The organism is Sulfitobacter sp. F26169L (assembly GCF_026410285.1).
GTDB lineage: Bacteria > Pseudomonadota > Alphaproteobacteria > Rhodobacterales > Rhodobacteraceae > Sulfitobacter.
On sequence record NZ_JAPMLP010000010.1, the window covers coordinates 1 to 87,227 of the forward strand.

Below are 87,227 nucleotides of genomic sequence, written 5' to 3' on the forward strand. Positions count from 1 at the left end.
AGCGTGTCAGAAACGCGACCACCCTCAAGTACCGCTCTAAATATAGCCACAAAATGGTCAGCGCGATTAACATGAAACCAATTGAGGTGGGAAACGACCATCTTCTGCCGGAGAATATGACAGGCAGAACCAAAATTCGCTAGTCGACGTCGAATCTGATACCCGGCGCCATCGCCTAATGTGAAGGCCCATAGTGTATCGACCTCGACCAACACAAACCAACTTCCAGCATCAGTATCATGACACGGTCCTAATACCGTTACAAATCAATCAAGAAACAAAACTGAACAGCCCATCGCAATATCTACGCAATCAATCTATCAAACCGCAAAACATGGTAATTAGAGGCGACCAGAATACGGCGAGTTTTTAAAACGGCGACATGGGCGCACAGTTTGATGAGACTTTACTGGATCGGAGGCCTGCAAAATTAACAAAACCATGTTCGTTCCGGTGATAGCGGGGCGGTTCACAGAGTAGTGAGACCTTTGTTGGTTAAAGTACAGCAGGGGACGTCTGCACACATGTTATACAAATCCGAGACAGTAATCTGCCTGGTTTCGCTGCGCCCCGGTTCGAGATTTTATATAGCCGAATGCACGCTCGTGGCGAAGACACACCGAAAATGTTCATTTCGTGTCGCATGTCATCGTACGGCCCAGTTCCGTTAGGTGAATTTTCTGAACAACTTCGTCTGATCAAACATTTCTTCCAGTGTCTCGATCCGCTTTTTGGTTTCGGACCAGTTTAGGCTTTGCACTGAGGATATCATGGTTTCGATCAGGAGCATCGTGGTGGTGTTTGAGTCCCATGCGGATGGGACGATTATCATGGAACTGAGGCTGATATCAGCAAGGTGGTGCACCGGAGACCGCCATTGATCGGTAAATAGAACAATCTTCGCACCACGGGTTTTTGCCATTTCTGCCAGTTTCAGAGTGTTGTTTTCATACCGCCGCACATCGAAAATTACAAAGACATCCCCTTCTTTTGCGTTCAACAGATAATGCGGCCATGTGTTTGAGGTGGATTGCACATGCGTCAGTTCGGGTCGAATAACCTGTAGGTGCAAATAAAAATACTCTGCGAGTGTATGGGTGATGCGGCCGCCAACAATAAAAAGATGCTGAGACTGGTCGGCCACCAGTTCACATGCCTTGTCAAACTCTGCAGGATTAATTTGGCCGAGGGTCTGGCGGATGTTTTCGATCACAGCATCTGTAAAGCCGTTTAACAAATGTTCAGATGGTGCTGCTTCAGCCCATGTATCGTGTTTGGCGATCGGCGTTTTTGCGCGCGCGCCGAGTTCCTCGCGAAGATCTGTCTGAAAATCGGGATACCCTTTATATCCTAGTTTCTGCACCATCCGTGCGACGGTTGGAACAGATACATTTGCATTTTTGGCGAGGGTGGCCAGAGGGCCAAGGCCGGACGCGGGGTAATTCTCGAGAATGGAGAGGGCGAGCTGGCGTTCTGCGCGGGTGAGGTGATCAAGCTTTTGCTGGATGCGGTCGGATATCGTCTGTGCCGCATTTTTCATCCGCGTCTCCAAATATTTGTTCATTTCATACCAAGTTCAGTCTTGCTGTGAAATTTCTTTCATAATTCTATTGACTCACTGGTCGTCAAGCAAGCACCCTGTGTTTGGGAAGCCAGAGGAACACCATGCAAAGCAAGTCGCCTGATAATGCTGTAGAGGTTGTGAATCCTGACGGGGTATCGCCTGTGGTATTGGTCTGCGAACACGCAAGTTCATTCATTCCGTCCCGTTTTGGCGGACTTGGCCTGTCCGATGCCGCAAGAAAGAGCCATGTCGCGTGGGATCCGGGGGCGATGGCGGTCGCCCGCCAGCTTGCTGGACATCTGAATGGGACGCTGGTTGCTTCAACCGTTTCGCGGCTTGTCTATGATTGTAACCGTCCGCCTTCCTCGCCGGGCGCGATGCCTGTGCGAAGCGAGCTTACCGACATTCCCGGTAATGCTGATCTAAGTGATTTGGAGCGGGCTGACCGCATTGCGCTTTATTATGCGCCGTTTCGGGACCGCCTTGCGCAGGTGGTCGGCAATACCAAAGATCCTGTCATCGTGACAATACACAGCTTTACACCAGTTTATCACGGGCGGCGCCGTTCGGTTGAAATCGGGGTTCTCTGTGATGTTGATACCCGTCTTGCCGATGCAATGATGCAGGTCGCCCAGGCGCACACCTCACTGAATGTAGAGGTGAACCAACCCTACGGACCGCAGGATGGTGTCACCCACACACTCAAAGAACACGCGCTGGATGCGGGGCATCTGAATGTGATGATCGAAATCCGCAATGATCTGATTGCGCAGGCTGATCAGCAGACCACAATGGCCCGTGATCTTGCCGCGTGGCTGGTTGATGCGCTTTCGGCCCTCAACGTAAAGGTTGATGCGACATGCTAGGCGTTTTGCACGGATATATCCGCGTTGTGGATGCTGTAAACTATCGCGTAGGGCGCGTCGTAATGTACGGCATTTTCGTTTTGATGGGCATTCTGCTGTGGTCGTCGATCAGCAAAACCTTCTTTCTGCCAACACTGTGGACGTTGGAAATGGCCCAATTCGTGATGGTGGCGTACTACATTCTTGGTGGGCCATATTCGATCCAGCTTGGATCGAACGTCAGGATGGATCTGCTTTATGGTGAATGGTCGTTGCGCAAGAAAGCGTGGTTCGATCTGCTTACCGTGATGTTCCTGATCTTTTATCTCTGCGTTTTGTTGTACGGCGCGGTCAGTTCCACTGCCTATTCGTTAGGATACTGGGGAAGTGAGCCGTTTTCCTTTCTTGGCGGTTTGGTCGCCGGCACCGAAGAGGTTGGCCGGCTGGAGCGTTCCTCAAGCGCGTGGCGGCCCTATATGTGGCCGGTGAAAACGGTGATGATATTGGGCATGTTCCTGATGCTGTTGCAGTGCATATCCGAGTTGTTCAAAGATGTGCTGCGTATCAAGGGTGAGACTGTTTGATGTCATATGAACTGATCGCCACCCTGATGTTTTCGTCAATGATGCTGATGTTGCTAACCGGTCAGCGTGTGTTCGGGGCAATCGGATTTATCGCTGTGGTTGCGGCCCTGCTGCTGTGGGGGGACAGGGGCGGTTTCGATATCGGGTTTTCGGCGGCGATGAAGCTGATGAAATGGTATCCGCTGCTGACGCTGCCGATGTTTATTTTCATGGGCTATGTGCTGTCGGAGAGTAAGATCGCCGACGATCTATATAAGATGTTCCATGTCTGGATGGGTGGCCTGCGCGGTGGTCTTGCGATTGGCACAATCGGTTTGATGGTGCTGATCTCTGCAATGAACGGGCTCAGCGTGGCAGGTATGGCCATTGGCTCTACCATTGCGCTGCCCGAATTGCTGAAGCGGGGCTATGACAAACGGATGGTGACAGGCGTTATTCAGGCAGGGTCGAGTCTCGGCATCCTCGTGCCGCCGTCGGTTGTACTCGTTCTCTACGCAATGATTGCGCGCCAGCCTGTAGGCCAGTTGTGGCTGGCGGGTGTCATTCCGGGGCTGATGATGGCGGGGCTGTTCATTGTGTATATCGTTGTGCGCTGCCGGATCAATCCGGTGCTGGGGCCGGTTCTGCCCGCAGAGGAGCGTGACATCCCCCGCGCTGAAAAGCTTCGGTTGCTGCGTGCAGGGCTGCTGCCGGTCATTATCTTTGCGGTGATGATGATGCCTTTTGTCAAAGGCTGGACATCGCTTGTCGAAAGCTCTGCTATTGGTGCGATTGCGGCTTTTGTCGCTGCAGTTCTAAAGGGGCGTATGACGCGCGAGGTGTTTGAAAATTCTGTGCGCAACACGCTGGGTATCACCTGCATGTTCATGTGGATTATTCTTGCAGCGCTTGCATTCGGCGCGGTGTTTGACGGGCTGGGCGCTGTAAAAGCGATCGAAGCCGTATTCACCGAGCGCCTGAACCTCAGCCCGTGGACCATTCTGATCCTGATGCAGCTAAGTTTCATCCTGATGGGCACATTTCTGGATGACACGGCGATGCTGGTCATTGTTGCACCGCTGTATGTACCACTGGTGGGGGAACTGGGGTTTGACCTGATCTGGTACGGCATCCTTTACACAATCACGACCCAGATCGCCTATATGACGCCTCCGTTCGGTTACAATCTGTTCCTGATGCGCGCAATGGCGCCGCCTGAAATTACGCTGCGCGATATCTATTCTTCGATCACGCCGTTTGTGTTGATCATGGTAGGCGCGCTTGCGCTGGTCATGGTCTTCCCTGCTATCGCCACTTGGCTACCTGACTATGTCTACAATTAACCTCACAAGAGCCGCGCCAAAGCGGCCTCAAACCCAACCAAGGAGAGAGAACATGACATCCAGACGCAAGTTTATTCAAGGTGCGGCCGTGGTTCCGGCGGCGGCATTGGCCACACCGGCACTGGCGCAAAGCACAATCAAATGGCGTATGCAAACCTATGCGGGCGCGGCGCTCGCCGCCGAGGTTATCGTGCCCGCTATCGAGATGTTCAACAAGATTGCTGGCGACCGTATGCAGATCGAACTGTTTTTCGCTGATCAGCTTGTCCCCACCGGCGAATTGTTTCAGGCGATGCAGCGCGGCACAATCGATGCCGTGCAATCGGATGATGATTCAATGGCATCGCCCACCGAAGTTACAGTCTTTGGCGGCTATTTCCCTTTTGGATCGCGCTACTCGCTGGATGTGCCGGTGCTGTTCAACCAGTACGGGCTGAACGAAATCTGGGATGAAGAATATTCCAAGGTCGGGGTCAAACATATCTCGGCAGGAGCGTGGGATCCTTGCCATTTCGCAACCAAAGACCCCATCCGCAGTCTTGCCGATCTTGAAGGCAAGCGCATCTTTACCTTCCCGACCGCGGGCCGTTTCCTGACCCGCTTTGGCGTGGTTCCGGTGAACCTGCCGTGGGAGGATATCGAAGTTGCGATGCAAACCGGAGAGCTGGACGGGATCGCTTGGTCGGGCATTACCGAAGATTACACCGTCGGCTGGGCCGATGTGACCAATTACTTCCTGACGAACAACATCTCCGGCGCATGGGCCGGATCGTTCTTTGCCAATATGGAGCGCTGGAACGAACTTCCCGAAGATTTGCAAACGCTGTTCCGTGTGTGTTGTGACCAGTCGCACTATTACCGCCAGTGGTGGTACTGGGGGGGCGAAGCCAATTTGCGCGTGAATGGTGACAAGTTGGAGCTTACGTCGATACCGGATGAAGAATGGGCGACAGTCGAAACAGCGGCACAGGAATTTTGGGAAGAGATTGCTGCTGAATCAGATGTTAAGCGGCGGGTTGTCGATATCTTCAAGAAATACAACGCCGATATGGTTAAGGCTGGACGCCCATACCGTTACGGCTAAACATACCTTCGGGGCGGTGCGATGCCGCCCCGATCCAATGCGCGAACTGGATAGAACATGGCTGGCACAATGACATTCGACGATCTTAAATCCCGCGTTGCGGAGGGTTCAATCGACACCGTTCTTGTCTGTTTTGTGGACATGCAGGGGCGGCTGACGGGAAAGCGTTTTCACGCAGTGAATTTTGTCGAAACGTCGTTCAAGGAAACCCATTGCTGCAATTATCTGCTGGCCACTGATCTGGAAATGGCAACGCCGGACGGGTATGCGTCAACCAGTTGGCAAGCCGGTTATGGCGATTACGTGATGGCGCCCGACCTTGATACAATCCGGCCAATTCCGTGGCTGGAAGGCACCGCAATGGTGCTGTGTGACGTGCTGGATCACCACACCCACGAACCTGTCCCCCATTCCCCCCGCGCGATCCTGAAAAAGCAGATCAAGCGACTGGAGGAGTTGGGCTTTGAGGCCAAGATGGCCACCGAACTTGAATTTTTCCTCTTTGAGAAAAGCTTTGATGATATCCGCAAAGGCGGCTTTCGCGATCTGACCCCGATCAGCGGTTACAACGAAGATTACCACATTCTGCAAACCACCAAGGAAGAAGACGTGATGCGCCCTGTGCGCAATCACCTGTTTGCTGCCGGTTTGCCGATCGAAAATACCAAGGGCGAGGCCGCAGCGGGGCAGGAGGAGTTGAACATCCGCTATTCTCCAGCGCTTGATTGCGCCGATTATCACTCCATCGCCAAACACGCGATAAAAGAGATCGCATGGCAGAACGGCCGCGCAGCGACGTTTTTGCCCAAATGGGATATGAACCAGTCCGGCTCGTCCAGCCACGTACACCAGTCACTTTGGAAAGACGGCGAAGCGGCGTTTTTTGATAAAACTGCTCAGCATGGCATGTCCACGCTGATGCAGCACTATATGGCGGGGCTGATCAAATATGCGCCGGATTACACCTATTTCCTGGCGCCTTACGTGAACAGCTACAAGCGTTTTGCCAAAGGCACTTTCGCTCCGACTAAAACGGTCTGGTCGGTCGATAACCGCACCGCCGGTTTCAGGCTGTGCGGCGAAAACACAAAAAGCATTCGCGTAGAGTGCCGCATTGGTGGTTCCGATTTAAATCCCTATCTGGCGCAGGCTGTCATGTTGGCCGCAGGTATCAAGGGGATCGAAGATGCGCTGGCGCTGGCCCCTGCGACAACCGGCGATGTGTACGAAGACGCAAAAGCCACCGACATTCCGCAGACCCTGCGCGCCGCGACAGAAACATTGCGCGGATCGGCATTTCTGCGCGACGCACTGGGCGAGGATGTGGTTGACCACTACACCCGCGCAGCTGAATGGGAACAGGAAGAATTTGACCGCGTGGTAACCGATTGGGAAATCGCGCGCGGCTTTGAAAGGGCTTGAATATGACGATCCAGTGTATCTCCCCGATTGACGGGTCGGTGTATGCGAAACGTGAAACCCTGTCGCGCAGCGAAGCTGATGCCGCTGTTGCACGGGCAAAATCAGCGCAGGTTGAATGGGCCGCGCGCCCGCTGGCCGACCGCATCGCACTAGTGCAGGCCGGCGTCGCGGCTGTCGGGGCGATGAACGATGATATCGTCCCCGAAATCGCGTGGCAGATGGGCCGCCCCGTTCGCTATGGCGGTGAATTTGGCGGGTTCAGCGAGCGTGCCAGCTATATGGCCTTTATCGCACGCGATGCCCTCGCTGATATCGAAATTGAGGACAGCAAGGCGTTCCGCCGTGTGATCAAGCGTGTGCCGCACGGTGTTGTGCTGGTCGTTGCGCCGTGGAACTACCCCTACATGACGGCGATCAACACGGTTGCGCCTGCGCTGATCGCGGGTAATGCCGTGGTCTTGAAACACGCATCCCAAACTCCGCTGGTGGGCGAGCGGATGGCGAAAGCGTTCCATTCTGCCGGTATCCCCGAGGATGTGTTCCAGAATGTGTTCCTTGATCACCAGACCACTTCCGATCTGATCGCTGATCGTGCCTTCGGTTTTGTGAACTTCACCGGATCGGTCGAGGGCGGCAAAGCGATAGAGCGCGCGGCAGCAGGCACATTCACCGGCATCGGACTTGAACTGGGCGGCAAAGATCCCGGTTATGTGATGGAGGACGCCAATCTTGACGCGGCTGTTGATACGCTGATTGACGGCGCGATGTTTAACTCTGGCCAGTGCTGTTGCGGAATTGAACGGATTTATGTGCACGAGAGCCTGTTTGACGCCTTTGTAGAAAAAGCGGTGGCAATCGTGAACGGCTACAAGCTAGGTAATCCGCTGGACCCTGACACCACGCTTGGACCAATGGCGCATGTCCGCTTCGCAGATGAGGTGCGCGCCCAGACAGCCGAGGCCGTCGCCGATGGCGCAACCGCCCACATCGATCCGGCCGACTTTCCCAATGACGGTGGCGCCTATCTGATGCCGCAAATCCTGACAAACGTGACCCACGACATGCGCGTCATGCGCGACGAAAGTTTCGGTCCGGTTGTGGGCATTATGGCCGTCAAGGATGACGCGGAAGCGATCCGTTTGATGAATGACAGCAACTTCGGGCTGACTGCTTCTGTCTGGACCCAGGACACAGCCCGCGCCGAAGCAATTGCCGATCAAATCGAAACCGGCACAGTCTTTATGAACCGCGCCGACTATCTTGACCCCGCATTATGCTGGACGGGATGTAAGGATACCGGACGCGGTGGCGGATTGTCTGTTATCGGTTTTCACAACCTGACACGCCCGAAATCATACCACCTTAAAAAGGCCTGACCCATGACCATCACTGCCAACTGGTCCTATCCGACCGCAATCCGTTTCGGCGCTGGCCGTATCTCTGAAATCGCTAGTGCCTGTGCCGCTGCGGGTATCAAAAGGCCTTTGCTGGTCACGGATCGCGGACTGGCCGATATGGAGATTACCACCCGCACGCTTGACCTGCTTGAGGCTGCCGGCCTCGGGCGGGCGATGTTCAGCGATGTTGACCCCAACCCGAATGAGAAAAACGCCGAAGCCGGGGTGAAAGCCTTCCGCGATGGTGGCCACGACGGGGTCGTCGCTTTTGGTGGTGGATCGGGTCTTGATCTGGGAAAGCTGGTGGCCTTCATGGCGGGCCAAACCCGCCCGCTATGGGATTTCGAAGATATCGGCGATTGGTGGACCCGCGCTGATGCGGATGCGATTGCGCCGATTGTTGCCGTGCCAACCACTGCTGGCACAGGATCGGAAGTGGGACGCGCATCGGTAATTACCAATTCGGAAACCGCGCAGAAAAAGATCATTTTCCATCCGAAATTTCTACCGACAGTTGTGATCTGTGACCCCGAGCTTACGGTAGGGATGCCTTCGTTTATCACGGCCGGAACCGGTCTTGATGCTTTTGCGCATTGCGTCGAGGCGTTCAGCTCACCGCATTATCATCCGATGTCGCAGGGTATCGCGCTGGAGGGGATGCGGCTGGTCAAGGAATATCTGCCGCGTGCCTACGCAGACGGAACCGATATCGAAGCGCGCGCGCATATGATGTCAGCCGCACTTATGGGCGCGACGGCGTTTCAAAAAGGACTGGGTGCGATCCACGCGCTGTCCCATCCCATCGGCGCAATCTATCACACGCACCATGGCACGACCAATGCGGTCTGCATGCCTGCGGTGCTCCGGTTCAACAAACCCGCAATCTCTGATGTGTTCGATGACGCGGCACGTTACTTGGGTATTCCGGGCGGGTTTGACGGCTTTTGTGCCTTTGTCGATGATTTGAATGAATCGCTGGGCATTGCGAAAGATCTTGCGGGCCTTGGCATCGAAAATCCCGATATCGAACGTATTGTCGAAGGTGCGTTGATCGACCCGAGTACAGGGGGTAACCCAATCGAAATGACGCGCGAGAATACAACAAAATTATTGCTGGATATCATCTGATATCCGGCACTCTAATCGAATTGTCGTAAAACCGTAACAACCTGCTCCTATGGACTCTTTATAATTCGTTCGCCTTAATGATCTCGACCACAAACAAAGAAATGGACTTCAAAATGAAAACCTCACTTGTTTCAATGACCGTTCTTGCTGCTGCACTTTCGGCAACAACAGTCTCTGCGGAAACCCTGCGGCTTTTGACATGGGGTGGCTATGCGCCCGCAGAGGTGATCGAGATGTTCGAGGCTGAAACAGGCCACACTGTCGAGGTTACGACATCCAACAACGAAGAGATGATCGCAAAGCTGCGCGCAACAAACGGTGGCGGGTTCGACCTTGCCCAGCCCAGCCAGGACCGGATTGCCAGCGCGCAGGAAGAGTTCGGCATCTACAAACCGATCGACATGTCTAAGGTTGAAGAAGCGCAAATCGTGCCTTCCATGCTGTCGGCAACGGCGACCAACACCACCTTTGATGGCGAAGTTTACGGGCTGCCGCACATCTGGGGGACCAGCGGCCTGATTGTGAACAAGGCCGAGGCGGAGCAAGTGGCGGATTATACCGATCTGTGTGACGCGTCTGTTGCTGGCAAGGTGTCCTACCGCCTGAAGCGCCCGACATTGATCGGTTTTGCATACGCCATGGGGCTTGATCCCTTTGCGGCTTACGGCGACACAGAGGCCTATCAGGGCATCCTTGATAAGGTCGAGGAAAAGCTGGTTTCCTGTAAGGCAAACGTAAAAACCTATTGGGATGGCGGCGACGAGATCAAGAATCTGCTGCGCTCGGGCGAGGTGGTCGCGGCAATGGCATGGGATACCGGCGGTTGGCAGTTGAATGCCGACAATGCAGACATCACGTTCGTTGCGCCAAAATCCGGCGCACTGGGCTGGATCGATACATTCGCTCTGCCGTCACGCGGCCGCGCAGACGAGGCGGCATATGCATGGATCAACTTTGTCATGCGTCCCGATGTGGCGTCGATGATCACAAACGCAGCAGGTAATTTCACCGCGGCTGTGGGCGGCGATGAAGGCGTTAATGCTGATCTGAAAGCGCGCTATCAGGCCAGCTTTGATCAGGCCGCAATCGACAACATCAACTGGTATCCACCGGTGCCAGCGGGTCTGGAAACCCTGGAAGGCGCGACGCTGGACCGCATCAACGCGGCGAAGTAATCACACTTTACGAAACACCTGAGAGGGGCGCATTTCGCGCCCTTCTTTCTTTGCGACCTGGAAAGGGCGATCCCGATGACGTCACCTGCCGATCTTGTTTGCCGTGAGCTAACCAAAGATTTCGATAATTTCCGTGCTGTGGATCAGGTTAGCTTCGAGGTTCCACAGGGTTCATTCTTTTCCATCCTCGGCCCATCCGGCTGCGGCAAGACAACCCTGTTGCGGATGATTGCAGGGTTCCAGTTTCCCACCAGTGGCGATTTGCTGATCAAGGGTAACTCCATGCTTGGGGTAGGGCCGAACAAGCGCCCTGTCTCTATGGTGTTCCAGCATCTTGCGTTGTTCCCGATGATGAGCATTGGCAAGAACATCGGATTCGGCTTGCGTCAGCGCGGGGTTGCGGCATCCGAAATCAAACAACGGGTCGGGCTGGTGCTTGAACGGGTCGGATTGCCCGGTATCGAGGACAGGCAGGTTGACCAACTGTCAGGCGGGCAGAAACAACGCGTCGCAATTGCGCGGTGCATGGTGCTGGAACCTGATGTCCTGCTGCTGGATGAACCGCTCGGCGCGCTGGACCTGAAGCTGCGCGAGCATATGAAGATCGAACTGAAAGCGCTACAGGCCGAATTCAACACCACCTTCGTTTACATCACCCACGATCAATCCGAGGCGCTGGTGATGAGCGATAATATCGTCGTGATGAACAAGGGACGGTTTGACCAGATCGGCACCGCAAAAGATCTGTATTACGAGCCGGCGAACGCATTTGTCGCGGGCTTTGTTGGGGATGCCAACAGATTTGAAGGGAAAATCACAGCCGTCAATGGCCAGATTGTGACCGTGCAGACAGAGGCAGGTGTCAGCCTGCATGCGCAGCTGACAGGGCAGGGCGCGGCAGTCGGGCAGATGGCGCAGATATTTGTGCGCCCCGAAGCGATAGAGCTTTCCAAGACCGCCTTGCAAGGTGCGGATCATTCCAACGCAAGCGAACGCATTGTCGATAGCGTGCTGTTTAATGGTGCCAACAGCCTCGTCATACTGCGTGACCCGATATCAGGCGAAACGATTCAGGTGACCCTGCCGCAAACCGGTGCGTTTTTGGGGTTGGGCAAGGGTGAGACTATCTACACCAGCTGGAACCCCGCGCAGGCGCGCTGTTTTGTTGACGGGGACGCATAGATGGGTTCGGATCGTTCCAAGCTGGGATTTTATTTGCTGCTTGCGCCATTGCTTCTGTGGCTGGTGACATTAATCATCCTGCCCCATATCGGCCTGTTTGCGGTGTCAATCAGCGAAAAGGTCGGAGTGCGGGAATATGAGACAGGCCTTGGGAACTATGCGGTTTTCTTTAACGAACCGTTGTACTGGCGCACTTTTGCACGCACGGCATTCATGTCTATTTCTACAACAGTTCTGACATTGCTGCTGGGTTTTCCAATCGCTTACTACATCGCAAAACTGACGCGGGGGCGTACAAAGACCACGCTGTTCCTGATGTGCCTGATCCCGTTCTGGGTGTCCGAACTGGTGCGCACCTTCGGCTGGATGATCTTGCTGCGCGAAACCGGCGTTCTGTCGAATTTCCTGCAATATACCGGCGTTATCGGCGGCCCTGTCGAGTTTTTGTACAATGACGGGGCGATCATGGTCGGCCTCGTTTATACGTCGATCCTGTTTATGATCGTTCCGCTGGTTACAACTCTCGACAGCCTCGATGATAGTTTGATCGAAGCGGGATATGATCTGGGCGGGTCGGGTTTTTCCATCCTGCGCGAGATTGTCATTCCCCACGCGATGCCGGGGATCGTATCCGGTTGTATCGTGGTGTTCATGCTGTCGCTGGGCAATTACCTCACCCCGATCCTGCTGGGCGGCAAAGACAGCCTGTGGTTCACAGGGTTGATCTACACGCAGTTTATCACCCGCTTTAACTGGGAGCTCGGCTCGGCCTTTGGTTTCCTTCTGTTGGCGTTGTCCTCGGCGGTTGTGTTTTTGGGGCTGAAGCTGTCCCGCCAATCCTTGTCCAATACGATGGGGCGCTAAGATGATCCCGACAGTCCCGCAATCCACCGCGTTGAAGTGGTCTTACCGCGCTTACGTGACGCTGTTTTTTGTCTATCTCGCGCTGCCGCTCACTGTGGTATGTGTTTTTGCGTTCAATGACAGCGTGTTTCCCTCCCTCCCGTGGGAGGGGTTCACATGGGCGTGGTTTTTTGGCACCGAAGCGCCCTTCATCGGAGTGTTTCACGAACGTTCGATCCTGCGATCAATCGGTGTTTCGGCGTTTGTCGCGGTCTGGGTTGCCGGACTGGCGGTTGCTGTGGGCACGTGCAATGCATTCCTGTTTGTGCGCCATGACTTTCGCGGCAAGGGTTTCCTTTACATTCTGATGTTGCTGCCGCTGATCATACCGGGCGTGATCCTTGGCATTTCGATCCTTGTGTTTGCAAGCTCGGTCGCCAACACGCTCGAAGACGCGACAGGACTGTGGTTTGACGGGCTTCGCCCCGGATTGATCCTGGTCATTCTGGGCCAGTTTTCCTTTATCACGACATTTGCCACGCTGGTAATTTCCGCACGGTTGCAAAAGTTTGACCCCAGTCTTGAAGAGGCGGCGCTGAATCTTGGCGCGACCAAATGGGGGGCGGTGCGCCAGATCACCCTGCCTTTCCTCATGCCGGCCATCATCGGCGCCGGTGTGGTTGCGGTGCTGATGAGCTTTGAGAATTTCAATACGACGCTGATGCTGGTCGGGTCGGAATCACCGCTGACGATCACCATGTTCGACAAGCTCAAGCACGGCTCGACGCCCGTGTTGAACGCCGTGTCGCTGTTGCTGATTATCGGCTCTGCCGCGCTGGGCCTTTTGTCCCTGATCTTTCAGCGTACAAAGGGCGGATAACGGGCTGACGCGTTAAAATGGTTTGCCAGCCTGCTTCTCGGGATTGGCAGGCTGACGCATAGGGGGGCGTGTTTACCACGTATCTACAAACCTTGCGCCGCCGTCCTTTTGCAGAACCGGCGCAGCGTTGCGCGCATTGCAAAGCCACCGGCGCGTCTGTGCAGGATCAATCACAGCGTCGATTTCCGTGGCAGACGCATAATTCACGGCTTTGCCTTCGTTGTAGTAATCGTCCAGCAGCTTCTCAAACAGGGCCTGCTTTTTCTCGGGGTCGGTTTCGGCGTCCAGCTCCTTTTTGTAACCAAGGCGCACCGCACCTTCCAAACCCATCCCGCCAAATTCGCCCGTTGGCCATGACGCGGTGATAAAGGGCGTGTGGAAACTGCCGCCCATCATCGCCATTGCGCCCAGTCCATAGCCCTTGCGCAGAACGATACCGTAGATCGGCACGCTCAGCGCGGCACCGGTGACAAACATGCGCGAAACATGGCGCACCAATCCGGTTTTCTCGGCCTCGGGTCCGACCATGAAACCGGGGGTGTCGCACAACGATAGCAGCGGCAGCCCGTGCGCATTGCACAGTTGCATGAAACGCGCCGCCTTGTCCGCTGCGGTAGCGTCAATGGCGCCGCCCAAATGTTTTGGGTTGTTTGCAATAACGCCGTAGGCCTTTCCTTCAATCCGGATCAGTGCGGTAAGCATACCTCCCCCCCAACTGCGGCGCAGTTCCAGAACAGACCCCTCATCCGCCAGCCCCGAGATGACCTCGCTAATGTCGTAAACCCGCAGGCGGTTTTCAGGGATGACACGGCGCAGGGTGCGCGGGTCGGGTGCTGTCCAGTCTTTCAGATCACCTTGAAAATACGAAAGGTACTGCCGCGCAACAGTGCAGGCTTCAGCCTCGTCCGTTACACGGATATCGACCACGCCGTTGGCGTCCTGAACGTCTATCGGCCCGATGTCCTCGGGGCGATAGCTTCCCAATCCGCCGCCTTCAATCATTGCGGGACCAGCCATGCCGATATTGCTGTCCTCGGTGGCGATGATCACATCACACACCCCCAACAGCGCCGCATTGCCCGCAAAACAACGCCCTGCCGCCACTCCGATGACCGGCACGTTCCCCGACAACCGCGCAAGCGTGCCGAAGCTCGAACAATCCAGCCCCGCGATGTTGGATCTATCGGTATCTCCGGGTCTGCCCCCGCCGCCTTCGGCAAAGATAACCAGTGGCACGCTGTGCGCGCCTGCCAATTCGAAAATGCGATCCAGCTTCCGGTGGTGGCGCTGCCCCTGTGTACCGGCGAGAACCGTATAATCACCAATCGCAAAAGCGCAGCGCGCCGCGCCTTCCCCGAACAGGTCGGACCCGATCCGGCCGGTGCCTGTCAAAATCCCGTCGCCGGATGTATTGGCCTCCAGATCATCGCGGGTGCGCCGTGTGCTTTGCGCGGCGATGGCCAGTTCGCCGTATTCGTTAAAGCTGTCCTCATCTACTAGATCTGCGAGGTTTTCGCGCGCGGTGCGCTGGCCCCTGTCGTGGCGTTTTTGTACCGCTGCGGGGCGGGCCGCATCGCGTCCCTTTGCCTGTCGGTCAAACAGCTCTTGCAGGTCGGGGCGGATGGCATCGGGGTCGCGTGTTTCGGCCTGTGCATCGCGCGCCTCGGGGCCGTCACCTGCACGCAGCGACATGATCGCGAACCCTTCTTGCAGTGTCGCACCAACGGCCACCAACACGTTTGCAATGCTGCCAGACTGCGGTGCCGTGATGACATGCTCCATCTTCATGGCTTCCAGCACAGCCAGGGTCTGCCCCTGCCCAACGATGTCACCTGCCGCTACATCGACAGAGATCACAGTCGCCTGCATCGGGGCGATTATCGCAGTTTCATCCTGCGGCAGTTCCGGCGCAGGTTGCTGCGCAGCGCCGCTGCGAGCAGCGGCCGGTTCGCCATAGGCTGTGACAGGTAGTGCGGCCGCTGCAGCCGCCAGATCAGCAGTATGGGTTTCGATAAACCGCGTCGACACGGCGTAACCGGCCATATCCGGATGTGTCAGCAGTGCGCGCAGCCACGCGATGTTTGTCTCAACGCCATCAATGCGGAATTCGGACAAAGCGCGGTTTGACTTTGCCAGCGCCGCGCTGAAATCGGGCGCATGGGCAATGACTTTGACCAAAAGAGAATCGTAGGCGGCCGATGTGGTGTACCCGGCATAGGTAAAACCGTCGACACGCAGGCCGGGACCGGCGGGCGGATCATAGGCTGTTAATGTCCCGCCGGAGGGGTGCGCATGACCCTGTGCATCCACCCGCTCCATGTTCACGCGGGTCTGGATTGCCGTACCGCGGGGGCTGGATACCGGCACGATTTCTTTCAGCGTCTCACCGCCGGCAATGCGCAGTTGCAATGCCACAAGGTCCAGCCCGAACACTTCTTCGGTGATGGTGTGTTCGACCTGAATACGCGGATTGGCTTCGATAAAGAACACTTCATCAGTGATCTGATCCAGTAAAAATTCAAACGTGCCAAGGCTTCGGTAATTTCCATCAGCGGCCAATTTTCGAGCATAGTCGTGCAGTGCGTCGCGCTGGGCATCCGACAGGTTTGGCGCAGGTGCGATTTCAATCAGTTTCTGGTGGCGGCGTTGCAGGGTGCAGTCGCGCTCTCCCAGTGTCATAACAGTTCCGGCGCCATCACCGATAATCTGTACTTCGATGTGTCGCGCGCTGGGAATGAACCGTTCGACATAGACATCGGGGTTGCCAAACGCGGCCTTTGCTTCGCGTGCAGCAGCAGCCACGGCGTTTTCGGTGTCGTCGCGTTGTTCAACCAGACGCATACCGCGCCCGCCGCCACCTGCCACCGCTTTGACGATCATCGCTGCCCCATCGGGAAGCGTGTCAAAAAACGCAAGCGCGCCCTGTGCGTCTACTGGATCAGACGTACCGGGCAGGGTGGGCACATCTGTGCGCTCCGCCAGCGCACGCGCCGACAGTTTATCACCATACATATCAAGCGATTCAGCCGTGGGGCCAACAAACATCATCCCCGCTTTTTGCGCAGCGCGGGCAAATTCCGCGTTCTCGCTCAGAAACCCATAGCCGGGGTGGACGGCATCACATCCCGCTTCGACACCGGCCCGAATAACCGCATCAATATCCAGATAGGCGCGCGCGCCTTGCCCTGATAGCGTGACCACCTCATCGGCGCGCAACACATGAAGCGATTGCAGATCGTCCTGCGGCGCGATGGCACATGTCTTGATGCCCAATTCCGACGCTGTGCGCGCAATCCGCAGCGCTATCTCGCCACGGTTGGCAATTAATAGTTTTTCAATCTTCGGCTGTGTCATTTCAGGATACTCTTATTGCTCGACCATTTCGGCCAGTTTCGCCTTGCGCACTTTGCCCGTGGCCGTCATCGGCAATGCCGCGACCATGCGGATTTCGGGCAGTTTGTATTTGGACAGCCGTTCGGCCAACCACGCCGAAAGGGCCTCGGGCGTCAATGCAGGATCGGCGGGTTGCACAAACGCGACAGGTATCTGGCCCGATTTTTCGTCACTGCGCCCCACAACGCCCGATCCCTGAACGCCGGAATGTTTGCCCAGCGTCGCCTCTATCTCGGCGGGAAACACGGACATGCCCCGCACCTTCAACATCTCTTTGCGCCGCCCCAGATAATGGAGGTAGCCCATTGTATCGACCACACCGATATCACCTGTATAAAGAAACCCGTCACGGATCGCCTCGGCGGTGGCATCGGGCTTGCCCCAGTAGGATTTTAGCATCGCAGGGCTGCGCATGGTGATTTCGCCCTCGCCACCCGGTGGCAGGATTTGACCGGTATCGAAATCGCGAATGACGAATTCGTTTTGCGGCAAGGGCAGGCCGACAAACACCGGTTGTTGCTTCAGGTCAAAATCATCTTCCTGCATATCGGTGGTAAATGTATTGGAGGTGTGGGTTTCCGTCATGCCCCACGCGGCCTCTGCCAGAATGGTGCCGGTCGCTGCCTTCCAGCGCGCGCGAATATCGGGATCAAGCTTTTTCACAAAGCTGACCACACGCACACGGCGCAAGGAGGATAAATCGAAATCACTGAAATCGGGGCGCTCCATCATCTCGATTGCGCCGTCCACGATCATGCCGAAGGTCGTTACCTTGTAGCGTTCGATTGCCTGCAGCACCGACAGAGGGTCCCAGCGCGTCAAAAGCACCAGCGGCTCGCCCGACATGACCGGAAAAATCAGCGCCATGTTTTCGCCTGCGATCCAGAATTCGGGGAAAAACGACAGGCTGACGCCTTTGTCGCGGTTGGTAGTGACAGACCAATTAGCCGCGCCGGTAAACACCATGTCGCGCTGCGTGTGAACGCACCCTTTGGGCATGCCGGTTGTCCCGCCGGTATAGTTCAGCGCGGCGGGACTATCGAGATCGCCAAGCGCGATTTCGGCGTCAGGCATCTGCGCCAGTGCGTGCAACAGATCAGTGGTGTCCGATGTCTGCAGGGGCGGGGTGTTCACGCTGTGGGGGCAGTGAATATCCGGATTTTCGGGAATGAAAGCAGACAGCGTGGTTGCGATGATCTCCTCAACGGTGCTGCCGCCGCGCACGGCCTGCACTGTCTCGACCAGCGTATCAATTGTAACGATCAGCCGCGCATCGGTGTCTTGCAGTACGTACTCCAGCTCCAGCGCGGTTGAAAGCGGGGAAACCGGAACATGCACAAGCCCCGCTTTGAGAATGCCATAAAACGCAAAATGGAATTGCGGACAGTTGGGCATAAAAACCGCAACGCGATCGCCTTGCGAAAGGCCGCGCGCGGCAAGCAGGGCGGCAAAGCGGTTGGCGTATGCGTTTAGGTCGGACCACGAGATTTCGGTGCCGTAGAATATGAGAGCCGTTTCGTTCGGCGTGGTTTGCGCCCAGTGGCTGATATGCTCGGACAAGGGCCGTTCGCCTATTGGAAATGTAATTTCTCTGGCGAGGTTTTCGGGCCATGCGGCATGTTGGCGGGCGGCGATATCGGCAAGGTATGTGTCCAGATCGATTGGGGCAGAGGCACTCATGTTATGACTTCCCTTTGGTAAACCTGTTTCAGCATAGGCTTGAAAAGATCTGAATTACAAACGCTTGTATGAGAAGGGCTGTGGACCATACATGCGTAGCGCTTTCTGCTGCTGCGCAAATTGACGCTACCCCGTATCGCTTTAGCCGAACGAATCTCCCTCATGTCGAGGGAAAGCTGCTGCTTGCCTCCTAGCGTCAATCGCCCATCGGGTAAGACATTTAAATGTCCTGATGCCGTGGTTTCGCGTATTGTTATCGGTAAAATAACTGAGCCTTGTGCCATATTCTCTGCCTGTTACCCATCGGGACTAATGGCAATCACCGCGTAAATCGCCCCTGATCACGATGATAATTCAGATGTTTACGCACCCACTCCGGCGGATTTCGTGGTGTCGCTTGAGGCGCGCTTGGCTCTGCCTGATCTGCTGCATTACTGATCGAAACTTCAACGATGAAGGATCCCTTCGAAGGGTGAAAGATTGTGTTGACCATAAAGCTACCACAGAGTAGGTGTACTAGGGAGTAGCTTTTTCTGGGTTCGCTGCCTTTCGTGTCAGCCGGCCCGTCTTGAACACTGGAAAGGATCGGAACCGATGCCGAACAAAGCGATTATCAGCGACGTGAAAACGTTCTCTTGCAGCAACTCGTGGCGCAATTACTACTTTCTGAAAATCACCACAAAAGACGGGATTTCGGGCTGGAGTGAATTTGACCAGAACTTCGGTTCCCCTGGTGTCGAGGCGATCATCAACAAGATCGGCCACCGCCTGATCGGTCAGAGCGCGATGAACCACGAACATATCCGCGAAGACCTGCGTAACGTGACCCGCCCGGGCTCCGGCGGTGTGGTCGGCCAAGCGCTGGGCGCGATTGAAAATGCGCTGCTGGATGTAAAGGCAAAGACGCTGGATGTGCCTGCTTACACGCTGTTGGGCGGCAAAATTCGCGATGAAATCCGTGTGTACTGGTCGCACTGCGTGTCCTACCGCACGCGGACCGAGCATTTCAGCCCGCCAATCACCGACATCGAAGGCGTCAAGCAGATCGCCCGCGAAGTGGGCGAGCGCGGATTTACCGGCCTGAAGACGAATATCTTCAAATACGATGAGAACGACAAGATCGTTAACTGGGCACCCGGTTTCGGCAATACCTTCGATCCGGCTCGCAACATCGAGCGCGATACCCGCAAGAACCTGCGCCGGCATCTGGAGACAATGCGCGAGGCGGCAGGTCCGGACATCGATATTCTCGTGGACCTGAACTTCAACGCCCGCACCGAAGGCTATATGGAGCTGCTGCGCGAAATCAACGACATGGATATTTTCTGGGTCGAGCTTGATATTCTGGACGCAGACGCGATGGCGATGATCCGTGACAAGAGCGCCCATCCGATTGCGGGTCTTGAAACGCTGATCGGCCTGCACCAGTTCCTGCCGTTCTTCAAAGCCGGTGCTGTTGATGTCGCGATTGTGGATACCCCGTGGAACGGTGTGTGGCAGTCAATGAAGATCGCAGCCGCCGCCGATGCCTACGAAGTCAACGTGGCCTGCCACAACTTCTATGGGCACCTCTGCACCATGATGAACGCGCATTTCTGCGCCGCCGTGCCGAACCTGCGCATCATGGAAACCGACATTGACCGCGTGTCATGGGACAAGGACATCTTTACCCATGTGCCCGAGTTCAAAGACGGACACCTGATCATTCCGGACCGTCCGGGTTGGGGAACCGAGCCGATCGAGGAAGCAATGCTCGATCATCCGCCAGTGAAGCAGAACATGTACAACCGTGTTCCTGTGAACCGCGTCATTACCTGATCTTGCACTCCAGCCGTCCGAAGGGTGATTTATATGGCAGATATTAACGAACCCGTAGACGTTCTTATCATCGGCGGCGGCGCCTCGGGTGCCGCCGTCGCATGGAGCCTTGCCGAGACGAAGATGCGCATCGTCTGTCTTGAGCAGGGTGACTGGATCAAGAACGAGGATTTCCCGAGCACGGGCCGCGATTGGGAAGCGCGCCAGTTCGGTGATTTCGCGATCAGCCCGAACCGGCGCAAGCTGGCGGCGGACTATCCGATCAACGAGGATGACTCACCGATCAAAGTGGCGAACTTCAACGGTGTGGGCGGCGGCACGATCCTTTATGCCGGTCACTTCCCGCGCTTTCATCCGTCCGACTTCCGCGTCAAAACGCTTGACGGTGTGGCCGATGACTGGCCCATTGATTACGCTACTCTAGAGCCGTTTTTCGAATTGAACGACAAAATGACAGGCGTTGCCGCGCTTGAGGGTGATCCGGCCTATCCTCCCAAACCCGCTGTCATGCCGCCACTGCCGCTGGGCCGCTCTGGTGAGGTGATTGGCGAGGCGATGAACAAACTGGGCTGGCACTGGTGGCCGTCCGATGCTGCAATCAACACGCAGGAATACGAGGGCCGCGCGCCTTGCATCAATCTGGGCCATTGCGGGTCGGGTTGTGCGCAGGGGGCCAAGGCAACAACCGATGGCACCTACTGGCCCGAGGCCATTCGCGCCCGCGTGGAAGTGCGCCACCGCTGCCGTGTGCGCCGGATCGAAACAAACGAAGACGATATGGCGACCGGTGCCTTTTACGTTGACCCCGACGGGGTAGAGCGTTTCCAGCCCGCCGAGATTGTCATTGTCGCGTGCAACGGCATCGGCACGCCGCGCCTGCTGCTCAACTCCGCCTCCGAGCGGTTTCCGGACGGGCTGTGCAACTCCAGCGGGATGTTGGGCAAAAACCTGATGTTCCACCCCTATTCCCAAGTGCGTGGCCATGTTGATGAAAAGCTGGAAGGCTACATGGGGCCGCGCATCGGCACGTGGAGCATGCAGTTTTACGAAACCGATCCCGAGCGCGATTTCAAGCGCGGCTATTGCTACCAGTTCTCGCGCGGGTACGGGCCTGTTGCAACGGCGGTCAACGGGATGGCCGACGGGATTATCCCGTGGGGGGCAGGGCACCACGACGCCTTCGGGCGGATGTTCGACCACTCGCTCGGCATGTTGGCGATTTGCGAAGACCTGCCCGAAGAGATCAACCGCGTCACAATCGACCCTGATCTGTGTGACAGCGATGGCATCCCCGCGCCCAAGATCACCTACCGTCTGAGCGAGAACTCCAAACGGATGCTCGAACACTCCGTTGCGCGCGGCAAAGAGATTTTGCAGGCTGCCGGCGCACGTGACATCACCAGCAAAACGATCTTCCCCGCGGCGGGCTGGCACCTGATGGGCACCGCGCGCATGGGGACGGACCCGAAAACATCTGTCGTAAATGAATGGGGTCGCAGCCATGACGTGCGCAACCTGTTCATTGTGGACGGCAGTGTTTTTGTGACATCGGGCGGCGTCAACCCGACCTCGACGATACAGGCGATTGCGCTCTACGTCGCCGACCAGATCAAAAACCGCATCTATGAATTGTTTGATTAAGCCATGACAGACATGACCCCGAAAACCACCGACAGATTCAGCGCAGAGCAGCGCGAGGTGATGCGCCTTGTGGCGGGTGCGATCATTCCCGCCGATCCCGCACGCGACATGCCGGGCGCAGATGATCCGGCAATCCTTGACGATATTCTGGCATCGGCTGGACGGGATGCGGATGATCTTGCGCTTGCACTGGATCTGCTTGGCGCAAGCGATGGCGCCCTGACGGATGTAGCCGAAGGATCGGTTCTGGCAAAATTCCGGCAGGCGCAACCGGCACTGGCGGCCGTTCTGTCGCTGGTGATTGCGCAATGTTACTACCGCGACACCCGCGTATTGATCGCCGTCGGGATGGAGCCGCGTCCACCGTTCCCCAAAGGCTATCCCATGGATCAGGGCGACTGGTCCTTACTGGACCCTGTGCGCGCACGCGGTCCGATCTATCGAGCAGCAACAGATGAAGGAACGCCGACATGAGTTCGCCCAATTCCGAAAGCCCGCGCCGCGCGCGTATCCAGTGGGGTGATCTGGCGGTCAGGTGGAGCTTTATGCTGCCCACCATCGTGCTGCTGGTTCTCGTGCTGGCCTATCCGATCTGGTACACGATCGAGATCAGCTTTTCCTCTTTCGACATGATGACCTTCGGTGCCGGTGAATTTATCGGCTGGGAGAATTACAGCTGGGTTCTGAAGGATTACCGGTTCTGGGAATCCCTTTGGGTTACGCTTGTCTATCTGATGTGGGCGCTGCCGATCCAGATTATACTGGGGTTCGGCATTGCCTATATGATCAACGCCCAGTGGCGTGGCCGTGGTGTGCTGCGCGCGCTGTTTATTATCCCGATGGTGGTGGCGCCTGTCGTTGCCGGTGGCATCTGGCGGATGCTGCTTGACCCGATCTGGGGTGTGGTCAACTGGGCTTTGGGGCTTGTAGGTCTTGGCCCGTATGACTGGTTCGGTGATCCCAACCTTGCGATGGCGACAATTGTTATTATCGACACATGGCGCTGGACCCCGTTTATCGTGCTGATCGCCACCGCTGCGCTGCTTGCGCTGCCGCGGGATGTGTTCGAGGCGGCCAAGATTGACGGGGCGGGCCGCTGGGCCACGCTGTGGTCGGTGGCGCTGCCACTGCTGGCCCCGGTTATCGCTGCAACCTTCGTAATCCGCTGGCTGGGCGCGGTGAAAATGTTCGACATCGTCCTCGCCTCCACCCTTGGCGGGCCGGGCAAGGCCACCAGCGTCATCAACCTGTTCATCTACGAAGAGGCCTTCCGCTCGCTCAACTTTGCCGAGTCCTCGGCCATGGCGATGATCGTCCTTGTCCTGACGATGCTTCTGACGGGTGTGTTCCTGATCGGCAGCCGCAAACTGGAGACAATGCATTGACCAGTATTGACACAACCGCCCCGAAACTGCGCCGCCGCCGTCGCTCGTACAGCCATGCTGCGCGGGTTGGTGGGGCGATCTTCATCAGCCTTCTGTTCCTGTTTCCGGTTTTCTGGATGGTGCTGACCTCCTTCAAATCGCAGGTCGATATTTTCACCACGCCGCCCAAGCTGTTCTTTGACGCCACGTGGGCAACCTATATCGAGTACTTCACCCGCGCCGATATTCCCGACCGTTTGCTGAATACAGTGATCGTGGCGACCGGTGCCGGTATCCTGTCGATTGTTGTGGGCACGCTGTCCGGCTATGCGCTGGCGCGCATCCGTCTGCGCGGCGCGGCCACCTTTGGTGTGCTGATCCTGATGTCGCGCGGCGTACCGCCTATCGCGCTTGCCGTGCCGATGTTTCTGGTCGCGCGTAACATGGGGCTGACCGACAAACACATCACCCTGATCTTTGCCTACTGCACCTTCCTCATTCCTTACGTGATGTGGCTGATGCGCAGCTTTTTCGTCTCGCTCCCCAAAGAGCTGGAGGAATCCGCGATGATCGACGGTTGTTCGCGCTTTGGCGCGTTCTTCAAGATCATCGTGCCGATCTCGATGCCGGGCATCCTTTCGACCCTGATCTTCAGCATTATCCTTGCATGGGAAGAGTTGCTGTTCGCGCTGGTGTTGACCAGCCGCGATGCGGTGACCATCCCCGTGGCGATTGCGGGCATCGCGGGGGATACCGAAACCGGCGCCAACTGGGCCGCACTGACGGCGGTGGGCACTGTGACGGTTATTCCCGTCGTTATCTTTGCGCTGCTTGTCCAGAAATGGCTGATCCAGGGTCTGGCCGACGGGGCGACCAAAGGATGAGCGCCCCAATTCAATTTTTACCGATTACGCCGACAGGCGCACCGTTCAACAGGAGCTTTCCGATATGAGCACACTCGACATCAACAACGTGCGCAAGGCCTACGGCGCGGTGCAGGTTATCCACGGCATTACGCTCAACATTCAGGACGGCGAATTTGTCGCGCTGGTCGGGCCGTCAGGCTGTGGCAAATCCACATTGCTGCGCATGATCGCGGGGCTGGAGGAAGTGACCGCAGGAGACATCGCAATCGGTGACCGTGACGTAACCGATCTGCCGCCAAAAGCGCGTGACATCGCCATGGTGTTCCAGAACTACGCGCTTTACCCGCATATGACCGTGCGCGACAATATGGGGTTCGCGCTGAAACAGCGCCGCACCCCCAAGGCGGAAATTCAGGAGCGGGTGGCCGATGCTGCGCGTATTCTGGGGCTTGAGGATCTGCTGGGGCGCAAGCCGCGTGCATTGTCCGGCGGTCAGCGCCAGCGTGTTGCGATGGGGCGCGCGATTGTGCGCAATCCCAATGTGTTCCTCTTTGATGAACCGCTTTCCAACCTTGATGCAAAACTGCGCGTGCAGATGCGCTCGGAGATCAAGGAACTGCACCAGAGGCTTCGTACCACAACGGTTTATGTGACCCACGACCAGATCGAGGCGATGACACTGGCCGACCGCGTCGTTGTGATGAACGGCGGCGTGATCGAACAGGAAGGCCCGCCTCTCGAACTCTATGATCACCCGAAGTCCGTTTTTGTCGCCGCCTTTATCGGCTCGCCACCGATGAACTTCTTCGAAGGATCTATCGAGAACGCCACAGTGCTGCGGCTGGATGACGGCACCAAATTACAATTGCCCAAGCCCGACCCCAAAGGGCGCGAGCGCATTACAATGGGCGTCCGCCCCGAACATTTTGAACTGGCGGATGCCGGGTGGCCTGCCACCGTGTCCGTTGTTGAGGCGACGGGATCGGAAACCCAGATCACAGCGCGCATCGCGGGTAAATTGATCCGCGTTCTGGTGCGCGGGCGCACAGATGTGAAGGCCGGAGAGAACATTCACCTGACGGTTAACCCCGACCTGATCCACATGTTCGACCCCGCGCCGATCCCTGACGTTGCTCTTGAAGAGGATCATTGACGTTGGGGCATGTAGTTGTTGACAGATGCGACTCAATAGTATGTCCTACTGGCAAGTAGTAATTACTGCCTGCTAACTACCTGCCGGGGGGAGGCCCGGAAAAAACAAGCATAACTGACGAGGAGACCGGGAATGCAGATCACCAAAACCACAACTGGCCCGAAAGCATGGCTGACAGGGACCGCGATGGCCCTGACAATGGCGCTGACCGCGCCCGCCATTGCCCAGGAATCACTGGGCACGCCGGAAGAGCCGATTGAATTGCGCTTTCTGGCGAACGAGTCCTTTGCCGCAACATGGCAAAAGACACTCGTACCGGAGTTCAACAAGATTTACCCCAACATCAACGTCACCATTGATGGCGTCCCCTATCCCGAGCATCTGGCAAAGCTGATGCTGGACGCAACCAGCGCGAACCCTGACTATGATCTGCTGCTGGTGGATGACCCGTGGGCGCCGCAGATGGCCTCCATCGGTGCACTGGTTGACCTGAAAAGCCCCGAAATCACAGCAATGACATCCGATGAATACGATTGGGACGATCTGCATCCTGCTCCGCTGGCCGCGGGCCAGTGGCAGGGCAAGCAGTACGCCGTTCCGGTGCGTGCGAACATGCTGATGATGCTCTACAATAAATCGCTTTACGAAAGCGCCGGCGTGCCGCTGCCGACGCCAGAACTGACATGGGAAGAGTTTTTTGCACAAGCGCCCAAGCTGGTGCAGGATACCGATGGCGATGGAGAAACCGATGCCTGGCCGCTGCACACGTTCTTTACCCGTGACCAGCTGACCCCGACAATCTGGCAAACAATCATGAACTCCAATGGCGGCAAGCTGGTGGATGACGAGGGCAAGCCTGCCTTCAACGACGAAATCGGCGTTGCCGCTCTGGATACCCAGCGCAAGCTGCTCGATTACGCACCTCCGGGCGCACTCGGCCACGGCTTCTCCGAATCTCTCCAGACATTCCGTCAGGGGGCTGCGGCAAACATGTTCATGTGGGGCAGCGTTTACAAAACAACTGCGGGCGGCAGTGACGCAACCACACTGGGCGAAGACGAAGTCGGTATTCAGGTTATGCCTGCGGGCAGCTTCAGTGCCGGTGCCCACCGTGGCGTCTGGAGCCTCGGGATCAGCTCCAAGACCGAAAACCTTGATGCGTCATGGGCGTTCTTGCAGTGGATGTCCTCCAAAGAGGGCGAGGCATTCAACGCAAGCGAAACCGGATCTTTCCCATCCCGTCTGAATACGCTGAACAACCCTGCCGAAGCATGGGCAGAGCCAGTGTATGAAGCGATCAAGAATGCCTATGATGTTACAATCAAAGGCGAGATGTGGCGCATGCGTCACCCCAAATCGGACGCGGCGCAGCAGATCCTTGCGGATGAAGTCGCCCGCGCACTTGCCGGACAGGCGACTTCGCAAGAGGCGCTGGATACTGCGGCACAACGTATGGTTCGCGCGCTGCGCTAACCTTGCCAGCAACAGGCGCTCCGCTCCCTCCCCGAAGAGCGCCTGTTGCACCTCTTGCAAGCGAGCGTCGCATTTGATTTGCGAAGCCGCCCGACAACTCCCGAAGTAGTGACGGCACCTGCACCCGATGACCGGCGTGCAATCGATCTCTGCCGTCTTTTTTTCTTCAGTACGAGGATGTAAAAAATGTCTTTTATCAAAACTGCCACAATGACTGCCTTGACCACGCTTGCGCTGGCCTCCGCCGCTGCTGCCGCCGATTACAAAATAAAATTCGCGATGTCGCACCAATCCAAGCCAAACCACTATATTTACACAGCCGCCGAGAAATTCGGAGAAGAGGTCGAGCGCCTGTCGGACGGGCGCATTGACGTAGAATTTTACTGGGGCGGATCGCTGGGCAAAGTTGAATCGGTTCTGGACCTCATGCGTCAGGGATTTGTTGAAGCGACCTTTGCCAGTGATGGCCACGCTGCGCCCTATTACAAAGAAATTCAGGTTCTTTCTGTCCCCTACCTTTTCTCAAGCCGCACAGTGGCGTGGGACGTTCTTGGGGGCGATTGGGGTAAGGCATTTTCCGAGCGAATGGCAAAAGGATCCGGTCTGCGACCGCTTTCAATTATGGAGAACGGTGGGTACCGCCATTTCTCGGCCTCGACCCCGCTGAACACAATTGACGATCTGGAAGGTCTGAAGATCAGAACCCAGACCAATGCCGTACACATGAGCATTGTTAAATCGCTGGGCGCGTCCCCGACACCGATTGCGTGGGCGGATCTTTATACATCGCTTCAGACCGGTGTTGTTGAGGGGCAGGAAAACTCCTTTGCGACATTCCGTATTCCACGTCTGGAAGAAGTGCAGAAAAACATCATCATGGACGGTCACGTCTATTCGATTTCAAACCTGTTGGTCAGCGAGAAGTTCTATCAGAGCCTACCCGATGATCTGAAACAGGTTTTGCAGGACGCAGCCGAAACCGCGCTTGAGATCAATCACAGGCTATCAGTCGAAAACGAGTCCTCCGACCGTGCCTATCTGGAAGCGGAAGGCGTGCGGATTGTCGAACTTTCCCACGAAGAAAAGATGCGCTTTCGCGACAAGACCCAAGGGCCTGCTCTTGATTTGATCCACGAGCAGGGAATCGACCCCGAGTTGCTGCAGAGCCTGCTGGATGCGGTTGAAGAAGCGGAAACGCGCCTGAACGGCAGCTGATTGCCGCTGGCCCGTGCCGTGGTGGTGCGGGCCTATCAACGCGAAGGGGGAACCTGTGGAAAATCTTACAGCGGTTGTTCGAGTGTCATGCACCGTGTTTTCAGTGCTGATGCGTGTCATGTTGGCAGTGATGTTTGCGATATTCATCGCGCTTGTCATCACACGCTATTTCTTTTCCTACTCACCTTCATGGTCCGAGGAGGTGTCGCGCTTTCTCCTCGTATGGATCAGCATGTTGGGCGCAGCGGTGCTGGTTGTGTATCAGGATCATTTTGCCCTGCACATGTTGGTTCAAAAGCTTAGCCCCAAGATGAAGCTTGTTCACTCACTAGTGGTGCAGATGGTTATTCTGATCGTCTGTGCAGTAGTATTCTATTACGGTATCTTCTTCGCCTTTGACGCGCGCGACGTGTTTGCCAGCGGCAGCGGCTTGTCGATGTTTTGGCCCAAGCTGTCTATCCCCGTGGGGATGGGCCTGATGATCTTTTACGTGCTGGTGTCGATCGTCGACATCATCCGCCTGTTGGGGGGCGCCGAACAATCAATTGTTCCGCCGCAGACCCTGTTTATGGACAGTACCTTCCGCCAGACGGAAGGCGAAGCAACGACATCCCAGCAAGAAGGCCGTTCGACATGACCCTTATTATCATATTTACGGCAATGATCCTGCTGGTCCTGGCCGGACTGCCCATCGCATTTATCATGCTTGTGCTGTCGGGCGTCTACTTCCTGACCGGCCCGGTCCCCGGATTTATCACCCTGCTGCCGACAAAGATTTTCGAAGGGATGGACGTGATCATCCTGACCGCGATCCCGTTCTTTCTGCTGGCGGGCGATATCATGGGCAAATCGGGAATGGCCGACCGCCTGATGGATTTCGCAAACGAACTGATCGGCCGTGTGCGCGGCGGTCTGGCGCATGTGAACGTAATGGTCAGCCTCCTGTTTGCAGGGCTTACAGGTGTCGCGGTGGGCGATATCGCTGCTTTGGGCAAGCTCGAAGTGAACGGGATGGAGCGGGCAGGCTATCCGCGCCCCTTTGCGGCGGCGGTGACTGTTTCATCTGCGCTGATCGGTCCGATCATCCCCCCAAGCGGGATGATTATCCTCTATTGTGCGATTATGGATGTCTCCGTTGGCGGCATGTTCCTTGCTGCCATTGTTCCCGGCGTCCTGATGGCTCTGGGTGATATGCTTCTGATCTCGACCGTGGCGAAAAAGCGTAACTTTCCCAAGGTGGATTCCCCGTTCTCGCTTGTGGTGCTGTTGTCCAAGGGGCGGCACGCAGTGCTTGCTGTTGCTTTGCCCGTTATCCTGATCGGCGGGATTGTCGGGGGCATCGTAACCCCCACCGAGGCGGCGGCGGTTGCGGTGATCTATGCGCTGATTGTGGCTGTGTTCATCTATCGCACGATGACGCTGAAATCACTCTGGCGCAGCTTTGCCAACGCCAGTTTCGAAAGTGCCCGCCTGATGTTTATGATCGGTGCCGCGCTGACGATGTCATGGGTTTTCGCGCTAGAGGACATGCCCGGGAAATTTGCTGTGCTGTTCGGGGGCAGTGACACCTCGCTGCTGGTACTGCTGCTGACGATCAACGTGATGTTTCTCGTGCTTGGTATGATCATGGAACCGTCCCTCGCGCTTATTCTGTTCGGGCCGATTGTGGCGCCCGTGGCCTATGCGGCGGGTCTTGATCCGTTGCAATTGGGGGTGATGCTGCTGGTCAATGTGACCGTGGGTCTTGCCACGCCGCCTGTGGGTAATGCGCTGTTTGCCATTGCTTCGGTTGTGACCGTGGACATGAGCAAACTGATAAAGGAACTGCTGCCGTTTCTGGCGATCAAATTCGTCATGATGGTTCTTATCGGTACACTGCCGTTTATCACCCTCGCTGTTCCCGGCCTGTTCGGACTGAATTGATGAGGGATCAGATTTTACACCGTAAACCGACTTGAAAATAACCTACTATGGAGTATAACTACTACATAGTAGGTTAATATCGCTGGATGATATGCGCTCCGGACAAGGCAACAGGGCCTTCCCCCGACGTATGCACCGGCTGGCCAATCGATAAAAGGAAGCCTCATGAATCTTGATTACAACGCCGAGGAACTGGACTTTCGCGCAGAGGTGCGGACGTTTATCGAAGAAAACCTGCCGTCTGATATTCAGGCAAAAGTGCTGGCTCACAAGCGGCTCAATCGGGATGACTACAAAAGATGGCACCAGATCCTGCACGCGAAAGGATGGGTCGCCCCTGCCTGGCCTGTTGAAACGGGCGGCGCAGGCTGGAACCCCGTTCAGCGCCACATCTGGGAAGAAGAGGCGACGCGCGCCGGTGCGCCTAATGTCCTGAGCTTTGGTGTGAACATGATCGGGCCGGTCCTTATGGCGTTTGGTTCGGACGAGCAAAAATCGCACTATCTTCCCCGCATCCTGAGTTGCGAGGACTGGTGGTGTCAGGGCTACTCCGAGCCTGGATCAGGTTCTGACCTTGCATCGCTGAAAACTGCGGCGAAGCGTGTGCAGGAAGACGACGGCGAATACTATGTGGTAAACGGCCAGAAGACATGGACCACGCTGGGACAGCACGCAGACATGATTTTCTGCCTTGTCCGCACCGACAATTCCGGCCGCAAGCAGCAGGGCATTTCGTTTTTGCTGATTGATATGAATACTCCGGGCATCACCGTGCGCCCGATTATCACGCTGGACGAGGATCACGAAGTTAACGAAATCTTCTTCGACAATGTGAAAGTACCTGTCAAAAACCTTGTCGGGCAGGAAAACATGGGCTGGACCTATGCGAAATACCTGCTCAGCCACGAACGGAACAACGTAGCCGAGGTTGGCCGCTCCAAGCGTGAGCTGCGGTATTTGAAACAGCTGGCGATGGCCTACACCAGTGATGGCAAGCCGCTGCTGGAAGACCCGTTGTTTGCCAGAAAGGTTGCGATACTTGAGGCCGAACTGATGGCGCTGGAAATCACAAATCTGCGTGTCGTGTCCGCTGATGACGGCAAGTCCGAGCCGGGGCCGGAGGTTTCCATGCTCAAGATTGTCGGGACCGAAGTTCAGCAGCGCCTGACCGAGTTGATGGTGCAGGCCGTGGGGCCGTATGGTCTGCCGTTTGATGCAGAGTTCCTTGAGGGCGAAACAGAACATGCCGTGACCGGCAAGGATGATGCCGCACCTCTGACCGCCGCTTATCTCAACTTCCGCAAGGCGTCGATCTATGGCGGCTCGAACGAGATACAGAAAAACATCATGAACAAAATGATACTGGGGCTTTGATTTAACATGGATTTCAATCTCACGCAGGAACAAACACAGCTTTCCGATACGCTTCGCCGCTGGATCGAAAAGGAATACGATTTCGAAGCACGCCGCGCGATTATCAAATCCGCCGAAGGGGTCAGCGCAGATGCCTGGAGCGGTCTGGCAGAGCTTGGCCTGATGGCTTTGCCCGTCCCAGAGGCGCAGGACGGGTTTGGCGCAAGCGGGTCGGATATGTTTGCCGTGATGCAGGAACTGGGCAAGGGGCTGCTGGTTGAGCCGTATCTCGCCACGGTCAGCGGGGTCCAGTATCTGAAACAGGACGCGGAAAAACATGCAGAACTGTTGCAGCAGGTTGCGGGGGGTGAAGCACGCATCGCCTGTGCGCTGGGCGAGGCGCAATCGCGCTACAACCGTTATGATGTGGCAATGACGGCAAAGGCTGACGGCGATGGATATATCCTGAACGGGCGCAAAACGGTTGTTGTTCACGGCGCGCAAGCGGATCACCTGATTGTATCCGCGCGTACGGATGGCGATCCGCGTGATCACAGCGGGATTTCCCTGTTTGTGATGGCCGCCGATGCCAAGGGGATTACCCGCAGCGATTACCGCACCATTGACGGCATGCGCGCCGCCGACATCAATTTTGCCGATGTTCGCGTACAGGTCGCATCCCTGATCGGCGCAGCGGGAGAGGCTTGGCCGATTATTGATGTCGTGTCCGATTATAGCTGTGCATTGATCTGCGCCGAAGCTGTGGGGATCATGCAGGCAACTTATGAAACCACGTTGGAATATCTGAAAACGCGCCGCCAGTTTGATCAGCCCATCGGGGCCTTTCAGGCATTACAGCACCGCATGGTTGAAATGTTCATCGAGGTCGAGCAAGCCCGCTCCATGGCGATGCTGGCGGCCGCGCGTATCGGATCGGATGACGCCGAGGAACGTCGGCGCACAGTTTCAGGGGCGATGATCCGTGTGGGTCAAGCCGCCAACCGCGTCGGCGAAGAGGCGATCCAGTTGCATGGTGGTATCGGTATGACCAACGAAATGCAGGTCGCCCATTACTTCAAACGCCTTACCATGTTCGGCGCGGTCTATGGCGATGTAGACCATCATATTAACCGGTTCACCCATCAGCCGGCCTTCCCGCAAAGCGCCTGACACGCTGGCAAATTTCGGCGTCGCTGCGTCACACGCCGAAATTTTTGCTATGTTCATCTTTTTCGATTATGGAGTGCCACCGGATTAGGAAAAGATGCGAGACGGAGTAGACTGATTAATGGCCACAACAACACGAAAAGACGCGGCCTACAGGCGCGCTGCCCGCAAATCCGTTAACCACGGGGCAAAGCGCGCCAGAATCCTTGAAGTCGCGGGCGATCTGTTCTTCCGGCAGGGGTATGGCAATACCAGCATTGACGAAATCGCCGCCGAACTGGGCGTGGGCAAGCCTTATGTCTATTATTATTTCCGCGACAAGCTAACCATTTTCGAAACGCTGTGCGTCGAATCCTCCAACGTCACGCACAAGGCGTTTGAAGCCACCCGCGACACGGATTTGAGCGCATCAGAACGGCTGTCGCAGGGCCTGCGGGAACTGATCCTGCGGTATTTGCAGACATTTGCCGGCGGCGCATTGTACTATAAAGAGCCGGGCCTGCTGTCGGGTGAGGCAAAGGACATCGTCCGCCAGAACGCACTGGCTCTGCACGCCGATCTTTTGCAGGTCCTTGAAGAGGGGCGCACAGCAGGCGAGTTTTCGTTTGATGACACGAAACTGACAGCGCTGATGATTGGTGGTGCGATCGGATTTATGTTCAGCTGGTATCGCCCTGACAGCAAGATGTCGCCAACCGAACTTGCCGATTACATGGTGCGTGATCTGATGAAAATCGTGGCAGTGCCTGGATAACACTGCCACAAACGCGTTGCTTAGGCGGCAATCTCCGCATGGCCGTTTGCCAGAATGATCTGTCCGTTATCATCGATGACTTCGAATGAAATCTGGCGTGATCCATCCGCTGCATCGACACTGCGATGGCGCATGAACAGCGAGGCCCCCACCAGCGCTTTGCCTGTCATCCGCGCACCCAGTCGCGTCAGCCGCGCCGGATCGCCCTGGCCGAACTGACGGACAATCTGCAATCCTGCCGCGCCCCAACTGCAAGAGCCGTGCAGCAGCGTGTCATCCAGTCCGGCATCCCTGGCGGCGGTGCGCTCTGTGTGGATCGGGTTCCAGATATCGGCCGCTTCGGTGTAGAGATGCGGCAGGGCACGGGTAATCTCCAGCATCGGGGCGCTGCCGGTTGTGAAGTCCTCAACCAAGGCTGCGGGGGCAGGCGGCTCTGCGATGCTGCGGTCGGGGCCTTCGATCTTGTCGCCCAGGAAAATCCCGCAAAACCAGCTTTCGGCGATTGCCTCGTCTGTTTCCTTTTCAGAGGTGACAAGCCGCACAGCGATGTAGGCACCGATACGGGTTTGGCGCAGGGCGCAGATCTTTCCGCGTGTGACCACATGGGTGTCGGGGCGAAGCGGTTTGAAGATCGTAGAGTCCTGCTGCACGTGAATACAGCGCCACATCTGCGCATTGTCTGCGCCCAGCACCGCACGGTATGGTTGGCCGTTCATCACCTGCCATTCCGGCGAGATCACATAGGTCGGCAGCCCGGTAATCCCGCCCTCACGCAGATCGTTCAGATACACATCTTCGGTTGCGCCAAGGGACGCGGCATAACTCATCAAGCGCCGCGCGCTCATGTGTGTGTGCGCGGGTGTGATATCGGTGCCGACAATGTCGGAGTTCAGCAGGTTGGTCACGGGCATCCCCTTTGCTGGCGCTCAGCGGCCTTTGAAAAACGCATCAAGCGCATCACTGTGGGCATCTGTGGCCTGACAGGTGACGTATTGCTCAAGGTCCATGTAGCTGACTGCATGGTTCAGGGCGTTCGCGGCCTGACCAATGGCATGTTTTGTCATCCGCAGTGGTGCGCCGGGAATTTCAAGCAGACGGTGGGCCAGCGTTTCGGCTTCTGCCTTTGCTGCACCGGGGGCGGAAATTTCATCTACCATGCCCCAACTTTCGGCTTTGGCAGCGTCAATATTATCGGCCAGCATCACCAGTTTTCGGGTGCGTGCAGGGCCGACCAGTGCCACCAGCCGCGGCAGGCTTTGCCAACTCATGCTCATCCCGTTGAGCAATTCAGGCGCGCCCAGAACTGTTTCCGACGTGGCAACGCGGAAGTCACAGACCACACTGAACGCCAGACCGCCACCGAGGCAATATCCTTCAATCGCGCAAACGGTCACTGCATCGAGCGCCTCCCATGCGGCGCAGGCACGCGCACCGATGGCGTGTACCGCCAGCCGCTGTTCCGTGCTCAGTTCGCGATAGCCTTTCACTTCGTCCTGCTTGAGGTTCATCCCCGCAGAAAAGTGGCTGTCCGAACCGCAGACAACAACCGCACGAATGGCCGGATCGCTCTGGATTTCGTTGGCCACGGCCCAGAGTTCGTGCAGCATGGCATATGACATCAGATTGTACTTTCCCGCACCCTTCAGGCGCACAATCGCCAGATCGGGTTGCGGGCGGCTCAGGTCGATATGGTCCATTGTCAAATCCTTGTATCGCGGGTGGCTCAGGCAAATTGTTCGGTTTTGGTAAACCTGTCGCGCAGCTTGTTTTTGAGAACCTTGCCTGTCGGGCCAAGGTCGATGAAGTCTACAAAATGCACTTCGTCGGGCATCCACCATTTTGCGATTTTACCGTCGAGGAATGACAACAGATCATCCTTGGTGATTTTCGCGCCCGGTTTCGCGATCACAACCAGAACAGGCCGTTCGCTCCACTTGGGGTGGGGGATGCCAATGCAGGCCGCCTGATGAACATCAGGGTGAAGTTGCGCGATGTTTTCCACCTCGATCGAGCTGATCCATTCGCCCCCCGATTTGATGATGTCCTTGCTGCGGTCCGTAATCTTTATGTAGCCTTGCGGGGTGATCGTGACCACGTCACCTGTGGGCAGCCAGCCGTCTTGCAGCGCGCTGCCTTCGGGGTGTTTGAAGTACGAGTCAATCACCCACGGGCCTTTGACAAACAGATTGCCCGTTGTTTTCCCGTCCCACGGCAATTCGACACCCTGATCATCAAGCAGCAGCATATCGACACCGAAAACCGGATGGCCCTGCGTTTCGCGCAGCTTCTGGATTTCCGCTTCGGGCAGGTCGGCGTGACGTGCCTGCAAGGTGCAGATCGTACCCATTGGCGACATCTCGGTCATGCCCCAAGCGTGGATCACATCCACCCCGTGGGTGTGGCGGAACGTATTCATCATGGCTGTCGGGCAGGCCGATCCGCCAATGTTCATCCGTTTGAATGTGGTGAAGCCCAGATTGTGCGCTTTTACATAGTCCAGCAGCCCGTTCCAGACTGTCGGCACACCAGCCGAGAACGTCACACCCTCGCCGTCAATCAATTCATAGAGCGATTTTCCGTCCATCATCGGCCCGGGCAGTACCAGCTTTGCCCCTGCCAGCGCAGAGGCATAGGGCAGACCCCACGCGTTGGAGTGATACATCGGAACAACAGGCATGATCACATCACGCGAGGATATGTTGAACGCGTCCGGCATCACCTCGGCGTAGGAATGGATCATCGTCGAGCGGTGCGAGTACAGCGCGCCCTTCGGATTGCCCGTGGTGCCCGACGTATAGCACAGCGTCGAGGCGGCGTTTTCGTCAAATTCCGGCCACTGGTACGTGTCCGGTTGCGCGGCTATGAACTCATCATAACAGAGCAGGTTTTTGATGCTGGTCTGCGCAGGCATCTCTGATGGTGCGCACATTGCGACAAAGGTTTTTGCATCCGGGCATTCTGCCGCAATCGCTTCGGCCTGATCCAGAAATGTCAGATCAAACAGCACACATTTCGCCTCGGCATGGCCGGCGATATAGGCGATCTGGTCGTTGTGCAGGCGCGGGTTGATGGTGTTCAACACCAGTCCCGATCCCGGAATGGCAAAATATGCCTCAAGATGGCGATAGTTGTTCCAGCCCAGCGTTGCGACCCTGTCGCCAATCACCAGCCCCAGACCCGCCAGCGCATTGGCAAGCTGTTGCGCGCGCGTGTGGCAATCGCCGTATGTGTAGCGGTGGATACTTCCATCCTCCAGACGCGACACGATTTCAACATCGCCGAAATACCGCGCGGCGTTTTTGATCAGGCTGGAAATCAGCAAGGGGCGGTTCATTGTCCGTCCCGATATTGGACTTTGCATATACTCAGACATTTTCAGGCTCCCGTTACTGTTGTGGTTGCGGCAGGGCGCGGGGAGCGCCCTGCCGCAATTGTCAGCGTCGCTAGGTCGATCAGTCGTTTGACCAACCGGATACAGCTTTGACTTCGCAGAAGTCCTCAATGCCCCATGCGCCGCCTTCGCGGCCGTTGCCCGACTGCTTCATCCCGCCAAAGGGCGATCCCGCGCCGCGGGCCTCGCCGTTCATTTCCACCATGCCCGAGCGCAGTTGCTGGGCAAGGCGGTTACGCCGTGCACCGTCCTGGGTCTGGACGTAGTTGGTCAGGCCGTAGACCGTATCATTCGCAATCTTGACGGCCTGTTCTTCATTGTCGAACTTCATGATCGACAGAACAGGGCCAAAGATTTCCTCGCGCGCGATCGTCATATCGGGTGTCACATCGGCAAAGACCGTCGGCTTGACGTAGTAGCCGCGGTTCAACCCTTCGGGGCGCCCCGTGCCACCAGCCACCAGACGCGCACCTTCGTCGATGCCCTTCTGGATCAGATCCTGAATTTTGCCCCACTGGGTTTCGTTTACGACGGGGCCGATGTGACGGCCTTCTTCGCTAGCAGGGCCAACGGTGATGCCAGAGGCGATTTCACCCGCACTCTCGACGGCGGCGTCATAGGCGCTTGCCTCGACCATCATGCGGGTCGGAGCGTTACAGCTCTGGCCCGAGTTGTTCATCATAGACAACACGCCGCGTTTAACTGCTTTTTCATCCGCATCGGCAAAGATCAGGTTTGCACCCTTGCCACCCAGTTCAAGGTGAACCTTCTTCAGCGTATCGGCAGCGTTTTTGGAAATTGCGATGCCTGCGCGGGTAGAGCCGGTGAAGCTGACCATATCCACATCCTTGTGGCCGGTCAGGGCCGTGCCAACACCTTCGCCGTTACCGTTGACAAGGTTGAACACGCCGGCAGGGAAACCTGCCTCATCCATCATCTCGGCAAACAGCACCGCGCTCAGCGGGCTTTCCTCGGAAGGCTTGAGAACCATCGTGCAACCAGCAACCACAGCAGCGCCGACTTTCAGCGTCACCTGGTTCATCGGCCAGTTCCATGGCGTAATCATCGCAACAACGCCGACCGCTTCGTGAATGATCCGGTCGTTTGGTGCATGATCGCCCAGCGGTTTAATGAATTCAAAATCCTTCGCCGCCTTGATGAAAGTTTTGATGTGGCTATAGCCCGCGCCCCACTGGGAGGATCGTGCCAGCGTGATCGGCGCACCCATTTCGGTGCTGATCGCCTGCGCCATATCTTCGGAGCGTGCCTTGTAGATCTCCGCAAGCTTTTCCAGCAGCGCAATACGCTCCTGCGGTGGGGTCGCCATCCAGCCGGGCAGCGCCTTTTTTGCCGCAGCTACAGCCGCGTCCACATCGGCCTGTCCGCCCAGCGAAATCACCGCGAACGGTTCTTCGTTGGATGGATTGATGACGTTGTGGTCGTCTGCCTGCTGCGGTGCGACCCATTTTCCGTCAATATAGAAATCACGTTTCTCGATCATGGTAGTATCTCCGTATTGGTGCGTAGTTTATTTCATCGTGTTGTTGATATAGTATCTGATGGTCTTGACTACACTCATTTGCCTGAAAAATTCGGTGGTCGCTTTTCCTGAAAATGCGCAACGCCTTCGGTGAAATCTTCACTTTGGATGCTAAGGAACATTTCCTCGTTCGCTTGGGTTATCGCTTCGCCGAGTGTCTGATAAGGGGCTTCCCACAATTGCCGCTTCATGATGCGAACGGAGCGTGGCGATACCTGCTGTGACAGTTTGTTCGCCAGCGCGCGGGCTTCCTCCATCAGGGCATCAGGTTCGACCACTTGGTGGACAAGACCCATCGAAAGGGCTTCGTCGGCTTTTACCTTGCGCGAGGTCAGCAGCATATCCATCGCGTGGGCATGGCCGACAACGCGCGGCAAAATCCAACTGATCCCGTGTTCGGCAATCAGGCCCCGCATGACAAACGCGGTTACAAAAGCCGCCTTTTCAGACGCGATGCGGAAATCACTGTACAGCGCGAAGATCAGGCCAAGACCCGCCGCCGCGCCGTTGATCGCCGAGATCACCGGCTTTGATACGCCGGGGAAATAGGAATACCGCGCCTGATAATCCGCACGGCGGTTCATGTCATACGGGCGCATCCACTCGCGCGCGCTGATGTCATCGGGCGGCAGCACTTCCAGTTCGTCCATGTCCATACCGGCACAGAAGGCACGGCCGTTTCCGGTGAGGATGATCGCGCGCACGTTGTCATCCAGATCGGCGGCGCGCATGGCTTCATACAGCTCGCCCTCCAGCACCTTGGTCAAGGCGTTCATCCGGTCGGGCCGGTTGAAAGTGATGATGGCGGTGTGTCCGTCTACTTCGTAGGTGATCTCTTTATAGCTCATCGTATCTCTCCAAATTTCTGTCTCTAATCGGGCTTCAGCACACTTCGAACAGTGCCGCAGCACCCTGACCGCCGCCGACACACATCGACACCACCGCATATTGCGCGCCGCGCCGCTTGCCCTCGATCAGGGCGTGGCCGACCGAACGCGCGCCTGTCATGCCGTATGGGTGGCCGATGGAAATGGCACCGCCGTTGATGTTGAACAACTCAGGGTCGATGCCTAGATGGTCGCGACAATAAAGCGCTTGCACGGCGAAAGCTTCGTTCAGCTCCCACACGCCAATGTCCGAGATTTTCAGCCCGTGCTGCTTGAGCAGTTTGGGAATGGCATAGATCGGGCCGATGCCCATTTCTTCGGGCGCGTTGCCCACAACCATCATGCCACGATAAATGCCAAGCGGCTCCAGACCGCGCTGGGCCGCGATGCCTCTTTCCATCAGAATACAGGCAGAGGCCCCATCGGAAAGCTGGCTGGCGTTCCCCGCTGTCACAACACCGCCGTCGATCACAGGCTTCAGCGATGCCAGCGTATCGAGGGTGGTTGACGGGCGGTTGCCTTCATCCTGTGAAAGCGTCACTTCTTCATAGCTCACCTCGCCGGTTTCGCGGTTTTGCACAGCTTTTGTCGCGGTGATCGGCACAATTTCATCGTCCATATTGCCCGCTTCCTGGGCAGCGGCGGTGCGTTGCTGTGACATCAGAGCGTATTCGTCCTGCTGTTCGCGGGTCACGCCGTATTTTTTAGCGACAAATTCGGCCGTTTGCAGCATCGGCATATAGGCATGGGGGGCGTGGGCGGTTACGTTTGAATCCTGCTCGCGCCCGACCCACGCGAAATATTCGTTCTGCACAGCCGAGATATTTTCCTGACCCCCAGCGGCGACAATATCAAACCCGTCGACCATAATTTCGCGCGCGGCATTGGCGATGGCCATCAGGCCCGAGGCGCATTGACGATCCACCGTTTGCGCCGCCACCTGCACCGGCAGGCCCGCCGCCAGACCCGCATTGCGCGCCAGATTACCGCCGCCCGTACCGGCGCTAAGTGCTGTGCCGACAATCAGATCTTCGATCTCGCCACCGTCAAGCCCCGCGCGTGACACCGCGTTTTCCAGCGCGTGTGCCATCATGGTTGGCGATTTGATATTGTTGAGCGCGCCGCGATAGGCTTTGCCAATCGGTGTGCGGGCGGTGGAAACGATAACTGCTTCACGCATTAGATTTCTCCGTTGGGTTTGATGTCTCTTCGTCAGCCCTGCGCGACAGCAGCGGGGCGGGAGTGAAAAATTCGAAACGGTCCTGCGTCTGCTTGCCCAGTTCGACAAGACGGTCACGCAGTTTTGCCAGACCAATGGTTTCGGCCAGATGCATCGGCCCCCCTGTCAGCGGCGGCCAGCCGTAACCGGCGGTCCAGACCACATCGATATCGCCTTCGCGGTAGGCGATACCCTCTTCCATGATCTTGAAGCCTTCGTTGATCAGCGGATACAGCAGCCGGTCGCAAATCTCGGCGTCGGTGATGTCGTTGCGGCGGCGGATGCCGAATTTGGCGGCCAGATCAGCGGCGATCCGGTTTACCTCGGGGTCTTCGACGGGTGTGCGTCCGTCATATTTGTAATACCCTTTGCCTGCCTTCTGGCCGTTGCGCCCCAGCGCACCCAATTCGCGCACCAGCGCGCGGTAGGACGGTGTATCGGGCAGCGCGCCCTCGGCCTCGCGACCGTCGAGCACAAAAGCGTTCACATCAATGCCCGCCATATCCATCATCCGGCAGGGGCCCATCGCCATGCCGAACCCTTCCAGCGCAGCGTCCAGTTGGGCGGGAGTGGCCCCTTCCATCAGCAGATAGTCCATCTCGCGCAGGTAGCTTTCCAGCATCCGGTTGCCGATGAAGCCATAGCAAACACCAGACACTACCGCGACCTTGTTAATCCGGCGCGCCAGCTGCATCACCGTGGCCAGCACATCAGGCGCGGTTTTTGCACCGCGCACAACCTCAAGCAGGCGCATGATATGGGCGGGGCTGAAAAAGTGCATGCCCAGCACATCCGCCGGACGCCCTGTCGCTTCTGCAATGATGTCTACATCCAGCGTGGAGGTATTGGTTGCGATGATCGCGCCCTCCTTGCAGACCTCGCCCAGCGTGGCGCAGACATCCTGTTTGATCTTCATATTCTCGAACACCGCTTCAATGACCAGATCCCGGTCGGCCATATCGGCGTAATCGGTCGAGCCGTTGAGCAGCGCCATACGCGTATCCATCTGCGCCTGTGTTATGCGGCCTTTTTCAACGTTGCTGGCATAGGTGCTGCGAATTTTCTCTATCCCGCGGTCCAGCGCATCCTGCGCGATTTCCAACAGGGTGACCGGCATGCCCGCGTTAAGAAAGTTCATCGCGATGCCGCCGCCCATGGTGCCTGCACCGATGATTCCCACGCGCTCGATCTGGCGAAGGGGCAAGTCTTTTTCCAAATTTGGAATTTTGACAGCGGCCTTTTCGGCAAAGAACAAATGGCGCAGCGCCTTTGACTGTGTGCCGTTCATCAGATCCAGAAACTCTTTGCGCTCGAATTTCAGGCCCTCTTCGAAATCCTTACCCGAGGCGGCAAATTCGATGCAGCGCGCGATCGCTTTTGGAGCCTGCGCATCCGGGGCGCGGCGCAGCACCTTTTCCAGCGCGGCTGCAATAGTTTCGGCGGCGGTGTCCGCGCCCTTCACCGGCAATGCTTTTGCGGTGGGCAATCCTTCTCCGCGCCCTGTGGCATCCAGCGCCAGCGCAATCGCGTCTTCCAGTAAATCGCCCTGCGCTACGGCGTCAATCAACCCGTATTCTTGTGCGTCTTTCGCGCCAATCATCCGCCCGCTCAGGATTAGGTCCAGCGCCACAGCGACACCTGCCAGACGCGGGGTTCGCTGTGTTCCGCCCGCACCGGGCAGAACGCCCAGCGTCACCTCGGGGAACCCGATTTTAGCGTCTTTGGTGGCAATGCGGAAATGACACCCGAGTGCCAGTTCCATGCCACCGCCAAGCGCATGACCGTGGATCGCGGCCACCACCGGCTTGGCCATCGATTCCATAAAGGCGCAGATGTTGTTCACGTCCGGTTCGGTTACCTCACCCGAGCCAAATTCGTTAATATCCGCACCGCCGCAGAACATCTTGCCCGCGCCTGTAATGACCACGGCACCAACACCGTCATCCGCATGTGCGCGGTGAAGACCATCGTTGATTCCCGCGCGCAACGCCTGTGACAATCCGTTCACCGGGGGGGCGTTCAGCGTGATAATCGCAACGCGGTCCCGCACCTCGTATCCTGCACCTACGTCTGTATCAGCCATGTTTTGCCTCCATCGGAAAATAAAACTTTCAAGTAGATGCTACCACGTAGTAGTAATTGTGTGCAACGGATATTGCTCTGCCCCCGAGGTGTTTGCGAAAACACAAGTAAGAGGACACAAAACATGACGACGCCACAGGCCGGAAAACCACGCACCCAAGCCAATGCCGATCTGGCAAATATTCCTGAGCCACGCGGCAATCTGGCGCCGACTGACGGTTTATCGCACGTGCGCGGCCCCACATCGCCACCCCTGCTGGATGTGACCATCCCGCAGCTATTGCGCGGCACGGTTGCAAAGCACGGATCGCGCGACGCGCTTGTCTTTCCCGATCATCGGCTGACGTATGCCGAGATGGAGCAGGCAGTCGATGCGCTTGCGGCGGGGTTTCTGGCATTAGGTCTGGAGAAAGGTGACCGTCTGGGTATCTGGTCGCCCAACCGGATCGAGTGGGTGCTGACCCAGTTTGCAACGGCGCGGATCGGTGTTGTGCTGGTCAACATAAACCCCGCATACCGGCTGGCCGAGCTTGAATATGCCCTTAATCTGGTGGGCTGCAAAGCACTGGTGCTGGCGCGGGAATTCAAAACATCAAACTATTTACAGATGATCCGCACCCTTGCGCCGGAACTGGACGCCGCGAAGCCGGGCAAATTGCGTGCGGGGAAATTACCGGATCTGCGCCATGTCATATTGATGGGGGATGAGCAAAGCGTAAAAGGGATTTGGCCGTTTGATGGAATCCGGTCACTGGGGGGATCGCAGGAACAGGCGCGCTTAACGACAATCGAAGGCACGCTGGCCCCTGATGATGCAATCAATATCCAGTTCACCTCCGGCACCACGGGACGGCCCAAAGGCGCGACATTGACGCATCGCAATATCATCAACAATTCGCGTTTTACCATGGACAGGATCAGAGTCACCGAAGCCGATAAGCTGGCCTTGCCTGTGCCGCTTTATCACTGTTTCGGAATGGCGATGGGGGTGATGGGGGCGGTCAACAAAGGGGCTGCAATGGTGTTCACGGGCGAAGCATTCGATGCTGTGAAAACGCTGGATGTCGTCGCCGCAGAGCGCTGCACGGCGCTTTACGGCGTGCCGACAATGTTTGTGCAGATGCTGCAAGAGCTGGAAGCCAAACCGCGCGATCTGTCATCGCTGCGCACGGGGATCATGGCGGGATCGCCTTGTCCGGTGAAGGTGATGAAGCAGGTCAATGATCGGATGCACATGGACGAGGTCACTATTTGCTATGGCATGACCGAAACCTCGCCCGTTTCAATGCAAAGCTTTGTCGATGATACAGTGGCCCAGCGATGCGAGACAGTCGGGCGCATTCACCCGCATCTGGAGGTCAAGATCGTGGATGAGGCTGGCCGCACGGTGCCTTTGGGCACGCAGGGAGAGCTGTGTACCAAGGGCTATTCTGTGATGAAAGGCTATTGGGCTGATCCAGAGCGCACGGATGAGACGATTCGCGATGGCTGGATGCATACCGGCGATCTGGCAGTGCTGGACGAAGCGGGATTTTGCACCATTACGGGCCGCGTAAAAGACATGATCATTCGCGGCGGCGAAAACATTTATCCACGCGAGATAGAAGAGTTTTTGTTCACCCATCCGCAAATCAGCGAGGTGCAGGTTTTTGGCATTCCCGATGAAAAGCTGGGCGAAGTTGTCTGTGCATGGGTGGTTGCCGCACCAAACGCCAACATTGATGGCGAGGCGTTGCGCGCATTCTGCAAAGACCAGATCGCGCATTTTAAAATACCCGTCCATTTCCGGATCGTGAACGAATTGCCGATGACAATCACCGGAAAGCCGCAGAAATTTGTCATGCGGGATATGATGATAGCGGAACTGCGCCAAAAGCTTTCCTAGTGACAGCTATTGCATAACCTTGCGTAACATCGGACCCTGCAATCTGGCGGGGACGGCGCCCCCAAGCAAAATGGAATGAACAGATGACACCGTTTACATTCAACACTACGCCTTCAGTCCGGTTTGTACCGGACGGGCTGAACGATCTGGCTGCCAGCGTTGGCAGCTTGCTGGGACAACGTATTGTCATCGTGACGGACCGCGGGCTGGTCGCAACCGGTATCCCCGATCGTGCGGTGCAGGCGATGACACAGGCAGGCGCGCAGGTGCATCTGTTTGACAGCGTCGAAGCCGATCCGCCCGAGGCGATTATCGAGTCGGCAACGCAGATGATGCGCGACGTGGACGCCACGGGTGTGATCGGTCTGGGCGGGGGATCATCGCTTGATGTGGCCAAGCTGGCCGCTGCGTTGGCGAAAAGCGGTGCCACGCTGGCGGACAGTTACGGCATCGGCAATCTGGCTGGGGGGCGGTTGCCGCTCGTGCTGATCCCGACCACCGCCGGAACAGGGTCCGAGGTGACGCCGATTTCGATTGTGACGACAGGTGAGAATGCAAAGATGGGGGTGGTCAGCCCTGTAATGCTGCCCGATGTCGCGCTGCTTGATCCGCTGCTCACGGTTGGCCTGCCGGCGCATGTGACGGCGGCAACGGGCATTGACGCGATGGTCCACGCGATAGAGGCGTATTGTTCGGCCAGCCCCAACAACAACCCCGTATCGCGTACCTTGGCCTGTGAGGCGCTGCGCCTGATGGGCGCGGCGTTGGAAACCGCAGTCGCAGAGCCAGACAATATCGCTGCGCGCTCGGATATGCTGCTCGGCTCATTGCTGGCGGGGCAGGCGTTTGCCAACTCTCCCGTAGCGGCGGTTCATGCGCTGGCCTATCCTATTGGCGGGCGGTTCAAGGTTCCGCACGGGCTGTCCAACGCGCTGGTTTTGCCGCATGTTCTGCGGTTCAACATCCAGACCGCACCGGATGCCTATGCGCAGATTGCACCGCTGTTGTTCCCGCATCTGACAGGAGCGGTTGCAGATGTCGCGGCGGCGTTCTGCGACGAATTGCAGGCTCTTGCGTTGCGCTGCGGTTTGCCGGCCCGTTTGCGGGATGTGGACATCGGAAAAGATGCACTGGGGCCAATGGCTGATGATGCGATGCAACAAACCCGCCTGCTGGTGAACAACCCGCGCCCTGTCGAACGTGCAGATGCCTTCGCCATATACGAGGCCGCGTGGTGAGCGGGGGTGCCGGCATGAACCGTGATGCTTACCCCTTGACGCGCCAGATGCAGACGCGTTGGAATGATAATGATACATTCGGGCATATGAACAATGCCGTGCATTACCAGTTCTTTGATACGATAGTGAATTGCACGCTTGACGATCTGGGCTATGCGCAGGGCGCCGATCATCCGACCCGTTTTCTTGTTGTGGAAACAGGCTGCAAATACTTTGCGGAAATGGCGTACCCCGACTCTATTACCTTGGGGCTGGGGATCGCGCATCTGGGCAATTCTTCTGTGCGCTATGCCCTTGGCATGTTCCGCAATGATGACATGACGCCCTCTGCCGAGGGTCATTTCATTCACGTGAACGTGGACCGCATCACAAAGCGTCCCGTCGCAATCCGCGACGATCTAAAGCGGGAATTGGACGCGCTGAGATGGCAAAGCGGGCGTATGCCCGACACCTGAGAAATTTGCGCAGTTGGCGTAAGCGCTGGAACACGCGCAGGATTGAAAATAGAAAACTGCCGGAATGGCAATGGGAAGGATAGCAGATCATGAGCGTTTCTTTTGACAACAAGGGAATGTCCGAACGGGCTTTGGAAATAGCGGCCAAAGTCGAAACATTTGTCCGCAATACTGTTGCCCCCTATGAGCGTGATACGCGCAAGACATCACATGGCCCCTCGGACGAACTGGCAGCAGAGCTGAAGCAGCTTGCGCGCGAAGCGGGTGTGCTGACACCCCACATCCTTGGGGACGGTGATCATCTGACCCATCGCGAAACCGCTTGCGTGCTGATCCGCACCGGTCTGTCGCCGCTTGGTCCGCTGGCGTGCAATACAGCCGCGCCCGACGAAGGCAATATGTATCTGCTCGGGCAGGTCGGGTCGCCGGAAATGAAAGAGCGCTTCCTTGATCCGATGGTCCGTGGCGATATGCGTTCGGCGTTTTTCATGACCGAACCTGCCGAGGATGGCGGCGCAGGCTCTGATCCGATGTTGATGCAGACCACCTGCAAGATGGATGGCAACCACTGGGTGATCAACGGGCGCAAGACCTTTGCCACAGGTGCCGACGGTGCGGGCATGGGCATTGTCATGGCGAAAAGCGATGATGGCGCTTGCATGTTCCTTGTCGATCTGCCGGACCCCGCAATCCGTATCGAGCGTGTTCTGGATACCATCGACAGTTCGATGCCCGGAGGTCACGCGGTGGTCACCATCGACAACTTGCGGGTGCCTGCAACGCAGATGCTGGGCGAAAGTGGTGAGGGATTCCGCTATGCGCAGGTGCGCCTGTCACCTGCACGGCTGACCCACTGTATGCGCTGGCTGGGTGCGTGTATCCGCGCCAACGAAATCGCCACCGATTATGCAAACCGCCGGATAGCCTTTGGCAAGCCGCTGGTCGATCACGAAGGTGTCGGTTTTATGCTGGCCGAAAACCTGATTGATCTCAAACAGGCCGAACTGATGGTGTATTGGTGTGCGGATGTGCTGGACACAGGCGTGCTGGGAACGGCAGAAAGTTCCATGGCGAAGGTTGCCGTATCCGAAGCGCTGATGCGGGTCGCTGATCGCTGTGTGCAGTGCATGGGCGGGCAGGGTGTTTCCGGTGATACAATCGTTGAACAGGTGTTCCGTGAAATCCGTGCGTTCCGTATTTATGACGGCCCGACCGAAGTGCATAAATGGTCGCTTGCCAAAAAGATCAAACGCGACTGGAAAAAGGCGCAAGAAGCATGAGTGGCGCGACCGCCGCTGAATCAAATACCGGCGTTATTCCTGTAAGAGAAGGGTTCGGCTTTGACGTTGCTGCGTTGGAAATTTGGATGCGGGAGAACGTTGAGGGCTTTGAGGGCCCTTGCGAAGTGTTCCAGTTCAAGGGCGGGCAATCCAATCCAACCTATAAAATTGTAGCGCCCGGCGGCTCTTATGTGCTGCGGCGCAAACCACCCGGCCAACTTGCCAAAGGCGCGCATGCGGTTGACCGCGAAGCGCGTGTTCTAAGCGCCCTCGGCAAACAGGGGTTTCCGGTTGCACGAGTCTACGGGCTTTGTACCGATGACAGCGTGATCGGCAGCTGGTTTTTTGTGATGGACATGGTTGAGGGGCGGATTTTCTGGGATGCGACCCTGCCGGAAGTACCGGCACCGCAACGCGCCGCCTATTTCGCCGAGATGAACCGCGTGCTTGCGCAGCTACACAGCATTGATCCCGATGCAGCGGGTCTGGGTGATTACGGCAGGAAGAGCAATTACATCGAACGCCAGATCGCGCATTGGACAAAAAGCTATCTTGCCGATGCGGATGCAGGCCGTGATGCGGGTATGGACCGTCTGCTGTCTTGGCTGCCGGGCGCAGTTCCCGATGGCGATGACTGCACGATCGTGCATGGTGATTTCCGCTGTGACAACCTGATCTTCCATCCGAGCGAGCCGACCATTCTGGCGGTCCTCGACTGGGAGCTTTCCACGCTGGGCCATCCGCTTGCCGATTTTGCCTATCACGCGATGATGTACCGCGTCCCGCCTGATATTGTTGCCGGTCTGGGCAATGTCGATCCGGCGCAGTTTTCACTGCCGAGCGAGGCGGACTACATCGCGCAATATTGCAAGAACACAGGCCGCGACAGCATCCCTAACTACGAGTTCTACATCGCTTTCAATTTCTTCCGGCTGGCTGCGATCTTTCACGGGATCAAGGGGCGGGTTGCGCGCGGGCAGGCATCTTCGGCACATGCGGCAGATCGCGCGGCGGCGTTTCCACGCCTTGTGTCACTGGCGCTTGATGCGATGGAGGCATGCCGCTGATCGCTGCTGCATCTCCCCGCTCAGGCGGGGCCGGTGCTGGCGCGGATAGCCAGATCAACCTCGACGTCCGCGGATGTGCCTGCGGCGGGGTTTGCAATCAGCTCCACAACCATTGATGCGGTTTTTGTCCCGATCTCTTCGATCGGAACACGCACGGTCGTAAGTGCCGGATGCACCAGCTTGCCGATTTCGATGTCGCCAAAGCCGGTGACAGACATCTGGTCGGGTATCCTCAGCCCCTCCCGCGCGGCGGCTGACATAAACCCGAGGGCAAGCAGATCACTGCAACAAACCAGCGCGGTAGGCGCGACTGCCATCTGTTGAACCGCACGAAATGCGGCGTCACCCGACGAAATCGAAAAGGGCATTTCCAGACGGCAATCAGGTGGACATTCCAGACCATGCGCCGACAAGGTTTCAATGATGCCGGATATGCGCGCGCGCTGGCGTTCGTTGCCCGTTGTCGGGCCGGACAGGATTGCAAAGCGCCGGTGGCCGAGGCCGAGCAAATGGCGCACCGCGATCTGGCCGCCGGTCCGGTCATTGAACCCGACAAAGGGATGTGCCCCGAACGGGCTGTAGGACCATGCCGCAACGGTTGGAATTTCCGCACTGTCCAGCAAATGGGATAATCTGGGGTGATGCTCGCTTCCGATCAGGACAAGCGCGTCGGCACCGCGCTCGATCAACCCCCGCGCCAGATCAAGCTCTACTTCGTCATCATATTCATGGGACGCCACAATCAGGTGATAGCCCAAAGCCGCGAGCTGTTTTTGCAAAGCCTGCACAAAGGCGGCATAAATCGGGTTGCTGATGGTGGGCAGAATTGTCCCCACCGTTCTGGAGCGCCGCGAGGCCAGTGCGCGCGCAGTCCCGTCCGCGATATAGCCAAGACGCTGGACAGCATCCTTCACCCGCGCCAGCGTATCCGGCCGCACCTTGTCAGGTTCGGACAAAGCTTTTGAAGCGCTACCAATCGATACCCCGGCCAAAAGGGCAACATCCGAAAGACGCGGCTTTTTCTTCTTTTCCATAGTTATTCCCAAAATTCTAACATGAAACATTTGACACGCTGTTGCAATTCATGTTTCAACTTGAAGCGCTTCAAGTTTGCAGGATTTTCCGGATATGTCCATTATTTTTACCGCAGTCAGAATGCCTGTAGGGATACAGCGCAGAGCGATGTTACGGCTGAACCTCGCACTGCCATCCATTCGCGCGGCCTGTCGTTTTGCTCCGCGAGATGCCTTATGACCACCGATGTCTATGACTTCATTATCGTCGGCGCCGGTTCTGCCGGATGTGTTCTGGCCGATCGTCTGACGGAAGACGGACGGTTCAAGGTGCTGTTGCTTGAAGCAGGGCCAAGCGATCTTGCCAGCCCGCATCTGCATTACAGCGCAGGGTTTTTCTTTGTTCTTGAAAACAAGAAGGTGAACTGGGTTTACCACACCAAACCCGAAGAGGGCACCGGAAACCGCGCAATGCTGTTTCCGCGCGGGCGGGTCCTTGGCGGTACCAGTTCGCTGAACGGATCGCTTCAGGTACGTGGCCAGCACGAGGATTTCGACAATTGGGCGCGCATGGGTAACACCGGCTGGAGCTATGCCGACGTGCTGCCCTATTTCAAAAAATCCGAAAGCTATGCGGCGGGCGATCCTGCGTACAGGGGCAAAAATGGCCGCCTGATTGTTTCGGATTACGCCAACCACCACCCGCTGACGCAGGATTTTGTTAAGGCGGGTCAGGAGCTGGGGCTTGAATACAACGCAGATCACAACGCTGCGACACAGGAAGGTGTCGGCTATTATCAGCAGACCCGATCAGGGCGTCTGCGGATGAGTGCGGCGCGCGCGTTTCTGAAACCCGCCAGGCGGCGGGGCAACCTGCGTGTCGAAACGGGTGCGATGATGACGGGCCTTGATTTTGAAGGCAACCGCGTGGGCGGCGTCACCTACACCCGTGGCGGCCAGTCGCACAGCGTGAAAGCGGCGCGTGAGGTAATTTTGTCGGCAGGTGCCATCAATTCGCCGCAGGCGCTCCAACTGTCGGGTATTGGCGATCCGGCGCATCTTAAATCGCTCGGGATCACGCCGAAGGTATCACTGCCCGGTGTGGGGCAAAACCTGCACGACCATTACGTCACCCGCGTTGTGCGCAATGTCCATGGCCGTGTGACCGTCAACCAGCAGTCGCGCTTTCCCCGCGTGATCTGGGAGGTGCTGCGCTATGCCCTGCGCGGTGATGGTATTCTGACCTATGCCGCCGGAAACGGTGTTGCCTTTGTGCGCTCCTCGGATGAGGTGTCGCGCCCCGATTTACAGCTATCGTTTGCCCCTGCCAGCTATGCCCAGGGGCGGATCGGTGCGCTTGATCCGGTTCCCGGCATGACCTGTGGCACATGGCAGTTGCGCCCCGAAAGCCGCGGCTCGGTTATGGCGCGCGCGTCCGACTGGCGCGAAGCACCGTCGATTGCCCCCAACTATCTGGATCATGAAACCGATCAGCGCGTGACGATTGCGGGCCTCAAATGGTGCCGTGATATTCTTCAGGCCCCTGTGTTTTCGCAGATCGCCGGTGATGAAACGATCCCCGGTCCGGACGTTCAAAGCGATGCGGACTGGCTGGAGTATGCGCGCAATAACGGCACGACCGTTTATCACCCTGTCGGCACCTGCAAGATGGGGCAGGGGCCTGAGGCCGTTGTGGACGCTCAGCTTCGGGTGCATGGCGTTCCGGGTTTGCGGGTTGTCGATGCCTCGATCATGCCAACCACCACATCGGGCAACACCAATGCACCAACGATTATGATTGCCGAAAAAGCCGCAGATATGATTATGGAGGCCGCCACATGAGCGCGACAATCACCTTTCCTGCCGTCAGTCTGCCGCCGCAGACAGAGGAAGTGCGCCGCGATGTGCGTGCCTTTCTTCAGACCTGCCGCGATGACGGCGTGTTCACCCCGTCAGGCAACTCGTGGGCAATTTTCAATGCCGAGTTCAGCCGCCGTTGCGGTGCGGCCGGTTTTCTGGGGATGACGTGGCCAAACGAGGTTGGCGGTCACGAACGGTCCATGCTGGAACGCTATGTCGTGATAGAAGAGATGCTGGCGGCAGGCGCACCTGTTGGTGCACATTGGGTGGCCGACCGGCAAAGCGGGCCGCAAATCCTGCGTCATGGCAGTGATGCCGCCAAGGCTCTGTTGCCCAAGATTGCAGCGGGCGAATGTTACTTTTCCATCGGGATGAGCGAGCCTGACGCAGGATCGGACCTTGCCGCGGTGCGCACCAAGGCGACCAGGGTTGAGGGCGGTTGGCAGATTACCGGCACCAAGATCTGGACAACTTTTGCGCATCATTCGCACTACATCATCGTTCTTGCCCGCAGCGCGCCGCAAACCGACAACCGCCGCGAGGGGTTCACACAGTTCATCTGCGATCTGTCCGCCCCCGGTGTCACGGTCCGGCCCATCGTCAACCTTGCCGGTACGCATGAGTTCAACGAAGTGGTGTTTGATGCCCATTTCGTCTCGGATGATTTCGTCGTTGGCGCGCCGGGGCAGGGATGGGATCTGGTCACCGGTGAGCTCGCGTTCGAGCGTAGCGGGCCGGACAGGTTTCTATCGGCGCATACGCTGGTGGAAATGGCAGTAGAGGCCGCAGATGACGATGACCGAAGTGCCGAGATTATCGGCGGCCTTGTCGCGCGTCTTGCCAATCTGCGGCAGATGTCTGTCTCCGTCGCGTCGATGCTGGAGGCGGGGCAAAGCCCGATGCTGGAGGCGGTGATCGTCAAGGATTTGGGCGCGGTCTTCGAGCAAGAGGTGCCCGATACAGTGCGCAGCATGATTGATGTCGCCCCGCAGATGGGCGGCGAAGGTCTTGCCCGTGAAATGGCGCATTCGGTTTTGCATGCGCCCTCGTTCTCGATCCGTGGCGGAACCCGGGAAATTTTGCGCGGCATGATCGCACGGGGAGTTGGTCTGAGATGAGCGAATTCAAGGACATCCTGATTGATCAAACCACACGCGTTCTAAAAGATTATTGCAATCACGAAGTGATTGAGGCGGCAGACAACACGTGGCCTGACGCGCTTTGGGATGCGCTGGCGAAAATAGAATTGCCGCTTGCGCTGGTTGATCCTGATGCAGGCGGCGCGGGGGCCGATCTGGACGATGTCGGCGCATTGATCCGTCTGTCGGGCAATTTCGCGGCTCCGGTTCCAATTGGCGATACGATGGTTGCGAACTGGTTGTGGAGCGTGGCAGGCGGTGCCCCTGTTGCCGGTCCGGTGGTAATCGTGCCTGACAGCGGTTCGATCTGCACACACGACAGCGCTGGCCGGTCTACCACTCTGGATGGTACATTGTGTGGCGTGCCGTGGGGGCAGAACGCAAGCATCCTGACCGTCGCGGGCAACACCCTGATTCTGATCCCCGCAGGGGGCGACGCGGCCTGCGAGCAGCAGCATAATATCGCGGGTGATCCGCGCCCTGATCTGACCTTTTTCAACGTCACACTGGATGCAGATCACACCCGCCCTCTACCAGAGGGATGGGACAGCTCGACCCTTGAGGAATACGGCGCCTTGATACGTTCTGCGCAGATGGTTGGCGCGATGGATCGCGCACTTGCGCTGGCAGTTGAACACGCCAACATGCGTAACCAGTTCGGCCGCCCGCTGGCAAAGTTTCAAGCGATCCAGCAGCAGCTTGCGGTTGCTGTGGAGCAGGTGGCCTCTGCGGCTGCCGCACTGGACGGCGCGCTTGCCGCAACCTCCAACAGCGCCGATTTCGGCTTTGCAGTTGCGGTGGCAAAGGTCATTACAGGCCGCGCGGCAACTTCTGTTGCGGCTATTGCGCATCAGGTGCACGGGGCAATCGGCTTTAGCCGCGAATACGATCTACAGCATGTGACCCGCCGCCTCTGGGCATGGCGTGAGGAATACGGTGCGGAACTGCTGTGGCAGCGGCGGATCGGCAAGCGCGTTCTGGCTGGTAAGGGCCGTATCTGGGATTTCATCACCGCATCCGGCGAGGATCAAAAGATATGACCACTCAACAAGGTGCTTTGTCGGGGGTAACCATCCTTGATCTTACGACAGTGATCATGGGGCCATACGCAACGCAAATCCTCGGTGATCTGGGGGCTGATGTCATTAAGATCGAAAGTCCGGGCGGAGACTCACTGCGTTATCACACGCCGCAACGCGGCACCGACATGGCGGGCTTTTTCCTTGACCTGAACCGCAACAAGCGCAGCGTTGTTCTTGATCTGAAACGGGCCGACGCCTTGCAGGCGCTGATGAAACTGGTCGCGCAGGCCGATGTCGTTGTGCACAATATGCGCCCTCAAGCCATCGCAAAGCTGGGATTGGGGTTTGAGGCGATGGCCGCAGTCAAACCCGATCTTGTCTATTGCGCAGCTGTCGGTTTCGGCTCCTCCGGACCCTACGCCGCGCGGGCCGCGTATGATGATACAATTCAGGCGGCGTCTGGTCTGGCTGCTGTTATGGGCCGCCAGAGCGCAGAGCCTGCGTTTGTGCCCAGTGTGATTTGTGACAAGGTCGCAGGCCAGATGGTGGCAAATGCAATCCTTGCGGCTTTGTTTCACCACGAACGCACGGGCCAGGGCCAATCTGTAGAGGTGCCCATGTTCGAGGCACTGGTGTCGTTCAATCTGGTTGAACATATCGGGCCGTTTGCGTTTGAGCCCGCGCTGGGTGATCCCGGCTGGAAACGTGCGCTGAGCCCTGCGCGCAAACCGTTCAAGACAAAAGACGGTTATGCCTGTTTGCTGCCTTACTCCGACCGCAACTGGCGCGACTTCTTTGCCTTCATCGGCTTTCCCGAGTTAATAGACGATCCGCGCTTCAAGACGATGCCGCTTCGGGTGCAAAACGTCGACGAGGTGTACAAGATCATCGAAACAGCGGCGCCGCGTTTCACGAATGCTGAGTGGATGACGTTTTGTGATGGTGCAAGCGTTCCAGCGATGCCGGTGTTGGCGATCGAGGAGTTGTGGGACGACACGCATCTGGACGCGGTCAAGATGTTCAGCCTGCGCGATCACCCGTCTGAAGGCACCTACAAAAGCGTGCGCCACCCCGTGCAGTACAGCAAAACAGCGGCTACCGTGCGCCGCGATGCGCCGCAGCTGGGCGCGGATACCCGCGCGATACTGGGCGATCTGGGATACGACAACGCTGCGATCGATACGATGAGTGGACAGGTCAACTGAAAGGGGATGATATGACTCAGGAACTGATGAACAGATTTGCCAGAGCTTTGGAAAACAGGGACAGCGCGGGTCTTGCATCCTGTTTTACGCCGGACGGGGTGTATGACGATTACTTTTTCGGCCCCCGACAAGGGGCAGAAGGAATCCACGATACGGTTGAACACTTTTACAAGGGCGGCAGGGAGTATCGCTGGGATTTCACCGAGTGTGCAGGCGACGATAAGCTGGCATTCGCGAGCTATAATTTCAGCTATGTCTCCAATGCGCCGACCGCCGGATCAGAGCGCATCCTGTTCGACGGCATCGCGCGGCTGGAGCTGCGTGACGGCTTGATCCAGCGATATTCCGAAGTGTTTGACCGCGGCATGGCCCTTGCCCAGCAAAACTTTCCGCCCGAACAGGTGTGCAAGATCGTGAACCGCTACGCAGACAATATGCGCCAGCGCCCCGAATGGGCGCGCCACATCAAAAAGGATGCCACCCCATGACCGATCCGGTTCTGTTGGATGTGCGCGACAACATCGCAACCATTACCCTGAATGGGCCGCACAATCGCAACGCCCTGACCAAAAAGATGGCAGAGGCCCTGTGTGATATCATCGCCAGCATCAACGCAGACGAAGATATCCGCTGTGCGATCCTCACAGGGGCCGAAGGCGGATTTTGCGCCGGCGGCGATCTGGAGGATATGCGGGACTTGATAGCGCGTGATGTGGCGCCCTATGACGTTGCCAACCATTACAAAGGCTCGATCCAGCTTCACCCCCACGCGTTGTATGATCTTGCCGTTCCGTCCATCGCGGCGGTCAACGGGGCCGCGATCGGCGCTGGCTGTGACATGGCGCTGATGTGCGATATGCGCATTGCGTCGGAAAAGGCAGTTTTTGCAGAAAGCTTTGCGCGCGTTGGTCTGGTTTCGGGGGATGGTGGCGCGTGGTTTCTGCCCCGTGTTGTCGGGCTGGCCAAAGCATACGAATTGACGTTTACAGGTGACAAGGTCGATGCGGCCGAGTCGCTTCGCCTTGGGATGGTGTCGCAGGTCGTGGCGCCGGATGCGTTGCTGGAAAGCGCGCGCGCGCTTGCGGGCCGGATTGCACGGCATCCGGCACACGCCTTGCGGATGAGCAAACGTTTGCTGCGGGATTCGCCGCAGGTGTCGCTTGCCAGCAGCCTTGAAATGGCCGCGATGATGCAGGCGATTTCACAATCCACCGATGCGCATCGCGCCGCCGTGACGCCTGCCGACACCAACGAAAAGCGGCGCTGAAACATATAGCGCTTTTGCAAAGGATCGTTTCTATGACCGATGAAAAAACTACCGTGCAAGTTGGGGATCACCTGATCGCCTATCGCCATAACGGTCAAAACTCCGCAAGTGGAGCATCGGCCATTGTGTTGATCCACGGGGCGGGGTGCACCAGTCAAGACTGGCCGCAAAGCTGGTTGGATAAACAAACCGGTGATCTGGAAGGACACGCCGTCTATGCGCTTGATCTGCCGGGTCATGGTGCATCTGACGGCCCGCCTGTTGGCGAAGTGGCGGCGATGGGCGCACTCGTGAACGCGTTCGCGGCCCGGATCGGTCTCACCGATGTTTGTCTCGTCGGGCACTCGATGGGGGCGGCCATCGCCCTTTCCTGTGCGTTGCAAGATGCGCCACATTTGCGCCAGCTGGTGCTGATTGCAGGTGCGGATCGGTTTGGCGTTCAGCAGGGTTTGCTTGACGGATTGGAACAGGATTTTTCCAAGACCGCAGAAAAAGTTGCCCAAGCTTCCTGGAAGGGTGCTGTGGACACGTCGCGTATGGCTGCCACTGTCGAGGCGATGCAGGCGGCAGGCAAGGAAATACTGGTCAATGATTTTACCGCCTGCCGAAATGCAAATCTGGGCGGCGTTGTATCCGGGATCGAGGTTCCCGTCCTCGCGATTGCCGCGCGTCCTGACCGGATGGTGCAGCTGGAAATAGTGGCGGATCTGGCCGCGCGACTGAAGCATTGCAAGCTGGAAATCCATGAAGAGGGATCGCATTTTCTGCATCTGGAACAGCCTGTACAGATTGCGGATTCAATCCTGAGCTTTGTCAGAAACTCGAAAGGGAAGATGGCGGGGTAGCCACCACAAGGTGATTTTCCACCGGTTCAGAGACAGTAGTCGACGCGCAGTGCCTGTCCGACAGCGCGGAATCATCGAAACCGATTTAGCGCGTTAGTGTCCGACACTAGCGCAGAATCGCCCATTCGTAATTTTTTCCGCAATTTAGTAGATAATATATTGAGTTGTCTGGCAAAAATACAGTTGACACAAGCCTCTTTCACCAACCAAGATGACCCCAGTGTCAGACATTCGGAGCAAAAATGCCAGCTGCCAGCCGCTCTTGCTATGATCCCGCCGCGACGCATTTTATGCGGCCGGTCTGTGTGATCCATTGTGCTGCATGCCCTATCTGGCAGGAGTTCATCAATTGAGTTATGCCTATCAGCAGATCGCAGAGGAGATCGAAGCGCAGATCATGCGCGGTGATCTGCTGCCGGGCGATCAGTTGCCTGGCGAAGCGGAACTGGCCAGTAAATTTGGAGTAACCCGCTCCACCCTGCGCGAGGGGTTGCGCCAGTTGGAAAGTGGCGGATTTGTTCATCGGCCATCGCCGCGCAGGCTGGAAGTAACTGTGCCGCAGGCGGACCAGTTGTCGACCCGTGCCGCGCGTGCCATGTCGCTAATGAATGTGACATTTCGCGAGTTGTGGGAAGTGACTATGGTGACCGAGCCATTGGCGGCGCGGCTTGCATCTGTGCAGGGCACGGAGGACGAAATCAGCCAATTGCAGCAAACCCACAGTGCGCTTGTGAGTGCCGAAGGGCAGATGGAACGCACCATTGATCTGGATGAGCAGTTTCACACGCAGATTGCGGATATGGGCCGCAACCGGGTGCTGGGTCTTGCGCGCGAGCCTGTTGTGCTTTTACTGTTCCGTGGTTTTTCGCAGATCGCGCCATTTGCTCCGAAATTCTACAAGCGCCAGATAGAGGCCCATTCAAATGTTCTGGGCGCTTTGCGGGATCGTGACGCAGATCGCGCAGAGAAGTGGACGCGGATGCATATTGATGATTTCTGGCGCGGTGCGCAGATTGCCGGTCTGGAAGACGCATTCGCGCTTGCCCAGCGGAGCGTAACACCATGACAAGTCGAACCATCACAGCGCAGATAGAAAATGGCGTTATGATTATAACGCTCAACCGGCCTGATCGGCTGAATGCGTTTACTGTGACTATGATGGACGACATGATCGCGGCGCTTGATGTTGCCGATGCTGATGATGGCGTGCGTGCAGTTATCGTCACCGGCGCAGGCCGCGGTTTTTGTGCCGGTGTCGATTTGGACGATCCGGATGCTTTTACAGATGCGCGCCCTGATCCGGCATCCACGGACGAACAGGTCTGGAGCAACCCGGACAATCGCGACATGGGCGGCAAGCTGTCGCTTCGCCTGTTCAACAGCCTTAAACCGGTGATTGCTGCGGTGAACGGCCCGGCTGTGGGGATCGGCATGACGATGCAGTTGCCGATGGATATTCGCATCGCGTCCAATACTGCGCGTTTCGGGTTTGTCTTTGCGCGCCGTGGTATCGTGCCCGAAGCGGCATCGTCATGGTTTTTGCCGCGTATCGTTGGCATGTCCCAAGCGTTGGAGTGGTGCTATTCCGGTCGTGTCTTTGATGCACACGAAGCGCTTGCAGGTGGCTTGGTCCGCTCGCTGCATGAGCCAGAGGATCTGCTGCCCGAAGCCAAGCGGATTGCCCGCGAGATTGCAGATAACACCGCGCCCGTTTCGATCGCCCTGACCCGCCAGATGATGTGGCGCATGGCAGGTGCCGCCCATCCGATGGAGGCGCACAGGATCGACAGCCGCGCAATTGCGGCGCGCAATGCCTCGGGCGATTCCGCCGAGGGTGTGGCCAGCTTTCTGGAAAAGCGCGCGCCGGTTTTCCCCGACACAGTAACCCAAAACATGCCCGGATTTTTCCCTTGGTGGGATGAGCCGGACTGGGACAATAGCAAAAACAAGGATGCCCCCGATGAGTGACCGGATTACGGTGGAGCGGGATGGTGCGGTATCAACCCTTCGTTTGAATGATGCCGCAACGATGAACGCAATGACACCGCAAATGGCGCGCGATCTGCATAAGCTGCTGGGAGAGGAGTCAAAAACTGCCCGTGCGATCATTCTGGCGGGTGGGGAACGCGCCTTTTCGGCCGGTGCCAACCTCAAGGAATCCATGCCACAGGGGCAGGGCAAGCCTGATGTCGGTGCGACGCTGGAAAACGATTATAATCCGCTGATGCTGGCCATTCGCGACCTGCCGGTGCCGCTTGTTTCGGCTGTGAACGGTGCGGCGGCCGGTGTTGGCGCATCGCTTGCGCTGGCTTGTGATATCATCGTTGCGGGGCGTGATGCGTATTTTCTGGAAGCATTTGCCCGCATCGGTCTTATCCCAGACGGAGGTGCCACATGGCTGCTGACGCGCGCTGTGGGTCGGGTGCGCGCAATGGAAATGATGTTGCTTGCCGAGAAGATACCCGCCGCGCGTGCATTCGAGTGGGGGTTGGTAACGCGGCTGGTCGATAACGATGTGGTAGAGCAAACCGCAAAAGACATCGCCGTGAAGCTTGCCGCGGGGCCACCGCACAGTCTCGCGCTGATCCGCAAAGCGGCGTGGAGCGCGGCTGACAGTGATTTCGAAACCGCGTTGGCCAACGAACGCAAGTGGCAAAAAGAAGCGGGAGAAGGCCCCGACTTTGCCGAAGGTCTGGCCGCGTTTCTGGAAAAGCGACAAGCGAAGTTTAACGACTGAGCGGGGGGTTGTCATAACAAGTTCCGACCTGCCGTGCGGCGGGTCATCTAACAAAACAAAAAATCCACAGGAGGAAAATGAAAATGAAATCAACGATCAAAGGAATGCTTGCAGGTGCGGCCATCATGGCTCTTGCCACTGGTGCACAGGCGCAGGAGCTCAGATTTGCGGGTGGCTGGCCTCCCGGGTCGCAGCCAACGAAGATGGTCGAAAATTACGCAAAGACGCTTGAGGAATACTCGGACGGGGAAGTTACAATGCGGGTATTCCCGCTGTCACTGCTCAGCTTTGCAGAAGGTCATGCGGGTGTGCGTGACGGGATCGCTGATATGACAGCGCTGCTGACTGCATATTTTCCATCTGAATACCCAACACTCAACATGCTGGCAGAATTTTCCGAACTGGTCGAGCTTGAGCAATTCGCAAGCGAGACAAGCTCGGTCGCATTCGCAGGGGCAATAAGCGAGTATGTCCTGCTAAACTGTGAGGAATGTCAGGAAGAAGTTGAAAAGCAGAACCACGTCTATCTGGGCGCGGGATCAACAACGACATACGTTCTTCAGTGCATGGAACCGCTGACCTCGGTCGAGGACCTGAAAGGCAAGCGCATTCGTACCGCCGGTGCTTATTGGGCGCGCTGGGCAGAGGAGGTGGGCGCTACACCTGTATCTATGTCGATCAACGAAACCCTTGAAGGACTTAATCAGGGCGTTGTCGACTGCTCGGCCAGTAACACGGCAGATTTTGTGAACTTCGGTTTTATCGACGTGGTTAAATACGTCTACGTCGGCCTTCCCGGCGCGCTGTTTAACTTCCCGATAACGATAAACAAAGACAGCTGGAACAGCTTGTCAGACAACGGGAAAAACGCACTGCTGCGCGCGCAGGCTAAACTTCTGGGGGATATCACTTTTGCCTATATCCTGGAAGGCCGTGACGGCAAAGAGCGTTCACCCGCACTCGGGATCGAATACACTGCTGCCGCGGATGATATGATCGCCATGAACCGCGATTTCATCAACAAGGACAAAGAAGCCATCGCAAGCATCTACAAAGAGCGGTTTGGCATCGAGTCTGGCGCGCAAGCGGCTGAAGCTCTGGAAGAGTTGCTTGTGAAGTGGACCGATTTGACCAAAGATGTGGAAGACGGCGCAGCACTTGAAAAAATCTACTACGACGAGATTTTTTCCAAGGTCGATATTGCCACCTACGGCAAGTAAGCCACACTGACAGAGATCCGGCACCCGAAGGTTTTGGGTGCCGGATATTCACGACAGAAAGGGAAAATCATGTTAATGATTGGCAAAGTCTTGTCGACACTCGCAAAAGCAGCGTCGTTTATCGGGACGCTCTGCGTTATCGCGATGATGCTTCACGTGACTGCCGACGTTGTTGGTCGTTATGTCTTCAATGCGCCCATATCGGGGACAATCGTTGTTGTGGCGAATTACTACATGATTCTGCTCGTCTTTCTTGCGATTGGCGTTGCCGAAGAAAAGCGCGCGCACATCTCGGTTGAATTTGTGACCGATATGATGCCCCAGCGGGTGCAGAACGGGTTCTCCGTGTTTTCGGGCATCCTGACAGCCGCAGTCATCACGATCCTGATGATCGCGGGCTATAACGAAGCTATCAAGAAAACCAATATCGGCGCGACGATGGAGCAAGGCTCCAGCATGATCGAGGTCTGGCAGAGCTACTGGGCAATTCCTGTTGGTGCGGGGCTGATGGTGCTGATCGCGGCCTATCGCGTGATTGCGACGGTCACAGGCGCACGTAACGGGCTTAATGAAACCGATGAAAATGCAAAGTTTATAAATGACTGATGTAGGAATTGGCCTGAGCGGCCTTGCGACACTGATCGCGCTTATCGCTGTACGTGTGCCGATTGGCATCGCGCTTATTGGCGTTTCTTTCGGCGGGTTATGGGTGCTGATGGGGCCACGTGTTGCGTGGGGGGCCATTGGCCTTGTTCCGTATCAGTTCACCTCAAGCTGGATTTTGTCGTCTATCCCGATGTTCCTGTTTCTGGGATTCATCAGCTATCATACGCAATTGACGCGGGGCATGTTCAATGCGGCGCGTATCTGGATGGCGGGGGTGCCGGGGGGGTTGGCGATTGCGTCTATCTTCGGTTCGGCAGGTTTTGCCGCTGTGTCGGGATCATCGATTGCCTGTTCGGCTGCGATGGGGCGTATCGCGATCCCCGAGATGATGAAATACAAATACCATCCGGAACTGGCGACAGGCACCGTTGCCGTTGCGGGCACCATCGGCGCGCTGATCCCGCCGTCGATCATTCTGATCCTCTACGGCGTCATTGCGCAGGTTTCGATTACAGATCTGTTCCTGGGCGGCGTTTCCGCCGGACTGTTGACCGCGCTCGGCTATGTCACCGTTGTGCTTATTCGCGTCAAGTTGAACCCCGATCTTGCACCTGAACGCGACGCAAGCGTGACGTTTGCTGAAAAAGTTGTCGCTCTCAAGGATACATGGCCACTATTGCTGATTATGATCGGTATCTTCGGCGGCTTGTTCGGCGGCATCTTTACACCCACCGAAGCAGGGGCCGTCGGTGCGTTTCTAGCCTGCGTTGTTGCGATCCTGACCGGTGAGATGACGGTTGTCCGCTTCTTGACCGCTGCGCGCGAAACGCTGATGACCACCGCAGCCCTGTTGATCATCGCTATCGGGGCAAGCCTGCTGACGCGGTTTCTGGCGCTGTCTGGTGCTGGTGATTACCTTTCGTCCGGCATCTTGTCCGTAGCGACCAGTCCGATCTTGCTGATGATCGGTATTGTATGTGTCTATCTTCTGATCGGGATGTTTCTTGAACCGATTGGCGCGATGTTGCTGACATTGCCAATCATCCTGCCGGTAGTCGATGCATCTGGATGGAGCTTGCTGTGGTTTGGTATCGTCCTAACCAAACTGCTGGAAATCGGCATGATCACCCCCCCCATAGGGATGAACGTATTCGTGATCAAAAGTGTGGTTGGCGATCTAGTGAAGACGACTGCTATCTTTCGGGGTGTGATGTGGTTTCTGGTAATGGACCTGGTGCTGGTGGCGATCTTGTGTGCCTTTCCCTCACTGGTGCTGACGCTGCCGGCCCTGTTGGGATAATCTGCGCGGACTGCATCCGGTACTGTTATTAAGGAGTAATATATGGATACTGACGTTCTAGTGCGCCGTGCGCGTAGCCAGCAGATCGGCGATCTGCTGCGCCGCTCTGCAGCAAGGTTGCCGAATAAAACGGCGCTGGTTTTTCGGGATCACAGTGACACCTTTGCCGAACTGGACGCGGCGGTTGATCGCGCGGCGCACGGGTTGGCCGTGCAGGGCGTCTCCAAGGGGGACCGCGTGGCGCTGTTCAGCCACAACAACCGCGCCTTTGTGGTTCTCAGGTTTGCGCTTGCCCGTCTGGGGGCCATCACAACTCCCGTGAACTTCATGCTCAACAGCGAAGATTTCGGCTACATCATTGACCATTCCGGTGCGTCCCTGCTGATTGCCGAAGATACGCTTTGCGAGGTGGCCGATACCGGGCTGGGGCGTGACATGCCAAAGTTTTATATCCCCCACAGCGGCGCGCAGGTACCAGAAGGCTGGTTGCCGGTATCGGATATTCTGGAATACGAAAAAGAAGGCGCAGTCTGGACCGATCTCGGCCCTGATGATCCGGTCCAGATGATGTACACCAGTGGCACGGAATCGCGGCCCAAGGGCGCGTTGCTGACATCGGATGCGCTGTTTGCACAATATACCAGTTGCATCGTCGACGGTGAGATGACTGCCGATGCGATATCGCTGCACTGCCTGCCGCTGTTCCACTGCGCGCAACTTGATTGTTTCCTCAGCCCCGATCTATATCTCGGCGCCACTTCCATCCTGCACGATAAGGCCGATCCGGCTGAAATGCTGGCTGCAATCGAGGCGCATGGCGTCACAAAGCTGTTCTGCCCGCCGACGATGTGGATTGCGCTGCTCCGTCACCCCGATTTCGATACCCGTGACCTCAGCAGTCTGAATGCCGGATACTATGGCGCGGCGATCATGCCGACCGCAGTGATCGAGGAACTGGCAAACCGCTTGCCCAATATGCGTCTGTATAATTTCTACGGTCAGACAGAAATGGCGCCGATCGCCTCTATCCTGCGACCGGAAGACCAGAAGCGAAAGCTCGGCTCGGCAGGGCGTCCGGCGCTGAATGTCGAAACCCGCATTGTCGATGATGAAGACAATCCAGTTGCCACAGGTGAAGTAGGCGAAATTGTCCACCGCAGCCCGCATCTGATTTTGCAATATTACAATGACCCGGAAAAAACCGCCGATGCCTTTCGGGGCGGATGGTTTCACAGCGGTGATCTGGGGCGTTTTGATGAAGACGGCTATTTGTACATTGTCGATCGAAAGAAAGACATGATCAAAACCGGCGGCGAGAATGTCGCCAGCCGTGAGGTGGAAGAGGCGATCTTCCGGCACCCCGACGTTGCCGAAGTAGCAGTTTTCGGGCTGCCCCATCCCAAATGGATCGAAGCCGTTACAGCAATTGTGGTTCTCAAGGCGCAAGCCGAGACCACCGTTGAGCAGATTAACGCATACTGTGCCGAAAACCTGACCCGCTATAAAGCGCCCAAACACGTCGAGATCACAGATCAACTGCCAAAGAATGCCAGCGGAAAAATCCTCAAGCGGGAACTGCGTGAGCGGTACATGGATATCTACCAAGGTGAAGCACAGGCGTAGCGGCGGCCGAGGTAACCGCCGCGCGGTGTTGTAAATAGCGTTCTCGCAAAGCGTTGATCAATGCCGGACGTGGCGTGGCATCGTTCGGCGGATCAGTCCGCTTCGGGCACCGTCCCGAGTCGGACAAGGAACGTCGGCTCGCCTATCTCATCCGAATTGGGGTCCTCTGTCACCATATAGGCATCCGCGCCAACACAATCGGGAGAGTTTGCCTCGCGTTCGGCGCGCGCTGTGGCCTCTGCTGCGGTGGTATATTGAAACTGTTTGCCGATTTCCAAACCACCCCCACCCTTGGCGGTGTAGGTTTGGCAGATATAGTGGGTTTTTATAGCGTTGGTATGCGCTTCGGACATTGCTGCCTCCAATACTGCGTTCCGGCGTAAACTACTGTAAGATTTGTGTGTTGGCGATATCCATTCGCGTATCACCCTGCGGATACACGCCTGATGGACTGGTCATGCGTTTGCTGCCACACTCCGCAACAAGATGAAGAAAAAGGAACCGGTTATGTCTGATCTTTGGCGGATGTCAGCAACGGAAATTGCCGCGGCTGTCAGATCGAAACAGCTGACAGCAGTTGAGGTGACACAGGCGCATCTGACGCGGATTGCTGCAGTCAATCCTGCGATCAACGCTGTGGTACAGGAATTCCCCGAAGAGGCGCTGGCCGCCGCGCGCGAGGTCGATATGGCCCTTGCGCGTGGAGAAGAACCGGGATTGCTGTGCGGTGTGCCTGTCACAATCAAGGTGAACGTGGATCAGAAAGGCCATGCGACGACAAATGGCCTGAAACTCCAAAAAGATCTGGTCGCGGATAGCGACAGTCCGGTTGTGACAAGTATTCGTGCCGCTGGCGGGGTGATTGTGGGCCGCACCAACACGCCGGCCTTTTCGCTTAGGTGGTTTACGAAAAACGACCTTCACGGGCAAACTCTCAATCCGCGCGATGGCACAATCACACCGGGAGGATCATCGGGCGGTGCGTCAGCCGCCGTTGCCGCCGGAATGTGCGCAATCGGGCAAGGGACGGATATTGCCGGTTCGATCCGCTATCCGGCCTATGCTTGCGGGTTGCATGGCCTTCGCCCCACTTTCGGGCGTATCGCAACATATAATGCCACGGCGGCGGACCGTCATATCGGGGCGCAGTTGATGGCGGTGTCGGGCCCGATTGCGCGTACAATTCCCGACATCGCGCTATCACTCGCCGCGATGTCTGCCGCGGATGCGCGTGATCCGTGGTGGGTGCCAGTACCGCTGGATCACGGTGCCTTTCCCAAACGCGCGGCCCTGACGGTTGCGCCTGACGGGCTGCCGGTATCCGAACACGTAGAGGCGGCCCTACGCGACGCCGCAAAACGCCTGCAAGATGCAGGCTGGATTGTGGAGGAGGTGGCCTGCCCGCCGATGCGCGCAGCGGCTGCGATCAATGAACATCTGTGGATGACCGAAACCGGCATCGCCGCTGACGCCCTGATTGAACAGGAAGGGGATGCGGACGCGCAATTTGTCTATGCCCAAATGAAAAGCAGGATAAAGGCGCTGGATGTCGAAGGGATGCTGACGACGCTGCAATCTCGCGTGAGCCTGATCCGGAGCTGGCAACAGTTTATGGAAAACTACGCCGTTCTGATCTGCCCCGTCTCGGGCGAGTTGCCGTTTGCGCAACAGCAGGACGTAAGCTCTGAAAGCGCGTTCGAAGCGATGATGGAGGCGCAACTGACCCAGCGCGCGCTGCCTGTTCTGGGCCTTCCGGGATTGGCGGTGGCCACCGGAACGGTCGGGAAATCGCCCGTCGGGGTTCAACTGATCGCGGGCCGTTTCAGAGAGGATATTCTGCTGGCTGCAGGTGCGGATATCGAAAATGCCGGACCGCGCGTTACGGTGTGCGATCCGGGCTAAATACTAGGGCTCCACACGCTCCCTGCGCGCTTGCCGGATGCTGTCACGCAGGGACAAGGCGGCTTGCCTGACCTCTTTTATGCGGCGTTCGAAGAAATGTGCAAACACCAGACCGACCAGAATTGAACCAGCCACCAGCAGCCCGTCCCGTGCCAGTGTTTCGGCCGGGAATACCGCGTCAATAAGGTGAAGCGCGGGGTAATGTGTGACGTAGATCGAAAAGCTGGCACCGGCCCACCAGCGCACACGCGGGTGGTCGCCTTGGTAACTGTGCAGCAGTCGGGCCATGCCCATGATGTGGATCACAGTCATCACACCGACCATCGCATTCCAGATGAACTCATCCGAAAAGGCCAGCGCGAGGCGATAATTCACCGGTTCGAAATAGGCCCCTGTGATAGTTGCCAGCATATCGGGAACACCGGACCAAAGGCAAAACATATACATCACCGGACCAGCCCACGCGCACAAGCGGGCGATGCCAATTGGCAGGCGGGCAGGACCGCCCGCGGCAACCCAGTTCCACAGCCATACACCCATCAGCCATGCGGGCATCAGCAAAAACACACGCGGACCGACAAGCATGGCAATTACCACCAGCGCAGCCATGCGCCGCGCCCCCGTCAGGAAAAAGGCGGCTGCGAACAGAATGTAATATGCGGCCTCGTAGCTGAGCGACCATAAAGGGCCGTTGGTGCCAAGGCGCACTCGATCAAACGCACCCCATTCGTTTGACATCGTCACCCCGCGCAGCAACATTTCGCCCAGCGGGAGCGGGTTGTAAAAGCCGGTATTATACGCCTCTGGTCCGATGTTGCGGCCGATCTGGTCAAAAGCGAATGTCAGTAACAAGGCCGGCACAAGAACCGAAAGCAACCGGGTTGCGCGGTTGAAAGTATAGGTCGATAGCTTGTTGTCGCGCCCTGCGGCATAGGCGATCACCAGACCTGAAATCACAAAGAAGACGATAACACTATCACTGCCCAGATTGAGGTCACGCATGAATATGTAATCGCCACGGGTGAATCTGGGGTAGGCCACATGGGACAGAACAACAATGATCGTCGCCCAGACCCGCAGCGCGTCCAGCCAGATGGACAGGCCCCGCGTCATGGGGTGGCCTGTGTTTTTGGCGCGCGATTTGCACGCGGATCGCGCGATGTGCCTTTCCACAGGGCGCGCCAGCTATCGGCGAAAGGATGCAGCAACGCACTGCGCAGATTTGGATAGGGCTGTTCGATCCGCTCGCCCTTGGCATTTGACAGGCCATAGGTGATTTCTTCGTGGCTGCGTAGCACATAGAGCGTGCCGAACATCAGATCCCAGATCGCGAAAACTTCGCCATAGTTCTTGTTGTAATGTTTGCGGTCAATCGAGTGGTGGATGTGATGCTGTGCAGGTGAGATAAAGACATGCTCCAGAATCGGCCCGTAGCTGAGCCAGACGTGACTGTGCCGAAGGTTTGAGCCTAGCGCGTTGAACATGAAGTACACAGCGTTCACGGTGCCGATCGTCAGGATTTCGATCTTGCCCATCAGCAGAAACAACATCAACGCCTGCACCGACCCCACCACAACCGTGTTGAGCAAGGCGCGCAGCACCAGAAACACGGGATGGTTCCGGTTCGCGGTCAGCGGTGTCATAATCTCGGCAGAGTGGTGCAGCGCATGGAAGGGCCAGAGAATTCTGGTTTCGTGATGCAATCGGTGCGCCCAGTATTTACAGAAATCCAGCGTCAGGATCATAATGATCGTCGCCAGCGCCACTTTGCCAAAGGTGGTGTCCACCGGCGCGCTTGGTGAATTGGTCACATTCAGAAGGGTATTCAGCACGCCGGTTGTCATCAGCGGAGCCATTGTAACGGTTGCAAACACACCGCAAGCGGCGAGCAGCGAGTTGAACATGAAAATCTTGATGTCCACGATGTTGGATTTATGTAGGTACACTTCCTTTGGCAGCAGATACGCCAGAAAGCTGGTAGGCCGCCCGCGGATCATCCACAGCACTGCAACGATCAACACTGTAATGCAGAGATAGAAAACCGCCAGCCGTGAGCCGAGGTTGGTAAAAGTGTCCAGCAGCAACGCGAAAAGTTCTGATAGCAAGTCCATATCGACCTCTAAATGGTTTCACTGAAGATGATCCTGAAATGAGGCCTGAAAATGGCGGATCAGTGCTGATTTTTGTAAAATAGGGTTCTGGGGTGTGGATTGTGTTCTGGAACAGGCAGCTATGGAAGCCTGCCTTCCGCTGGCCAACGCGTTACGGATGAGCGAACAAACTATTGATATGTGAAGAAGTTTCTCCTTACAGTCAAAGCTCTACTTAAATATGACTCTGAAGGGCTGACCTCTGGCCACTTATTCGCTCAACGGAACCACACTGAAGCATGTCAGAGGACAAGATCGTGTTTCGAGTGCGGGGGCTGCACAGGTCCTTGTGAAAGTTCCCGACGCTGTGACGACATTTTCGTACCAGCTTGACAACGTTTGACCGGATGATCTTTCCGATGTGACGTTTGCAACAGGTGTTATTGATCTGGTCGGGATCAATGGCATTTCTGTTGGTGGATTGCTCGGGTATCAGGCTGATATAGATGCGCAGGTCGGTGAAATCCAATGGGGCAATGGCAACGTGAGCCAGATCCTTGTGATCGATGTGGAGCCGATAGGCTCAGGCGATCAATCCGCCAGTTTTGTGAAAGAAGCGGTGCATGTCTTTGCGCTGGATGGCACAGCAATTCCGGCGTTTGAAACGACGGCCGCAGCGCAGGCATTTGTAGACTCCATCACATCCTTTTCCGGCCTGCCGGCTGGTACAGCGTTTCCTGCGGGGCAAAACATCACATTTTCCACCATCGGCGACGCGGTTACGGCAACGACGAATTGCGCGGTGATGTCGGCGATGACACTATCGCTGGCGGTTTCGGCGGGGACACGGTGATTGGTGGCGGCGGTGATGACGTTCTGACGGGCTCCGCGCTTGGGGATGTGATCTTTGGCAGTGATGGCGATGATTTCATCAACGGCGGTTTCGGATTCGACCGTGTGAACGGTGGCGCAGGTGCGGACGAGTTTTTCCACCTCGGTATTTCCGATCACGGGTCCGACTGGATTCAGGATTACGACTCCGCTGTCGGTGATGTGCTGGTATTTGGCAACACCAACGCCACCCGCGCACAGTTCCAGATCAATACAACCACCACGCCGACAGCCGGTGATCCCGATGTAGAAGAGGCATTTGTGATCTATCGCCCTACGGGGCAGATCATGTGGGCATTGATCGACGGTGCCGGTCAGGATGCAATCAACCTACGCATCGGTGGCGAAATCTATGATCTGACCGAAATGATGTAAAACCGGTCACGCGGGGGGAGGGGGTATCGGCCTTCCTCCCCGCTGATCTGTTCCGTTTTGTGCGCCAGTGGTCGGGCCGTCGGCCCTTATCCTGCCGAGTGGGTGATTGTTCCGTCACAAATTGTTATACGCGCAGAAGCCTCTGTGATGGCTTCGGGGGCCAATGCGTACAGATCATGGCTCATCACGACAACATCAGCCTGCATCCCTGCCTTCAGCATCCCTTTGTGGTCTTCGTTGAATTCAACCCACGCGTTGTCACGGGTGTAGCTGGCCAGCGTATCGCGCAGGCTTTGGGTTTGATCCGGCCACTCTTCACCCAGATCCAGTGGTGCAATAGCTGCCTTTACGTTTGGCATCACGTCAACCGGAATGACCGGCCAATCGGTTGAAAAGATCACCTTGCCGCCCGCCGCCCTGATTGTTTGCCACGCATAGGCACTCTTGATCTGGTGGGGGTGCAGATATTTGCCCACGCCGTCCGGCGGAAATATATGTCCGATGGGCGCATGACCCGGCTGGATAGAAGCGACGATATCCAGTTCGGTAAGGCGTGGAATGTCGGTGGGGTGCATGACCTCCAGATGTTCGATCCGGTGGCGGCTGTCGCGTTTGCCGTTTGTGCGACGGGCGGCCTCAAAAGCATCAATTGTGCGCCGTACCCCCGCATCACCGATGGCATGAACCGCAATCTGAAAGCCGAGACGATCCGCTTCGACAGTCGCGGCGACAAAATGCTCCTGTGTGAAAACCTCGTCACCCGTGTTGCCGTTTGCGCCCATGTCGCCGGGGTAGGGCTCCAGCATCAGGGCGGTGCCGCTTTCCACCACGCCGTCGATGAACATTTTCATGTGACCGCACCACACTTTGTCGCCTTGATACCTGTCCCGCATGTCCCCGCCTTCGGTGGTGATGCGGTTGATGTCGTCGGTGCCTTTGAAATGAAACGGAACCATGGTGCGGCAATGCAGGCGGCCCTCCGCCTCCAGCTCTGACAGCAGCTCCAGCTGATAGAGGTTGCCATCCATCAGATGCAGCCCTGTGATACCCTGTGCGGCGCAGTGGCGCAGCCCTGCTTCAATGGCGTCTTTGTCCATTTCACGCTCGGGTGCGGTGGGGGCGGGATCGGGGTCGCGGCCTGTGACAAGCCCCAACATTTCACGGCCCCTGTGGCGCGTCATTTCCAAAATGGGGCCGTAAGCCCCCGGTTCTAGTAGTTCGCCGGTGGCAAGCCCGTCATCGCCCATTACAATCAATGATCCGGCGTCCACCTCGCCCCCGTTCAACTGGCCCGTTGCGCGCAGGGCAGCAGTATTGGCCCAGATTGTGTGGTGATCGGGTGCAAACATTGCCAGGGGACGGTCGGAGATAATCTGGTCCAGATCATGGCGGGTTGGCGTTTTTCCGGTACCCAGAATATTGTAATCGGCCATCACGCAAAAAATCAGATCGTCATCGGGATTCTCAATGGCGTAGGGACGGATTACATCGCCCATCGCCTCGATGCCTTCCACGCCGTACAGGTTAAGCGTTGTCAGTTCGACCGAGCCGCCGAACAAATGTACATGACTGTCGATAAACCCGGGCAATACGGTAGCACCGGCGGCGTCAATCAGCACAGTATCGGGGCCTGCCTGCTGCTTAATCTCGCTATCGCTTCCTATCGCGCTCAGGGTGTTGCCGGTGATCGCAAGCGCCTGCGCGTCAGGCCGATCGGGGTCGAACGTGATCAGTTTGCCGTTGTGGATGATGATGTCTGGCGCGATGGTCATTGCCTGTCTCCGGTCATAAAAAATCCGGCCCCCGATTGCGCAGGGGCCGGACGTAGAAGGGGTTTACTTCAGAAGTTCGGTCCACAAGGCGGTGTAAAGCTTGATCGCCGCAGGAGAGCAGGTTTTTGCGATGTAAGCCGCGCCTTTCAACTCTTCCGGCACGACAATTTCAGGTGCGGTTTTCATGTCGTCGGGCATGAATTCTTCTGATCCCTTGATGCCGTTTGCATACCGCGCAAACGAAGAAAGCATCGCTGCGTTTTCAGGATCCATGATGAAATTGAGAAAGGTTTTGGCCTCTTCGACATTGGTCGCATCCGCCAGAATTGCCGCATTGTCCATCCAGACGGGATAGCCCTCTTGCGGGTAGCCGAATGCGATATCTGGGTTCTTGTCGCGCGCGCGCATGGAGGCACCGTTCCAGTTGATTCCGGCAGAGAGATCATTGGCGGCAAATTTTTCAATATTGCCATAATCCATCGACAGCCAGTTTGTTTTGGCCTTGGCAAGAATATCACGCACTTTCATCAGGGTGTCGCGGTCTTCGGTGCATTGTTCGCCGCCAGCAAAGTGGATCGCCATGCCCATTACATCATTCATTTCGGGAACGACGTTGATCTTGCCTTTCAGCTCTTCCGGTGGGTCAAACACCATCGCTGCGGTGTTGATATCGCCGCCGTAAACCGATGTGTTCACAGTGACACCGACAGTGCCCCACTGCCACGGCACGGAATACTTGCGGCCCGGATCAAATTCGACATCCACCCACTGCGGGTCCATATGTTTGAAGTTTTCCATCTGGTTGGGATTGCTTTCCATCAGCAGCCCCTCCTGAATGAAGATCGGCACATAGGTGCCCGAGGGAACAACGATGTCAAAGCCGTGGCCGCCTGCCTTGATCTTAGCCATCGCGGTATCATTGCTGTCATAGTCGGTGACAGTGACCTTGATGCCTGTCTCTTCCTCGAACTTGGTGATCATTTCGGGCGAGGTGTAATTGCCCCAGTTATAAAGGTTCAGTTCTCCCTCCGCAAACGCGGGTCCGGCGAGAACGAGTGTCAAAGCTGTTAATGTCTTTTTCATTATTGTGATCTCCTGTTGGTTTAGTTGCGTAATTTCGTAAGTATTGTGAAGCCGATAACCATGGTCACCGATATGCCCAGCAGCACGGTCGAGATTGCGTTTATTTCGGGGGTGATGACCCGCCGCAACTGCCCAAGCATATAGGTGGGCAGTGTATCCTGTCCGGCAGATTTCACAAACTCGGTGATCACGACATCATCAAGCGAAATGACAAACGCCAGCATCGCGCCTGCAATCACACCGGGCCAGAGTTGAGGCAGTGTGATGCGGCGGAATACCTGAAACGGGGTCGCATACAGATCGGCGGCGGCTTGCTCCAGGCTCAGGTCCATGCCTTGCAACCGCGCGCGAATGGGAAGGTAAGCGAAGGGAATACAAAAAGCCGAGTGTGCGATGATCAGATACATCAGCCCTGTGTATCCGGTTGCGACCTTGATCATGGCAAAAAAGATCAACAGGGCTACGGCGGTGACGATTTCGGGTACCATGAGGGGCTGGTTGATCATGGCAAAAACCGTTGTCTGCCCTTTGAATTTGGGGGTGCGTGTGGTGGCAAGGGCGGCAAGAACGGCAACCGATGTCGCGATCAAAGAGGCCCAGAGCGCAATCACCAACGAGCGTACTGTCGCCTCTTGTACCTGTTCGTTTTCCCATGCGGAAACGTACCATTGCCACGAAAACCCCTCCCAGATCGCGATGGAAGAACCGGCGTTGAATGAATAGACGACAAGCAGGATGATGGGCAGGTAGAGCATCACAAAACAGCCAATCGCAATCTGCGTAAATCCCGTCTGCTTGCGAATGTTAAAGCCGGATTTAGCCATGATGCGTCTCCTCTGTTCCTGCAGCGCGAACATAGGCGATAAGCGCAACCATAACGATTGCCAGCAACGTCATCGACAGCGCAGCCCCCAGGGGCCAGTTGCGGCCCTGCCCGAATTGCAGCTCGATCAGGTTGCCGATCATCAACTGGTTGCCGCCGCCCATGACGCGGGGCGTCACATAGGCGCCAAGCGATGGCACAAACACCAGAATTGATCCCGCAACGATGCCCGGTTTGACCAACGGCAGGATCACCCGGCGCAAAACGCGCAGGCGTGTTGCATACAGATCGTAAGCCGCTTCGATCAGGCTGAAATCCAGCCGCTCCATAGACGCATAGACGGGCAAAACCATCAGAGGCAAATAAACGTACACCATGCCAACGATAATCGAAAATTCGGTGTATAGCATCTGGATCGGCTCATCTATCACGCCAATCGCCAGAAGGACGGTGTTGATCGTGCCCTCGTTGCGGATCAGTTCCAGAATCGCAAAAGTGCGGATCAGCAGGTTGGTCCAGAATGGAATGATGATCAGCAACATCCAGAATTCGCGCTGCTTTTTGGGGCGGGTTGCGATGAAATATGCAGTCGGTACACCGAAGAACAAACATGCGATTGTTGTCATCAGTGACAATTTGACCGACCGCCAGAAAATGCTGAGATGGGCGTCGGACCAGCTGAGCGTGTCATCGAAAATGTCGCGCTGGGCAAAAACGTTAAACCACGCATCGGTTGAAAACTGCCATTCCACACCGCCGTAATCCCCCGGCGTCAGGAACGAATAAATCACCGTGATCAGCAGCGGCCCGCTGGCAGCAAACACAAGGATGACCAGTGCAGGGGCCAAAAGCAGCCAGCGTCTGCGGCTGGCACGTTTTTCAGCGGTGAGGGAGGTGCCTGCCATGCGCTAGTCCTTCAGCACTTGCGCGATATCGGGCGGAAACCGGATTCCCGCGCGCTCCCCTTGGGAAAAGGAGTGCGCTGCATCGGGTCTGTTTTGCTGCCGCAGCATGAATTTTGTGCCGTCATCCAATAGGATGTGAACATGGGTATCCGTACCGAAATACACGACGTTATCAATGACGCCGCTTAATAGCCCCTCATCGGGGCTGACAAGGCTTGCGTGTTCGGGCCGCAGTGCCAGCGTGACTTGCCCCTCGCGCGCAGCGCCCTGCGACAGCCGCGCCGTTGTTGTCCGCTCCGTGCCAAGACGGATTTGCGCAATTTCTTCGGTTGCCGAGGTAACGACCGCAGGAATGAAATTTGTATCTCCGATGAAATCCGCCACAAACCGTTCGGCAGGATGATCGTAAATATCACGCGGCGCGCCGATTTGGCGGATGGACCCCGCATTCATCACCGCGATGCGGTCCGACATGGTTAACGCTTCTTCCTGATCGTGGGTCACAAAGATAAACGTGATGCCGGTTTCTGTTTGCAGGCGCTTTAACTCCAGCTGCATCTCCTTGCGCAATTTGAAATCCAGCGCGCTGAGCGGTTCGTCAAGCAGCAGCAATTTCGGTTTGGGGGCCAGTGCTCGGGCAAGGGCAACCCTTTGCTGCTGCCCCCCTGATATCTGGCTGGTCTGGCGGTCGGCCATCTCGCTCATCTGTACCAGATCCACCATTTCCGAGACGGTTTTCCTGATCTCGTCCTTCGGCTTGCCCAGCATTTCCAGCCCGAAAGCGATATTCTGCGCCACCGTAAGGTGCGGGAACAGCGCATAGCTTTGGAATACGGTATTGATCGGGCGCTTGTGCGGGGGCAGGTCCAGCAGGCTTTGGCCAAACATGTCAAGCGACCCGGAGGTCGGATGCTCAAACCCCGCAATCATGCGCAGCAATGTTGTTTTGCCGCAGCCCGATGGCCCCAGAAGCGTGAAAAACTCGTTGTCCCTGATGTCCAGATCAGCGCCGGCCAATGCTTCGACAGGCGGTTTGCCCGGATAGACTTTTCGCAGCTTTTGCGCCCTGATCGCCGTTGACAAAATATGATCTCCCCGATGACGCGACCATCGTAACAAACGGAGGTCTTACATGTCTCAAAACCCGAGCGTAGGATATTTACGGCTGACAAAAATAACCCTATTGGGTTAGTTTGTGCGGCATAAGCATGAATTTGAGGGTATAAGGCGTGCAAACCTTAACAGAAAAAGACGTGCTGCGCCTGCGCTCGCTTATGAAAAATGTCGGGACGGACAGATTTTTCGCCAGTTTCAAGCGGCTGTTGCAGGGGAAGCTGCGGTTCCATACATTTCTGATGATGCGGTTTGATCCGGACGCGCCGCCGGTGCTGCTGGATGCGTGGATACTGCAAGGCGCGCTGCCTGATGGTGTTCTCGATCAGTATATGGAGGGGGCATACGGACTTGATCCGTTTTACCAATTCAGCGCCATTCCCGAAACCGGCGGTTTGTACCAACTGGCAGAGGTTGCGCCCGACCGCTTCTTTTCCAGCGAGTATTTTCTGCATTATTTTCGCAAGACTGGTTTGCGTGACGAGGTCGGGCTTCTGGTGCCGCTGGCGTCGGGATCTGTCGCGCATATCTCTTTCAGCCGCCTAGAACGGACAGGTCGTTTCAAGCGTAAGGAACTGCGGTGTCTGAAACATTTTGCGCCGCTTCTTCTGGAATTGCTGGGCGCCCACTGCAGTGCTGTGCAAAAACCGCGCGTCAATGTGCCCGCGGCCCCGCCGAAAGGCCCGATGCAGGACCAGATCCGTACACAGGTCCACAAGACCCTGAATGTACGCCTGACCAGACGCGAGGCCGAGATTGCGGGGCTGGTCCTGCAGGGGCATTCAAATTCATCAGCGGCTCTGACCTTGGGCATCTCGCGCGAAACAGTAAAAGTTCATCGCCGGAATTTATATCAAAAACTTGAAATATCATCGCCAAGCGAATTGTTTTCGATGCTCAAAAGTTTTCTGTGAAATCCGCGCAGGGCTGTTGATCGGGGTGCCGCGGCTTCGGGTTATGTGACTATTTTTCATCAGATTAACCGGTGGCGCCTTGCGGGTAGATTATAAGCGTTGTGCAGTTATACGTACTCTCGCATGGTTTTCCCAAAGCATTTGGAATAGACAGTCACTGGAAAAAGCATGATTTCAACAAGCAATCTGGGCGCGGTCGCTCTGGATATCAACACCTCCGTAGAGGCAACCCTCAGCCGGTATTACGAAACCGATGACGGGCGCATCCTGCTGTTGTGGGAGGAAGGCGACGGTGCCGAGGGTGGAATAATTGATGTGGACGGCCCCGATTTTTTCAACCCTTTCACTTCCGATTTACCAGAAGACATTAACCTCACCCCGCCGGACGGGCATTCGATCTCCCGACTAAGCGATTTTGTGGAATTGGGTTCGGATTACATCGGCTACTACTGGACACTACAGGGCAGCAGCGACTTCCAGATACAGCTTTTTGACCGTGAAACCCTGCAACCCGCCGGGCTGCGCAGCTATGAGATCGGTAGAAATGCCAGCAGTGTTGAAGTGTACAAAGGACCTGATGCAGAACTGAACCTGGTGGTGCCAGCCAGTTCGGGCGGCGGATACCAGTTATTCAACCTTAATCCTGACGGCACCCAGCAATCGCTTGGCTACAGGTACGAAAGTGAAGAGCTTGCGCCGGATGGGTTTAATGGCGTGATCAATTCCTGGCTTCAGTTTATGCCTGATGGTCGGTTTATTGAATTCAGCAGCCTTGATGAAGGCAACCGTTCTAATGTTCCCGACCAGTTATCGGTGCGGATTACCGATCTGGATTTTGGCAACGCCGCTGCCTCTACGACTGATGTGTTTTCGACGTGGGATACCGACGTTGCACAAGCACGGCGCGCGGTAATGCACCCGCTGGAGGACGGCCGGGTTGTGCTGATGTGGATGAACTTCTCAGACTTCCACCTGTACGGCAGCATCTATGACCCAAGCACTGGCGCGCGGACGCCGGAGCAGCAGTTTTTTGACCTCAACACCGAACCTGATGGACTGTACAGCAAATACACCATTACCGAACATGACAACGGGATCGTTTCGTTTTTCTGGTTTTACGGTGACGCGTTTCGGTTTGATGCGGCTTTACTGGACACGCAGACAGGTGAAATGCTGCGCAGCGACACCGCACTGGGCGAGGACTATCGCGGCGGACTTACAGGATATTCTGGTGGCGTAATCGAGCTCGATGGCCGTTTGATCGCATGGTGGCATGAAGAAGATCCCGAAAACAACGGCGCTGGTAATGTTGAAAAACATAATATCATGGGCCGCGTGATCTGGCGGGAGGGGCGCGGCGCAGTGGACGAAGACGCGTTCGTCATCCGCGCGGATGTTCCGCAAACAGGGACAAGCGTGGTAGCAGGCCAATCGGGCGAGGTGATTGTGCTTTTGCCCGACACGCCGTTTGGTGAAACGCTGGGCCGCCGCACGATGGAACGTGTCCAGATTGAAGACCCCGACAAGGACACCGGCAGCGCTCCCGAAGTTACAGGGTTCTCTTTGGGAGAGCGGCTTGACGGGACGGCATTTACCTACGATCTGCGCGCGCAGTTCTCAGACCCTGACGGCGATGCCTTTACCCTAACAGTCGAAGGGTTGCCGGACGGATTGTTATACAATGATGCAACCGGCCTCATCGCCGGAACACCGGATGCAGGTTTCCAGCCGGGTGGCGGCACATCGGCCGGTCTTGCCAGCTTTGACATCGAAATCACCGCACAGGATTCAACAGGGCGCACACGCATAGTCGAAAAATCACTTGTGCTGCGCGAGGATACTTCAGCGCCGGTGCCATCGATAAGTGTTGATAAAACGGTATTGCTGGAAAACGGCGCGGAAACGGGCGTTGTGATCCGGCTGAGCAATCCGGTAGATTACGACATCAGCTTTGACTGGTCGATCACCGATGCCAGCCGCGCGTTCGAGGTGTTCGACTTTGTCGCGCCCCAAGGCACGCCCCGCCTGACGATCGAAGCGGGGAATACAACCGCCTTGCTGCGCTTTACCGGCGTCGCGGATGACCGGCTGGAAGGAACAGAAACAATCCACCTTGCCTTTGATCCGGTCACGGAAGGGCAATACACGGATGCGGGTGATCACGTGATCACCATTCAGGACAGTTCTACTCCCGACCTGTTCGCCAACGATGGTCTGCTGGGTCTTGCAGCGGCCGCGCTGGACCAGAGCAGCATTGCGCAAGCGCGTGACTATCTTGCGGGGCTGTATGATCAGGGCATTAAATATGTGGCCTCGGTCGAGAAATTTATCGGCGGCAGTGCTGTGGCAACAGGTGCAGGCGCCACAACAGGGGTCGGCATTGATTTGGCGGATCTGTTCGGGATCACACCAGAAGGGCAGGGCAGCTATGAAGGAAACCAAACCGGACGTGTGAGTACGTGGAGTTCGTTTGCCTTTGACGTATCTGCGCAGCTTCCCGGCCCGCCCAATCTTGACCTCGGGATGGCGATAACCCTGCTGCCTGTGAACTTCGAGCCGCTGAACGCGGATGATCGCGCCGAGCTAAGCTTGGGGTACAATGTTTCGGTCGGCATATTCGGCGGCAGCTTGCGGATTGACCAAAATGCCAGCACGGCCACAGGTGTCAGCGGATACAACTATACGCTGGCCAGCACGCTGCCGGTTCTGAATGCGCAGGTTGCGCTGAACGCCCCCGCACCGGGGGGGCGGATTCCATTTGATGCGGGAGATTTTGCAACCCTGCTCAAATTCGATCTTGGGCCGTCCGCCTCTGCCGGGGTGACGTTGGGCCGGATCAAAAACCTGACAGAGCTAAACCGCAATGATCTGATCACCGGCAATGTGTTTGATGCCTACGACAAGGTAAAGAATGCCGAAGAGGGGCATTTCAGCACATCGGACGGCATTACGGGCAGCCCTGTCTCAGAGCGGATCACCGGCACAACTCAAGGCGATCACATAACCGGCGAAGGCGGTGATGACACGCTGATCGGCGGCGGCGGCGACGATTTGTTGTATGCAGGGGGGGAAGACATTGCCGGATTCGTCCGACTTGAAGGGGGCGCTGGCAATGACATGATGGTCTATGGCGGCGCGTATAGTTGGCACGCGTTCGGCGGCACCGGAAATGACAGCTATGTCATTGATATGGGCCGTGTGCAGGATGCCTACGAGGACCAGTCCCAATCCGGCGCATCCCCGTTTGTAAAAATTACCGACACCGGTGGCGCCCGTGACAGGCTTATTCTGGTCACCGACCGCGAGATCAATCCCGAAACGGATATGAAGCTGACGATGGGCGCAAACGGTTCATTGATCGTGAGTGCTGCCAACCGGAACTTCTGGGGTACAGGTGACCCGCTCGGTATCGAGGTCGAGTTTCAGAGCGGTAGCGCGAGCCAGATTGAAGAAATCTGGTTTGCCACAGCCAACAGCGATGCCACGCTATATTCCGCGTATCAGGTCACCGATTTTGCATCCCGGACCGCTGCACTGTTGCAGGCTGTTGATGACAGCACGGGCCGTGATCTGCGGGGTGATGAATTGCTGGCAAGCATACTTGAGGGTGGGTCCGGCAATGACCGGATCATCGGTGGCGAAGGCAATGACAGCCTGCATGGTGGTGATGGCAGCGACCGTTTGAACGGCGGCGGCGGTGATGATCTGATCCGGGGCGGCGACAGCATCGATGATCTGCGCGATGTTGTCTATGCGGGCGCCGGACACGACACGGTGGATGCAGGCTATGGCAATGATCTGGTCTATGGTGGTGATGGAAACGACAGCATCGGCGGCGGCTTTGGTGCGGACAGGCTGATCGGCCAGTCCGGAAACGATACATTGACCGGATCGGCGTTCGGAGACGAGATATTCGGGGGTGTGGGTGATGATTACATCAATGGTGGCTTTGGCAGTGATCTGATCAACGGCGGCGCTGGCGCCGATACGTTCTTTCATATCGGCGTTGCGGGGCATGGCAGTGACTGGATTCAGGATTATGCCTCAGCCGAGGGGGATGTTCTGGCTTTCGGCAAGGCCGATGCAACGGCAAACCAGTTTCAGGTAAACTATACCAACACCGATGGCGCGGGGCGTGCCGATACCGAAGAGGCATTTGTGATCTACCGCCCCACCGGCCAGATCATGTGGGCCTTGGTGGACGGGGCCGCACAGGATGAAATTGTCCTGCGGCTGGGGGATGGCGTGTTCGATATCGCGTAAGCCACACCACCCGAATTTGCCAAGGTTTCGGGCAGATCGGATAACTGCGAAGGGCAAATGAAAAAGGGGGCGCCGCAGATACGGCGCCCCCTTTTTCCGATTTTTTTACAATGACCGTTTATTCGGCAGCAAGACCTGCCGACAGGCCGTTTCCGGTTGCACCTTCAATCTTGTCGTGGGTCATCGGAACACCTGCCTTTTGGCGGCGGGTGTCGTTATAGATCGCCTTCAGCAGGGCAACCGCCATAAGCGCCATCACGATGGAAAACGGCAGTGCGCCAATCACCATCGCGGTCTGGATTGCCGACGTCCCCCCCGAAATCAGCAAACCGGCGACAACCATTGCCAGCGCCACACCCCAAAACAGGATATGCGGGCGCGCCTTTGGCCCTTCGTCACCCGCAGCGTTGATCGTGTTCACAATCAGCACCGCCGAGTCAGCCGACGTCACAAGGAAGGTCAACAACAATACAACGATCAGGAACGCCATGCCCCATGCAAGCCACTGCGCAATCGGGGCCAGCATGAATTCGGTCATGGCAAAGATCTTGTCACCATTAGCCGCATCAAAGATTACCCCGTCCGCGCCGCCGTTAAGCTCCAGATCGATGGCGGTGCCACCGGCCCAAGCGAACCAGACAAAGCACATCAAGGCAGGTACAATCAGTGCGCCCAGTACAAATTCGCGGATCGTTCGGCCACGGGAAATCCGCGCAAGGAACAGGCCGACGAAGGGAGCAAATGCGATCCACCATGCCCAGTAGAACACCGGCCACCAGCCTTGCCATTGCGCGAGCCGGAATGCTTCCGACCCTTCCACGCCATCAGACACAAAGACATTCACGCTCATCGCGGGCAGGGCGATCAGGTAGTCCCACAGGCCGACAAACATTGCGTTGAAGCCGAACCATGTCGCTCCGAAGATGATGAAGAACCCCAGTAAAACGATGGAAAGCGCCATGTTGATGTTTGACAACCATTTGATGCCTTTCCCCACGCCTGACAGGGCCGAAAGCGTCGACAGACCCATGATGACCAGAAGCGCCACAATGATGCCGGTGGTGGATGCCGCGCCTTCGGCGTTTGTCAGGCCGCCAATGCCGATGCGGGCCAGACCCGCAATAAATTGGTCAACGCCAAAACCAAGCGTCTGCGCCACACCCAGAATGGTCGCGACGACCGCAACGATGTCGATGATGTGACCCAGCGTACCGGCAAGCGCGTTACCGAATAGGGGTGTCAGGCCCGAACGGATGGTAAGGGGCAGACCGCGGCGATAGCTGAAAAAGGCAAGCGAAAGACCGCATATGGCGTAACACGCCCAAGCACTGAATCCCCAATGCAGGAACGACCATTTGTAGGCCATGCGCACATTGTCGGCCTCGCCGCCTGTGGTCAGGCCCATGATGGTTTCGGGGTTGCTGGCAAAGTGCGATACCGGCTCCGCCACCGCCCACGTAAGCATGCCGACTCCGATACCGGCACCGAACATCATGGAGAACCAGGAAAATCTGGTGAATTCGGGACCTTCTCCGTCAAGACCGAGGTTCAGCCGCCCCGCAGCAGGCCAGACCGCCAGAATGAGACATACCAAAACAAAGAACGCGACCACCCAGATGTACCAAGCGGCAAAGTTTTGCAGAATAAATCCGTTAAATCCGTTCAAAACCAAACCCGAACTTATGGGCCAGAAAATTGCCCATACAACAAGTATCGAGATTATGATTTTGGCAGGTACGGCAACAGCCACTGAAAAGCCGTTGTAGAACCCGCCATCGGCAGTGTTGATATCCAATTCAGTCATTGGGGGACTGATCCCCTTATTATCTGACATCCGTTTCCTCTGATTTTTGTTTTCAGGTTTGCCGCTGAACGTAGCGACACTTGAAATAGCTCGGACCCGAAATCTTTCAACATTTCCGAGCGATGATGATTGTATCCTAAGGGGTCCGTCGGCGCAGTGCAAACCGGTATGGAGGACACTTATGATTTCGATGAGGTGTGTGTACTGATGATTTATCCAATTCAAAATCAATTGGTTAGGTGGGAGAAACAGATCCTATGATGTCGAAAGATGAGGTGATTGGTCGTTGGTCAAGCGGAAAGTATCAGGTCAAAATTGGCCTGATACTTTGCTGATACGGATGAATCTATCCGTGCGCCAAAGCAGTAAATTTCCCTCCTGATACAATTTATCAGGCCGGACATTCAGGCTTATTGATAGAAAGTTTCCCAGCGCTAACGATAAATTATTTGCTGTTAAAATATTATCCGGAGAACGTCATGGCACTTACCGAACTATCTTCTGCATCCTATCTCGCTCCTGTCGGAGTTGGCTCGAACGGGGGCGAGGTTGTCGCCCTGTCGAACGGCAAATATATGGCCGTCTGGACGCAACTGGTCAGCAATTTATTCCCGATCCCCGACGTCACCGATGATGATTTCATGGCCATCTTCGGGCGGGTGTTTAACGCCGATGGCACCTCCTCGGGTGATGTCTTTCAGGTAAACGTCACGACCGATTTTGCGCAGAACGATGTCGACATAACAACACTGACCAATGGCAATGTCGTCGTCTCTTGGACAGACGGACCAAACATAGACGGAGCTGTTGAAGCGCGCGCGCGGGTGCTGGATGCAACAGGGGCGCCGGTGTCTGGCGAGATCCTGTTGGCCGACACCACCGAGGGGGATCAGCATATTCCCCATGTTGTCGGCACAGCCGATGGCGGGTTTACCGCCGTCTGGTCTGACAGCCGGCCGGGGTACAGTGACCGATTTATGGGCCGGACGTTTAACGCTGACGGAACCGTTGCGATCGATACACGCAGGATCGAGGCAGGGGACAGCGAAGATGGCGACCTGCTGCTTCTGGACAACGGCATGCGCGTGCTCGTCAATGAACAGCAGCATTATGCGTGGCGCAGTGATGATGTGCGCGAAAACGATCCATATCTGCCGGTCGGGCATGATGCATCCGGCATTCCATTGCGGTCACACACCAAGTTCGATGGCCATGAGGCAAGCGCAGCCGCATTGCCCGGCGGAATGTTTGTAACCACCCATTCCGATGGGAATTCTGTCGTCATGCAAATCTTTTTTACGGGCGATACGCAAGGGATACGCCGCGATGAAGATGATCCCGATTTTTTCAACTACGTGCCGGATGTTTCGATCAGATCGTTGTATGGTGACTCGGGGCTGACGGTTTTCAGTGCTGATAGCGTTGATGCGACGTTTTCGCTCCCCACCTACCAGGAGCCGCAGACAGAGGTTTTGGTCCTTGAGGATGGCAATATTCTGGTTTTGGCAACGCAATTGATGCGCGGCAGCGACGAATTTACCGCCGAATTCGATCTGATGGGACGGGTTGTCAGCCCGTCCGGCTACATGCTTACCGATCCGTTTGTCGTGCAATCGGATATTCCGGGAGGGCAACTGACCCGCCCGTTTGCCCAGCAGGGAACGGACGGTAATATTTTCATTGGCTGGACCAGCGAAAGCAATCGCAATGGTGACGGGACAGTCGAACTGGCCGGCACCGTGTTCCGTTATACCGCGCCTACGGGTACAGGCACCGCCAGCAGCGGCAATGACACCATCGTCGGCACGCCGGAAAGCGACACACTGGAAGGTGGTTTCGGAAATGACCAGATATACGCGGGTAATGATGATGATCTGCTGATCTTTGGCACTGGCGCCGACCGGATTTTCGGCGAAGCAGGCAACGATGTCTTTGCGGCCCGCGTTTTGGACGGTTTCGACCGCATTAATGATCCCATGTTAATTGACCCGCTGCTGGATGGCGGCGCGGGAATTGATCGTATTGATTTGCGCAACGTGCAGACAGCGTTAATCGGTGGCCAAAGCACTTTGCAAACGGCGCAGAGCCCATCGGCGTTTCAATATATTGAAAACATCGAACACTTCGTCGCAACCAATCTTGGAGATGACCTTGGGCAGATCAAGGCGACCGACATCTGGATGATGGGTGGAGATGATCGTGTTCGCGGTTATTACTTTGGTATTGGCGACGCGCAAAACCTCGATGGCGGTGCTGGCGCTGATAGCGCGAGCCTTCAATCGCTACAGGAAATGTCCTGTGTTGGTATTTGCATCTGGAGGGGAATCTTAGCCCTTGTCACGGAGTTGTTCCTTCCATCTTGTTTGCCTATGAATTCTAGTTACCTGCATAAATCATAGCTCAGACGGTCCATTGGGCGGATAGCAGACCTTCACTGCAGATACAGCATGTATCTGTTCGGTCCGTGAAAGCCGCCATTCAATTGGGGACTATCTCTCGCTGGCTAAGATGACGCCCCAAGTTTGTGCGGGGCAGAATTATTGAACGTAAATTCGGCACGGAGATGGTAAAGCGTTCATATTATTCCACTGCCTTTCCGAAACCACATTTTCATCATATTTTGGTCGCATGCAAAGAATAGCCAATGATGTTAAGGTAAGTCTGTGGAATTTTCTAATTGAGTGAATGCAGAAAAACAGGAATTTATCCAAGATTGTGAGAGCAAAATGATCGTCCGAAAAGCATTTTCAGGCCATGATATTGAGGCTAATTGCAGAAAACGTAATAATTTCCTGACCCGTGAAGAAGGTGCTGCGACGGTCGAGGCTGTCATATGGGTACCGATCTTTTTCGTTCTGTTAGCCATAATGATCAACCTGTCTATGGTGTTCTTTAGTAAGTCTCAAATTATTCGTGTCGTCCAAGATGGTAATCGCGCATTGTCGTTGGGCCGACTTGACGATGCAGCTGCTGTGGAAGCCTATATCGGCCAAAATCTTGCGTATCTCGGTCCGAATATGGTAATTCAAACAACTGTTTCAGGTGGACAAGTAGATACTGTATTTTCCGTGCCAGCTACTGATCTGATGCCCTTGGACATAATTGGCAGTGCCTTCGACAGCGTTAAAATCGGCGTACACGCTCAACATTTGATAGAGTTTTGATATGGAGCGCTCCATGAATTCTCGCCTTAAACAGCACGCGTCTCTAATGACCCAAAATGAAGACGGCTCGATGACTTTATTAGCTGTATTCTTTGTGCTTATCGCGATCGTCATGGGCGGTCTTGCAATCGACTTTAATAAGGTCATTGCGGAACGCAACCAGCTCCAGATCGCAACCGACACCGCCGCTCATACTGCTCTCTACTCCCGAATGGAAAATGATGTTGCTTCGTCTCAGGACCAAGCCCTGACAATTGTGTCAAGTATGTTGCCTGAATCTGTCTATGGGGCAGTTGCGCTGTCAACGGCTGATATTGTATTCGGCAATTGGGATGCGGACACTGCAGAGTTTACTGCCGACATAAATTCGAAAAATGCAGTCTGGGTCCAAGCAGAGATGTCTAAAATCCGCGGCAATCCTTCGCGAAATTTCTTACTTAGATTAATCGGCTATGACACATTTGATGTCGGTGTGGAAACTGTCTATACTACCTATTATCCGCCCTGTTTCACCGAAGGTTTCGTGGCCGAGGAAGTTGTCGACATCCAATCCAACAACAGCTTCACAGACGGGTTTTGCATTCATTCCAATGAATATGTTAGCTTGAACCAAAACAACTATTTTGAGCCGGGGACAGTCGTTTCAATGCCCGATCTCGCCGACCTCGATATACCAAAATCTGGGTTCGAAAAAAACGAGGGTCTGCAAACCGCTCTGCGGGGGGGGGCCTACCGCCTACGCTTGCTGAACGACCTTCCTGACATTATCAACAGTTTTTGGAGCGGAGAAGCCGAACATCTGCCTCCTTATGTCTATTCAGGCACTCCCTACAGCGTTTCCTCGTCGACCCTCGCTGTGCCTGATCCCGATGGGAACAACAGTTACAAGGGCCAAGGGCTGACTCCACAGCATTTCGAGCCTAATTCTGTAAATCGGTTCAATTGTTCGGGGTCCGGAAAAATCACATTGCAGGCAGGTACATACTCAAACTTCGTCTTGGTTACCGATTGCCAAATCAAGTTTGCGAATGGTGTTGTCCTTGCAGATGTCGTTGTTGCCACCACTAACACCAGCGCAACATCGTTTAACACTCCTTCAGGTTTGAGCATCGGGCGTGATGATAATTGCGCTCCCGGTGGTGGGGCCACACTGATGACCCTTGGCGGGTTCAACGCAGCTTCTTCGCTCAATGTTTTCGGTGGACAAATTCTCGCTATTGGTGACATCGAATTTGCTGCAAACGCAGACGGTATCGAAGGCGTGTCGTTTGTGTCGTACGGAATGATCGACGGAACCAGCAACATGAATATGGGATTTTGCCAGAATCGTGGCATGGAAAACGCATATCGGGCTGAGTATTTCAGGACCGTAAAATAAGCATAATTGCCACGGACTGAATGCGTGTACTCAATCCGTGGCATGCGAACCTGAGCAGCAGATATAACAGCGTCGCCTCTCTCTACGATAGGTGGCCGTATTACGCCTGCCCACAGACCTATCATGTGGACGCGGACACATAACTATTTGGCGAGCAGGGGTGTGGACACGTCTCTGAAAGAAAATCTCACTGCAAGCGAATCGAATGATCACATTGTCCGCTGACTGGCGATAGGTGTCTGCATTGTACTGTTCGGTTTTCGCTGCCTTCGTGACCGCACTGCCTTAGTGGCGCCGACTATGCCCGCCTACTAATCTCTAAATTGTGGACCACTCGACTTCTTCCCATAAGGCGGACTGGCCAGTATTATTCCCCTTTTTCGTCCCAATAAGTTCTTCAGGGTTGCCGGTCTAAGGGCATGGATGTTGATAAGTCGGCATTGTTCAATCCACCGACTCTGAGATCGCCAGAATGCTGCATGAGAAAGGAATGGCCGGTCTGGCGAAGCCGCAATGCAGCACGTGGACAGTCGGCCAACGTCCGCAAGGGGCCTATTCTGTTGAAAAACTCACGTTGATTTAGCCTCGTCTAACTGATTCAATTTCCTCATTGAGATGGGAGATTGTTGCGATGTTGGGACCA

Annotated in this window: 71 protein-coding genes; 51 read left to right on the forward strand and 20 right to left on the reverse strand. The window is 56.5% G+C overall.

Annotation, left to right across the window (positions count from 1 at the left end; translation table 11 throughout):
* Positions 1 to 667: 667 nt before the first annotated feature.
* Positions 668 to 1,540: a MurR/RpiR family transcriptional regulator gene (locus OS189_RS16445; RefSeq protein WP_267168494.1), complete on the reverse strand. Its 873-nt coding sequence runs from the start codon at positions 1,538 to 1,540 to the stop codon at positions 668 to 670.
* 125 nt (positions 1,541 to 1,665) lie between these two features.
* Here OS189_RS16445 and OS189_RS16450 point away from each other — a divergent pair, with 125 nt between their 5' ends.
* The 11 genes from OS189_RS16450 to OS189_RS16500 all read left to right on the forward strand — a co-directional run bounded on the left by OS189_RS16450 (position 1,666) and on the right by OS189_RS16500 (position 13,426).
* Positions 1,666 to 2,430 (forward strand): N-formylglutamate amidohydrolase, encoded by a 765-nt coding sequence (locus tag OS189_RS16450; RefSeq protein ID WP_267168427.1) that lies wholly within the window; start codon positions 1,666 to 1,668, stop codon positions 2,428 to 2,430.
* A complete protein-coding gene (locus OS189_RS16455; RefSeq protein ID WP_267168428.1) occupies positions 2,424 to 2,993 on the forward strand; it encodes a TRAP transporter small permease subunit in 570 nt (189 codons plus the stop codon). Before OS189_RS16450 ends, OS189_RS16455 begins: the two co-directional genes overlap by 7 nt.
* Positions 2,993 to 4,315, forward strand: coding sequence for a TRAP transporter large permease (locus OS189_RS16460; protein WP_267168429.1), 1,323 nt, complete (start codon positions 2,993 to 2,995; stop codon positions 4,313 to 4,315). The genes OS189_RS16455 and OS189_RS16460 overlap by 1 nt, the downstream gene beginning before the upstream one ends.
* A gap of 52 nt (positions 4,316 to 4,367) precedes the next feature.
* Positions 4,368 to 5,399 carry a TRAP transporter substrate-binding protein gene (locus OS189_RS16465; protein ID WP_267168430.1) on the forward strand — a complete coding sequence of 344 codons (1,032 nt, stop codon included), beginning with the start codon at positions 4,368 to 4,370 and terminating at the stop codon, positions 5,397 to 5,399.
* 57 nt (positions 5,400 to 5,456) lie between these two features.
* A complete protein-coding gene (locus tag OS189_RS16470; protein ID WP_267168431.1) occupies positions 5,457 to 6,821 on the forward strand; it encodes a glutamine synthetase family protein in 1,365 nt (454 codons plus the stop codon).
* Positions 6,822 to 6,823: 2 nt separating this feature from the next.
* Positions 6,824 to 8,197, forward strand: a complete 1,374-nt coding sequence (locus tag OS189_RS16475) for an aldehyde dehydrogenase family protein (protein WP_267168432.1) — start codon at positions 6,824 to 6,826, stop codon at positions 8,195 to 8,197.
* Between the two features lie 3 nt (positions 8,198 to 8,200).
* Positions 8,201 to 9,346, forward strand: coding sequence for an iron-containing alcohol dehydrogenase (locus OS189_RS16480; RefSeq protein ID WP_267168433.1), 1,146 nt, complete (start codon positions 8,201 to 8,203; stop codon positions 9,344 to 9,346).
* 113 nt (positions 9,347 to 9,459) lie between these two features.
* Positions 9,460 to 10,521: an extracellular solute-binding protein gene (locus OS189_RS16485; protein WP_416237491.1), complete on the forward strand. Its 1,062-nt coding sequence runs from the start codon at positions 9,460 to 9,462 to the stop codon at positions 10,519 to 10,521.
* 75 nt (positions 10,522 to 10,596) lie between these two features.
* Positions 10,597 to 11,703, forward strand: a complete 1,107-nt coding sequence (locus OS189_RS16490; RefSeq protein ID WP_267168434.1) for an ABC transporter ATP-binding protein — start codon at positions 10,597 to 10,599, stop codon at positions 11,701 to 11,703.
* Positions 11,704 to 12,567: an ABC transporter permease gene (locus tag OS189_RS16495; RefSeq protein WP_267168435.1), complete on the forward strand. Its 864-nt coding sequence runs from the start codon at positions 11,704 to 11,706 to the stop codon at positions 12,565 to 12,567. It abuts the gene before it with no gap.
* A 1-nt stretch (position 12,568) separates the two neighbouring features.
* On the forward strand, positions 12,569 to 13,426 hold the full coding sequence (locus OS189_RS16500; RefSeq protein ID WP_267168436.1) for an ABC transporter permease: 858 nt from the start codon (positions 12,569 to 12,571) through the stop codon (positions 13,424 to 13,426).
* 72 nt (positions 13,427 to 13,498) lie between these two features.
* Here OS189_RS16500 and OS189_RS16505 read toward each other — a convergent pair whose 3' ends face one another.
* The gene (locus OS189_RS16505; protein WP_267168437.1) at positions 13,499 to 16,780 is read right to left on the reverse strand and encodes a carboxyl transferase domain-containing protein; all 3,282 of its coding nucleotides are present in this window, start codon (positions 16,778 to 16,780) and stop codon (positions 13,499 to 13,501) included.
* A gap of 12 nt (positions 16,781 to 16,792) precedes the next feature.
* A complete protein-coding gene (locus tag OS189_RS16510) occupies positions 16,793 to 18,499 on the reverse strand; it encodes an AMP-binding protein (RefSeq protein ID WP_267168438.1) in 1,707 nt (568 codons plus the stop codon).
* 594 nt (positions 18,500 to 19,093) lie between these two features.
* Here OS189_RS16510 and OS189_RS16515 point away from each other — a divergent pair.
* The 13 genes from OS189_RS16515 to OS189_RS16575 all read left to right on the forward strand — a co-directional run bounded on the left by OS189_RS16515 (position 19,094) and on the right by OS189_RS16575 (position 33,226).
* Complete coding sequence (locus tag OS189_RS16515) at positions 19,094 to 20,317, forward strand: mandelate racemase/muconate lactonizing enzyme family protein (protein WP_267168439.1); 1,224 nt, start codon at positions 19,094 to 19,096, stop codon at positions 20,315 to 20,317.
* Positions 20,318 to 20,350: 33 nt separating this feature from the next.
* Complete coding sequence (locus OS189_RS16520) at positions 20,351 to 21,958, forward strand: GMC family oxidoreductase (RefSeq protein ID WP_267168440.1); 1,608 nt, start codon at positions 20,351 to 20,353, stop codon at positions 21,956 to 21,958.
* Between the two features lie 3 nt (positions 21,959 to 21,961).
* Positions 21,962 to 22,432, forward strand: a complete 471-nt coding sequence (locus OS189_RS16525; RefSeq protein WP_267168441.1) for a hypothetical protein — start codon at positions 21,962 to 21,964, stop codon at positions 22,430 to 22,432.
* A complete protein-coding gene (locus tag OS189_RS16530) occupies positions 22,429 to 23,343 on the forward strand; it encodes a carbohydrate ABC transporter permease (protein WP_267168442.1) in 915 nt (304 codons plus the stop codon). Before OS189_RS16525 ends, OS189_RS16530 begins: the two co-directional genes overlap by 4 nt.
* Positions 23,340 to 24,206, forward strand: coding sequence for a carbohydrate ABC transporter permease (locus tag OS189_RS16535; protein WP_267168443.1), 867 nt, complete (start codon positions 23,340 to 23,342; stop codon positions 24,204 to 24,206). The genes OS189_RS16530 and OS189_RS16535 overlap by 4 nt, the downstream gene beginning before the upstream one ends.
* A gap of 64 nt (positions 24,207 to 24,270) precedes the next feature.
* Positions 24,271 to 25,341 (forward strand): ABC transporter ATP-binding protein, encoded by a 1,071-nt coding sequence (locus OS189_RS16540; RefSeq protein WP_267168444.1) that lies wholly within the window; start codon positions 24,271 to 24,273, stop codon positions 25,339 to 25,341.
* Between the two features lie 132 nt (positions 25,342 to 25,473).
* Positions 25,474 to 26,814, forward strand: coding sequence for an ABC transporter substrate-binding protein (locus OS189_RS16545; RefSeq protein WP_267168445.1), 1,341 nt, complete (start codon positions 25,474 to 25,476; stop codon positions 26,812 to 26,814).
* Between the two features lie 186 nt (positions 26,815 to 27,000).
* Positions 27,001 to 28,029 (forward strand): TRAP transporter substrate-binding protein, encoded by a 1,029-nt coding sequence (locus OS189_RS16550; protein WP_267168446.1) that lies wholly within the window; start codon positions 27,001 to 27,003, stop codon positions 28,027 to 28,029.
* 55 nt (positions 28,030 to 28,084) lie between these two features.
* Complete coding sequence (locus OS189_RS16555) at positions 28,085 to 28,666, forward strand: TRAP transporter small permease (protein ID WP_267168447.1); 582 nt, start codon at positions 28,085 to 28,087, stop codon at positions 28,664 to 28,666.
* Positions 28,663 to 29,952, forward strand: coding sequence for a TRAP transporter large permease (locus OS189_RS16560; RefSeq protein ID WP_267168448.1), 1,290 nt, complete (start codon positions 28,663 to 28,665; stop codon positions 29,950 to 29,952). Before OS189_RS16555 ends, OS189_RS16560 begins: the two co-directional genes overlap by 4 nt.
* Before the next feature lie 165 nt (positions 29,953 to 30,117).
* Entirely contained in the window at positions 30,118 to 31,326 is a 1,209-nt protein-coding gene (locus tag OS189_RS16565) for an acyl-CoA dehydrogenase family protein (RefSeq protein ID WP_267168449.1), read from the forward strand.
* 6 nt (positions 31,327 to 31,332) lie between these two features.
* Positions 31,333 to 32,475 (forward strand): acyl-CoA dehydrogenase family protein, encoded by a 1,143-nt coding sequence (locus OS189_RS16570; protein WP_267168450.1) that lies wholly within the window; start codon positions 31,333 to 31,335, stop codon positions 32,473 to 32,475.
* Between the two features lie 118 nt (positions 32,476 to 32,593).
* The gene (locus OS189_RS16575) at positions 32,594 to 33,226 is read left to right on the forward strand and encodes a TetR/AcrR family transcriptional regulator (RefSeq protein WP_267168451.1); all 633 of its coding nucleotides are present in this window, start codon (positions 32,594 to 32,596) and stop codon (positions 33,224 to 33,226) included.
* 20 nt (positions 33,227 to 33,246) lie between these two features.
* Here OS189_RS16575 and OS189_RS16580 read toward each other — a convergent pair whose 3' ends face one another.
* The 7 genes from OS189_RS16580 to OS189_RS16610 all read right to left on the reverse strand — a co-directional run bounded on the left by OS189_RS16580 (position 33,247) and on the right by OS189_RS16610 (position 42,346).
* Positions 33,247 to 34,131: a MaoC/PaaZ C-terminal domain-containing protein gene (locus tag OS189_RS16580; protein ID WP_267168452.1), complete on the reverse strand. Its 885-nt coding sequence runs from the start codon at positions 34,129 to 34,131 to the stop codon at positions 33,247 to 33,249.
* Between the two features lie 21 nt (positions 34,132 to 34,152).
* Positions 34,153 to 34,923, reverse strand: a complete 771-nt coding sequence (locus OS189_RS16585; RefSeq protein WP_267168453.1) for an enoyl-CoA hydratase/isomerase family protein — start codon at positions 34,921 to 34,923, stop codon at positions 34,153 to 34,155.
* 26 nt (positions 34,924 to 34,949) lie between these two features.
* On the reverse strand, positions 34,950 to 36,599 hold the full coding sequence (locus OS189_RS16590) for a 3-(methylthio)propionyl-CoA ligase (protein ID WP_323380248.1): 1,650 nt from the start codon (positions 36,597 to 36,599) through the stop codon (positions 34,950 to 34,952).
* 79 nt (positions 36,600 to 36,678) lie between these two features.
* Complete coding sequence (locus tag OS189_RS16595) at positions 36,679 to 38,118, reverse strand: aldehyde dehydrogenase family protein (protein ID WP_267168454.1); 1,440 nt, start codon at positions 38,116 to 38,118, stop codon at positions 36,679 to 36,681.
* A gap of 74 nt (positions 38,119 to 38,192) precedes the next feature.
* The gene (locus OS189_RS16600; RefSeq protein WP_267168455.1) at positions 38,193 to 39,005 is read right to left on the reverse strand and encodes an enoyl-CoA hydratase; all 813 of its coding nucleotides are present in this window, start codon (positions 39,003 to 39,005) and stop codon (positions 38,193 to 38,195) included.
* Positions 39,006 to 39,039: 34 nt separating this feature from the next.
* The gene (locus OS189_RS16605; RefSeq protein WP_267168456.1) at positions 39,040 to 40,224 is read right to left on the reverse strand and encodes an acetyl-CoA C-acyltransferase; all 1,185 of its coding nucleotides are present in this window, start codon (positions 40,222 to 40,224) and stop codon (positions 39,040 to 39,042) included.
* On the reverse strand, positions 40,217 to 42,346 hold the full coding sequence (locus tag OS189_RS16610; RefSeq protein WP_267168457.1) for a 3-hydroxyacyl-CoA dehydrogenase NAD-binding domain-containing protein: 2,130 nt from the start codon (positions 42,344 to 42,346) through the stop codon (positions 40,217 to 40,219). The genes OS189_RS16605 and OS189_RS16610 overlap by 8 nt, the downstream gene beginning before the upstream one ends.
* 123 nt (positions 42,347 to 42,469) lie before the next feature.
* On the opposite strand from OS189_RS16610, the gene OS189_RS16615 reads away from it, so the two are divergent.
* The 5 genes from OS189_RS16615 (at position 42,470) to OS189_RS16635 (ending at position 48,270) form a co-directional block, all read left to right on the forward strand.
* Entirely contained in the window at positions 42,470 to 44,230 is a 1,761-nt protein-coding gene (locus tag OS189_RS16615) for an AMP-binding protein (RefSeq protein WP_267168458.1), read from the forward strand.
* An 83-nt stretch (positions 44,231 to 44,313) separates the two neighbouring features.
* Complete coding sequence (locus OS189_RS16620) at positions 44,314 to 45,468, forward strand: iron-containing alcohol dehydrogenase (protein ID WP_267168459.1); 1,155 nt, start codon at positions 44,314 to 44,316, stop codon at positions 45,466 to 45,468.
* A gap of 14 nt (positions 45,469 to 45,482) precedes the next feature.
* Positions 45,483 to 45,923, forward strand: coding sequence for an acyl-CoA thioesterase (locus OS189_RS16625; protein WP_267168460.1), 441 nt, complete (start codon positions 45,483 to 45,485; stop codon positions 45,921 to 45,923).
* 89 nt (positions 45,924 to 46,012) lie between these two features.
* Complete coding sequence (locus tag OS189_RS16630; protein ID WP_267168461.1) at positions 46,013 to 47,203, forward strand: acyl-CoA dehydrogenase family protein; 1,191 nt, start codon at positions 46,013 to 46,015, stop codon at positions 47,201 to 47,203.
* The gene (locus OS189_RS16635; RefSeq protein ID WP_267168462.1) at positions 47,200 to 48,270 is read left to right on the forward strand and encodes a phosphotransferase; all 1,071 of its coding nucleotides are present in this window, start codon (positions 47,200 to 47,202) and stop codon (positions 48,268 to 48,270) included. The genes OS189_RS16630 and OS189_RS16635 overlap by 4 nt, the downstream gene beginning before the upstream one ends.
* Before the next feature lie 20 nt (positions 48,271 to 48,290).
* Here OS189_RS16635 and OS189_RS16640 read toward each other — a convergent pair whose 3' ends face one another.
* Positions 48,291 to 49,304, reverse strand: a complete 1,014-nt coding sequence (locus tag OS189_RS16640; protein WP_267168463.1) for a LacI family DNA-binding transcriptional regulator — start codon at positions 49,302 to 49,304, stop codon at positions 48,291 to 48,293.
* 216 nt (positions 49,305 to 49,520) lie between these two features.
* On the opposite strand from OS189_RS16640, the gene OS189_RS16645 reads away from it, so the two are divergent.
* From OS189_RS16645 to OS189_RS16710, 14 genes are all read left to right on the forward strand, one after another.
* Positions 49,521 to 51,125 (forward strand): GMC family oxidoreductase, encoded by a 1,605-nt coding sequence (locus tag OS189_RS16645; RefSeq protein ID WP_267168464.1) that lies wholly within the window; start codon positions 49,521 to 49,523, stop codon positions 51,123 to 51,125.
* Positions 51,122 to 52,261 carry an acyl-CoA dehydrogenase family protein gene (locus OS189_RS16650; protein ID WP_267168465.1) on the forward strand — a complete coding sequence of 380 codons (1,140 nt, stop codon included), beginning with the start codon at positions 51,122 to 51,124 and terminating at the stop codon, positions 52,259 to 52,261. Before OS189_RS16645 ends, OS189_RS16650 begins: the two co-directional genes overlap by 4 nt.
* Positions 52,258 to 53,322, forward strand: a complete 1,065-nt coding sequence (locus tag OS189_RS16655) for an acyl-CoA dehydrogenase family protein (protein WP_267168466.1) — start codon at positions 52,258 to 52,260, stop codon at positions 53,320 to 53,322. The genes OS189_RS16650 and OS189_RS16655 overlap by 4 nt, the downstream gene beginning before the upstream one ends.
* Complete coding sequence (locus OS189_RS16660; protein ID WP_267168467.1) at positions 53,319 to 54,509, forward strand: CaiB/BaiF CoA transferase family protein; 1,191 nt, start codon at positions 53,319 to 53,321, stop codon at positions 54,507 to 54,509. Before OS189_RS16655 ends, OS189_RS16660 begins: the two co-directional genes overlap by 4 nt.
* Positions 54,510 to 54,520: 11 nt before the next feature.
* Positions 54,521 to 54,997, forward strand: coding sequence for a nuclear transport factor 2 family protein (locus tag OS189_RS16665; RefSeq protein WP_267168468.1), 477 nt, complete (start codon positions 54,521 to 54,523; stop codon positions 54,995 to 54,997).
* Positions 54,994 to 55,776 (forward strand): enoyl-CoA hydratase-related protein, encoded by a 783-nt coding sequence (locus OS189_RS16670; protein WP_267168469.1) that lies wholly within the window; start codon positions 54,994 to 54,996, stop codon positions 55,774 to 55,776. Before OS189_RS16665 ends, OS189_RS16670 begins: the two co-directional genes overlap by 4 nt.
* A gap of 32 nt (positions 55,777 to 55,808) precedes the next feature.
* The gene (locus OS189_RS16675) at positions 55,809 to 56,621 is read left to right on the forward strand and encodes an alpha/beta fold hydrolase (protein ID WP_267168470.1); all 813 of its coding nucleotides are present in this window, start codon (positions 55,809 to 55,811) and stop codon (positions 56,619 to 56,621) included.
* Between the two features lie 349 nt (positions 56,622 to 56,970).
* A complete protein-coding gene (locus tag OS189_RS16680; protein WP_267168471.1) occupies positions 56,971 to 57,687 on the forward strand; it encodes a FadR/GntR family transcriptional regulator in 717 nt (238 codons plus the stop codon).
* Complete coding sequence (locus OS189_RS16685) at positions 57,684 to 58,589, forward strand: crotonase/enoyl-CoA hydratase family protein (protein WP_267168472.1); 906 nt, start codon at positions 57,684 to 57,686, stop codon at positions 58,587 to 58,589. The genes OS189_RS16680 and OS189_RS16685 overlap by 4 nt, the downstream gene beginning before the upstream one ends.
* On the forward strand, positions 58,582 to 59,358 hold the full coding sequence (locus tag OS189_RS16690; RefSeq protein WP_267168473.1) for an enoyl-CoA hydratase-related protein: 777 nt from the start codon (positions 58,582 to 58,584) through the stop codon (positions 59,356 to 59,358). The genes OS189_RS16685 and OS189_RS16690 overlap by 8 nt, the downstream gene beginning before the upstream one ends.
* 83 nt (positions 59,359 to 59,441) lie before the next feature.
* Positions 59,442 to 60,578 (forward strand): C4-dicarboxylate TRAP transporter substrate-binding protein, encoded by a 1,137-nt coding sequence (locus tag OS189_RS16695; protein WP_267168474.1) that lies wholly within the window; start codon positions 59,442 to 59,444, stop codon positions 60,576 to 60,578.
* Between the two features lie 75 nt (positions 60,579 to 60,653).
* Complete coding sequence (locus OS189_RS16700; RefSeq protein WP_267168475.1) at positions 60,654 to 61,184, forward strand: TRAP transporter small permease; 531 nt, start codon at positions 60,654 to 60,656, stop codon at positions 61,182 to 61,184.
* Positions 61,177 to 62,484, forward strand: a complete 1,308-nt coding sequence (locus tag OS189_RS16705; protein ID WP_267168476.1) for a TRAP transporter large permease — start codon at positions 61,177 to 61,179, stop codon at positions 62,482 to 62,484. The genes OS189_RS16700 and OS189_RS16705 overlap by 8 nt, the downstream gene beginning before the upstream one ends.
* A 42-nt stretch (positions 62,485 to 62,526) precedes the next feature.
* Positions 62,527 to 64,107, forward strand: a complete 1,581-nt coding sequence (locus OS189_RS16710) for an acyl-CoA synthetase (RefSeq protein WP_267168477.1) — start codon at positions 62,527 to 62,529, stop codon at positions 64,105 to 64,107.
* A gap of 92 nt (positions 64,108 to 64,199) precedes the next feature.
* Here OS189_RS16710 and OS189_RS16715 read toward each other — a convergent pair whose 3' ends face one another.
* Positions 64,200 to 64,460, reverse strand: coding sequence for a hypothetical protein (locus tag OS189_RS16715; RefSeq protein WP_267168478.1), 261 nt, complete (start codon positions 64,458 to 64,460; stop codon positions 64,200 to 64,202).
* A 154-nt stretch (positions 64,461 to 64,614) separates the two neighbouring features.
* On the opposite strand from OS189_RS16715, the gene OS189_RS16720 reads away from it, so the two are divergent.
* Positions 64,615 to 66,009, forward strand: a complete 1,395-nt coding sequence (locus OS189_RS16720; protein ID WP_267168479.1) for an amidase family protein — start codon at positions 64,615 to 64,617, stop codon at positions 66,007 to 66,009.
* A 3-nt stretch (positions 66,010 to 66,012) separates the two neighbouring features.
* Here the strand turns inward: OS189_RS16720 and OS189_RS16725 are convergent, their stop codons facing one another.
* Positions 66,013 to 67,122: an acyltransferase family protein gene (locus OS189_RS16725; protein ID WP_267168480.1), complete on the reverse strand. Its 1,110-nt coding sequence runs from the start codon at positions 67,120 to 67,122 to the stop codon at positions 66,013 to 66,015.
* Positions 67,119 to 68,120, reverse strand: coding sequence for a sterol desaturase family protein (locus OS189_RS16730; protein ID WP_267168481.1), 1,002 nt, complete (start codon positions 68,118 to 68,120; stop codon positions 67,119 to 67,121). Before OS189_RS16730 ends, OS189_RS16725 begins: the two co-directional genes overlap by 4 nt.
* A gap of 400 nt (positions 68,121 to 68,520) precedes the next feature.
* Here OS189_RS16730 and OS189_RS16735 point away from each other — a divergent pair, with 400 nt between their 5' ends.
* Complete coding sequence (locus tag OS189_RS16735; protein ID WP_267168482.1) at positions 68,521 to 68,952, forward strand: hypothetical protein; 432 nt, start codon at positions 68,521 to 68,523, stop codon at positions 68,950 to 68,952.
* On the forward strand, positions 68,895 to 69,365 hold the full coding sequence (locus tag OS189_RS16740; RefSeq protein ID WP_267168483.1) for a calcium-binding protein: 471 nt from the start codon (positions 68,895 to 68,897) through the stop codon (positions 69,363 to 69,365). Before OS189_RS16735 ends, OS189_RS16740 begins: the two co-directional genes overlap by 58 nt.
* An 86-nt stretch (positions 69,366 to 69,451) precedes the next feature.
* On the opposite strand, the gene OS189_RS16745 is transcribed toward OS189_RS16740, so the two are convergent.
* The 5 genes from OS189_RS16745 to OS189_RS16765 form a co-directional block, all read right to left on the reverse strand.
* Positions 69,452 to 71,137 (reverse strand): amidohydrolase, encoded by a 1,686-nt coding sequence (locus OS189_RS16745; protein WP_267168484.1) that lies wholly within the window; start codon positions 71,135 to 71,137, stop codon positions 69,452 to 69,454.
* A gap of 63 nt (positions 71,138 to 71,200) precedes the next feature.
* Positions 71,201 to 72,220, reverse strand: coding sequence for an ABC transporter substrate-binding protein (locus OS189_RS16750; protein ID WP_267168485.1), 1,020 nt, complete (start codon positions 72,218 to 72,220; stop codon positions 71,201 to 71,203).
* A gap of 20 nt (positions 72,221 to 72,240) precedes the next feature.
* Positions 72,241 to 73,044 (reverse strand): ABC transporter permease, encoded by an 804-nt coding sequence (locus tag OS189_RS16755; RefSeq protein ID WP_267168486.1) that lies wholly within the window; start codon positions 73,042 to 73,044, stop codon positions 72,241 to 72,243.
* Complete coding sequence (locus OS189_RS16760) at positions 73,037 to 73,948, reverse strand: ABC transporter permease (RefSeq protein WP_267168487.1); 912 nt, start codon at positions 73,946 to 73,948, stop codon at positions 73,037 to 73,039. Before OS189_RS16760 ends, OS189_RS16755 begins: the two co-directional genes overlap by 8 nt.
* A gap of 3 nt (positions 73,949 to 73,951) precedes the next feature.
* Positions 73,952 to 75,031 (reverse strand): ABC transporter ATP-binding protein, encoded by a 1,080-nt coding sequence (locus OS189_RS16765; RefSeq protein ID WP_416237492.1) that lies wholly within the window; start codon positions 75,029 to 75,031, stop codon positions 73,952 to 73,954.
* 146 nt (positions 75,032 to 75,177) lie between these two features.
* Here OS189_RS16765 and OS189_RS16770 point away from each other — a divergent pair, with 146 nt between their 5' ends.
* Complete coding sequence (locus OS189_RS16770; RefSeq protein ID WP_267168488.1) at positions 75,178 to 75,975, forward strand: helix-turn-helix domain-containing protein; 798 nt, start codon at positions 75,178 to 75,180, stop codon at positions 75,973 to 75,975.
* A 168-nt stretch (positions 75,976 to 76,143) separates the two neighbouring features.
* Positions 76,144 to 80,238, forward strand: coding sequence for a putative Ig domain-containing protein (locus tag OS189_RS16775; RefSeq protein ID WP_267168489.1), 4,095 nt, complete (start codon positions 76,144 to 76,146; stop codon positions 80,236 to 80,238).
* Between the two features lie 118 nt (positions 80,239 to 80,356).
* Here the strand turns inward: OS189_RS16775 and OS189_RS16780 are convergent, their stop codons facing one another.
* Positions 80,357 to 82,042 carry a BCCT family transporter gene (locus OS189_RS16780; protein WP_323380249.1) on the reverse strand — a complete coding sequence of 562 codons (1,686 nt, stop codon included), beginning with the start codon at positions 82,040 to 82,042 and terminating at the stop codon, positions 80,357 to 80,359.
* A 479-nt stretch (positions 82,043 to 82,521) separates the two neighbouring features.
* Here OS189_RS16780 and OS189_RS16785 point away from each other — a divergent pair, with 479 nt between their 5' ends.
* The 3 genes from OS189_RS16785 to OS189_RS16795 all read left to right on the forward strand — a co-directional run bounded on the left by OS189_RS16785 (position 82,522) and on the right by OS189_RS16795 (position 86,584).
* Positions 82,522 to 84,441 carry a calcium-binding protein gene (locus OS189_RS16785; RefSeq protein WP_267168491.1) on the forward strand — a complete coding sequence of 640 codons (1,920 nt, stop codon included), beginning with the start codon at positions 82,522 to 82,524 and terminating at the stop codon, positions 84,439 to 84,441.
* Positions 84,442 to 84,723: 282 nt separating this feature from the next.
* The gene (locus OS189_RS16790) at positions 84,724 to 85,206 is read left to right on the forward strand and encodes a TadE/TadG family type IV pilus assembly protein (protein WP_267168492.1); all 483 of its coding nucleotides are present in this window, start codon (positions 84,724 to 84,726) and stop codon (positions 85,204 to 85,206) included.
* Positions 85,207 to 85,252: 46 nt separating this feature from the next.
* Entirely contained in the window at positions 85,253 to 86,584 is a 1,332-nt protein-coding gene (locus OS189_RS16795; RefSeq protein WP_267168493.1) for a Tad domain-containing protein, read from the forward strand.
* Positions 86,585 to 87,227 lie beyond the last annotated feature (643 nt).

Bases quoted from the DNA above. Each gene is read 5' to 3' on its own strand.
- OS189_RS16665 (WP_267168468.1), top strand. From the start codon at position 54,521: ATGACTCAGGAACTGATGAACAGATTTGCCAGAGCTTTGGAAAACAGG.
- OS189_RS16510 (WP_267168438.1), bottom strand. From the start codon at position 18,499: ATGAGTGCCTCTGCCCCAATCGATCTGGACACATACCTTGCCGATATC.
- OS189_RS16565 (WP_267168449.1), top strand. From the start codon at position 30,118: ATGAATCTTGATTACAACGCCGAGGAACTGGACTTTCGCGCAGAGGTG.
- OS189_RS16615 (WP_267168458.1), top strand. From the start codon at position 42,470: ATGACGACGCCACAGGCCGGAAAACCACGCACCCAAGCCAATGCCGAT.
- OS189_RS16700 (WP_267168475.1), top strand. From the start codon at position 60,654: ATGATTGGCAAAGTCTTGTCGACACTCGCAAAAGCAGCGTCGTTTATC.
- OS189_RS16760 (WP_267168487.1), bottom strand. From the start codon at position 73,948: ATGGCAGGCACCTCCCTCACCGCTGAAAAACGTGCCAGCCGCAGACGC.
- OS189_RS16645 (WP_267168464.1), top strand. From the start codon at position 49,521: ATGACCACCGATGTCTATGACTTCATTATCGTCGGCGCCGGTTCTGCC.
- OS189_RS16705 (WP_267168476.1), top strand. From the start codon at position 61,177: ATGACTGATGTAGGAATTGGCCTGAGCGGCCTTGCGACACTGATCGCG.
- OS189_RS16795 (WP_267168493.1), top strand. From the start codon at position 85,253: ATGACCCAAAATGAAGACGGCTCGATGACTTTATTAGCTGTATTCTTT.
- OS189_RS16530 (WP_267168442.1), top strand. From the start codon at position 22,429: ATGAGTTCGCCCAATTCCGAAAGCCCGCGCCGCGCGCGTATCCAGTGG.
- OS189_RS16600 (WP_267168455.1), bottom strand. From the start codon at position 39,005: ATGAGCTATAAAGAGATCACCTACGAAGTAGACGGACACACCGCCATC.
- OS189_RS16500 (WP_267168436.1), top strand. From the start codon at position 12,569: ATGATCCCGACAGTCCCGCAATCCACCGCGTTGAAGTGGTCTTACCGC.
- OS189_RS16640 (WP_267168463.1), bottom strand. From the start codon at position 49,304: ATGGAAAAGAAGAAAAAGCCGCGTCTTTCGGATGTTGCCCTTTTGGCC.
- OS189_RS16730 (WP_267168481.1), bottom strand. From the start codon at position 68,120: ATGGACTTGCTATCAGAACTTTTCGCGTTGCTGCTGGACACTTTTACC.
- OS189_RS16540 (WP_267168444.1), top strand. From the start codon at position 24,271: ATGAGCACACTCGACATCAACAACGTGCGCAAGGCCTACGGCGCGGTG.
- OS189_RS16465 (WP_267168430.1), top strand. From the start codon at position 4,368: ATGACATCCAGACGCAAGTTTATTCAAGGTGCGGCCGTGGTTCCGGCG.
- OS189_RS16515 (WP_267168439.1), top strand. From the start codon at position 19,094: ATGCCGAACAAAGCGATTATCAGCGACGTGAAAACGTTCTCTTGCAGC.
- OS189_RS16575 (WP_267168451.1), top strand. From the start codon at position 32,594: ATGGCCACAACAACACGAAAAGACGCGGCCTACAGGCGCGCTGCCCGC.
- OS189_RS16625 (WP_267168460.1), top strand. From the start codon at position 45,483: ATGAACCGTGATGCTTACCCCTTGACGCGCCAGATGCAGACGCGTTGG.
- OS189_RS16520 (WP_267168440.1), top strand. From the start codon at position 20,351: ATGGCAGATATTAACGAACCCGTAGACGTTCTTATCATCGGCGGCGGC.
- OS189_RS16750 (WP_267168485.1), bottom strand. From the start codon at position 72,220: ATGAAAAAGACATTAACAGCTTTGACACTCGTTCTCGCCGGACCCGCG.
- OS189_RS16475 (WP_267168432.1), top strand. From the start codon at position 6,824: ATGACGATCCAGTGTATCTCCCCGATTGACGGGTCGGTGTATGCGAAA.
- OS189_RS16755 (WP_267168486.1), bottom strand. From the start codon at position 73,044: ATGGCTAAATCCGGCTTTAACATTCGCAAGCAGACGGGATTTACGCAG.
- OS189_RS16445 (WP_267168494.1), bottom strand. From the start codon at position 1,540: ATGAAAAATGCGGCACAGACGATATCCGACCGCATCCAGCAAAAGCTT.
- OS189_RS16660 (WP_267168467.1), top strand. From the start codon at position 53,319: ATGACCACTCAACAAGGTGCTTTGTCGGGGGTAACCATCCTTGATCTT.
- OS189_RS16595 (WP_267168454.1), bottom strand. From the start codon at position 38,118: ATGATCGAGAAACGTGATTTCTATATTGACGGAAAATGGGTCGCACCG.
- OS189_RS16570 (WP_267168450.1), top strand. From the start codon at position 31,333: ATGGATTTCAATCTCACGCAGGAACAAACACAGCTTTCCGATACGCTT.
- OS189_RS16480 (WP_267168433.1), top strand. From the start codon at position 8,201: ATGACCATCACTGCCAACTGGTCCTATCCGACCGCAATCCGTTTCGGC.
- OS189_RS16470 (WP_267168431.1), top strand. From the start codon at position 5,457: ATGGCTGGCACAATGACATTCGACGATCTTAAATCCCGCGTTGCGGAG.
- OS189_RS16550 (WP_267168446.1), top strand. From the start codon at position 27,001: ATGTCTTTTATCAAAACTGCCACAATGACTGCCTTGACCACGCTTGCG.
- OS189_RS16690 (WP_267168473.1), top strand. From the start codon at position 58,582: ATGAGTGACCGGATTACGGTGGAGCGGGATGGTGCGGTATCAACCCTT.
- OS189_RS16635 (WP_267168462.1), top strand. From the start codon at position 47,200: ATGAGTGGCGCGACCGCCGCTGAATCAAATACCGGCGTTATTCCTGTA.
- OS189_RS16710 (WP_267168477.1), top strand. From the start codon at position 62,527: ATGGATACTGACGTTCTAGTGCGCCGTGCGCGTAGCCAGCAGATCGGC.
- OS189_RS16620 (WP_267168459.1), top strand. From the start codon at position 44,314: ATGACACCGTTTACATTCAACACTACGCCTTCAGTCCGGTTTGTACCG.
- OS189_RS16785 (WP_267168491.1), top strand. From the start codon at position 82,522: ATGGCACTTACCGAACTATCTTCTGCATCCTATCTCGCTCCTGTCGGA.
- OS189_RS16745 (WP_267168484.1), bottom strand. From the start codon at position 71,137: ATGACCATCGCGCCAGACATCATCATCCACAACGGCAAACTGATCACG.
- OS189_RS16605 (WP_267168456.1), bottom strand. From the start codon at position 40,224: ATGCGTGAAGCAGTTATCGTTTCCACCGCCCGCACACCGATTGGCAAA.
- OS189_RS16525 (WP_267168441.1), top strand. From the start codon at position 21,962: ATGACAGACATGACCCCGAAAACCACCGACAGATTCAGCGCAGAGCAG.
- OS189_RS16460 (WP_267168429.1), top strand. From the start codon at position 2,993: ATGTCATATGAACTGATCGCCACCCTGATGTTTTCGTCAATGATGCTG.
- OS189_RS16685 (WP_267168472.1), top strand. From the start codon at position 57,684: ATGACAAGTCGAACCATCACAGCGCAGATAGAAAATGGCGTTATGATT.
- OS189_RS16590 (WP_323380248.1), bottom strand. From the start codon at position 36,599: ATGTCTGAGTATATGCAAAGTCCAATATCGGGACGGACAATGAACCGC.
- OS189_RS16485 (WP_416237491.1), top strand. From the start codon at position 9,460: ATGAAAACCTCACTTGTTTCAATGACCGTTCTTGCTGCTGCACTTTCG.
- OS189_RS16630 (WP_267168461.1), top strand. From the start codon at position 46,013: ATGAGCGTTTCTTTTGACAACAAGGGAATGTCCGAACGGGCTTTGGAA.
- OS189_RS16695 (WP_267168474.1), top strand. From the start codon at position 59,442: ATGAAATCAACGATCAAAGGAATGCTTGCAGGTGCGGCCATCATGGCT.
- OS189_RS16505 (WP_267168437.1), bottom strand. From the start codon at position 16,780: ATGACACAGCCGAAGATTGAAAAACTATTAATTGCCAACCGTGGCGAG.
- OS189_RS16585 (WP_267168453.1), bottom strand. From the start codon at position 34,923: ATGGACCATATCGACCTGAGCCGCCCGCAACCCGATCTGGCGATTGTG.
- OS189_RS16495 (WP_267168435.1), top strand. From the start codon at position 11,704: ATGGGTTCGGATCGTTCCAAGCTGGGATTTTATTTGCTGCTTGCGCCA.
- OS189_RS16775 (WP_267168489.1), top strand. From the start codon at position 76,144: ATGATTTCAACAAGCAATCTGGGCGCGGTCGCTCTGGATATCAACACC.
- OS189_RS16715 (WP_267168478.1), bottom strand. From the start codon at position 64,460: ATGTCCGAAGCGCATACCAACGCTATAAAAACCCACTATATCTGCCAA.
- OS189_RS16455 (WP_267168428.1), top strand. From the start codon at position 2,424: ATGCTAGGCGTTTTGCACGGATATATCCGCGTTGTGGATGCTGTAAAC.
- OS189_RS16725 (WP_267168480.1), bottom strand. From the start codon at position 67,122: ATGACGCGGGGCCTGTCCATCTGGCTGGACGCGCTGCGGGTCTGGGCG.
- OS189_RS16545 (WP_267168445.1), top strand. From the start codon at position 25,474: ATGCAGATCACCAAAACCACAACTGGCCCGAAAGCATGGCTGACAGGG.
- OS189_RS16610 (WP_267168457.1), bottom strand. From the start codon at position 42,346: ATGGCTGATACAGACGTAGGTGCAGGATACGAGGTGCGGGACCGCGTT.
- OS189_RS16780 (WP_323380249.1), bottom strand. From the start codon at position 82,042: ATGACTGAATTGGATATCAACACTGCCGATGGCGGGTTCTACAACGGC.
- OS189_RS16670 (WP_267168469.1), top strand. From the start codon at position 54,994: ATGACCGATCCGGTTCTGTTGGATGTGCGCGACAACATCGCAACCATT.
- OS189_RS16655 (WP_267168466.1), top strand. From the start codon at position 52,258: ATGAGCGAATTCAAGGACATCCTGATTGATCAAACCACACGCGTTCTA.
- OS189_RS16675 (WP_267168470.1), top strand. From the start codon at position 55,809: ATGACCGATGAAAAAACTACCGTGCAAGTTGGGGATCACCTGATCGCC.
- OS189_RS16650 (WP_267168465.1), top strand. From the start codon at position 51,122: ATGAGCGCGACAATCACCTTTCCTGCCGTCAGTCTGCCGCCGCAGACA.
- OS189_RS16560 (WP_267168448.1), top strand. From the start codon at position 28,663: ATGACCCTTATTATCATATTTACGGCAATGATCCTGCTGGTCCTGGCC.
- OS189_RS16450 (WP_267168427.1), top strand. From the start codon at position 1,666: ATGCAAAGCAAGTCGCCTGATAATGCTGTAGAGGTTGTGAATCCTGAC.
- OS189_RS16490 (WP_267168434.1), top strand. From the start codon at position 10,597: ATGACGTCACCTGCCGATCTTGTTTGCCGTGAGCTAACCAAAGATTTC.
- OS189_RS16720 (WP_267168479.1), top strand. From the start codon at position 64,615: ATGTCTGATCTTTGGCGGATGTCAGCAACGGAAATTGCCGCGGCTGTC.